The sequence below is a fragment of the Paenibacillus sp. DMB20 genome (genome assembly GCF_000987955.1).
GTDB lineage: Bacteria > Bacillota > Bacilli > Paenibacillales > Paenibacillaceae > Paenibacillus_AQ.
Genome location: NZ_LAZU01000036.1, coordinates 230687 through 314780, shown reverse-complemented (window position 1 = coordinate 314780; position 84094 = coordinate 230687). Strand labels below are relative to the sequence as shown.

General features: G+C 49.2%; 75 protein-coding genes, 7 pseudogenes and 3 riboswitches (1 of these 85 only partly in view). Of the genes and pseudogenes, 15 read left to right on the top strand and 67 right to left on the bottom strand.

Annotated elements, in window-relative coordinates; genetic code table 11:
• Positions 1-777 precede the first annotated feature (777 nt).
• Positions 778-861 carry a putative holin-like toxin gene (locus XI25_RS36455; protein ID WP_220687457.1) on the top strand — a complete coding sequence of 28 codons (84 nt, stop codon included), beginning with the start codon at positions 778-780 and terminating at the stop codon, positions 859-861.
• Between the two features lie 861 nt (positions 862-1722).
• On the opposite strand, the gene XI25_RS20485 is transcribed toward XI25_RS36455, so the two are convergent.
• From XI25_RS20485 to XI25_RS20435, 11 genes are all read right to left on the bottom strand, one after another.
• On the bottom strand, positions 1723-2838 hold the full coding sequence (locus XI25_RS20485; protein WP_046679979.1) for a mandelate racemase/muconate lactonizing enzyme family protein: 1116 nt from the start codon (positions 2836-2838) through the stop codon (positions 1723-1725).
• A gap of 119 nt (positions 2839-2957) precedes the next feature.
• Positions 2958-3518 (bottom strand): SMI1/KNR4 family protein, encoded by a 561-nt coding sequence (locus XI25_RS20480; protein WP_046679978.1) that lies wholly within the window; start codon positions 3516-3518, stop codon positions 2958-2960.
• Between the two features lie 138 nt (positions 3519-3656).
• Complete coding sequence (locus XI25_RS20475) at positions 3657-4565, bottom strand: NAD(P)-dependent alcohol dehydrogenase (protein WP_046679977.1); 909 nt, start codon at positions 4563-4565, stop codon at positions 3657-3659.
• Between the two features lie 208 nt (positions 4566-4773).
• A complete protein-coding gene (locus tag XI25_RS35090) occupies positions 4774-4932 on the bottom strand; it encodes a hypothetical protein (protein WP_235440030.1) in 159 nt (52 codons plus the stop codon).
• Between the two features lie 195 nt (positions 4933-5127).
• Complete coding sequence (locus tag XI25_RS20465) at positions 5128-5829, bottom strand: hypothetical protein (protein WP_152669183.1); 702 nt, start codon at positions 5827-5829, stop codon at positions 5128-5130.
• A 108-nt stretch (positions 5830-5937) separates the two neighbouring features.
• Entirely contained in the window at positions 5938-6123 is a 186-nt protein-coding gene (locus XI25_RS20460; RefSeq protein ID WP_046679974.1) for a hypothetical protein, read from the bottom strand.
• Positions 6124-6144: 21 nt separating this feature from the next.
• Positions 6145-6336: a small acid-soluble spore protein H gene (locus tag XI25_RS20455; RefSeq protein ID WP_046679973.1), complete on the bottom strand. Its 192-nt coding sequence runs from the start codon at positions 6334-6336 to the stop codon at positions 6145-6147.
• A 164-nt stretch (positions 6337-6500) separates the two neighbouring features.
• The gene (locus XI25_RS20450; protein ID WP_046679972.1) at positions 6501-7286 is read right to left on the bottom strand and encodes a hypothetical protein; all 786 of its coding nucleotides are present in this window, start codon (positions 7284-7286) and stop codon (positions 6501-6503) included.
• A gap of 108 nt (positions 7287-7394) precedes the next feature.
• Positions 7395-8345, bottom strand: coding sequence for a hypothetical protein (locus XI25_RS20445; RefSeq protein WP_235440014.1), 951 nt, complete (start codon positions 8343-8345; stop codon positions 7395-7397).
• Positions 8287-8838, bottom strand: coding sequence for an RNA polymerase sigma factor (locus XI25_RS20440; protein ID WP_235440013.1), 552 nt, complete (start codon positions 8836-8838; stop codon positions 8287-8289). The genes XI25_RS20445 and XI25_RS20440 overlap by 59 nt, the downstream gene beginning before the upstream one ends.
• Before the next feature lie 309 nt (positions 8839-9147).
• Positions 9148-11541, bottom strand: a complete 2394-nt coding sequence (locus XI25_RS20435; protein WP_046679971.1) for a polyprenyl synthetase family protein — start codon at positions 11539-11541, stop codon at positions 9148-9150.
• A 345-nt stretch (positions 11542-11886) separates the two neighbouring features.
• Here XI25_RS20435 and XI25_RS20430 point away from each other — a divergent pair, with 345 nt between their 5' ends.
• From XI25_RS20430 to XI25_RS20415, 4 genes are all read left to right on the top strand, one after another.
• Positions 11887-13068 carry a multidrug effflux MFS transporter gene (locus XI25_RS20430; protein ID WP_046679970.1) on the top strand — a complete coding sequence of 394 codons (1182 nt, stop codon included), beginning with the start codon at positions 11887-11889 and terminating at the stop codon, positions 13066-13068.
• Between the two features lie 496 nt (positions 13069-13564).
• Positions 13565-14755: an MBOAT family O-acyltransferase gene (locus XI25_RS20425; protein WP_046679969.1), complete on the top strand. Its 1191-nt coding sequence runs from the start codon at positions 13565-13567 to the stop codon at positions 14753-14755.
• Positions 14756-14802: 47 nt separating this feature from the next.
• Positions 14803-15948, top strand: a complete 1146-nt coding sequence (locus tag XI25_RS20420) for a hypothetical protein (protein ID WP_046680013.1) — start codon at positions 14803-14805, stop codon at positions 15946-15948.
• Complete coding sequence (locus XI25_RS20415) at positions 15926-16111, top strand: hypothetical protein (protein ID WP_046679968.1); 186 nt, start codon at positions 15926-15928, stop codon at positions 16109-16111. The genes XI25_RS20420 and XI25_RS20415 overlap by 23 nt, the downstream gene beginning before the upstream one ends.
• Before the next feature lie 197 nt (positions 16112-16308).
• On the opposite strand, the pseudogene thrS reads toward XI25_RS20415, so the two are convergent.
• The 12 genes and pseudogenes from thrS to XI25_RS20355 all read right to left on the bottom strand — a co-directional run bounded on the left by thrS (position 16309) and on the right by XI25_RS20355 (position 28795).
• Positions 16309-18215, bottom strand: a pseudogene (gene thrS / locus XI25_RS20410) (threonine--tRNA ligase).
• Positions 18216-18758: 543 nt separating this feature from the next.
• Positions 18759-19331, bottom strand: a complete 573-nt coding sequence (gene ssuE, locus XI25_RS20405) for an NADPH-dependent FMN reductase (RefSeq protein ID WP_046679967.1) — start codon at positions 19329-19331, stop codon at positions 18759-18761.
• 54 nt (positions 19332-19385) lie between these two features.
• On the bottom strand, positions 19386-20723 hold the full coding sequence (locus XI25_RS20400; protein WP_046679966.1) for an LLM class flavin-dependent oxidoreductase: 1338 nt from the start codon (positions 20721-20723) through the stop codon (positions 19386-19388).
• 49 nt (positions 20724-20772) lie between these two features.
• Positions 20773-21240: a DinB family protein gene (locus XI25_RS20395; RefSeq protein WP_046679965.1), complete on the bottom strand. Its 468-nt coding sequence runs from the start codon at positions 21238-21240 to the stop codon at positions 20773-20775.
• 21 nt (positions 21241-21261) lie between these two features.
• Positions 21262-22358: pseudogene (gene solA / locus XI25_RS20390) on the bottom strand (N-methyl-L-tryptophan oxidase).
• Positions 22359-22408: 50 nt separating this feature from the next.
• Positions 22409-23596 (bottom strand): amidohydrolase, encoded by a 1188-nt coding sequence (locus XI25_RS20385; RefSeq protein WP_046679964.1) that lies wholly within the window; start codon positions 23594-23596, stop codon positions 22409-22411.
• Between the two features lie 44 nt (positions 23597-23640).
• Positions 23641-24657, bottom strand: coding sequence for an LLM class flavin-dependent oxidoreductase (locus tag XI25_RS20380; protein WP_046679963.1), 1017 nt, complete (start codon positions 24655-24657; stop codon positions 23641-23643).
• A 13-nt stretch (positions 24658-24670) separates the two neighbouring features.
• Complete coding sequence (locus tag XI25_RS20375; protein WP_046679962.1) at positions 24671-25423, bottom strand: amino acid ABC transporter ATP-binding protein; 753 nt, start codon at positions 25421-25423, stop codon at positions 24671-24673.
• Positions 25420-26130, bottom strand: coding sequence for an amino acid ABC transporter permease (locus XI25_RS20370; RefSeq protein ID WP_046679961.1), 711 nt, complete (start codon positions 26128-26130; stop codon positions 25420-25422). Before XI25_RS20370 ends, XI25_RS20375 begins: the two co-directional genes overlap by 4 nt.
• 4 nt (positions 26131-26134) lie before the next feature.
• Positions 26135-26908, bottom strand: coding sequence for an amino acid ABC transporter permease (locus tag XI25_RS20365; RefSeq protein WP_046679960.1), 774 nt, complete (start codon positions 26906-26908; stop codon positions 26135-26137).
• A gap of 36 nt (positions 26909-26944) precedes the next feature.
• Positions 26945-27778 (bottom strand): transporter substrate-binding domain-containing protein, encoded by an 834-nt coding sequence (locus tag XI25_RS20360; protein ID WP_046679959.1) that lies wholly within the window; start codon positions 27776-27778, stop codon positions 26945-26947.
• A gap of 138 nt (positions 27779-27916) precedes the next feature.
• Positions 27917-28795, bottom strand: a complete 879-nt coding sequence (locus tag XI25_RS20355) for a LysR family transcriptional regulator (protein WP_046679958.1) — start codon at positions 28793-28795, stop codon at positions 27917-27919.
• Between the two features lie 266 nt (positions 28796-29061).
• Between XI25_RS20355 and XI25_RS20350 the strand changes: the two genes are divergently transcribed.
• Complete coding sequence (locus tag XI25_RS20350) at positions 29062-29604, top strand: GNAT family N-acetyltransferase (protein WP_046679957.1); 543 nt, start codon at positions 29062-29064, stop codon at positions 29602-29604.
• A 140-nt stretch (positions 29605-29744) separates the two neighbouring features.
• Here XI25_RS20350 and XI25_RS20345 read toward each other — a convergent pair whose 3' ends face one another.
• Positions 29745-31040: an MFS transporter gene (locus XI25_RS20345; protein ID WP_442950423.1), complete on the bottom strand. Its 1296-nt coding sequence runs from the start codon at positions 31038-31040 to the stop codon at positions 29745-29747.
• A gap of 82 nt (positions 31041-31122) precedes the next feature.
• Positions 31123-32016 carry an AraC family transcriptional regulator gene (locus XI25_RS20340; protein WP_046679956.1) on the bottom strand — a complete coding sequence of 298 codons (894 nt, stop codon included), beginning with the start codon at positions 32014-32016 and terminating at the stop codon, positions 31123-31125.
• Between the two features lie 104 nt (positions 32017-32120).
• Here XI25_RS20340 and XI25_RS20335 point away from each other — a divergent pair, with 104 nt between their 5' ends.
• Positions 32121-33056: a DMT family transporter gene (locus XI25_RS20335; protein WP_046679955.1), complete on the top strand. Its 936-nt coding sequence runs from the start codon at positions 32121-32123 to the stop codon at positions 33054-33056.
• 100 nt (positions 33057-33156) lie between these two features.
• Here XI25_RS20335 and XI25_RS20330 read toward each other — a convergent pair whose 3' ends face one another.
• Positions 33157-34329, bottom strand: coding sequence for a GNAT family N-acetyltransferase (locus XI25_RS20330; protein WP_046679954.1), 1173 nt, complete (start codon positions 34327-34329; stop codon positions 33157-33159).
• 260 nt (positions 34330-34589) lie between these two features.
• Here XI25_RS20330 and pdxR point away from each other — a divergent pair.
• A pseudogene (gene pdxR / locus XI25_RS20325) lies at positions 34590-36034 on the top strand (MocR-like pyridoxine biosynthesis transcription factor PdxR).
• Positions 36035-36152: 118 nt separating this feature from the next.
• Here the strand turns inward: pdxR and XI25_RS20320 are convergent.
• The 23 genes and pseudogenes from XI25_RS20320 to gap form a co-directional block, all read right to left on the bottom strand.
• Positions 36153-36695 carry an SCO family protein gene (locus XI25_RS20320; protein WP_046680011.1) on the bottom strand — a complete coding sequence of 181 codons (543 nt, stop codon included), beginning with the start codon at positions 36693-36695 and terminating at the stop codon, positions 36153-36155.
• A gap of 46 nt (positions 36696-36741) precedes the next feature.
• Entirely contained in the window at positions 36742-37080 is a 339-nt protein-coding gene (locus tag XI25_RS20315) for a c-type cytochrome (protein WP_235440012.1), read from the bottom strand.
• A gap of 60 nt (positions 37081-37140) precedes the next feature.
• Positions 37141-37992: a heme o synthase gene (gene cyoE / locus XI25_RS20310; RefSeq protein ID WP_046680009.1), complete on the bottom strand. Its 852-nt coding sequence runs from the start codon at positions 37990-37992 to the stop codon at positions 37141-37143.
• 11 nt (positions 37993-38003) lie between these two features.
• A complete protein-coding gene (cyoD, locus tag XI25_RS20305; RefSeq protein ID WP_046679953.1) occupies positions 38004-38330 on the bottom strand; it encodes a cytochrome o ubiquinol oxidase subunit IV in 327 nt (108 codons plus the stop codon).
• A 1-nt stretch (position 38331) separates the two neighbouring features.
• Positions 38332-38931, bottom strand: a complete 600-nt coding sequence (gene cyoC / locus XI25_RS20300) for a cytochrome o ubiquinol oxidase subunit III (RefSeq protein WP_046679952.1) — start codon at positions 38929-38931, stop codon at positions 38332-38334.
• Positions 38931-40919, bottom strand: a complete 1989-nt coding sequence (locus XI25_RS20295) for a cbb3-type cytochrome c oxidase subunit I (protein WP_046679951.1) — start codon at positions 40917-40919, stop codon at positions 38931-38933. Before XI25_RS20295 ends, cyoC begins: the two co-directional genes overlap by 1 nt.
• A gap of 36 nt (positions 40920-40955) precedes the next feature.
• Positions 40956-41870: a ubiquinol oxidase subunit II gene (gene cyoA / locus XI25_RS20290; RefSeq protein WP_046680008.1), complete on the bottom strand. Its 915-nt coding sequence runs from the start codon at positions 41868-41870 to the stop codon at positions 40956-40958.
• A gap of 159 nt (positions 41871-42029) precedes the next feature.
• Entirely contained in the window at positions 42030-42956 is a 927-nt protein-coding gene (locus tag XI25_RS20285; protein ID WP_046679950.1) for a COX15/CtaA family protein, read from the bottom strand.
• 190 nt (positions 42957-43146) lie between these two features.
• Positions 43147-43341, bottom strand: coding sequence for a hypothetical protein (locus XI25_RS20280; protein WP_046679949.1), 195 nt, complete (start codon positions 43339-43341; stop codon positions 43147-43149).
• A gap of 35 nt (positions 43342-43376) precedes the next feature.
• Positions 43377-44857 (bottom strand): annotated as a pseudogene (locus tag XI25_RS20275) (aminotransferase class I/II-fold pyridoxal phosphate-dependent enzyme).
• A 187-nt stretch (positions 44858-45044) separates the two neighbouring features.
• Positions 45045-46850: an ABC transporter ATP-binding protein gene (locus XI25_RS20270; protein ID WP_046679948.1), complete on the bottom strand. Its 1806-nt coding sequence runs from the start codon at positions 46848-46850 to the stop codon at positions 45045-45047.
• Positions 46847-48592, bottom strand: coding sequence for an ABC transporter ATP-binding protein (locus XI25_RS20265; RefSeq protein WP_046679947.1), 1746 nt, complete (start codon positions 48590-48592; stop codon positions 46847-46849). Before XI25_RS20265 ends, XI25_RS20270 begins: the two co-directional genes overlap by 4 nt.
• Before the next feature lie 799 nt (positions 48593-49391).
• A complete protein-coding gene (locus XI25_RS20260; protein ID WP_046679946.1) occupies positions 49392-49850 on the bottom strand; it encodes a nucleoside deaminase in 459 nt (152 codons plus the stop codon).
• A 279-nt stretch (positions 49851-50129) separates the two neighbouring features.
• Positions 50130-50282, bottom strand: coding sequence for a hypothetical protein (locus XI25_RS35085; RefSeq protein ID WP_235440011.1), 153 nt, complete (start codon positions 50280-50282; stop codon positions 50130-50132).
• Between the two features lie 99 nt (positions 50283-50381).
• Complete coding sequence (locus XI25_RS20255) at positions 50382-51563, bottom strand: DUF4179 domain-containing protein (RefSeq protein ID WP_046679945.1); 1182 nt, start codon at positions 51561-51563, stop codon at positions 50382-50384.
• Positions 51529-52122 carry an RNA polymerase sigma factor gene (locus XI25_RS20250; RefSeq protein ID WP_046679944.1) on the bottom strand — a complete coding sequence of 198 codons (594 nt, stop codon included), beginning with the start codon at positions 52120-52122 and terminating at the stop codon, positions 51529-51531. The genes XI25_RS20255 and XI25_RS20250 overlap by 35 nt, the downstream gene beginning before the upstream one ends.
• Before the next feature lie 495 nt (positions 52123-52617).
• Positions 52618-53205, bottom strand: a complete 588-nt coding sequence (locus XI25_RS20240; RefSeq protein ID WP_046679942.1) for a hypothetical protein — start codon at positions 53203-53205, stop codon at positions 52618-52620.
• On the bottom strand, positions 53190-53408 hold the full coding sequence (locus tag XI25_RS20235; RefSeq protein ID WP_046679941.1) for a hypothetical protein: 219 nt from the start codon (positions 53406-53408) through the stop codon (positions 53190-53192). Before XI25_RS20235 ends, XI25_RS20240 begins: the two co-directional genes overlap by 16 nt.
• Positions 53409-53589: 181 nt before the next feature.
• Positions 53590-54393 carry a pyruvate, water dikinase regulatory protein gene (locus tag XI25_RS20230; protein ID WP_046679940.1) on the bottom strand — a complete coding sequence of 268 codons (804 nt, stop codon included), beginning with the start codon at positions 54391-54393 and terminating at the stop codon, positions 53590-53592.
• A 19-nt stretch (positions 54394-54412) separates the two neighbouring features.
• Complete coding sequence (locus tag XI25_RS20225) at positions 54413-55021, bottom strand: helix-turn-helix transcriptional regulator (protein WP_235440028.1); 609 nt, start codon at positions 55019-55021, stop codon at positions 54413-54415.
• Positions 55022-55182: 161 nt separating this feature from the next.
• Positions 55183-57855 carry a pyruvate, phosphate dikinase gene (ppdK, locus tag XI25_RS20220; RefSeq protein WP_046679938.1) on the bottom strand — a complete coding sequence of 891 codons (2673 nt, stop codon included), beginning with the start codon at positions 57853-57855 and terminating at the stop codon, positions 55183-55185.
• Positions 57852-58031 (bottom strand): GapA-binding peptide SR1P, encoded by a 180-nt coding sequence (locus XI25_RS20215; RefSeq protein WP_046679937.1) that lies wholly within the window; start codon positions 58029-58031, stop codon positions 57852-57854. The genes ppdK and XI25_RS20215 overlap by 4 nt, the downstream gene beginning before the upstream one ends.
• On the bottom strand, positions 58007-59050 hold the full coding sequence (gene gap / locus XI25_RS20210; RefSeq protein ID WP_046679936.1) for a type I glyceraldehyde-3-phosphate dehydrogenase: 1044 nt from the start codon (positions 59048-59050) through the stop codon (positions 58007-58009). The genes XI25_RS20215 and gap overlap by 25 nt, the downstream gene beginning before the upstream one ends.
• 292 nt (positions 59051-59342) lie before the next feature.
• On the opposite strand from gap, the pseudogene XI25_RS20205 reads away from it, so the two are divergent.
• Positions 59343-60205: pseudogene (locus tag XI25_RS20205) on the top strand (pentapeptide repeat-containing protein).
• 181 nt (positions 60206-60386) lie between these two features.
• Here XI25_RS20205 and infC read toward each other — a convergent pair.
• Positions 60387-60872 (bottom strand): translation initiation factor IF-3, encoded by a 486-nt coding sequence (gene infC / locus XI25_RS20200; RefSeq protein WP_046679935.1) that lies wholly within the window; start codon positions 60870-60872, stop codon positions 60387-60389.
• A 401-nt stretch (positions 60873-61273) separates the two neighbouring features.
• Here infC and XI25_RS20195 point away from each other — a divergent pair, with 401 nt between their 5' ends.
• On the top strand, positions 61274-62095 hold the full coding sequence (locus XI25_RS20195; RefSeq protein ID WP_046679934.1) for a DUF2785 domain-containing protein: 822 nt from the start codon (positions 61274-61276) through the stop codon (positions 62093-62095).
• Positions 62096-62321: 226 nt separating this feature from the next.
• Here the strand turns inward: XI25_RS20195 and XI25_RS35080 are convergent.
• The 8 genes and pseudogenes from XI25_RS35080 to XI25_RS20170 form a co-directional block, all read right to left on the bottom strand.
• Positions 62322-62519: pseudogene (locus XI25_RS35080) on the bottom strand (helix-turn-helix domain-containing protein); the annotation flags it as partial.
• Positions 62507-63583: a response regulator gene (locus XI25_RS20190; protein ID WP_235440027.1), complete on the bottom strand. Its 1077-nt coding sequence runs from the start codon at positions 63581-63583 to the stop codon at positions 62507-62509. The pseudogene XI25_RS35080 and the gene XI25_RS20190, both read right to left, overlap by 13 nt.
• Positions 63584-63639: 56 nt before the next feature.
• A complete protein-coding gene (locus XI25_RS20185; RefSeq protein ID WP_046679933.1) occupies positions 63640-65388 on the bottom strand; it encodes a sensor histidine kinase in 1749 nt (582 codons plus the stop codon).
• A gap of 173 nt (positions 65389-65561) precedes the next feature.
• Positions 65562-66032, bottom strand: a complete 471-nt coding sequence (locus XI25_RS35075) for a DUF3502 domain-containing protein (RefSeq protein WP_235440010.1) — start codon at positions 66030-66032, stop codon at positions 65562-65564.
• Complete coding sequence (locus XI25_RS35070) at positions 66029-66280, bottom strand: hypothetical protein (protein ID WP_235440009.1); 252 nt, start codon at positions 66278-66280, stop codon at positions 66029-66031. The genes XI25_RS35075 and XI25_RS35070 overlap by 4 nt, the downstream gene beginning before the upstream one ends.
• Positions 66244-67065 carry an ABC transporter substrate-binding protein gene (locus XI25_RS35065; RefSeq protein WP_235440008.1) on the bottom strand — a complete coding sequence of 274 codons (822 nt, stop codon included), beginning with the start codon at positions 67063-67065 and terminating at the stop codon, positions 66244-66246. Before XI25_RS35065 ends, XI25_RS35070 begins: the two co-directional genes overlap by 37 nt.
• 108 nt (positions 67066-67173) lie before the next feature.
• The gene (locus tag XI25_RS20175; RefSeq protein ID WP_052759689.1) at positions 67174-68076 is read right to left on the bottom strand and encodes a carbohydrate ABC transporter permease; all 903 of its coding nucleotides are present in this window, start codon (positions 68074-68076) and stop codon (positions 67174-67176) included.
• Between the two features lie 17 nt (positions 68077-68093).
• On the bottom strand, positions 68094-68963 hold the full coding sequence (locus XI25_RS20170; protein ID WP_327204834.1) for an ABC transporter permease: 870 nt from the start codon (positions 68961-68963) through the stop codon (positions 68094-68096).
• Positions 68964-69235: 272 nt separating this feature from the next.
• On the opposite strand from XI25_RS20170, the gene XI25_RS20165 reads away from it, so the two are divergent.
• Both XI25_RS20165 and XI25_RS20160 read left to right on the top strand, forming a co-directional pair.
• Complete coding sequence (locus XI25_RS20165; RefSeq protein ID WP_046679931.1) at positions 69236-70084, top strand: alkaline phosphatase family protein; 849 nt, start codon at positions 69236-69238, stop codon at positions 70082-70084.
• A complete protein-coding gene (locus XI25_RS20160) occupies positions 70081-71031 on the top strand; it encodes a metallophosphoesterase family protein (protein WP_046679930.1) in 951 nt (316 codons plus the stop codon). Before XI25_RS20165 ends, XI25_RS20160 begins: the two co-directional genes overlap by 4 nt.
• 85 nt (positions 71032-71116) lie before the next feature.
• Here XI25_RS20160 and XI25_RS20155 read toward each other — a convergent pair whose 3' ends face one another.
• The 8 genes from XI25_RS20155 to gcvH form a co-directional block, all read right to left on the bottom strand.
• Positions 71117-71749 (bottom strand): FMN-dependent NADH-azoreductase, encoded by a 633-nt coding sequence (locus XI25_RS20155; RefSeq protein WP_046679929.1) that lies wholly within the window; start codon positions 71747-71749, stop codon positions 71117-71119.
• 96 nt (positions 71750-71845) lie between these two features.
• On the bottom strand, positions 71846-72340 hold the full coding sequence (locus XI25_RS20150; protein ID WP_235440006.1) for a DUF4358 domain-containing protein: 495 nt from the start codon (positions 72338-72340) through the stop codon (positions 71846-71848).
• A 16-nt stretch (positions 72341-72356) separates the two neighbouring features.
• Positions 72357-73505 carry a DHHW family protein gene (locus tag XI25_RS20145; protein ID WP_046679928.1) on the bottom strand — a complete coding sequence of 383 codons (1149 nt, stop codon included), beginning with the start codon at positions 73503-73505 and terminating at the stop codon, positions 72357-72359.
• Between the two features lie 12 nt (positions 73506-73517).
• Positions 73518-74924, bottom strand: a complete 1407-nt coding sequence (locus XI25_RS20140) for an MBOAT family O-acyltransferase (protein ID WP_046679927.1) — start codon at positions 74922-74924, stop codon at positions 73518-73520.
• Positions 74925-74963: 39 nt separating this feature from the next.
• Entirely contained in the window at positions 74964-75614 is a 651-nt protein-coding gene (locus tag XI25_RS20135) for a GDSL-type esterase/lipase family protein (protein WP_046679926.1), read from the bottom strand.
• A gap of 136 nt (positions 75615-75750) precedes the next feature.
• Positions 75751-77562, bottom strand: a complete 1812-nt coding sequence (locus tag XI25_RS20130; protein WP_046680004.1) for a sensor histidine kinase — start codon at positions 77560-77562, stop codon at positions 75751-75753.
• Complete coding sequence (locus XI25_RS20125) at positions 77559-78236, bottom strand: response regulator transcription factor (RefSeq protein WP_046679925.1); 678 nt, start codon at positions 78234-78236, stop codon at positions 77559-77561. The genes XI25_RS20130 and XI25_RS20125 overlap by 4 nt, the downstream gene beginning before the upstream one ends.
• A 300-nt stretch (positions 78237-78536) precedes the next feature.
• Positions 78537-78926: a glycine cleavage system protein GcvH gene (gcvH, locus tag XI25_RS20120; RefSeq protein ID WP_046679924.1), complete on the bottom strand. Its 390-nt coding sequence runs from the start codon at positions 78924-78926 to the stop codon at positions 78537-78539.
• A 265-nt stretch (positions 78927-79191) separates the two neighbouring features.
• Positions 79192-79310, bottom strand: a riboswitch (glycine riboswitch).
• Between the two features lie 223 nt (positions 79311-79533).
• A riboswitch (glycine riboswitch) is annotated at positions 79534-79631 on the top strand.
• 3 nt (positions 79632-79634) lie between these two features.
• A riboswitch (glycine riboswitch) is annotated at positions 79635-79744 on the top strand.
• A 100-nt stretch (positions 79745-79844) separates the two neighbouring features.
• Here gcvH and gcvT point away from each other — a divergent pair.
• The 3 genes and pseudogenes from gcvT to gcvPB all read left to right on the top strand — a co-directional run bounded on the left by gcvT (position 79845) and on the right by gcvPB (position 83756).
• The gene (gene gcvT, locus XI25_RS20115; RefSeq protein WP_046679923.1) at positions 79845-80951 is read left to right on the top strand and encodes a glycine cleavage system aminomethyltransferase GcvT; all 1107 of its coding nucleotides are present in this window, start codon (positions 79845-79847) and stop codon (positions 80949-80951) included.
• A pseudogene (gene gcvPA, locus XI25_RS20110) lies at positions 80951-82299 on the top strand (aminomethyl-transferring glycine dehydrogenase subunit GcvPA). The gene gcvT and the pseudogene gcvPA overlap by 1 nt, the downstream one beginning before the upstream one ends.
• Complete coding sequence (gcvPB, locus tag XI25_RS20105) at positions 82296-83756, top strand: aminomethyl-transferring glycine dehydrogenase subunit GcvPB (protein ID WP_046679922.1); 1461 nt, start codon at positions 82296-82298, stop codon at positions 83754-83756. The pseudogene gcvPA and the gene gcvPB overlap by 4 nt, the downstream one beginning before the upstream one ends.
• A gap of 331 nt (positions 83757-84087) precedes the next feature.
• Here gcvPB and XI25_RS20100 read toward each other — a convergent pair whose 3' ends face one another.
• Positions 84088-84094, bottom strand: partial view of a nitroreductase family protein gene (locus tag XI25_RS20100; RefSeq protein ID WP_046679921.1) — the 3' end only. 629 nt of this gene lie beyond the right edge of the window; the window shows 7 of its 636 coding nt (coding positions 630-636); the start codon falls outside the window, past its right edge; the stop codon is at positions 84088-84090.

Sequence of the window (84094 nt, the reverse complement as noted above, 5' to 3'; positions counted from 1 at the left end):
TAGAAATTCGACTCTCTTTCAATTCTATCAGCAAAAACGAGACGAAGGCAAACCGGCAAAAGTCGCAATTGTCGCTGCTTCTCATAAGCTTTTACGCATTATTTTTGGCATGTGGAACTCAGGATCGGCATTTCAGGCTCATTAAACTCTTAAATTGGATTCTAATTCCAGTTTCGTCTGCTCTCATGGGTAGGTTTATTTAAGTATGTACAATTTTGGAATGACAAAGATTATTTTATCGAAGACTTGACTTTGATTAGCTGGTTTATATGACGTACACACTCCTCCGAATCTACCTACTATGTTTCATTTCTTGTAATTATTATCGTTTTTTCTAAACCGTATATATTAAATAGCATGCAATTATTGCAATATAACTTTTGTTTAAACGTCATTTAAATCAAATCCTTATTGGTGAGATTTGGAGATAAGTCTTATTATGTGTATGTCATATAACGCTTCGCATCTACGACGGGACGCGACCCGACCTTAGATAACTCTTATCTTAGGTCGGGTCGTGTGTTGTCTGAATATTCTTCTCTGCTCACACATCTGACAACCAAAGGGCAAATGCCCCGTAGTGTAGATGCATTGTTAAGTGATGTTGCTGCCTTCTTTGTGATTCATTCAAACCGCATTTAATATAAGTTCTATTATTTCTTTCTTAGTTATTTTAGTTATATATCGGTTTATTTTGTTCATTGTGATATAATTTTCCCAGTACAATATACGGCTATAAGGGCGGTCGGCTAGTCTCCCGGAAAGGAGGTGATGCCCATGGAGGTCAAAGATGCTCTTTCCTTAATGTTCATGTTTGGCATGTTCATTCTGGCGCTTCTTACCTACATGAAAAAGAAATAGACCGCCCTGCCTAAGGAAACGGTCTATTTCGACCACCACTTAGCGGCCGACTGCTCTTTATGCAGTTATTGTACACTGGAGTCGTGTTCCCGCACGACTCCTTATTTATTCTTACCTTAGTATAGCTCATTTTATAACACTTTTACAGGGGTTATTTCCGCGTATGTTTATTAGGATTTTTTATGCATTAATTTCACTTAACGTTGATGTATCTAGGAACCCGAGAGGCTTAAGGGAGGGTTAGCGACCAGGTCCATCGGACTTAGCCTCGCAGGATTGTGAGCTGAATCCACTTCTCTGCCAAGTTCTTCTCGCGAACCAAGGGCCGAGCGGCTCGCAGCTTTATAAATTTCATTAATTATCGTACTTATATGTATTTCATCCTTCATAGCCTTACTTAATTGATGCTCTTTAAACCATCTCTTTCCTAATTCTATTGCTTCAGGATAATCAATACTATACACATCTAAAAAAATCTATCAGCTTCTTTAGGACTCAAATTACGCAATACATAATCTGCCCTTAACACTCTCTGATATTTACTTGGTTCGTTGGGACAAGTACATTAAGGCATAAATAGAGACCGAACTTCAATAGCAATCGCTCAAACAGAGTCTGTCCGTATGTGTTTATGGATTGCATATTCACCAAATTTTTGGGGTTGCTGTTATAACATAATATGTATTTTATAAATAAAAAGCATTTGATCCATAAATCAAATGCTTGCCTAATATATATCTTCTTGAATACGAGTTTAGCGTTTTCAACCGTTCTACCGTTAACCCACTTTGCACTCCGCTTGGTCCAGGATGATCGCATCCGTCGATGCATTCTCCTCGAACGCAGCAGCTTACATTCCCCTCAATATAACGCTCCATCCCAGCGGTATCGCTTCAAAATCTGCTCATCCAATTCCAACCCGATTCCCGTACCGACAGGGATGGTCACTTTGCCAGCCATGGCTTGAACGGGCGTAATGGAAGTGAACGGATTATCCATCACGTCCCATTCAACGGGTTCGATGTCTTCCTTTTCCATCTTACTCCAGGGAGGCAGGCAGGCCTGAGCAAACAAAGCATACAACCGGGATAACGCGCCATCGTAAGTATGCGGCGATGTCCGGATACCGAAACTGCGGGAAAAGGAAAGCGTTTGCCTGTACTCGTCCATACCGACCTCGTGGGACGGGTCCGGTTGCGTTATATCAAGCGCCCCTTCCCGTAAAAGAGGCAGAAAATCTTTCGAGTTTTTCAGGTTTTCTCCTCCGGCGAGAGGGACAGAAAGGCTTGAACGCAGCATTTTGTAATCCTCTACCCTGTTCATGGGGAGTGGCTCTTCAAACCATAAAAAGTTATCCGATTTCGAAAAAACCTTTTCCCACTCGCGGGCCGCAGCCAGATCATAGCTTTGGTTGGCATCCAGGATCAAATCGCAAGAACCGGAAAATTGACCTTGGAGTTTTTGAATGTGAGACCGGTCTTCCTTAAATGTTTTCCCGCCCACCTTGACTTTTACTTGGTTAAAACCTGAAATCGCCGCTTTTTCCACGAGATCCAGTGAATGCTGCTCCCAATCCTCTCGATCCGAATAAGATTGAATGGACGCGTAAACCGGTATCGAGTTCCTCCAGCTTCCTCCCCATAAATCGCATATGGAAAGCCCTGCATATTTCGCCGCGATTTCGGTAAGGGCCATACTCACGCCGGCGGCGGCGCGCTGATGCCACTGTTGAATATGGTTCACCAATTCAAGCCGGTTTAAGGCTGGTTTACCTATCAGGTAAGGAATAATCCTGTCTTCGAACCCCTTTTTCAAAACAGGCAGCCAATCCGCACACTCCCCCCAGCCAACGATTCCCGATTGGGTTGTAATGCGAAACAAGAAGAGGCTTCGGTAATGTTTAAAGCCGTTAGCATCGCCATAAGGCCGCTTCAGCGGATAAAATAATGGGAACGTTTCGACGCTTGCTATATTCAACGGATCAGACTCCTTTTTTTACCTGCAGCGGTAGTTTGACCATAGTATGGCAAAGGTGGAGATCCGTTATTCTTCAAACGCACCGGAGAAAAGGTTCAGCTGCTCCGGCCTCCCCTATTTCATTTTCCAAAAAAAGCATGGTCAAAATACGCCTTGAAATTCGGGTACAGCCATATCAATGACTCTTTAAGCTGATCGCGTTCCGTATTCTCGTCATCAAAATCAAACAGTATTTCATGATCAATCTGATAGATGGCATGGTTCTCATCCGGGCTTTCATTTAGATCTAAACATATAATGCTGCCGTACTCTGTATCCCAGCTAAACGGAAGGTAACCCATCCTGCACAGCAATGGATTATACATGTTTTTAATGTGATCCAAAGGCTCATCAATACCTTGTTCGGGTACGACGTCAAAATAATGATGATACGTAGAAATAAATGCTTTATACCACGCCGGAAATACCAGTCCAAATTCTTTTTCCAGACCACGAATATCATCTTTGCTTACAATGGATGGGACTAATTTCCATCTCGACCATTCTTCATCGCAATCGGCCGCCTTCATCTCATCCGGGACGCCTGGACGCATCCATCTGCAAAAACCTTCCTCCGTAACTTGGTTATAGCGATCATAATACGCTTCAAAACCTTGTTGGATATAACCGCGTATGTCCATTTGCATAGCCTCCTTTCATGAAAAAAGCCCTGTTGGTATAATCTCATATAATAAAAATCGCCTATATTAGCGTAAGATAAAACTTTGTTTGGTTTATTCGGCTTTTCACATAAAAGAGTTCCTTTTTCTTTCAAGGTCCTACACCGTAATGACTACATTTCCCTTCTTGTGTCCTTTTTCTACATATCTATGCGCCTCGGGTATTTGCTCGAGCGGGTAGCGCCGATCGATAACCGGATTGAATTTCCCTGCCTCCACAAGCTCTTTGAGGAAAATCAGGTCTTCCACGCGTTCCTTGACGATCCCCTGTCCATCCACTGTCACATATGCTCCGTTTGGCTGAAGTGCCCTCTTGCAGTTCGCTTTCGAGATTTTCCCGACGGCATCGAAAATGATATCATACCGCTCTCCGTTTTCCGCAAAATCCTCGTTTGTGTAATCGACGACCTTATCGGCTCCCAGAGATTTCACCAATTCCAAATTCACGGTACTGCATACGCCGGCAACTTCGGCCCCAAAATATTTGGCAAGCTGTACCGCGGAAGTTCCTACCGCTCCGGAAGCTCCATAGATCAGAACTTTTTGCCCGTTTCGGATCCTCGCTTTTCTAAGAAAATACAAGGCTGTAGTTCCACCGAAGGCAATGGCTGCCGCATCCTCGTAAGCTGCATTGGCCGGTTTCAAGGCTACCATTCCGTCTTCCCGCAAGCAAGCATACTCCGCATGGGCCCCAAAACCCATACCGGTTAATGCAAAGATCCGATCGCCTTCCTTGAATCGTTTAACGTTTTTGCCGGCGGCTTCAATTTCCCCGGACAACTCCACCCCGAGTATGGCTTTTCTTGGTTTCCTGAGGCCTAAAAATAGACGCATGGGTATCCAGTACAGGATAGGGCTGTTGAAGCTGCGAACTCTGCAGTCCCCTGACGTAACGGTTGTTGCATGGATTTTTACCAGTATTTCATTATCCTTGGGAGCAGGCTTTTCTATGGTTTTCAGTTTCAGAACTTCCGGTGGTCCGTATTTGGTGCATACCATCGCTTTCATGAGGGTTCCTCCAAACTCATTTTGCCATAGTATAGCGTCGGCACGGTATCGACATATAGATACTAAAGTATGGTTTTGGAGAGGTTTCGGCTCGCTGACAGAACAAGATTTACAATAGCCCTAACTTGCGGGCGAGTGCTACAGCCTCGGTGCGGCGTTTCACTTGCAGTTTGTCAAAAATAATCCGGTTATGCCCCTTTAACGGTACTCAGTGCGATGAAAAGCTGCTCGCTGATCTCACGATTGGAGTGCCCTCGGCACGATCTCCCTGAAGCTGGTGAGCATATCCCAGCGTCCATGCAGTGGCCGTCCGGACGGGCAGGTTACCAGGGTGTAAGTATGCCAACGCGCGTTGAGACTCGGCCAGAATCGCCTCAGCCTGGTGCTGGCTGACAGCGATTGCAGCCTGATGGATGCAATATGGCCGATAAGGTCTCGGGCTTTTTCATCCTGCTCGCTGCCTTGAAGCGATGTTTCGGCCGCCAGCAGCTGCTTTTCAATCCCATTGAATTGACCGATCATCAATAGCGCCGAAGCATAAATCAACCGGAGCGAGGGTTTCTTATCCAATTCGGTCTCCGGGAGCGACGAAATCCAGTTCAGTACCGGGCTCATCGCGCCGCGAAAGTGCAGGGGGATGACCTCGATTTAACGCCATCGCCCGGTTTAGGAATTCGGCGGACTCGGAGTATGAAAACCGTAAGTCCGCAACACGCAATTCGGTTAACAGGTCACGAACATGCAACCGGGCAATGGGCAACCGCGGATCTTTGCGGGTAGCGATCACCAGATGTTTTTGCGGAGGCAGGTTATCCAGCAGAAAAACAAGGGCATGGTCAATCGATGGGGAATCAATGACATGATTGTCGTCAAGAACGAGGATGATCGGGTCCGGATAGGTCGCGATTTCATTGGAAAGGGCTGTAAGCATCGATTCGAGCGGTGGGGGTTGGGGAGATTGGAGCGTTGCAAACACGCCTTCATCCATGTTCGGCACGATCGTCCGCAAAGCGGCGAGAAGGTAAATAAGAAAGCGGATTGGATCGTTATCCCCTTCGTCCAATGACAACCAGGCAGCCGGCCGTTTGCATTCGGCAAGCCATTCGCAGACCAGCGTTGTTTTGCCAAAACCTGCAGAGGCGGAGACAAGAGTCAGTTTACGATGCAGGCCCTCGCTCAGCCGCCCGGTTAGCCGTGAACGGGGGACCGAAATGGTCCGCAGAGGGGGAATATATAGTTTCGTGGAAATTATCGGTATAGTCATGTTTTCATTATACAAACCGCCGTTTTTCCCAGTCAACCCTAACCGCCGGACCTGCAAAAATCCTGCGATTAGGGTTCAGGTATCCTGTACGTGCTATTAGCCGCTGAACTATTTGTCCTCCAACTCATCCGGTACGTCGTATTTGTCGATATGGGAGGTCATCGCCATTACGGCTTCGCTGGCATCCGTCGAGGCAGGTACCCGCCGGACTGCATCTTCGGTTCGATCATGGAAGTTCAAACGATCGGCTTCGGCTTCTTTATACTTGTTTGCTTTCATATTGTTGTCTTTCATCTTGTGTTCTCTCCTTCCTTATTACGTGGTTTGATTTTGTTCAGTTAACGCATACAAAGGCACTTCCCGCTCGTCTTCCGGATTGTTCAGCGGATAGATCCGTGCCGTCTCGCGCTGCTCGTTCACATGCTGGATATAGATCTGCGTCCCATCGCACAGTACATTCGCCATGACGGGAGAAGACGCTATTTCTTGTGCTCTTTGAACATTCATGCAAAAAGCCTCCCTTGCTGCTGAATAGAGTTCGTCTTTACTATGCGCGGGGTAAATCGCTGTTATGCATGTTTCATGTCAGCAAAAAAGGCATGCCTGAAGCGGCACGCCTTTTGTCTTCTATTTATTCCGTTTCCAGACTGCTAAGCCGGCACTCAGCGTCATCATTCAGCCAGCATTTTTTCAGCGAATGCGAGCACATCCGCCTTCATGTTTTCTGCAGAGATTTTGTAACGAATCTGCTTTTCCTCATCCACCCACTCCAAATGGTCTGTTTCTTTAGAATTTGCCGTGTATGTGCATTCCACTCCATTGATCATCACTGTCTCCGTCTTTTCATTGGGATTTTTGAACGGCACAGGGGTCCCTCCGATCGGCTCTGAAGGGTATATATAGGAAGCAACTATCGAAAGTGTCGCTTTACCTTTTTGAAACTTAAGCAAGGAATGGGCCGCTTCACGAACCTTTATGGTTTTGGTATATACCCTTTTTCCGCCCTCGGCTGCTTCGGCCTTCAATTCTTCTTCCAAATTTTTGTATAAATCCGAACTCTTTTCCGGGTTTTTCAAAAATACAATTCCATCTTTAAATGTATAACCTTCGGGTAATTCATTCGGCTTGGCAAGAGATGGGGCATTCGTTTCCTTAGCTTTCTTTAAGTAGTCGTTATAGTTATTAAGAACAAAACCTTTTCCAGTAAAGAATATTTGGTCGAGCGGGTTCCTTGCCTTGTCTTTAACGTAATATGCCATCACTTCTCCCGGTTTAAGCCCTTTTGCTTGTTTGTCGATTTGGTCATTAACCGAGACTGGCGGGCTCTCGGAATTCGCGGTAACCGCGGCCGTAAGTTTTCCTTGCGGGACAGTTGATGGGCTTGCTGCAAATGCATTTGCGGACCCCATCATCATCGTTGCGGCGAGAAACAAAGCGATTTTCATTTTGTTATTCATATTGCTTTCGTGCTCCTTTCGGCGTTTTTAGGCCCTTGGTTTTGAATTACATTTCATATAACACCTGATTAAAGAGAAAAGTGACGTTTCAGAATAATTAATTTTCTCTTAATCCGGGATCATGCCGGCCGCGATCTTGGCAAACTCGTCATTGGACAGCGGATCCTTCGGATCCTCTGTGATCATGTAAAATACAGTCTCGCTCTCACTAAGCCATGATAATCTCCTACTATGTTCGGATGTGGTAGACAAAATCATTTCTTTTCCCTTCACTTTCAATTTCACCGCTTCCGTTGTGAGGACCTGTACCGCCGAACCTTTTGGTCTGGCAAAAGCGACAATGGTTATTCGGTTATCGCCTTTTCGATATTCGAGAACGGATGCAGTTGCTCTGGACCAATCAACCAATTTGTAAAATACCCCCTGTTTTTCATTCGATTTCTCTGCCTTTTTCTTTAGTTCATTCAGCAGGCTTTCATATTCGGGGGTATTCGGCACTAGCTCGAAGCCCATTTGGATACTTCCATGATCAAATGCATATCCTTCAGGGACATAGTCAGGAGGAAGCAGCTCCGGCGCCCCCTTTTCTCTTATCTCTTTTGCCAGATCATCATAAGTTTTATGCTGGATCGTATTATAAAAATAATCAAGGGGGTCCGCCTTCGCCGAGATTTTAGGGTCCTTAATATAAAAGACGGCCACCTGTCCCGGTTTCAACTTTTTCTTCAGCTCGGCTTTAGCCTCCTTTCTTCGTCGCTGGCTGTACTCCGAAACCGTGGTTTTCCACGGGTCCTTCGTGGTCAGAATGATCTCGCCTTCCTTGTTTTTGATTTCGATGAAATAGGTGCTAGCATACACCGTAATGGAGGAAAGAACCATAATCGCAGAAATCGTGGCAATAAGAACGGATTTCCGACGATTCCCTTGAGGTCTCCCATGCCGCTTTTGATGAATTTGACGCACCTTTTGCATAATGGCAGGGGTCACGTCCACGTCTTCGTCAACGGATTGTAATTCCATGCTTCTCAGGTTTTTCTCCGGTTGTACTGGAACTCTCACAATTCTGCCCCCCCTTTCTTTCTTGAATCAGCTTCATGACCTTCTGTCTTAACCTTTCGTATTTTTTCTTGACCGCACTCGTATTCTTACCCAGAATTTGGGCAATTTCCGTGAACGGTTTTTCTTCAAAAACACGCAGGACCAATAGATTCCGTTCCTCAACCGACAGCTTGGCCATGGCATATTCCAGCGGTTCGCTGAACCATTGTCTTTCCAGCGTCTGCTCTACGCTATCCGCGACCGCTGCCGGCTTAATAATCCGGTTCACGCGCATGCGCACCCTTCTTTTACGGAGCATGTTGAGGCAATGGTGATAAGCAATCTTATATAGCCAGGAGGAGAACGATACCTTTTCCTCATATAAGTGTATTTTTGTGAACGCCTTGATGAAAATATCCTGAACCGCATCCTGGGCGTCCTGCCTGCAGCCCAGCATTCGGCAGCAATATATGTAGATTTGTTTTTTATAGCTTCGACGATCGGTTCGAAACAATCCACTTCGCCCGCTTTAACGCGCCTTATATATTCCTCAATCAAGTCCAACGCTCCTACTCCCCTCCCCCGTTTTTCTTATAAACATTTATATAACACTTCAGCTCTCGAAAAAGGGACGCCAAAACCGCTATAATTCAAATATGGAAAAAACGATGCTGCTTACAACAAAAAAACCGCGTACAACGCGGTGGATAGCCATATTTAATTCATTTCGGTGTATTTTTTTCTTTTTCTAAGAAGATGCCTCACCGACTATTCGATAGCTCGGTTACCATTCAAACGCGATCCCCTTCTCCGCTATTCGCCCTTAACTGTCCCGGTTAACCATATAATTCATTAAATGTTTCAGAAAAGCGGTACTGCGCGGCAGCTCTCTCAACGCTTCCATGGCAAGGCAATAGTGCTCCCACATTTCTTTTCTGGCGCCTTCCCGGCCAAGGATGGTCACAAACGTCGAAGTATTGTTTTCCGCATCCTTGCCCGTAGGTTTGCCGAGCAAGAGCAGATCTCCTTCCAAATCAAGCAAATCATCCTTGATCTGAAAGGCAATCCCCGCATGATAAGCAAATTTCTTCAAAGCGGCAATTTCCGTCTCCTTGACCTCGGCAAGAATGGCTGGCATCACCAGAGAAGCCTCAAACGCGATTCCGGTTTTATAAAAACAGATCGTATTCAACTGCTCCAGCGTCAATGCTTTTCCTTTGGAATGCAAATCCATCGCCTGTCCCATGCACATATCGCCTGCTCTTTTGGACGAATATCGCATCAGGGCAACCACGGTTTTCGCATCAAACTCGTCGAGGGACGATTGTTCTTCAATCGCCTTCTGGATCAGAAACAGACCGGTTAATTCCGCTGTGGCGCTATTGTGCACCTGATGCAAGGTTGGACGGCCTCTGCGCGTGGATGCATTATCCTGCGTCGGCAGATCATCAAAAATCAAGGATGCGGTGTGCATATATTCCAATGATCTCAAAAGCGGAGCGATAGCCGAAGCTTTCAGCCCATATTCGTTTACGCCCATCACCCAAGTCAGTATGGGCCTTAAGCGCTTGCCATCCCCGATGAGGCTGTAATTGGCAGCGTCGATAAGAGATTCTTCCATGGTCGGAATATCGTTAGGCTTAGGGATGTGAAGCAGGTTGTTGATCTGATCGCGAACGGTTTTGACCGTTTCGAAAAAGTACTCCTTTTCTTTCCGGTCATTTCTCAAAAAGGTCACCATCTGGTCCCGAAGCAGTTTATCGAAAAAATCCACGTTATCCGCTTTTTGAACCATGCGCTGGATCAGGCGATTGAATGCCGGAATACCGGAGGCAAATATCTCCATAATTTCGTTATACTTATCCGTGCCGATGCGAACTTTGCAACGCTTTAATCCATTGATGGCACGATCCAATATGACTTCACGGGTCTTGGCATCCGAATGGTACACTTTATGGATCAAGTGCGAGATGACGGACCAGTATAATTCAAAGGGATTGATCAGATCCGGACGCTGATCACGGTATTTTAAATAATAAGTATAGGGCGTTACCGCTCCTTCGCTCATATCCTCGAACATATCCGCAAAATCATCGGCCAGTTGGTTATAGATGCCATAAACGAACATTCGAGAATCCAAACCTTCATCCATGCGGGCTCGGATGACGGAACGGACAATCAAACGGGAAGATGAGGATTTCAGGATAATGGGAAGATAGAGTTCTTCGTTGGTGTAATTTGCATTCGATAAATCCTTGATCCGGTCCATATGCTGGGAGTGAAAAAACACATAGGACTGCTCGAAAAACAGGTTCTGCGTTTCCGGTCGCTGATGTCTCTTCACATACTCGAAAGCTTCCCGAAGCTCCGAGTGTACGTAATGGATCATTTCCAGGTTGTTTCCTGTCCACGCGCCCAAATCCGGCACGGAGCCGGTAAGAAGCGCGCTCTGTATCATACGGGAATATTGTTCTTTCTCTTGATCGCTTAAGGCTCCGGAATCGAGAAGATCGTCGATGAAAGGATAGGTTAGCCCATAGGAATAACCCAACCGGATAGCTTCATCAAGCCGCTCAGCACGTTCTGCAGGCAATATCTCCCCGTCCGTCTCTTCCATCTCTTCAATCACATGCAGAACAACCCCGATGATGATTTTGATCAGTTTGCGCTGGGCTTGCTCCGCATTCATTTCCTCCGGAATATGGGTAGATACGTTCTTCAGTTTGTTAATTACCCAGATCACGGCGTTTTCTATGCCTTCCTTCTGGGACCATCGATACAACCCGGCCAAACTCATAAACTCCGGTTGGTCTTCCACGTTTGCTCTGCTGGAATGGATCAGGTGATTTTTGAGATCGGCGACGACATGCTGAATCCTGATCAGCGTGTCGGGAGAATTGAGGTCTTTCCCCAAGTCCCTCATGTACATATAAGAAACGCTTCGATCCAAGTAATCATCCAGTTTACCCGTGTAATTCAGCCAGGTCATATATCTATGATAATCCCTTGAATCCGGGTTTCTCTTCCCTCGCGAAAAAAAGGACAGCCATGAATGGGATGGAACATGGTTCCTTTTCCACAATTGAAAATCTTCCGTCAGCAAAGGCACATACGTCTTTTCCGTAACCTGGGCATAAAGCGACGCAAAATACTCAGCCGCCTTTTGTTCAGCCTGTTCATACCATGTATCGGCTTGATATGTCATTTCCATGTTCATACGTTGGTTTCCCTCAACTTTTACTTTAGTTGGACTCATGTTCACATCCTAATACGTGAAAAAATCTTTGAGGTTACGAAATCGTGAAGCTTTTGTTTAAGCCTTACCTTCCAGCCTTGATATGAATTACGGAACATGGTATTCTTTTGCTTTAATCTGACACCAAAGATCATCGCTGCTTCCAATTAGCGGTTTATTAGGCAAGCCCTCCTACACAAAAATATGAAAGCGTGATTTGGAAAATGATGATTTATAATCGCATAGCCGTCATGATGCCCCCCTTTCCCTAGCTAAGCTTATATTTCTTTCGGTCTGAAATATAAGCCTGTAGGAGGGCAAAACAAAATGAAAAAATATGCAGCGCCGTCTTTGCTTTTAATGATTCTTCTTGTGGCTTTTCCGCAAATCAGCGAAACGATCTACACACCATCTTTACCCGATATTTCGGCTGCGCTCGATGTCTCCAACAATGCCGTACAGTTGACCTTAAGCATTTATTTTATCGGATTTGCGTTCGGCGTTTTCTGCTGGGGCTGGCTTTCCGATTTCATCGGTCGGAGGCCTGCCATGCTGGGCGGCCTCATCGTTTACGGTATGGGAAGCTTGATGTGTTTTTACTCCGAATCCATAAGCCTGCTTCTTGTCAGCCGTTTCATCCAAGCCTTTGGGGCGGCTACAGGATCGATCATCACGCAAACGATTCTTCGCGAGAGCGTGTCAGGTAATCGTCGGCATGCCATGTTTGCCCAAATATCTGCCGTCATTGCATTTACGCCGGCCGTAGGGCCGCTTATCGGCGGATGGGTTGACCAAGCTTTGGGCTTTAGGGCTGTATTTTTTACGCTAGTGATGATGAGCGTTCTTTTGTTTGCGTATGCCTTTGTTAGGTTGCCTGAAACAACCGATGTTTCCATCCGAAAAAGGGTTGCCATTCTGCCTGTAGTTCAAAGAATGCTTTTGCTGCCTCGCGTACTGGTGTTTGGGGTACTGATCGGCGGCATCAACGGGGTTTTATTCAGTTACTACGCCGAAGCTCCCTTTATATTCATTGAACGATTTCATATATCGCCGGGAGTTTATGGTTTTCTGGGTATTACGGTGGCTTTGGCATCGATTGTCGGCGCCATGGTTTCAAAAAAACTATTGGCCGTCCATGCTCCGGAAAAGATTATACACGCCGGCTGCCTGGTGATGACCATCGGGGCTTTGCTGTTAACGTTCGCAAGCAGTCTTGCCGCGTTGCCGGATGCTATGGTCGTCTCATGTATTTTAATCACCCTGTTTGTCATTTTAATGGGAGCCGGCATGGCTTTACCCAATTGTTTAAGCCTTGCCCTAGTCGATTTTCATGATGTTGTGGGAACGGCAGGCGCGATATTCAGTTTGGGATATTACTTGCTGGTGAGCTTAACGACATGGGGAATGAGTCTTCTGCATAATGGTTCTCTGTTGACGATGCCTATATATTTCTTGGTGATAAGTTGCGGCATGTGGCTGCTGGGTAAAAAGTTTATTACAAAGGAATAGCTTGCTTCGTGAAATAACTTATTTAAAAACCGTCTACTATATGCGCCTATAAGGTGTGCCTACAAGGAGAAGTGAAAACGGGGCCTTTTACTATTTCATTTTCGCCTCTGTGGAAATGAATCATGGCAGTCCGGAACTTTGTTTAAGTTTCCGGACTGCCTTTTTAATAACTTCCATATCCAATCCCCCTACTGGTGAGAGCACCTGCCATCTCAAAACTTTACCGCCACCCTGAACATTTTCCCGAATCCATGCGAACGGATCGCGAAGCTGGGACGTCATATGGATAGAACAGGCTAGCCCACATGACGAGGAAGTGACATCAATTGAATCACAGACAGTTATTATTTGAAGTGTGCAAGGAACGGGAGTATCTAATTTGCTGCTGCATGATGGTAAAATATGACAATACCGTACCGATGGACTACGCATCAGGCTATCTCCGTTTCCTTCACCCCGTCCCCAGCGTGCAAAGACAGTTGGTGAGAGTTATATCATGATATATACGGACTGGTTTTATTGGTTATTTGTATGCTTGGCGGTTGCCGTATACCACGTAACTCCACTTCGCCATAGGCCTATCGTACTTATTGCATCAGGTGTTACGTTCTATTCCTATTATGCCGGTTCCTTTGTTTTCCTGCTGCTCTTTGAAGCCATGGCTGCGTTCCTGCTTATCCAAGCAGCCACCAAGCGGACGGCTCGCTGGATATACGCGGCAGCTATATCAGGCGCCATTCTCCTTCTCGGTTACTTTAAATACAGCGATATGCTGATCGAGACGCTCCATGATCTGTTGGACTACGTACATAAACCGTTTTTTCCGAAAACGGAACAAATGGTGCTGCCGCTCGGAATCTCATATTTTACCTTCGAGCTGATTCATTATATCGTCGAGCGAAAACGCGGAAACCTTCCCGAGCATAAGCCGGCAGGCTTGTTTTCATTCCTTTTTTTCTTTCCGACGATGGTGGCCGGCCCGATCAAAAAATTTCAACACTTCTTTCCGCAATTAACTGCCGATTTTCAAGCCTCTCATCTTGCCTTTGGGGCTTGGCGGATTGGAATCGGCCTCTTTAAGAAGCTTGTGCTGGCCGGAAGTTTGGACCTGCTGGCACAGCCGGTTTATTCACGGGAAGGAGTCATGGGGGCGGATATGGAGACGCTTTGGATTGCGCTACTTGCCTATACCTTTGTGATCTATTTTGACTTTTCCGGTTATTCGGATATTGCGATTGGCACAGCTCGTTTGTTCGGTTTCGTCGTGCCGGAGAACTTCCGCTTCCCTTATTTGGCCCGCAGCATAGCCGAGTTCTGGAATCGATGGCACATCTCCCTTGGCTCCTGGTTGACCCGTTACGTCTATTTCCCTTTGGGTGGAAGCCGCGTATCGTCGCCGCGAGTGTACATGAACCTGATGTGTACCATGGCCGTATCGGGGCTGTGGCACGGCGCCGCATGGAATTTCGTCGTATGGGGACTGTTCCATGGCTTGATGCTGTGCGTCCATCGCTTTTATATCAAACGGCTTAAGCCCGTACTGAAGCCGATCCCGGCATGGGTGAAGCCAGGGACAACGCTGCTTGCCGTGGGAACCACTTTTTTCGGAGTCACTTTGAGCCGGTTGTTCTTTGTTTTGCCGGTAGCGGATGGCTGGGATTTGCTGTTGAAACTGTTTGGATTTTAGATGAGGCTTAAGAGAGAGAGGAATGGCAGATGGTTGGAAACTTCCCCATGAAAAAGCTGGGTATAATGATGACGGCAATCGCCATCATCGGGTTGATCTATGTGACGCGGCGGGCAGACGGAGTAGTCGAAAAAATGAAGCAAGACATTGCCGAACACGCCGAGAAGGAATTACGCGTCCCTGCCTATGGCTCTATTGTATATACGCCGTTATGGATTGAATATTTGAGAGAACATCCGGTGGGCAACAAGCCTGTCGTTGGCATGTTCGGCCCTTCCACCGTTTATGGGACTACCGTGAAAGAAAGCCGAAACACAACCGCCGGAGTATTACAGGCTAACATGAAAAATAAACGCGTCCTCAACTTTGGTTTATCCGGCGCACGCCTCACGGAAACATACGCGATTTTGGCCTCCGTGGTTGATGACATCGATGTTGCGGTATATGAGATCAACTACGGAATCCTGCCGGCGACGGACAACGAGCCAGAAGTTGCGGTCTATCCCGTGCTGTTGAGCAAGCTGGATCAGAACATTCCAAGAAGTTGGCTGGATCCTTTCCCGAAAAAGGACAAAGGGTCGGTACCAAGTGCCGTGCATAACCGGGTGACCACCGGCATTTTGAATCAGTGGACGCTGTATCATGACCGGGATGTTCTCAGCTATCGTTACTTGAAGACCCGCACGCCCACCGAGAAGCTGCGGAGGGATATTCAGACGATACGGGATCGGAGAAAAGGAATCGCCCCTACCTATACTCCGCCATTCAAATCTTATGATGAGCTGAAAACCCGCCAGCAGGAGGAAATCGTCAAGCATTACGCCGACCTCTATAAATGGGAACAGCCCTTTGATTCAAGCAGCAGCTTCGGGCTGTTCATGATGGGGAAAACCCTCGACCTGCTGGATCATCATCGTATACAAGCCGTGTTCTACTCGGCGCCGCTGGACAATCAGCTTATTTCGGAACGTCAATTGCTTAACTGGAATGAATATGACACTGTCATGGGCGCCTATCGGCAGCTCATCGAATCCCGCGGCTATCCGTTCATCGAATTCAATCATGAAGCGGTCAACGTTGTCCCGCACGAGTATTATCACGACACGTCGCATCTCATCGATAAAGGCAGCGCCGTGTTCGGGGAAATCCTATTGGAAAGGCTGAAGATCCTTGGAATTACAGACACGCCGTAAAGAACGGAATAAATCCGAAATTTTTACATGGGGAAAACGCATCGTCCGCTTCGTTTTTCTGGGGATCGTGACGGTAGCGGGTTCGTTGGCCATTTTGGCTATTGTGCTGGGCATTCTATTCTTCTCGGGCGAAACTACGGAATTTATCTATATGGATTTCTGACGTCCTGAACGGGAATCAAAGCTTGGAACATTCACTATGCCGGGATTCGCCCTGAACCAGATCCACAAACGGATCAAACAGACTATGAACCTCGACATTCACTATATTTTAAGTCATGGTGGCACCTGTTAAATCGTTAAGAAAAAGGCTCCTGATCAAAGCTAAAATTCTAACTTTATCAGAAGCCCTAATCATCATTATTTTCTTGACTCTATCTCTTTCCGAAGCATATCCATCACATCATCTATCGTGCTTGCCCCCAGATCCCCTTCGCCCCGTTTTCGGACGGACACGAGGTCAGAGTTCATCTCTTTCTCGCCCAAGACGAACGTGTACGGCGTTTTCAACAGACCCGCTTCCCGGATTTTGTATCCCAGCTTTTCGTTCCTTGCATCGACATCGACGCGTACGCCTGCTTGCTCCAGGCGTTTCTTCACCTTCAGGGAGTAGTCAAGAAAATGATCCGATACCGGAATGATCTTGACCTGAACGGGAGCCAGCCACAAAGGAAATGCGCCGCCGTAATGCTCTGTAAGGATTCCGATAAATCGCTCGATGGACCCGTACACCGCTCTGTGAATGACGACAGGCCGATGCTTCAGGTTATCCTCTCCGATATAAGAAAGGTCGAATTTTTCGGGGAACTGGAAATCCAGCTGGATCGTGCCGCACTGCCAGCTTCGTTTTAATGAATCGAGGATGTGAAAATCAATCTTCGGTCCATAAAATGCGCCATCTCCTTCATTGATCCGGTAATCCAGCCCCTGCTGATCCAATACCTGTTTTAATGAGGACTCCGCCCGCTCCCACAACTCCTCCGAGCCCATGGAATCTTCCGGCCTTGTTGATAATTCAATGCCGTAATCAAACCCGAATACTTCGTAAATCTGACCAATGAACTCGATGATCCCTTTGATCTCTTCCTCGATTTGATCGGGTCTGACAAAAATATGGGCGTCATCCTGACAAAACGTACGAACCCGCATCATGCCGTTCAGAGCCCCGGAGAATTCATGCCGATGGACCTGGCCGAATTCGGATATGCGAATCGGAAGCTCTCTGTAGGAATGGAGCGCGTTTTTGTAGACTAACATATGCCCCGGACAGTTCATCGGTTTCAAGGCATACTCCGTCTCGTCAACTTGCGTAAAATACATGTTATCCTTGTAGTGGTCCCAATGCCCGGACATTTCCCACAGACGCTTATTCATCATGAGCGGCGTCCGCACTTCATCGTAATCGCGATGAAACTGAAGCTTTCTTGCAAATTGCTCGAGCTCATTGCGGATGATCATCCGTTGGGTAAAAAGAAAGGCATGCCAGGCGCTTCTTCCGAGAACATAAACAATCCCAACTCCTTGCCCAGTTTGCGATGATCCCGTTTTTTGGCTTCTTCAAGCAAAAACAGATGTTCCTCCAGCTGCGACTTCTTGGGAAACGCCGTTCCGTATATACGCTGCAGCATTTTATTATCCGAATTTCCGCGCCAGTAGGCACCGGCGACGCTCATTAATTTAAACACCTTGATCCTACCCGTCGAAGGAAGATGCGGTCCTCTGCACAGGTCGATGAACTCCCCTTGCTGATACACCGTAATGGCTTCATCCGCAGGCAAATCATGAATCAGTTCCCGTTTGTAAGGATCATCGCGAAAAATTCGCTCGGCTTCCTCACGGCTTACCTCTCTGCCGACGATGGGAAGGTCCTCCTGCACGATCTTCTGCATCTCCCGCTCGATGGCGATAAGGTCATCCGCCGTAATCGAATGCTCCAGATCCATATCATAATAAAAGCCATCCTCAATAACCGGCCCAACCCCCAGGTTTACGGACTTCTGGCCATAGATGCGTCTAACCGCTTGGGCCATCAAGTGGGCCGCGCTGTGCCGGTAAACATAAAGCCCGTCCTCCGAATCCAGCGTAATAATGCTCACTTCCGCATCTTCACGAAGCTCCCGGTCCAGATCCACCAGCTTGCCGTTTACTTTACCTGCTACCGCATGTTTCTTGAGTCCCATACTAATGGAATCCGCGATTTGCTTCACCGTCGTTTGTGCGGGATACTCCTTCTTGCTTCCATCCGGCAATGTGACTACGATTGACATGGTTATCCCTCCATCAAATTGGTTTGAACGCAAAAAAACACACTGTCCCCAAGGGACGAGTGCGTTCGGCTCGTGGTTCCACCCTCATTCGATCCGAAACTTGCCATCGCCAATCGCAGCGTGCACGTCGGATCCTCATTCAGACATCCGGTAACGGGGATGATTCGGTGTCCTCTAATACCGTATCCGCGTGACAGCGGATGACGGGTTCAAAAACACAGCTACAAAGGGGTAATCGTTGAATCAAACTCTGAAGAAGCTCTCACCAATCACTTCTCTCTCTGGCAGGTCGGTTCAACAATCGTGTCTTTGATAGTCGCTGATAGTTATGTATCATAATCCAGTTCTTTCTAGTTGTCAAACCTTAAGTTGCTTAAATGTCCTCCCTTCCAAAATGGACGATTACATGGATTTGCGTTTTCGGAAAGTTTGTCGGGGGGCTTGGCGGGCAAGTATATGGCAGCTCAAAAAACCGTGATCCATAGCTCAGGATCACGGTTTTTTGCACTCTGTACAAGGAAGTTCGTCCTATAGCAGTAAGTATCAGATCGCCTGCTCCCGGCGGCCTGCAGATGTATCGCGAGCATACTGGGCAAGCTCCGTTCCGAGCTCCTGTAAAGCATCATCCAACCGGCTCTTCAGTTCCTCCGTAATCTCATAGCCGCCATCTTCAAGCCGGCTGATCCACTGATCCACGGCAAACACGCCGCCTAAAATATGGGTTCCTCCCAGCGCAGCCACCACCGGTTTCAAAGCATAATCGACGGCAAGCAAATGCGCTATCGTCCCTCCGATGAATACCGGGAGCACTACTTTGCCCCGAAGCCCTTTTTGGGGGAGCAGGTCCAGAATCGTCTTCAGCGCACCCGAATATGAAGCTTTATAAACCGGACTGGCGATAATGACGGCTTCTGCCCCTTCAACCGCGGCTACGGCCTGCTTGATAGCCGGACTGTTGAAATCGGCCCTAAGCAAATCCTTCGCAGGAAGATCTGCCGCCGACACAAAATCAATGTCATAGCCTGAAAGAGCCAAGCGTTCCTCCAGATATCCCGTCAATCCGAACAAACGGGATCCCCTGGTCGGGCTTCCAACAATAAAAGCGATTCTTGTCATGATATTCCTCCTTACCCAAGAACGTCGTGATCGGATAAAATGCGGACGGATGCCTCAGGGACCGGCGGCAACCGTCTTATCCTTGCTGTATCGGTTTTCGGGCACGGACAAACCCAGATTGCCGCGCAGCGTGTCGCTCTCGTATTCCGTTCTATAAATCCCACGCTCCTGCAGGAGCGGCACAACCCGATCGACGAAATCCTCAAGACCGTTCGGAACAGCCGCCGTAATCATGAAACCGTCCGCCGCTCCCCCCTCGTACCATGCCTGAATTCGATCGGCCACCTGTTCCGGCGTACCGATGAAACCGCCGCGAGGCGTAGCCGATTGAAGCGCCACCTGTCTGAGCGTGAGTCCCTTCTCTCTGGCATCCTTTTTAATTTTATCGGTACCGCTTTGGAAGCTGTTCTTGCCCAGATCCCCAAGCTCAGGGAAAGGCTCATCCAGCGGATACTGGGAGAAATCATGGTGTTCGAAGAATCTGCCGAGGTAGTTCAGTGCATTCTCGATGGTTACCAGCCTCGCTACCTCCTGATACTTGCGCTCGGCCTCCTCCGGCGTGGTGCCGATAATCGGTCCGATTCCGGGAAAGATCAATACATCATCAGGATTTCGTCCGAACGAGACAGCGCGAAATTTCACATCCTTGTAGAATTCAGCCGCCTCTTCCAATGTCTCATGGCCCGTAAACACGGCATCGGCTTCTTTCGATGCGTAATTTTTGCCGACTTCGGACGCTCCCGCCTGGAAGATCACCGGATGCCCCTGCTTGGAGCGGGCAATATTCAGCGGCCCTCTCACCGAGAAAAACTCGCCTTCATGGTTCAGCGCATGCATTTTCTCCGGATCGAAAAACACGCCGGTTTCCTTATCCTTCACGAAGGCGTCGTCTTCCCATGAATCCCACAGGCCGCGGGTTACCTCAAGATATTCGGTGGCGATCCGGTATCGCTTGTCGTGGTCGGGATGCTCCTTTTTGCCGTAGTTCAGGGCCGAACCTTCCAGCGGGGACGTGACAACGTTCCATCCCGCGCGGCCGCCGCTGATCATATCCAGGGATGCGAACTGGCGGGCTACGGTGAAAGGTTCGCTGTAGGAGGTGGATAACGTGCCAACAAGACCGATATGTCGGCTGATCCCTGCGAGCGCGCTCAAAATGGTGACCGGTTCAAATCGGTTCAAAAAATGGGGGATCGATTTTTCGTTAATATACAAGCCGTCCGCTATAAAGATCAGGTCGAATTTGCCCTCTTCCGCCTTGCGGACCCATTTTTTATAAAGCTCAAAATTCACGCTTGCGTCGGGCTGCGCATCCGGATGCCGCCACATGGACGTTCCTCCGCCTACGCCATGAAGTAGCGCCCCCAGTTTCAACTGTCTTTTCTTAGCCATCTTCCATTTCCTCCTTATCTAGGATTGCGGACTGTCTTGCCTGTTCGCCTTAAACAAGAGCGGCAGCTTCTTTAATGTGCTCGATTTGACCGAGATGATTTTGCACGTGACGGATAAATCCGTCAACAATATCCGACACGCTTACGATTTCGCCTTTTACATTCACGCCGGTTTTGGCCAAGTCTGCAGCATTCAGACGGTGAAACAGCAAGCCGTTATAATGCAGAAGCGAACGGAAAACGTCCAGAATATCGCGTGAGCTTCCCGCATTGGAGTATTGGCCGCCGACCCAGGCATCCTGATGAAATGCCGGCAGCCGGTTCGTGGTACCGGCAAGAATATCCCGAATCCGGAAAGAGATCACGATGCTGTGGTCCACCAGATGCGAGAGCACCTCCTGCACGCTCCATGCCTGCGCCGACGGCTTCCATTGCAGCTCAACCTGGCTTAGGCCATCGACGGCGGCAAGCAGCTGTTCATGGGTATTCAAAAAAGCTTCGACACGGATGTCGTTCATTCCATCTCCTCCATCGCTAAACTACACGGACACGGTCCGGTTAAAACGGGCCAGCGAAAAAGGCCGGATGTCATGCGTCGTATGCCCGTCGATGACGAGATCCGACAGCATCTTTCCAACCACGCTCGAAAATTTAAAGCCATGGCCCGAAAAACCGCCCGCGATCCAAACATGCGGGAACTCCGGGTGCCTGTCGATAATAAACCCCTCGTCGGGAGACATTTCATATTTGCAGACGATCCCTCGCTTCAGTCTGCCTGCCGCTCTCGGCATGTAAGCTTCAAGCACATCCCGCAAGTCGCCCTCATCTTCGGCATGGCTGCCGAAAGGGGCCAGCGGCTGATCCGGATCCCAGATCGATCCGGTGTCATGCCGCCCGATTTTGAGCCCGGAACCGCCGATGCTGGGGAACCCGTAATAACCGCCTTTCCGGGTGTTCAGCGTGAAGCCCGGAAACCGTCCGGCATCAAAGGCAGGGGAACCCGTTTCAAACCACGCGACCGCTTTGCGGACCGCCCGGATCGGCAAATTCACGAACGGGGAAAGAGTGCGAAACCAAGCGCCTGCACTCAGAATCGCTGCGCCTGCCTGATATTCTTCTTGCTCGGTACAGACGGAGACGAAACCGGCTTTGGCTTTCACTTCCCGTACCATGGTGTTGTCAACAGCGTAACTCCGCAGGAGAGTGCCAGCTTCCGGTAGGCCCTTACGCACTCTTCGCTGCGAAGATAACCGGCATCAGGCTCATACAGAGCTTCGAAATTTTCCGGAATATGCAGCTCCGGCCAACGTTCGCGAATCCCGGCGGCATCCAGCCGCTCGCAACGGGCAAGCTGCCCTTTGGCCGCTGCCATGCGCTCTTTGAAAGAATACACGCCGCTGTCGGCCATATTCAGGACGCCGGATTGCACCAACAGTTTCGTTCCGGTCATATCCTCCACTTCGTTCCACAGCCGATGCGCGCGAACCGCCATCTCGGTATACACCGGATCCCCGCTATAAGCATGGCGGATAAGCCTGGGCTCGCCATGATGGCTGCCCTCGCGGTGCGGTGGATCAAAGGCGTCGATGAGCAGCGTCCGCACTCCCCGCCGGGCCAAATAATATCCGGCGCTCATGCCCATCGAGCCTGCTCCCACCACAAGGACATCAAACGTATTTACGGCGGCTATAGCGATGCACCTCCGCCTGTGCCTGTGCCTGAGGCGTAAAACGCCAGCGCACGTTCGGCCAGCCTAGTGAAGAAGCCGATGCTGACCGGAAGAGCCTTCTCGTCCAGGTCGAAGGCCGGGTGATGCCACTCCTGCGTCCCGGCCGTACCCATGAAGACGAATAAACCGGGAATGTCCCGCTGGTATACGGCAAAATCCTCTCCGGCCGGCGAAGGAACCGGCGTGATGGCCTGATAGCCGGCATCTGCGGCGGCGGCATATCCGAGCTCGGCCAGAGCAGGGTCGTTATTCACGGGCGGCGGCCCCTCGATCCACCGGATGGCAGCCGTCGTACCGAATGCCGCGGCCACGCCTTCAACCACCTTGCTGAAGCGCTCAAGCACTCGCAGGCGAACTTCATCGTCGAACGTGCGAATCGTTCCTTCGAGCAACGCCCGATCGGGAATCACGTTCCACGCCGTTCCGCCGTGCAGCTTCGTCACGCTGATGACGGCGCTCTTCAACGGGCTGACATTCCGGCTGACGATGGATTGGAGAGCCGTGATGATGTGCGATGCCGTCACGATCGGGTCAAGGCCTGCCTCCGGAACCGCGGCATGCGATCCCCTCCCCGCCACTTCGACCACGAAGCCGTCGGCGGCAGCCATCAGAGGGCCTTCCTTAATCCCGATGGTCCCCACCGGCAGATCCGGCTTGTTATGCATCCCGAATATGGCTTTTACGCCCTCGAGCGCCCTACTGCCAATGACCTGTTTCGCCCCCTTCGCCTTCTCCTCGGCCGGCTGAAAAATTAGCCTGACCGTTCCTTTCAGCTCGCTTTCCCGCTTTTTCAGGGCAAAGGCGGTTCCGATCAGCGATGCCGTATGAAAATCATGGCCGCAGGCATGCATTTTGCCAGGGAACGCCGAAGCAAAAGGAAGTCCGGTCTCTTCCTGTACGGGGAGCGCATCAATATCCGCCCGCAGGGCGATGACTGGTCCTTCCTGAAGTCCGCCAACCTCGGCAATGACTCCCGTGGCAAGCGGATAATCGAGAATGCTTACGTCCGCTTCCTCCAACCATTCGCTAATCCGGCGGGTCGTTTCGAATTCCTCGTTCGACAGCTCCGGGTACCGATGGAGTTGGCGCCGGATCTCAATAAACCGTTCGATCTCTGCTTCTGTGGATAATGCATGACTCGCCATAGGTTAAACCTCCTTGTAATGATCCCAGTTTGAGGGTTGCACATTTACGCTTCGGCAGGCACTTCAGCCAAAGCTTCGCTAAGCAGCCGAAAGGAACGGAGGCGCTTGGGAAAGGGCTGAATGTTGCTGGTCACGATGAACTCGTCGACCCCGGTTGCCTTTTGTAGCTCAAGCAGTTTCGCCCGGACCGATTCTTTCGTCCCTTTCGTAATGAAGGGCTCCTGTTCCTCTATCGTATAGGGCTCGCCCGACTGCCTCCCAAATTCCTCGGCCTGTTCCAGGGTACCGAGCGTCAGCGTCCTTCCGCCGGCGAGATGAATCTTCACAAGCTTTTGCGAACCGGCAAGCTTAGCCGCTTCCTCCTCGGTATCGGCAACGATGACCGAGAGAGCCACCATGACCTGCGGCTCCGTTCCATGGGATGGGTCATAGGCGCTCCGGTAGGTCCGAATCGCTTCCAACGCCGCGGACTCATCCCCATTAATGAATAGCGAGAATACATAAGGCAGGCCCAGTCCGGCTGCGATTTCCGCGCTGCCAACGCTTGCGCCCAGCACATACAGCTCGGGAGCCGTCTCCGGCAGGGGAGCGGCACGTAATCCCGAGAGGGGATGTTCCTCTTCGAGTCGATTATGTACGAACTTTCCCAGCTCCACGATTTTGTCCGTCAGATTCGCCTGATCCTCTACTCCCCGCTGAAGTGCCTGCGTGCTTCGCGGCAAGCCGCCGGGCGCGCGGCCAATGCCCAAATCCACGCGTCCCGGAGCGAGAGAGGCCAGCACATTGAAATTTTCGGCTACCTTGTAAGGGCTGTAATGCTGGAGCATGACGCCGCCGGATCCGACGCGGATCGTCTTTGTTTTCGCCAAGAGATAAGAGATCAAAACCTCGGGCGAGGAACCCGCCACATGGTCGGAATCATGGTGCTCCGATACCCAGAACCGGCGAAACCCCAGTTCCTCCGATATTTGTGCCAGAGAAACCGTATGCGCAAAAGCTTCCGAGGGTGTTTCCCCGGGAAAAATCGGACTTTGATCAAGCACGCTTATCGTTATCCCCATAACTGTCGGCCTCCTAAATGCTATAGTTGAGTTCAGGCGTAATCCGCTTCAGAAACTGCTTGGTCCTGTCTTCGCGAGGATGGTTGAACAGTTCAGCCGGAGCTCCCTCCTCCACGATGACGCCGCCGTCCATAAACACGACATGGTTTGCCACGTCCCGGGCAAAGCCCATCTCATGGGTCACGACGATCATCGTAATGCCTTCCTTGGCGATCTTGCGGATGACCGCCAGCACCTCTCCCACAAGCTCCGGATCCAATGCCGATGTCGGTTCGTCGAACAGGATCACTTCAGGCTCCATGGCGAGCGCCCGGGCAATGCCGACCCGCTGCTGCTGGCCTCCCGAGAGCTGGCTCGGATAAGCGTCCAGTTTTCCGGCAAGCCCTACTTTTTCGAGCAGCGCAATGCTTTTCTCCCTCGCTTCTTCCCTCGGCATTTTCTTCACGATGACTAAGCCTTCCATGACGTTTTCCAGCGCCGTCTTGTGCTTGAACAGATTGTACTGCTGAAAGACCATGGCCGACCTCCGGCGAAGCGTTTGGATCTCCTTCTTCGTGGCGCGCTTGCAGCTTAGCTTGAAATCGCCGATGGCAATTTCCCCGTCGCTTGGCTTCTCCAGATAATTCACGCAGCGCAGAAGCGTGGTTTTGCCTGACCCGCTCGGCCCGAGGATGACAACCACTTCGCCTTTGTTGACCGTCAGATCAATGGATTTCAGCACATGATTCCGGCCGAAGGACTTCGAAATATTCGTCAGCTTAATCATGCGACTCCCCCCCGATTGTAAAGATTGATTCGTTTCTCAAGCTGCGCCGTCAGCCTTTCGATCAGGAGGGTAAGCCCCCAAAAAATAGCCGCAGCCGCCAGGTAAGACTCGAAGAACTTCCAGTTGGTCGATGCCACGATTTGCGCTTGGGCGTTAATGTCCACAACCGATACGGTAAAAACCAAGGTCGAGCCGTGAAGCATGCCGATCACCGAGTTGGACAGGTTAGGCAAGCTGACTGCCAGCGCTTGCGGGAATACGATCCTGCGCAGCGCTTGGACCGTCGTCATTCCGACCGAATAGGCGGCTTCCATCTGACCGCGGTTGACTGCCATCAGCCCGGAGCGGATCACTTCCGACATGTAAGCTCCCGCGGTAATCGAGAACGATATAAACGCAAACCAGATCATCGGAATGGAGGAAGATCTCAAGCCCCAGCCCCATTGAGAGGAAACAGCATCCAGAATCGCCGGCAAGCCAAAGTAGATCAGCAGCAGATGCGTAAGCATGGGCGTACCGCGGATAAAGGTGATATAAGCAGCAGCAATCTGGCTCAGCAAGGGAACTTTGTAGATCCGGACCAATGAGGTTATCAGCCCGATGACAAACCCCGCCGTGACCGATACGGCGGTGATCAACAGGGTGGTCGGAACGGCGGACAGCAAATTCACAAAAGCCGTCCAAATGAATGATGGATCGATTTTCACGGCTCTACGCCTCCTTTTTCAGTCCCATTTCCGGTATCATGAGCCGGCTTAATTTTTTCCGAATCCGGAATCCCTTTTTGACCGCCGCATTCGGAACCTCATGAAGCGTTAATCGCTGCTCGGCAAGCTTCAGCAGCTTCTCCAGCGCAAAGCTGACGATAAGGTAGATAAACGCTAAAGCAAGATACGCCTCGATGAAATGCTGGGTTATGCTGCCAAGCGTTTCGGCTTTTCCCGTCATCTCCATAAGCCCGAGGGTAAAAGCCAGAGAGGTGTCCTTCAGCAAAGCAATCACCATATTCGAAAAGACCGGGACCGCAATGGCAAGAGCTTGAGGGAGAACAATCCGGGTAAACGCTTGATGTCCCTTCATTCCCATGGCATATGCGGCCTCGACCTGGCCTCTGTCCACGGCCGCAACCGAGGCGCGGATCATCTCCGACATAAACGCTCCGGTATGAAGCCCGTAAGTCAGGATGACGAATACCAGGACCGGCGCGCGTGACAAGTCAATATGAGCCAGCTTCAAAATCTCCGGCAATCCGTAATAAAACAAGAACAGCTGAATCAGAATCGGCGTTCCTCTGAAAAACGAAACATACACTTTGGACAACGCATTCAGTACCGGTATCCGGTATAGACGGGGAAGGGCGATTAAAAATCCGGCGATCATCCCCAATAGCAGCGAGCTGCCGACTATTTGCAGCGTTACGCCCAGCACGGACAGAAGCTTCGGAATAAAGCCAAGCACGAACGAGAAATCGAACGGTGCACCCATGAACTACCCTTCTCCCTTCTTGGTTTTTTCCCTCGCTTATTTCGATGAGGTAAAGTCGTCACCCAGCCACTCCTTGCTCAGCTTCCCGAGCGTACCGTCGGATTTAAGCTCCTTGATCGCCCCGTCAACCGCATCCGCCAACTTCTGTCCTGCCGGATCATTCTTTCGGAAGACGAACAGGATGTCTCCCTCCGACAGTGGAGCCCCCGTCGCTTTAAGCTTGCCCCGGGGGTCGATAAGCGGCAGCGTAAAATCGGCGCCCAACGTGGCATCCACCCGGCCTGTCGTAATCTGGTTCACTGCATCATTCGCTGCGCCGTTCTGATAGACAATGTTAATCGCATTGTTATTTTCCTTGTTATAGTTTTCCAGAATCTGTGCAGCCGCACTGGTGGCCCCGGCCAGAACTTTCTTTCCTTTCAGGTCATCCATCGATTGAATCGAGTCATTGTCCTTGGCGACGATGATTTTGTTTTTCCAGTATGCATAAGGTTCTTTGTTGAAAAGATACTTTTCCGTTCGCTCCGGATTCTTCTCCATCTCGTGAGCAACAAAGTCGATCTTTTTCGTCTCCAGGCTCAGCAGCAGATTGGCGAACTCCATCGTCTGGAACTCGAATTCATACTCCGGCAACCGCCTATCGATTTCCCGGACCAACTCAACGTCAAAGCCCGTCAGCTTTCCGTTCTCGTCGATAAAGCAAACCCTCGGAAAGGCCGTGCCTGTACCGACCACGATTTTGGTTGCACTTCCTTCGGCAGCGTTCGCCGGGTTAACTTTGTGCGTCACCCCGTTATTCGCACCCGCTCCGCATCCGGCGATCACCCCTGCCAACAGGATTAAAACTGCTGTTCCAACCGATTTTTTCACGACCTCATCCCCCTTCAACTTCGTTTGTCCCACAATTCGATAATTCCGATGGTTTTAATAAGAATTATGTTGACACTAACTTTAACGCGATTTTCCGAACGCGTCTAATAGAGTTTTTCTATTCGTCCATGCAATTCATTAATGGGATAATTGACCGCCGAGTTCCAGCACGGATTCCAAGAAATCTTTGTTCTGACCCGCCAAGGAGATCAGATTGGTCTGCATGGAGATGCCCAACGTCTCCTTAATGTCCACCGGAATCAGGCGTCCCTCGTCAACTTCCTGCCGTGCGCATAGGCCTGGGAGAAAGCAAATCCCGGCTCGCTCTAAAACCAGCTTTTTGGCCGTTTCGGAATTGTCCACTTGAAATACAATGTCCGGCTGCTGTTCTAGGTTCTCGAATACCCTATGAATCCGCAGCCAGTCCAGGGAGCCGCATTCGAAAAACACGAGCCTTTCATGCCTTAGATCGCGGATCGACGCCCTTTCGGCGGTTGCCAACGGATGATCCTTATAAACGTACAAGCGAATGGGGTCTTCGAAGAACGGATAGGATTGAAAGGCCGGATTCATCAGCTTGCGGACAAAGGCAAAGTCAATATCTTTGGCCGAGAGCTTAACGGCCAGCTCTTCCGTAGGAGCTGTGGTCAATTTAAAGTGAATATCCGGAAAACGCCGGTTTAAAACCATGAGAAGCTGCGGCATGAAGTAGTTGGAAATCGAGACCGTGCTTCCGATTCTCAGCACATTGGGCATCGCTTGATTGGACTGAAGGTGATGTTTCCCTTTTTGAAAGGTTTGAAGGATTTGCTGGGCATAGGGAAGAAACTGCCTGCCTTTATCCGTCAGATGAATCTGTTTCCCCAAACGATCGAACAGTCTGCAGTCGAGCTCGCGTTCCAGCGACTGAATGCGCGCCGTCACCGTCGGCTGCGAGAGAAAAAGAACGTCGGCGGCCTTGTTAAAGCTGCCGTAATGGTTAATGTAGACAAAGGCCTCGATATTTTCGATATTCAAGTTTGGCACCCCCAAAACGCAATTTAATCACATTATTCTTATAAATTTAGGCGGTTTTAAGTCGACAGTGGGTTATAAATTATTCTTATCTTAGGCAGTTGGCAAATCATTGTCAATCCTTATATCCTTATAGAGTTTTTTAATTAAGCCATTAATAATCTTGTTTTCCCATGTGATAAATCGGTTTTGATTGATATACTGTTCACAACTTATCGCAAAATGCTTCTTTGGTAAACATGAAGACCGACAATGAGGAGTGATGAAGAATGAATCCCATACAACAAGTGGTTCTACGGGATGCCCGGGAGTGGGAACGCGAGGCCGTGGCGGCCGTAATGCTGGAGTCCTATCAGCAATATGCCTTGGATATGCCTAAGGAACGATGGGAGGAGTACCGGGATTCGATTCGGAAGTCCGCGTACGGCAATGCTCCGCATGCCCGCATTGTAGCCGAGCTTGGCGGAAAAATCGTCGGCAGCGTTCAGCTCTTTCTTTCCTCGGAAGCCGCTTACGGCAAGCCGGAAATGGGAATCCATTCGCCGATTATCCGCCTCCTTGCCGTATCTCCAGCCGCCAGGGGACGGGGCATCGCTACGCTTCTAATTCAGGAAGCCGGCCGAAGATGCATTCAGCTCGGGGCAACCACGTTGAATCTCCATACCTCCGACATGATGGCCTCCGCTGTGAATCTTTATGAGAGGCTCGGCTTTGAGCGGGCCTATGAGACGGATACGACCAATGGAGAAACCCTCGTTAAAGGATACCGGCTGGAGCTGCCCGGGTCATCGCTGCTGCACAGCGCAATATGAATCCCTTCGGGATAAGCCAAAAGCCTAATGCGTTATGCCTATGCTATAGTCATGACATACATAGCCGACAAAAAAGTAAGCCGTGCCTCGATCAATTGAGGTCCGGCTTACTTTTCATGATTAACGAAATCATAACGATCCTAACTGCGTTTGCTGCGCGACCAGAGGACGACCGGGATAAGCAGCAAGGAACTGAGGCCTCCAGTAATGGAGAGGACAGCAAAGCTGGAATTCGCAACAACCATCCCGGACAATGCGCCGCCCGAAGCGCCTGCCAATGCAACCAGAACATCAACGGTCCCCTGCGTTTTCGCTCGAATGTGTTCAGGCGTTGCATCAATGATCTGCGCGGTGCCGCTGATCAAACCAAAGTTCCAACCGATTCCGAGCAGCGCCAGCGCAGCGATAAGCGCCGCCATTGAATCGGGCGGTGCCCAAGCGGCCAGGATTCCTGCCAAAAGCAGCGTAATGCCTGAGGCATACGACATGATCGTTCGTCCGAGCTTATCTACAAGGACGCCGGTCACAAGGGAAGGGAGATACATGGCAGCGATATGAATGCCGATGACAAGCCCTACCTCGCGTAAACTGTGTCCGTGATGCTTCATGTGGACCGGTGTCATCGTCATGATCGCGATCATGACGATTTGAGTCAAAACCATGACGGTTGTCCCGACGATAATCCCCCTGTTGCTCATTGCTGTTCCGGTACTGCTTGATTCTGAGACCTTGACCTGGTCTGTCTTCTGCGCTTCCGCGATGGCTTTTGCAACGATGAATGGATCCGGGCGAAGCCAAGCCAGGAGCACCAGTCCGGCAAGGGTGAAAGCTGCCCCCGCCAGAATGAACGGACCCGCCAATGCGGGAACGCCTATGGACGCCGCGAACCGTCCCATCACATCCACCAGATTGGGGCCCGCTACCGCGCCAAACGTAGTGGATACCATGGCCATGCTGACCGCCCTTGCCCGCTGATTAGGTTGGGCCAAGTCGGTGCCGGCATAGCGCGCTTGCAAGTTTGTGGCCATGCCGGCGCCATAGACGAGCAGCGAAACATACAGCAACGGCAGATGATCGGCGACTGCCGCAAATACGATACCGAAGGCGCCGATGCCCCCGGCCAAAAAACCCGATGCCAAGCCCGCTCGTCGGCCGAAACGTTGAGAAAGCCGCCCTACCAGAAATGCTGCGGCGGCAGAACCGAGCGTGATCAGCGCCGCAGGAATCCCCGCATAGCTGTCCGTACCGATCATGTCCTGGGCAAGAAGAGCACCGACGGTTATCCCTGCAGCAAGCCCGGCTCCGCCTAGGATTTGGGAAAGGACCACGATCATCAAGGTTTTTTGATAGAGCTGCCGCTGCTTTTCCGTAGAATCGACGTATTTTTGCAGCGTTTCTTTTCGCCCGTTCACTTTTTCTTTTACATTATATTCCAACAAGCTTTATAACCACCTTTATGGTGAAGGGACCGACTCCAGGTAAGTATCCGGCTTCAGTTTCTTCTTTCGGATAAGAATATCATTCATTTGTATGTCGTTGATTTTTCTTGTATGCCAGCGGCGTCATGCCCATGATACTTCTAAATTTATTTATGAAATAGCTGGTGCTGTTAAATCCGATTTGGTAGGCCGCTTCGGTAACGTTAATTTCAGGATCTTGAAGCAGGTTCAGGCTTTTTTGAATACGATACTCGATGACGTAATTTAACGGCGTCGTCTTTAGAAACTGTTTGAAATACCGGCAGGTTTCCGAACGGCTCAATTGGCCGACTCGTGCTATATCTTCCAACAGGATTTTCTCGGCATAATTCTGATGTATCCAATGCAGCATCTGCTTCATTCGGTGACTCTTCATCATTTTGGCGTGATCATACTTTAAAGGAAACCCATTCGCGGCTAAATTTTTCCATATTATAGTTAGCTGGTTCATGATCTCGATTTCATATAATGTTGATTGTTGTTTAATGTTGTGGCTGATCTCCTGAATGGCCGATAATATGTTTCTTCCCCAATTCTCGTTGGGATCCAGGAGCAAGTGAGTTAGATTGGTTGCATGTACGTAGGGATAAACATGGGTGGCATACAGCGCTTGAGGCAAAATGAAATCAGGAGAAACGTTCAAACAAATATATACGCAACCCGATCGGTTATGGTCTTTTGCCATATGCAGGCAGCCGCTGTTTATGAACAGCCCCTCCCCTTTTTCGAGATATACCTCCTCATCGTTGATTTGAAAAACCGCTTCCCCTTCTACAATCAGAATAAATTGTATTTCATCATGCCAGTGGAGCGGGATATAGCCGTTTATATTACGGTTGATCTGGGTTTCGTAACATGCCAAAGGCAGCGCAACCGTACGGTGTTCGGTCAGCTCTTTCAAGTCATGATCAATTTTAAAATCTTTGATTTGCACATGCCACCTCAATATATTTATACTTTTCCATTCGATTTTTGTATTTTAAAATAGAATGACCGCTTAGTATAGTACTATAATTATATTGAAGTGGAGAGTCAACCATGAAGAAACCTGCAAGAAAAACCGGATTAATCCTCGTTACAACGGGCGCTGTATGTTGGGGTGTTGGAGGTACAGCGGCACAAAAACTCTTTCAGCAATATGCCGTCGATGTCAGTTGGCTCGTAACGTTGCGTTTGCTGGTGGCGGGTCTTTTGCTCCTAACCGTTCAATTTTTTGCAAAAGACCGTTCCCAGATATTCGGTGTATGGAAAAATAAAAGAAATGCCGTGCAACTGCTGATCTTCGGCCTGCTCGGTATGTTAGCGGTTCAGTACACGTATATGGCATCCATTAAGCATGGCAATTCGGCCGTTGCGACATTATTGCAATATTTGGCTCCCGTAATGATCATCATTTATTTGATATTGAGAAAACAAGCTGTTTTTGCCCGGCAGGACATGCTAACCGTTTCCCTTGCTTTAGCGGGCTGCTTCTTCCTGTTAACCAACGGATCGGTCTCCAAGTTGTCGGTGCCGGCTCCGGCCATCGTATGGGGGATTCTTTCCGGCATAGCGTTGGCCTTCTATACGTTGTATGCCGTTCCTCTGCTAAAGCAATACGATTCGCTGGTCATTGTGGGCTGGGCTATGATGATCGGCGGTACCGCATTGAACTTTGTCCATCCCGTCTGGAAACAGGACATCTCAAGTTTGAAACCGGAAGTTTATTTATACTTGGCCTTCATTATCCTCTTCGGTACCATGATTGCCTTCTGGTTTTATATTGAAAGTCTCCAAAGTTTATCTCCCAAGGAAACAAGTCTATTGGGCAGTTTGGAACCGCTGGCAGCCATTGTCACGGCGGTAACTTGGTTAAAAGAGCCTTTCGGATTCTACCAATGGCTGGGTACCGCTTGTATCATAGGGATGATGATATTACTCGCATTTAACAAAAAAGTCGTTCCAAGTACTTCGGGGAACACTGGCCGCGATTAGCCAAAGGCATTGATCTGTTTTCATATGTAAGGTTGTCACGGCCGGAAAGCGCCCCCGTCACCAGGACTCCCAGAAATCCATAGCGAGGTTTATTCGCTGCTCAGAAAAAGTCCATAAGCAAGGATTGTCCCGCCGGAATCATGGATTCTAGCAGCGCCGCTTTCACGGGATCACCGTCAAGGCGTTTCATTCGGTATAATTCTTGAGGGCGTTTATAACCCATAAACAGCGCGGAAAGCGTCTGAATATCCGTTGACAGATCGGATGAAGCTGCGCCGGTTGAAGGCAGTTGAACCACGTCCGCCTTTCCCTGCCCGTTAACGCCCAGCTTCCACAATCCCTCATTCCATGGAGCTGCCGTATCCTTTACTTGGATCGTTAGTTCAGCCTCTCTATTCGCCGTAAAGGAATATTGTTCCATAAAGGATTTTAAATCTACAATTCGTGCCATAAAATATGGGACGATTTCCTGGGTTACGCGCGGATCGGGCAGCATAAAGGGCAACTGGTCATCTCCCGGCACCATGGTCAACTCCACTTGTTCAATGCGGGAGTCATGGTTTCCGAAAAAGGTCCACAGCGCACTCCGCGCTTCTTCGTTCAGATATACGAATTCGTCGCATACCAGTTTTTTATCTTGAAGCTTATACAGCACATAACCTTGCGGTTCGCCTTCGGCCGAATAATAAACGGCACTGTACCCGTATTCCTGCAGAACGGATCGTTTCCACCAGGCTTCGTCCCGCACAAGGGTACCGTTATATCGGCCTGCAAAGGATTGGTACATCGAATCGAGCGTAGGGATGTCCGTTACGTCTCTGGTAACCTTTCCCGGCACATCCACTTTGGGCGGAAAGCTTTTTACGGGGATCGTGTATTTTTTATACTCTGCGTATAGCTCCCATCCGAATTTACGGTAAAACGGGATCGAAAACGGATGCAGGAAGGATAGCGTCTGTCCCTTGTTCTTCATTTCTTGAAGCGCATGTTTAAGGAGTGTGGATACATGCCCCTTTCTGCGGTTCTCCGGCCAAGTTGCCACTCCCGCAATGCCGCCCATATCCAAAATCCCGCCTTGCAGGTAAACTTGAAAAGGGAGAATGGTCAGTTTCGCTTGCAGTTCTTCTCCCTCAAAAATCCCCCAGAATCGTTCAGGCTCGAAATGCGCTTTGCTGGTTTCTTTTTGCTCCGGAGTCATAGTATATTGAAAAGCATATTCGGATAATTTCGTGCTAGCGTCAAATTCGTCCGGCTTTAACTGTCTGATTTCCATAATTTCACCTCTTCATAGTTTGGGGTCTGGATGATGAGACATTGCTGCATGATTTCTCCATTTTATCACAATCGCCATGCGCTACAAACAAGAAAACAGCATGAAATGAACCTTCCATTACCTTTGGCGTTATTCCCAACGGATAGATCCATATTTGTCATATAAATGATACATAATCGGGTTTCAGCAAAAAGGAAGGGTGTTATGATAAAAATCATAGATTTTATTCGCTCTATATACATGTGGAAAGGGTGAAAAACGTGTGGAAACCTGATCGCGGAAGCAATCAGCCTCTTTATCAACAAATCGCGGACGATCTCGAACAAAGAATATCCTATGGAGAGTTTCCACCAGGAAGTTTGCTTCCTTCCGAACGAAAATTGGCAGAACAATTGGGAGTCAACCGGAGTACCGTGGTTCTGGCTTATGCTGAGCTACGTTCGCTAGGAATTATAGAAAGCAGATCGGGAAGCGGAACGAGAGTCAGCAAAACGAAATGGGGAGCCACCCCCAAACATACGCCCAATTGGCATCGTTATGCGGAAGGCGGAAACTTCCTGCCTAACCTGCCCTTTTTGCGCCGGATTCGGGTGGCTCTGGAGCAGGATCCGTCCATCATTGATTTTGCCAGCGCGAGCTCGCCGGAGACTTGGCACCGATTGACGAGATCAATGCCATCATGAACGAAAAACAGTATACATCCTATTTCGGTTATGACAACCCCCAAGGATATATGCCTCTTAGACAGGCCTTGGTTGCATTTCTTAAAAAGTATCGCGGCATCCAGGCGACGGAATCGTCCATCTTGATTACATCCGGTTCGCAGCAATCTTTATACCTGATCACCCAATGTTTGTTGTCTCCGGGCGATGCCGTTGCCATTGAGGATCCGTCTTACTGTTACTCGCTGCCCATGTTCCAGTCGGCAGGCCTTCGGTTGTTCAGGCTTCCCGTTGATGAACACGGCGTGCAGCCTGAGGAAATACGTTCCCTGTTCAAAAAGCATAAAATCAAAATGCTGTTTATCAATCCGAACTTTCAGAATCCGACAGGCGCTCTATTAGCCAGTGAGAGAAAAAAACAACTGCTTGATATTGCCAGCGAACTTGGCCTCCCTATCGTAGAGGACGACCCTTTTAGTTTAACCGCTTATAAGGGCACGCCTCCTACACCTTTAAAATCGTTGGATACGATCGGGTCCGTGCTTTATATCGGCTCTTTTTCGAAAATTGCCGCATCCGGATTGCGCGTCGGATGGATGGTGGCACCCCATTCCGTGGTCGAGAGGCTGGCGGATGCCAGACAGCAGATGGATTTCGGGCTTAGCGTTGTACCGCAAAAGGTTGCCGCCAGTTTCCTGAATTCCCCGTATTTCGATCCCCATATGGATCGGCTGCGGTCAACGCTGCTTTACAAGCGGGATTTGATCATCGAGGCCATTCAACATGAAATGCCGGAGCTTGTGGAGTTCCCCGTTCCTGAGGGAGGGCTGCATTTGTGGTGTAAAATCGTGCCTGAGGTGAATGACGCCAAGTTACTTGATGCCGCGATTCAAAGAGGGGTCATCTTCGTGCCTGGAAGCGTGTACGGATCGGCTTCCGGTTATGTGCGGTTTACCTATGCCCGTGCCAGAACCGAAGATATTCTTGTCGGCACAGCCAAATTCGCGGAAGCGCTTCGATCGATATTAGATGAAGGACCGTAAGATAATTGCTCCTGTGCTTAAGCTGTTCGATTGACCACTAAAAAAGGTGCGTGATAAGATTTTGTGACGTCCAGAATCTTTACCATGCACCTTGATTGTTTTATATTTCCCTTCCGGTTTATCGTTGCAAAGCTTTCACGTCTTTAATGATTTTGTCGTATGGAGTATCCGTGGTCCCGTCATACTTGGCGACAACCGTTCCGGATTGGTCGACAAGGTAAAAAGAAGTACCGTGTATCACTTGCTCTGAAGCGGCATCCACAACAAGGGGCGACTTAAAAGATTTCAGAACGAACGACTTTATCTCTTCGTATTCGTAACCGGTTAAGGCATGCCAATTCGAAAACTCAGCATCAAACTTTTCCAAATAGCTTTTCAATGCCGCAGGGTCATCACGCTCCGGATCGACGGAGAATGAAACCAGTTCAGCCTCTGCCCCCGCTTTTTTCAATCTCTTCTGAAGCTCCGCCATATTGGCTGTCATCGTCGGGCACACCGTAATGCAATGCGTGAAGACAAAATCCGCAATCCATACTTTACCGCTTAAATCGGACAACGAAACGATCTCTTCATCCTGATTGATAAATTCAAAAGGTTCGACCGGGATGTTTAGCTGATTGGGTTTGGAATTGCCGCAGGCCGTTGCGATTCCCAGAATCATTACAAGCAGTCCGGCTAAAGCAAAAATTCTCAAATCATACTCCTCCTTACTTCATTTTGGCCAGCCATTGAACTAAAATCTGAATCTCGTTGTCCTCTAACAGCTTATTAAAAGAAGGCATGCCCTTCGAGCCATCCCGGATGATTTCGTTGATTTTTTCCTCGGTTATGTTCGAGCCGATATTTTGCAGGTTTGGCCCTACTTTGCCGCTTAAGTCGGCGGCATGGCAGGAAATGCATTGACTTCTGTACAATGCTGCAGCCTCTTCATCTTCGGGAGACGAAATCGTCGCCTGAAGTGCCGGCTCATCCACCGCTTTCGGGTTGCAGGCGCCAAGGAAGATTACTGCCAGAACGGCCATGAACAAGCCGAGTATTCTCCTCACTGGCTCACTCTCCTCTCCCCTTAAAAATCAGGAATGGTTATATTAGATTTAAAATGCCTTTCAAGCGTTATCCAAGATCATCGTGACAAACACTATCATCAAGTAATTTACCGAAATCAAAAAATTCGTTTTAGCCCACCGCTCATTTTGGAACTTCGTAATACCACGAACGGTATGCCATAACCAAAGCAAACTTCCAAACAAAGATACGGTCAGGAATACAATACCCGAATAATCATATAAAAACATAAGAATAACCGTCGGTAGCAGAAGCGCGACATAAGGAATCATCTGCAAATTCGTGCGTCTGACCCCTTTTCTTACAGGCAAAAGCGGAAATCCGGCGGCTGTATACTCATCCACCCGTCGTATGGCAAGGGACCAGAAATGTGCCGGCTGCCACAAAAACAACAGGCAAAATAAGAGAAAAGCTCCTAAATCCAGTCGGTTCGTGATTGCACAATAACCGATAACGGGCGGCATTGCGCCCGAAATACCACCGACGGCCGTACTCCAGGTCGATGTTCTTTTCAACCACATCGTATAAACAACAATATAGACGAGCATGCCGAGCAACCCTAGTAAGCCGCATAGCACATTGGCCTTCCAAAACAATATGGTTTCTCCTGCGATACCGAGCACAAGGGCACACAAGACAGCATGCGATCGCTTTATTCGCCCTTCTGCCAGAGGTCTGACTTTCGTTCGATCCATCTTGCGGTCCAGTTTATAATCCCACACATTGTTAAAAACGCAGGCGGATGACATCGTCAGGGTTGTCCCGATCAGCGTCCATAGCAGTAAACTTCCGTTTATTCCGCCTTCGGAGGCCAACCAGAAGCCTCCGAAGGCGGCAATGAGATTAAGCTGAAGGATGCGCGGTTTGGTTAAGTGCAGCCAATCCGCCAACATGCTCTTTTTTTTCATACAGCCACCATGTTGTTAAGCATGATCCATATCGATCCAGCGACAATAACGACCAAAATCACCAGACCCAGAATCAAGGAGATCAAATTGTAGCGGGGGTTCTTTTCCTCCCGTAAATGCATGAAGAACAATAATTGAACGAACAGCTGCATTACGGCGGCTATCATCAGCACGATCGACAACATGGTACCCTGAAGCCATTCGTTCATGACCATCGCAACCGGAATCGCCGTTAAAATCAAGGAGCAGATAAACCCGATCGTATACGATTTAAAGGAACCATGATGCTCCTCCTGTGCATGAGCCGAGTTCAAATCCGTCATGTTAGCTCACCCCCATTAAGTACACGATCGTGAACACGAATATCCAAACAACATCAAGGAAATGCCAGAAAAGGCTAATGATATTGACTTTCCGCGTCGTTACCGGCGTAATGCCTCTTCTGGACAACTGAATGATTAATGCAACAATCCACACCAGTCCAAACAATACATGGATACCGTGCGTACCCACCAATGTGAAGAACGCCGATAGAAACGCACTCGTGCCAATCGAGGCACCTTCATCCGTCAAATGAACGAATTCGGTGATTTCTAGACCGAGAAAAACGGCACCGAGCAGTGCGGTAACGCCGAGCCAGCTTAGCAGGGCTCTTACTTTCTTTTTATGCATGGCCAGCACGGCGAGCCCGCAAGTATAACTGCTCGTCAGCAATATAAAAGTACTTGCAATAATGCCGTTTATCTGGAACAGATCGGCAGCTCCCGGTCCTCCATCGGTGTTATGCCGAAGGACGATGTACGTTGCAAATAAAGTTCCGAAAATGATGACATCGGTCATTAAATAGATCCAGAAACCGAATGTCCGTACCTCCTCCATATCCGGATGGTCATGGCGGGACTCCTGCACATGGGATTGTGCCATTAAATAATCACCCTCCTTAAGTCCGCTTCCGTGCGTTCAATTTCATCGACAGGGATGTAGTAATCCGTATCATAGTTGTAGGAATGGTAAAGCAAACAAGCAGCTACGCCGCCCAATCCGGCAATGATGAACCACGGCCAATGGAATATGAATCCGAAACCGGCTATAAACCAGCAAGCCGACATGACAATGGGAGTGCCGGAGTTTTTAGGCATATGAATGGGTTCCCATTTTTTTGCCTGCGAAGGTTCGGACAGCCCTTGCCCCTGTTCTTTGCGCAACTTGCGCTCCCACCAATCATCCTGCTCGGTAACTTGCGGAAGGACCGCGAAATTGTATGCCGGAGCCGGAGATGGAATGGACCATTCCAGTGTGCGTCCGTTCCACGGATCACCTGTTGTGTCCGAATTATTTTTGCGATGCTTGAACCCATGAACGATCTGCCATACCTGGAACAAAAATGCAACCCCCATCAATGCTGCGCCAATCGTTGAAACGAAGTTCATTTCCCACCAGCCTTTGTCCCAACTATAGGTGACGACGCGACGGGTCATTCCCATGAGTCCGAGAATATATTGCGGCATGAAGCAGAAGTAAAACCCGATGTTCCAGAACCAGAACGCCCATTTCCCTATACGTTCATTCAGCTTAAAGCCGAACATTTTGGGCCACCAATAGTAAAGCCCTGCAAAATAACCGAACACCACGCCTCCTATAATGACCTGATGGAAGTGTGCGATCAGAAAGTAGCTGTTGTGGAATTGGAAGTCGGCCGGCGCAACCGACAGAAGCACTCCGGTCAGACCGCCGACAATAAAGCACGGAATAAACCCGATCGTCCACAACATGGGTGTTTCAAACGTGATTTTCCCCCTGAACATGGTGAAGAGCCAGTTGAACACTTTGACGCCGGTCGGTATGGCAATCAACATGGTCGTTAGCGCAAAGAATGCATTGACGTCCGCTCCCGATCCCATCGTAAAGAAATGATGCGCCCAAACGAGAAAAGACAATACGCTGATGATCATCATGGCGTACACCATGGATTTGTAACCGAACAGCTTCTTCTTCGAAAAGGTCGACACAATTTCAGAGAAAATCCCGAATGCGGGAAGCACAATAATGTAAACCTCGGGATGGCCCCACATCCAGATCAAGTTGATATACATCATCGGATTCCCGCCGCCATCCAGGGTGAAGAAATGTGCGCCGGCATATCGGTCTAAAAACAATAGAGCCAGAGTTGCCGTCAGGATCGGAAACGAAAAGATGATCGCGATACAGCTGGATAACACCGACCACGAGAACATCGGCATTCTCATCAGCTTCATTCCCGGGGCCCGCATTTTCAGGATCGTCACAATGAAGTTAATCCCGGTCATTAAGCTGCCGATACCCGAAATTTGTATACCCCAAATATAGAAATCCTGTCCGACTCCGGGGTTGTACTGAAGTTCCGAATAAGGAGGATATGCGAGCCAGCCCGCATCGGGCGACCCCCCGATTACGAATGACAGGTTAAACAACATCGCGCCTGAAAAGAACAGCCAAAAGCTTAGCGAATTCAAAAACGGGTATGCAACATCCCTGGCTCCGATTTGAAGCGGAACCATGATGTTGAACAGACCGAACATGAAAGGCATGGCCATAAATAAAATCATGATGACGCCATGCGTCGTAAAAATCTGATTATAGTGATCCGGCGGCAGGAACTCGACCCCCGGCATGGCCAGCTGAGCCCTCATGAGAATCGCATCGACTCCCCCGCGGAACAGCATTAGAAAAGCAGCTAAGATGTACATGATTCCGATCTTTTTATGGTCAACCGTGGTAAGCCATTCTCGCCACAGCCATTTCCACTTTTTAAAATAAGTTAACCCGGATATGATCGCTATCAGGGTTAGAACGATGGTGACATCCGCTCCGTATATTAGCGGATCTCCCGTTACAAAAAACTCGGAAGCGAAGTCTTTTACCTTATCCCACATGGACAAATCTCTCCTTACTTCATGATCCGAATAACATTAGCTCTCTTCTTTCGGTTTGATTTTTTGAGCCTCTCTCGTCGACAACCCATGGTTGTGAGAGGCTCCGTATTTCGTAACGGTCATCTCGAACAGCCCCTCAGGAAACTTGGAGAACGTTTGAACCTTGGAAGTCGAGGGTTCAACCAATCGCTTATATCCGTCCAATGTCAGCTTCGGCGAACCTGCTTTGACCCCTTCCACCCATTGATCGAATTGTTCCTGAGTGGTCGCTTCTACATCGAAATACATCTGGGCGAATTCCGTACCCGTAAAATTAGCCCCGGATCCCCAGTAATGTCCCACCTCATCGGCTTGGAGATGAAGTTTCATCGCCATGCCGGACATGGCATACATTTGTCCTCCAAGCTGCGGAATCCAAAACGAGTTCATTGGAGAATCGGCGGTGATTTCAAACCGAACGGGCACATCTTCCGGAATTTTCAACTCATTTATCGTTGCAATCCCCTGCTCAGGGTACTGGAACAACCACTTCCAATTTAGGGAAGTTACTTGAACGGTCAAAGGCTTCTTATCTGAGGCCAGCGGCTTTGATGGTTCCAATGCATATGTGGCTTTTACGGTTATTACGGCAAGCGTCAAAATAATAACGATTGGTATTCCCCACCAGATGATCTCCAGCTTGGTGCTGTGCTCCCAATTCGGCGTATAACGCGCTCTCCTTCCTTTTTTGTCACGGTATCGCCAGATGATAACCGCCGTAAGGATCAGCACGGGAACAATGACGATACTGCACAGCAAGAGCGATATCACCATTAGATCTCGCTGCTGCTCCGCAATGGGCCCCTTGGGGTTTAACACAATGATCTTTTCCGTACAGCCGGTTGTGGCCAGCGCCGTCATGATCGACATGACAAACAACATCATGTTTCGAAGCGCTTTTGGTCGTTTCATTTCCTTCAGCTCCATTCCACCTGCTATTTCCTGAATTACTCTATAAGAGAACGGACGGGGTGTCACCAGCCGCTTAACCAGAAAAAGAACAGGCCATGTTCAATTTTCCGTAACAAAAATCACATTAATAGCGATCGTTATCTCCTTTCCATGAACGTTTCAAGCTGCCGGCATTCTCCTTTTCCATGACCGAATGGACAGAGCTGCCAGTATGCTGAACAAGAAAACGGCCAAAACATTGTGAACGAGACTAGCAAACAGATAAACATCCGAATCATTCATAACGAACGTGAGCCAGGCCCCGCTGAATATTTGTGCCGTTACCAAAACAAGCAACCCGGTCGCCGAAATGGTAAAATCCGAGTGATTGCCTTTGGCTTCGTGCCGCCGAACAAGAACAAACAGAATGATTGCCAAAATCCATAATAGCGCAGCCGCCAACCGATGAATGAAAACGATCCCCGATGCGCCATACATATATGGGATGACCTGTCCATTGCATAAAGGCCAACCCATGCATCCGGCATCCGACTCGGTGTGACGAATGTACGCGCCAAGATAAATGACGATGCAGCTGTGCGCCCATGTCCCCCATACGATGACTCGAATGCGGGTTGGGATAGGAGCTGTATGGAAGCTCATTTTTTCTTTTTCCGTCCGGTACATCCATACGACAAGCAGCATGCAGCTTGCAACTGCAAGCAGAGCGATGCCAAAATGGAGCGCCATTACAGCCGGCTGCTGCGGCCACATGACTGCAGCAGCCCCCATCAAAGCCTGAACGATCGTAAAAAACAAAGTGCCGCCAGCATAGTACAATGCTTCCTTATGTGATTTGTAATAACGCCATGTCACAATAAAGGTTAGAAGAACCAGCAGTCCCACCACACCTGTGATCAGCCGGTGCGAATATTCGATCATGGATTCCAGCGTGTAAGCCGGGACAAATTTCCCGTTGCATAGCGGCCAATCGTCGCCGCAGCCTCTGCCCGATCCCGTTTTGGTTACGATCGCTCCGGCAAGCAATACGAAGAACATGCCGATGAATGAGGACCACGCGAGCAGTCGGTAACGTAGCGAAAACATTAGAATCACCTCTTATGTCTGTTTTTGTAAGGTACCCTCAACGAATATAATGATTAACACTACGATCGTGACCCTCCAATTAATAATTTGAGTCCCCATCCGTTGGACACAAAAAAGACCCATTGGAATGCCTGTTTGAAAGGACAGGAATACCATGGGTCTCGGTACATTCAATTATCCAATTGCTTAATTACTTGAAAATCATCCAGATCACAATAAATGCCACCAAAGAAAACACATAAATCAAGATTAATTTAGTGATATTCGCTTTTGTTCTGCGTTCATAGCCGGGGTTAGCTTTCTTATTCTCTTGAGAGTGGCCAACAAGCATGGTGGAAACCCCGCCGACTAATGCCAGCGTAATGACGATAATGTACAAAACCATCCCGATACCCCCTCTCTATAACTGAACTGATATTCTCAGCTCGTCTCTTTGCCCTTTCTGCGCTCAACAACAACCTTTACCTCTTTCGCGGTTGAATCCTCTGGTCCTTTAATCGGTAGGCCTGCCTCCCCATGCCTCGTAATATAATCTACGATCTCCTGGAGGATAATCTGTCCAGGCATAAGGATCGGAATGCCCGGTGGGTAAACATAGATGGACTCCGCGATGATCCGGCCCGATGATTGCTCAAATAGTACGGTTTCCGTATCTGCATAGAAGGCGTCTCTCGGCGGCATCAAAAATGGCGGGGCATCAGGAATGACGGATGGCGTAAGAGCACTAGCGCTCTCTTTTCTCCGAAACATGTCATCCATATGCTCCAAAGCCTGAAGAAGACGGTTAACCTCATGCTCCGTATCACCAAGCGTGATCAGACATAAAATGTTGGACAGATCGCTTAACTCTACCTCGATGTTATATTGTTCGCGCAGCCACAGCTCCGCCTCATATCCCGTAATGCCGAGTTTTCCAACATGAACGCATAGCTTCGTCGGGTCATAATGATATACGCCTTTCAGATCGAGTATTTCCTCGCCATAACAGTAAAGACCTGGACAAGTATTGATCCGGCTTCTCGCTTGATCAGCCAAATTTATGGCTTTCTCCGCAAGCAAGCGCCCGTTTACGGCCAACTGCCTTCTAGCCGTATCCAAGGAGGCCAGAAGGATATAAGAGGTTGAAGTGGTTGTCAGCATGCTCATAACCGTTCGAATCCGCTTTATATTAACCCGTTCCCCTTTTACGTTGAGGATTGAACTTTGAGTCAACGACCCTCCAAGTTTATGGACACTGGTTGCCGCCATGTCCGCGCCCGCTTGCATGGCCGACGCAGGCAATTTCTCATGAAAATGAATAAGCGTGCCGTGTGCTTCATCCACCAAAACCGGTATTCCATAGCCGTGAACGAATTCAACCATATCCGTCAAATCCACACTCGTTCCATAATAGGTTGGGTTTATGAGAAGAACTGCTTTACGCCCGGGTTCTGCTCTATCGCCTGCCGGATCGACTCCTTCAACACTCCATGCTCGATTCCTAGTTTGCGGTCTTGTTCAGGCGTTACCCATACCGGAATCGCTCCTGTAAAAATAATGGCCGACAAAATGGATTTGTGGGCATTCCGGGGCACGATGATCTTATCGCCCGGTGCACAAACAGACATGATCATGGTCATGATTGCCCCGGTGGTTCCTTGTACGGAAAACAACGTATAATCCGAGCCAAAGGCTTCTGCCGCCAGGCGCTCCGCCTCCCGAATGATCCCTGACGGCTGATGAAGATCATCGAGCGGGACAATATTGATTAGATCAATGGCTAAGGCATTGTCACCCATGTAGGATCGGAATGCCGGATCCATTCCCTTCCCTTTTTTATGGCCGGGTATATGAAAAGGCAGCGGATTGCTCGTTGCGTGCTGTACCAAAGCGTCAAATAACGGAGTTTTGTGTTGGTCCAAGATGATTCTTTCCTTTCAATGAACTTTCATGATGTCATGATTTTTTAGAGACATATCAAAACAAATATAATGTCTGTCATGCCATTCGTAACCATCCATTTATACATTTTCCGGACCATCCACTTTTCGGTCATGTTTCAAGTAAAGAAAAAGCTGCCGGGGGATTTGTCCCTCAGCAGCTTTTTCCCTAAACATGAGAACTTTGCTTATCCATTGAATCAGCCGGCAAAGATTCAACGGAAGATTGTTCACCTTGCCACAACAGCTGCATCTCTTCACTGGTGGCCAGCAGATCGGATAAGGTGCCTTCAGCCTCGATCCGACCATCCTTCAACACAATGATGTGATCCGCTTTCGCGAGTGCCGCTCTTCGGTGAGATACGGCAATACAAGTCACGTCACGCTCTTTGAACAGTCCATCCCAGACCTGCTGCTCCGTCTCCACGTCCAGCGCACTTGACAGGTCATCGAAAATGAACAGATCCGCGCCCGTCATCAGCATCCGAGCGGTAGCCGCGCGCTGAATCTGTCCTCCGGACAGCATGACGCCTCTTGGACCCACAAACGTTTGCAGTCCTTGATCCAGATCCTCGATATCCTTTTCCATGACGGCTAGGCGAATCGACCGTTCCAGAGATTCTTCAACACGCTCTTTCTTCCCTTGCACGATATTCTCCCACAGCGTATCGCTGAACAAACGGGGAACCTGCGGCGTATATGCAGCTCTTGGCGGCATGAGGAAGGTGGCGGGATCGACCTCTTCCCCGTTCCAACGGATCGTGCCCTCTTGTTTCGGCAGCAGTCCGAGCAGCGTCCGCACAAGCGTCGATTTACCGGACCCGATGCGTCCGGTGATGACAAGGAATTTGCCGCGCTCCAAGCGGAAATGAATATCCTTTATCCCGTTATCCGAATTAGGATATTGGTACGATAAGCCGCTTGCTTCAAGCTCCCGGAGCTTCTCCTTCGGATCCCTGTGGATCGCAGGCAGCTCCGGAGGATCTTCGTTGAGATAGGTCTCCCTTGCCTCTATGATCCGGTCTTCCTCGCCGGGACGGAACAGGGTGCGCATCCGGTCAAAGGATACCTTTAGCCGCTTATGCTGAAACACCATGTAACCGAACAAGGAGATGCTGAACCCGATATTCGCCAGATAAGCCGTAAACAAGGCAAAATCGCCGACGGTAAAACGCCCGGCCTGCATCTCGGCGGCGCACATCAAAAGGATTAATCCCGTACAAATGCTGAGTACATGCTGATTGAGCGACCTCATCCACTGCTTGAACAGATTATCCTTCAGCGCAGCTTGACGGCGCTCTTCATTCAGCTTCGTGAAACGCTCGTGAACATGGTCCTCGGCTTGCCCCAGCTTCAACGCTTGAACCGCACCAAAGGTCTCCGCAATAAAACTGGTGATCCGTCCGGTAGCTTCGCGGTTCTTTTGACCGTAACGGCGGGCCCGGTTGCCGGATAAATTGTTGAGCAGCGTCACCACTACTAACGGCAAAACGGCAACCAGCATGATCTTCCAGTTAATGCTCGCCATAATGATAACCGAAACCAGCGCAAATACGAGACGTCCCCAGAAATCCACCCAGGACTCCACATACTCGACAACCTCATCCACGTCGTCCCTGAAACGGCTCATCGCTTCTCCGGGGGAAGCGGGGAGGTTGCGTCCCGGCCAGCGCATAATGCCAGCCAGCATATTCGTGCGCAGAATGGCCTGAATGTGGTAAATATACGTTACCCATTGATAGAAAGCCGCGAAAAACGTTCCCACTCTTGCGACTCTCACTGCGGCAATGAAGATCAGCGGTACGGCTAGCCACAAATAATCGGTGGAATTCGCCGTGGCGCGGTCAAAGAACCACTGCATGCCGATCCCGATCAGCAGCGGCAGGGAGTGAAATATGCACCACAGCAACCCGTTTATTAAGAATAATGAAGGTCTGAATCGGAACAGGCGCCCAATAAATCCGGTAATGCTCATGCCAACTCCTCCTCTCTGCCTGTTACCAGCAGTCTTGCGTAATGCGAAGATGGATCTTGCGCCAGCGCTTCCCGGTCGCCGAATTCAAGGATTCGGCCATCACCCAGCACCATGATTTTATCGACCTGCTCCAGCGTAGCCAGCCGGTGCGCGATAATGATTCCCGTACTGCAACTCATCAACTGATCTACAGCCGCCTGCAGCATGGTTTCCGTTGCCGCATCCAGACGCGAAGAAGGCTCATCCAGGATGACCAAGCTTGGCTGCGTCAAAAATACCCGGGTTAGCGCAAACAGCTGAGCTTCCCCCGCGGACAGGGATGCGCCTCCGGCAGCCAAATGCGTATCCAGCCCTTCCGGCTGGGCATCGATCCACTGCCGCAATCCCAGCCGCTCCGTGGTTTCCAGAATAAACGAATCGGATACGCTTTTATCAAACAGCGTCAAATTGTCGCGCAGCGTCCCGTCGAACAGCTGCACATCCTGCGTTACCATGCCTACCCGGCGATAAAGTGCCGGAAGCTTCAGCTTCGCGATGTCCGTGCCGCCGACGCGGATGGCTCCGCTGTCAATGTTGTACAAGCGAAGCAGAACGCGGCTAAGGCTCGATTTTCCGCTTCCGGTACGTCCGATAATGCCAAGCCGTTCCCCCGGCTTAACCGTAAAGCTTATGTCCTTAAGAACCGGTTTATCTTCGTTGTAACTGAAATTCACGTCCTCGAATTCAAGTCCCAGCGCTCCTTCCGGAAGCCGATCCAGATCGCCTTCCACGATCTCGCTGCGGTTTGAGAGCAATTCTCTGGAACGGAGCATGCCGGACTTCGCTTTTTGAAACTCCTGCACCTGGTCGCCCAGCATCTCGATCGGATCATTCAGCATTTGCGTGTATTGATAAATGAGGAATAACGTACCCAGGCTTATCTCGCCGATCAAATAGTAACGAACCCCCAATAACAGCACTGCGGTGACGGCAAGGGCAAACAGGATAACGGTGGTGTTCCACGGAACGACTCGGAGCATCCAGGCTTTTCTTCCTTTCAGGAACACGGTGCGCATCATGCGGTGAAACCGGTTCATTACGTAAGGCACGTTCCCGTTGGCCTGCACGTCCTCGATCCCGGCAATGCGCTCCTCAATCAGACCGAACAGGGAAGCGCTGGCCTCGCGTTCGTTTTTGGACGAATTGACGCCGAGATTGCGGATGAACACCATAAATAAAATCGATACCAGCGTAAAAACCGTCATCACGATGGCAATCGGCAGGTTGACGGTAAACATGAAGCCCAAAATGCCGGCCAGCAGCACAAAGCTGCCGATGACCTGCACGATAAACATCGCGAAAAAGTTCGAAATGCTCGTAACATCGCCATCCACCCGCTCGATCATTTCGCCTGGCGTTTTCATGTTATGAAACTTCATGTCCAGCCGCAGGCAATGCTTCAGGAGATCTCCCCGAAGCCGATTCGTAGCGCGCCACGAAATGTCGTTTCCCAGATAGCTTACGGCCACCGTAATCAGCTGGTTGGCTACGGCTACGGCAAGGAATATTCCCGCTAGTTGCAGAAGACTGGCCAAACCCCCGCCGCCGGCCGCCGTATCGATAAAACGTTTCACGATTTGCGGATTCATGAGCTGCAATCCCGTCGACGTTAACAGCATGATGAGCAAAATCATCAGCCGTCCTTTGACCGGGCTCAAATATCGCAGAAGCCAGGACATCGATACTTTCTCTTTTTTGGGCACGGTGCCCACCCCCATATGCTAGCAAATATGTACAGCCATTTTACTTCAGTCCCTTAGAGCAGCAGATCGTCGCCAGTATACATGATCAGATCGGCTGATTCTAGGTAAAAAATAATTATAATTTAACTTCCGACGCCAACATTCAGCGACCTCCAGTTAACGGAAAACCGCTACGAGGAATCATATAATACGACAATTGCAGCAAAGAACATATTAGGAAAACATAAATTGGCCACCAAGTTTTTTCCTCCATTCCATTCGACGATTCCCCTGAATCCTTGGATCCGCTGCGGAAGCATATCCGCGGTCCGATCCGAACCCCGCCTCGAATATTTACGCCTTATCCGTTGCCATATCGTTTGATTACAAGTTCCAAAATTTCCAGTCCATGGCTCGCATTATCTCCTTTCCATGTGAAGAGATTGGTGAAATGCACGCAAAAAAGCCGTAAATGAACAACTGTCCATCTACAGCTTGATAACAACAAAAGAATGCATCCGTAAATTTTACTTATGCGGGTTCCTTATATGCATGGCATTTATGATGAAAGTTCATGACAGGAGGCACAAACGTCGGCATACAAGCAACCTTAAAATGAATGCAATGGCCCATGTTCGATCCGGCCAAAACGTTTGTGATTTATTCAGTTATCGATTACCCGATAATTCCCGTCAAAAAAATGTTCATCATGATCCACCCATTCACATATTTGTTCCATTGTATCCGCTCTCGCCAAGAATGTAAAGATAATATTTACTGATAATCCATCTGTATCCATTGACCCGAGTCCTGACTGCGATTAATTTTGCTTTTGCTCCTTCCATAGCTTCATCGGGTTTACCTGACCTTCTTTTAATGGCATATGGATCAATGAAACCGAACGTTCCGATTTGTTTTTTTGCAGATCCTCATAGATCATCTTGGATTTCCCCAGTCCGGCTTCCTCCGCATTCTCTACGGAAGCGCAATAATAAATGTTATCGATTCCCGAAAAGTACATCGCCGCCAAACACATCGGACAGGGTTCCCCGCTAGCGTACATCGTAAAGCCCGACAGATCGGTCGTTTGCAGCTGTTCCTGGGCACGCCGAATCGCAAGCAATTCCGCATGCCCGCTAATATCGTGTTTAATGTGCAGTTCATTAACCCCTTCAGCTATTATGCTGCCGTTATGAACCAATACGGCACCGAAAGGCTGTCCGCCGTTTCGGACATTTTCCGTGGCCAGATTCACTGCGCGTTCCATGAATTTATCCATATAAATTCCTCCCATCTATAATTTTTGCTGAAAATCGATATAATCGATATACCTGTCCATCGGTAACGGTACAATTTCATTTCCTCATATTTTATCACAGTACAACATAAAAGAAGCAGACCAGTCATTTAACTGGTCCGCTCTTTCCAATAAAATACTCTTTTATTAACCTTTCGATTACTCCTTTAGGACACGAATTCCGGCATAAACGGATTCACAGATTTCGGTTGTAAAGCGACCCGACATCCCTTCTAGTGCGGTATTCGTAATGCAACTACGCTAAGCTGCTCTTTTGGGATCGACAAACCAGGAGTGGCCATAGGTTCCGCCCATCCGCCATGTTCCCGACGATTCCGGCGTCTGGGCGGCCGCAGGATCTTTAAGCAGCGTAAAGGGAATGAATTTTTGTATGTTGACGCAATGCCGCTTCAAATTGACTCGTAATGTAACGAATAACGATTCTAAAAGTCGGAAGCGGCAAGATTAAAAAGAAACCCGCCATCATGACGGGTTTCTTTCAAAGTAGTTATGTTATGGTTTAACCGGAATGGTCATTTCCAATTCCTTCAGGTATGTTTTATCGCCGACGTTGCCTTTGCCTTCGCCCACGACACTCCAATCCTTGTTCTTAACGGTAAGGGTGAACGGCTTGATCGTGATGGATCTCGGCGTGCCGTTAGCAGGACTATACAGTTGATCCACGTGGTATTCGGTTTTGGGTTTGCTGTGGAAATAATCGAATTTGCTAGGGTTTAGCACGTTTCCTTTATCATCGACAAGCTCGTAATATACCATGCTGGCGCTGTAATCGCCTGTTTGCTCCGCCGACGAAGGAACCTCGCCCTTGCTGTCCAGAACCAGACGCGTGGATACCGGAGAAAGCTCGAGCTGCTTCACGGTATAGCTGAATTTCCCGTCCGACTTGGAGGCATCCGGCTTCAGGACTAACGATTTATCCTCCACTTTCACCGGAACCTTAAATTCGAAGGTTTCTTTGACGCCCGTGACATTCGCCTGAATGGTTAACTCGAATTGATCCGGCAGGTTCAGGTCCTTCGTCATTTCCACGATATAGGCATTGTCCAGCCTCGGTTCATCGCCGTACATGGCTTGCCCCTTGCCCACCTCTTTGCCGTTGACCAGAAGGGTCGGCCATTTGATATAACCTTTCACCTGGTCCTTTTCCGGAATTTGCTTGGACTTAAGGTATTCATTGTCTCCCTCAATCACTGTATCTTTATCGATGTATGGCGATGCCACAGTCGGCAGGTTCACCCCTTCACGCTGCAGGATAACGGATAAACGGGTTCCGTCATACAGCAGGCTGGCTACCTTTAGCGTGATTCCGTCATGAGTTACGCTCAGGTTAGGCTCGGACACGATTCCTTGCTTAACGGCCGTTTGCAGCGCTTCCTCGCTTGTCCCTTCGAACAGAACTCCTATCATCGGAATTTGCTTCAAAGTTGCAGCCATGGCCGGCGATACGAATCCCGAACCGATCACGCCTCCGCCAAGCACGGCTGCCGCAGCTGCGACCAATGCCGTTCTTTTAATCAAGTTAGGTTTTTGTTTAGATGATCTAGTCAATTTATTCTCTCCAATCTTATTCATAATTTGGTGACTCATACTTTTCTGTGGTATAGACGATTCACGAATCATTTGTTCAATGGCATCCATTTCAGCGAACTCCGTTTGTTTCGGCAAATGTCCCATGTGCCACCTCTCCTTTTTGGCTTATACATTTCATCAATTTTCGACGCAAGCGTTCATATTTTTTTCGTACGGTCGCGGCTTTGAGGTCCATGATCTCGCTAATTTCCTCGAACGTATATTGCTCTACCGCCTTAAGGAGTAAAATATGACGCTCTTCGGTAGTGAGATAAGTCAAAAGCTCATAAACCATGGATTCATGGTGAGAGACCTGCAGCACCGGCTGCTGCTCCTTGTAATCTTCGACCAATTTAAGTAAGCGGCTCTGCTTCTTCTTTATATTGATCAAATGATGGTAGGCCATTTTATACAGCCAGGCCGAGAAGGATACTTGTCTACTGTACTGATGAAGATTTTCATATGCGCGTATAAAAATCTCCTGAACGGCATCCTCCGTCTCCGCATGATTTTTCAGAATATAGTAGCAATACGTATACATTTGCCGTTCAAACTGAAGAATGATCTCTCTGTAGCTTTCCTTGTCTCCTGCTTTAACCTGTTCTACAACCGCTTCAATGGAATCTTTCCTTCTTTCCTTTTCCCCGGGGATGGTAGGCTGCAAGAGCTCACCTCCTTTCTTTACTTATATAACAATCCTGGAATGCGATTTTGTGACACCTTATATCAACGAGGCGAAATATATTAACTTTGCTTCTCAAAATTCCATTAAAAAACCCGCCAATATCCATTAGCGGGTTCACTTCATTATAACAGATTCGGTTATCTTTTCCTGCCCTTTTACTTATCGGCACTTTTTCCGGTATCCTTTATACTTCTATCCATACATCCTTGGAGTAACGCGGTGAAGCGGGGCAATGCCAACCCCCGCGTAATCGGCAATGTCATTCAAAGAAGCGGTAGGCTTCCATTGGGATTTCAACTTCAGCTCATCGCTCCAGCTTAGGTGATATTCAGGAACGGGGCAATCTATAACTGTCACATGGTCCTGGAGCTTCTTAAAAAGCATGAAAGCTGTGCTGTCTCTTCAATAAAGAGCAACAGCACAGCTTTCATAGTGGTCTTTGAAGTCGAGCCCGTTTTTATTCGTTAAGTGGCGTTATCTCGGGAGCTTGGACTCCGCTGCTTGAATGGTTTTACGAATGCCGCTCTCCCATTCATATATCGACTTCTGCGAAGATTGAACCGAGCCAAGATATCCGACGATCTGTCTTAACTCAGCGGCAGCCATGATTGCATCCCCCAGCTTTACGGCGGATTTGTAACGTTTGTCCGAGGCTATCCTGTTCTTGTTGTAATCCGATATTTTTTTGTTCTCGGCCGTGATTTGTTTTTTCAGAGCTTGTACGGGGACCAGAGCCTCCTTAACCGCCTTGACTTTGGCTGAAGCCAGCTTTTTTGCGGCGGTTAAAGCATCCCTCTTGACCTTAATCTCCTGACGGGCCGCATTCGCTGAAGCTTTAATCCGGTTCCGCTTAAGATCGAACATGACGGCAGACTTACGATCTTTGCGCTTCCTGGCTTCGGCCGCTTTCTTGCCGAGATCCGTATATTCTGCCAGAAGCGGCTCATATTTCTTCCGGGCATGATCGGCTTCCGATTTCAGTTTGTCGAGCTTCTCCTTATCGATGAGTTTTAATTTACTATGGATTTCTTTAAGGTTGTCCGTATTTAACTTGCGAAGCACCTTGTCTGCTCCCTCATCTCTTTATTGGCCATGTCCAAAGCGGTAAAGCTGTCATGAAGCTTGTCGATGCTCGATAATGCAGCATCCCAACCGCTATCAGCAGCCTCTGCATGAGGAAGTCTGGATACAAGCAGCAATGCAATAATGCCCAGAATCGTTAAATAGTTTAAAGTCCGGCTTGAGTTTCCTTTTCGTTTCAACAATCTCATCAACCCCCGTTTCAAAAGTTATCGTCCACAATGCAGCAAAAAAAGCACCTCGCAAGAAAGGCCTGAATAGCCGATCCTGCGAGGTGCTTCACCCGCACTTTATGTTCGATTTGATTGTAGTATATATTTGATCGATGATGATGTCAATCGTTTTCGGAACGTTTGTTCTCAAGGCTCAGGACAAGAAATCCATAACGATGCCGGCCGTTTCTTCGATGGCTTTGTCCGTGACATCGATAACCGGGCAGCCCAACCGGTCAAACAGCGAACGGGCATACTCCAATTCTTCCACGATCCGTTCCAAAGAGGCATACCTTGCCAAAACGGGCAATCCCATCGTTTTTAGTCTTTCGGAACGAATCTTCAAAAGATGCTCGGCGCTCATCGTCAAACCGATGATTTTGCCCGGCGATATGCTGTACAACGGTTCAGGCGGCTTTATTTCCGGCACGACGGGATAGTTGACCACCTTCTTCCCTTTATGGGCCAGAACGATGCTCAGAGGCGTCTTGGATGTACGGGACACGCCAAGCAGTACGATATCCGCTTTCAGGATCGCATTGATATCCTTCCCGTCGTCGCATTTGACTGCAAATTCTACCGCCTCGACGCGTTTGAAATAATCATCGTCCAAACGATGGAGCAAACCGGGCATTCGCTTAGGCTGGTCGGCGAATGTATCGACGAACGCCTGAATCATCGGCCCCATCACATCAACCGCCCGAACATGAAGACGTATGGCATGCTCCTTAATGGCTTCCCTTAATTCCGGCTGAACCAGTGTATAAGCGACAAAGCCGCCGGATTCGGCAGCTTCCTCCATCAGCAGACGAAGCTCGTCCTCATCGCGTACATTCATGTAACGCTTAATTTTGACATGCGGAGCTTCAAACTGGCGAATAGCCGCTTTTACTACCGCTTCGGCCGTTTCCCCTACGGAATCTGAACATACGGTTATCGTATATGACGGTTTCCCCATGCGCTTTTCGTCCCCCTGCTTAATCCTGATCTACTTTATCCAGCAGCAGCTTGATGATCGTCGTCTTCGTAATTCGTCCGACGATACGGCACTCCGATTCCGAAGAAACATCCGGGCATGAGACGACCGGAAGGCTGTCCACCTGATGATGGATCATTTTTCGCGCGGCCTCCAGGACCGATTCCTCCGGCGTAATCGTTACGATGTTCGGCTGTCGGGTCATGACCATGCTGACAGGCATGGAAGACGCATTCGGGTTGCCCAGCGTCACTTTGAGCAAATCTTTGCGCGAAATGACGCCCGCAAGCTTTCCTTCTTCGTCGGTCACGATCAAACTGCCGATATTCTCCAGGAACAACGTAACGACCGCGTCTTGTACCGTTGTTTTGACATCGACCACAACCGGCATGCCCTGAACCTCTCCGACCTTTATATCTCGCAGGACGTACGAATCCGACTCTTTCTTCTCCGCCTTCTCCCCGAGAAAATATCCGACCTTGGGCTTGGCCGCTATATAATCAAGCATTACGAGCAAGGACAGATCGGAACGAATCGTGGGTCTGCTGACCGTTAGCATCTCGGCTATTTGTTCGCCGGTTATAGGGGCGTGCTTTTTAACGATTTTAATGATCTCTAATTGCCTTGCTGTCAGTTCGATAGTGATCCCTCCGCTTCATGTTACACGACCTGTATGACTAGATTATAGCATTTTCGGGCGGAATGTACGTAACTCCCTTTTCCTCGGAGGTCGCGAACACCCGCCCGGCTATTCGTCATGTTACGTGCCGATCAGACTGCGGCCTCTTGAAGCTGAAGTTCCCACTGCATTCGGATATAGGCCTGCGCCGCCGCAATCCGCGTGACCGGAAGCCTGTACGGCGAGCAGCTGATATAATCCAGGCCGACCCGTTGGCAGAACATGATGGACTCCAAATCTCCGCCGTGCTCTCCGCAAATGCTGGTGGTCAGCATCGGATTTCTTGAACGTCCTTGGATCACCGCCATCTCGATCAGCTTGCCTACCCCTTCCGTGTCAAGCACTTGAAACGGATTGTTCGGCAGAAGCTTATTCTCCACATAGTGCGACAGAAACTTGCCTTCCGCATCGTCTCTGCTGTAGCCAAACGTCATTTGGGTCAAATCGTTCGTGCCGAAGGAGAAAAAGTCAGCCGAGCGCGCAATTTCGCCGGCCGTTAATGCCGCACGCGGCACTTCGATCATGGTGCCTACCTTATATGGGCAATTTCTTATTTCTTCTCCGAGCACTTGGTCCGCGACATGATCGACAAGTTTGCGCAGCAGATAAAGCTCATTTACATGGCCAACCAGCGGAATCATGACATTCGGCAGTACCGTTATGCCCTTTTGAATGCTTCGGAGAGCCGCTTTGAATATGGCTTCGATCTGCATTTCGTATATTTCCGGAAACATAATGCCAAGCCGGCAACCCCGCTGTCCCAGCATCGGATTGGTTTCCTGCAGTTCGCGCACCCTTCGAATCATTCGTTCCAGTTCCATGCGTTCCCCGGCCGTGTCTCCGTCTGTACGCAGCTTCGTAAGACGCTCCGTAAGTTCTTCCACGTTCGGAAGGAATTCATGCAATGGCGGATCGAGCAGCCGGATCGTAACCGGACAGCCGTCCATTTCTTCGAACATCTCTTCAAAATCGCAGCGCTGCATCGGAAGGAGCCGATTTAACGCCTGCTGACGGTCGCTTTCCTTCTCGGCCAAAATCATCTGCTGGACGATCGGCACCCTGGAAGGGGACAGAAACATATGCTCCGTACGGCACAATCCTATGCCCTCCGCGCCGAATTCTTTTGCTTTTCGCGCGTCAAGAGGAGAATCCGCGTTCGCCAAGACTTTTAACGAACGAATCTGATCCGCCCACTGTAGAATGAGGAGCAGCTCCGGGAAAATATCGGCTTCCTTGAGTTCCATTTGCCCGGAATAAACCTTTCCGCTGCCGCCGTCAATCGTCAGCCAGTCCCCTTCGTTAATGGCGAACTCCCCGGATATCAACAACCGTCGTTCTTCATCTATCATGAGCGCTTCGCATCCGCATATGCATGGTTTTCCCATGCCCCTGGCCACAACCGCGGCGTGGCTTGTCATGCCTCCGCGAAGCGTAAGAATCCCCTCCGCTGCAATGACACCGTGAATGTCTTCGGGCGTCGTCTCCATCCGAACCAATATTACCGGTTTTCCCGCGCGTTTCCATTCGTCGGCCTGATCGGCGTCAAAAACGACCTGTCCGCACGCGGCTCCGGGCGATGCCGGAAGTCCCATTGCCATCACAGCGTGATCGGCATCCGCATGAATGGAACGGTGGAGCAGATGATTCAGATGCTGAACATCGATTCGCATCAAGGCTTCTTCCTTCGTGATCAAACCTTCGTTAACCAGATCGGCGGCCACTTTCAGCGCCGCTCTGGCATTGCGTTTGGCATTGCGCGTCTGGAGAAGATATAATTTGCCGGTTTCAATCGTAAATTCAATATCCTGCATGTCTTTGTAGTGAAGTTCAAGCTGCCTCGCGCAGGCGGAAAGCTCCCCGAATACATCCGGCATAACCGCTTCGAGCTCCGAGATCGGGCTGGGCGTTCTTGTTCCGCCGACGACATCCTCCCCTTGCGCGTTCATGAGATACTCGCCGAACATGACATGTTCTCCCGTAGAGGGATCCCGGGTAAACAATACGCCGGTTCCACTGCTGTCTCCCATGTTGCCGAAAACCATGGACTGAACATTCACCGCCGTGCCTTGATTGTCCGGAATATGGTGGACTTTTCGGTATACTTTCGCTCTCGGACTTGACCAGGACGAGAATACCGCTTCGATTGCCTTTTGAAGCTGCTTCTTTACATCCTGCGGGAACGGGTTGCCCGTTTTCTGTTCGAAAATGCGCTTGAAATCCTGAACGATCCTTGCTAATGACGCTTCCGATAATTGCCCGTCGTCCGCGCATGCCGCGAGATTTTTTTCCTTTTGCAACACACGTTCAAAATGAATACTTTCAATATGGCATACGACAGAGCCGTACATTTGAATGAAGCGCCGGTAACAATCGTAAGCAAACCGGCGATTATTTGTCAGCTGGGCCAATCCTTCAACCGTGTCGTCATTCAGCCCGAGATTCAAAACCGTGTCCATCATGCCGGGCATGGACGTCACGGAGCCTGACCGCACCGATACGAGGAGAGGGCGTTCTGCGCTGCCAAATTGCCGGTTTTGCTCTCTTTCCAGCTCAGCCACGGCATGCAAAACCTCGTTCATCAAGCCTGCCGGCAGTTGGCAGCCGCTGCTGTAATAGTGTCTGCACACCTCCGTGGTGATGGTGAATCCCGGCGGGACCGGAAGTCCCGCTTTGGTCATCTCGGCAAGATGCGCGCCTTTGCCGCCCAATAGCTCAATATGTTCTTTGCCGCCATTCCGGAACGGATTCACTCTCTGCACTGTCAAGCCGAAACACTCCCCTCTTGTTTGCGGCACGCTTCCTGCTCGCAAACCATATATTTGATTTTCACGCCGTTTGTTGGCAGCGTGCCGATGATATTGCTGCAATGACGGCAAACGATCGTTCCCAACTCGTTTTGTTTTACAGGTCCGGCAATTAATTCATGGACTTGGCTCCGCATAGTAACTCCCCCTTTTCGGATTGGACGAACATATATTTCACGAAATCTTTAACGCGGCATGCATATGCCCACTCATTGTCGTACCATGCCAACAGCTTGACCTGCCGGCCCAACGTTTGGATGGATAACCCGTCTATAATGGCTGATTTACTGTTTCCTATATAATCGGTGGATACTAGAGGTTCCTCATTATACTCCACATATGGTTCCAAACCTTTGGAGATGGCGCTTCGAAAAGCGCGGCCGATATCGTCCTGCGTCACATGGGAGTGCAATTGTGCGGTAAGATCGACCAAGGAAACGTTTTGCACCGGTACCCGCAATGAAATGCCCTGAATGTTGTCCGCCAAGTGCGGAAGAATCTCCTTTAACGCCTTCCCCACACCGGTCGAGGTTGGAATGATGGAACTGCCGCAAGCTCTGGCTCTGCGCCAATCGGAATGGGCGTTGTCCAGATGTTTTTGATCATTCGTATAGGCATGGACCGTGGTCATCCATCCGGACTCGACGCCGAACTCCCGATCCAGCACATGCAGAACCGGAGCCAGGCAATTCGTCGTACAGGATGCGGTCGATATAAGGGAATGCCGGCCGGGATCATAGGCATGTTCATTTACGCCCATCACTATGGTGCAATCCAGTTCTTTTCCCGGTGACGTAACGACCACTTTGCTCGCGCCCGCTTTGAGATGCCCGGAGGCCTCGGTACGGCTTTTGAATTTGCCCGTCGCATCCACGACAACGTCTATTCCATATTCTTTCCATGGCAAGAGCTCCGGATTGCGACCGCTGACAATCGGAATCCGGTGGCCCCGAATGATAAGGCACTGTTCTTCCGCTTCAACATTCTCGTTCCAACGACCGTGAACCGAATCATATTTCAGGAGATGCGCCAATTGATCCGGCGGGCACGTTGAATTAATAAGGCCGATTGAAGTACCCTCCCCGCTTGCAAACATGCTGCGAATAACCAACCTTCCGATTCTTCCCGTTCCGCTGATGCCGAGTCGTTTAATCATATATCGCAAGTACCTCCTTTTCTCGCTTATATATTACGTCATAAATAACAATAAATCAATAATTAATACGCACTAATAATCTATTTTTCCTCTAATACGGGATTAATAGTGTAATATAACGATAATTAGACTTATATAGTACGTCTTATATAATAAAATTGCGGTGAAAATGGGGCTGAAAGATTTAGATTTCATAAAAAAAGAAAAAACATCTATGACTCTAATTTGATTTTGCCTTATGATTAAACGAGACAAAAGTTTATGCTCAATCGGAAGGAGAGCTACACAAGTTATGTTTGACAATCAAGAATATACGGCAGCTTTATCCGACGGAAGCCTGCAGGGCGACTGCGAAAAGTGTTTCGGGTTATGCTGCGTCGCGCTACCCTTCTCGCTTCATCGGATTTTGCCATAGATAAAGACGGCGGACAACCCTGCCGCAACCTCCAAACCGACTTCCGCTGCGGAATCCACAACCGCCTTCGGCAGAGCGGCTTTCGCGGTTGCACCGTCTACGATTGCTTCGGAGCGGGACAACAGGTTTCCCAGGTGACCTATAACGGACGCGATTGGCGTCAGGCTCCCGAAACCGCAAAGGAAATGTTCGAAGTATTCCCGGTGATGAGGCAGCTATATGAGCTGCTTCGGTACCTGACCGAAGCCTTGACGCTGCAACCTGCCCGTTCGATACATGGCGATCTCAGCTTGGCCCTGAACGAAACGAAACGCCTGACCGATCTCGGACCAAAAGCGCTTATGGAGTTGGATGCGGCCGTACACCGGGCAAAGGTGAACGTCCTGCTCCTTCAAACCAGTGAACTTGTGAGGGACGAAGCACGCCGTACCCATAAGGGGCCGCCCGTACGGCACAAAAAAGCCGGGCGTGGAGCCGACCTGATCGGCGCCAACCTCAAGGGGGCGGATTTTAGATACGCCAATCTGAGAGGAGCCTACCTTATTGCAGCAGATCTCAGAAATGCAGACTTGAGAACGGCTGACCTTATCGGAGCGGATTTCCGGGATGCTGACCTTAGGGGAGCGAACCTCACCGGCTCTCTCTTTCTTACTCAAGCCCAGCTCAATGCCGCAAAGGGAAACGCCGACACCAAGCTGCCTCCGACGCTTGCCCATCCGTCCCATTGGTTCGCGGTTTGAAAACAGGCAGCTCTTCTATACCTGCCTGACGGCTAGCCCTCCCTTCTTCAGCCGTGAATAAACGGCATTTGCGATTTTAGCTAAGCAACGCAAAAAACCGCTTTCGGCATCAAACCCGTAAGCGGTTTTTTCATGAAGTTATCTTGGGAATCCGGGTCAGGGAAGTTAGCTCCCCGTACTATTAAACCGGCAGCAGCTTCACCGTGGCCTGCTTGCCGCTCAGTTGGATTCCGGTTTCCTTCTTCCCTGTTTCGCCAAGATCGTTCACCAAACGTTCGAGCAGCTTTCGGGCAGCCTCGCCCTCCTTGCCCTGGATGCGAATCACCGGTTGAACGGCTTTGCCTGCCGCCAACAGCTTCCTCATTTGCGAAAGCTTAGTGTCGTAATCATGGTCTTCAATATGCGCCGTCAGCCGGAATTCCTTCACTTTAACGGGCCCTTTGGCCTGATGCCCTTTCTTCTCTTGAGCCGCCGCCTGTTTAGCCATTCCCCGACGCACGAGCTTGCAAGGCGGCGGACTGCTGAACAGCGAAGTGCAGACCAAATCGGCTTTGTGCTTCTTGGCTAATGCCAGCGCCTCTTCTCTGGCGACTATCCCCAGCTGCTCGCCGTTCAACCCGGTGAGCTCAACCTCGCCCACTTTGATTTTTTCGTTCATCAACAACATGAATCCGTCTCCCTCCAGCTTGTTCTCCGGTATGCATTTCTCCATCTTAGGATACCACAGACAAGCAAAAGGATCGAAATGAGATAAAGTTCGGGTGAATCCCGTACATTTTCAGAATTGCTTCCGGTTACTCGGAACTGGCCGAAGCGATTATTGTGGAAGATTTCGGTGCGGACTTATCCTTTGCGATGAACTGCCGGAACGCTCTACCTCTCTTGGAAAGTAAGGCAAGCAAATACCCTTATAAAAAAGTAAAATATGCATTTTCGCTCTATTGTGGAATTGTATCTGATCCTATCTGTGCCTTATAGTAAGTGAAGAAGAGGTACGGAAGAAGCCGCACAGTCAGTAGAAATCCTAAAAAAGTCAGTTCGGAAAATTTCTAGAAGGAGTTGTGTAAAATGAATTTAAAAGAAAAGTTGATATTAATAAAAGAAAATGACTACCAAGCACCTCCCGATACATTCCAGTTGATACAAGAAATGATAAATAACATCGGTTCTTTGGATGCCCAACTACGTGATGAACTAATTTATACAACCTTATCACATTGGATTCCTGGTAATTCTCTAACTGCAAACGAACTAGAACAACTTCTACCAGTTGTTTTGGATAAAAACCATTTTCTTTTTAAGCTTGGTGAAACAAATACAGACTCTGTCTTCACTCGATCTTTCTCTATGCTAGTTATACCGCTCCTCTTCATAAGGCATAGAGAATCACCATTTCTCTCAAGAGAGCAAATTCATCAGATAAAAGAGAAAGTATTTTACAATTTACAAGAAGAGCGAGATTACCGTGGGTATGACGAAGAAAAAGGCTGGGCTCATGCCATAGCTCATGCAGCAGATGCTTTAGACGAGTTGGCTCAATGTTCCGAACTGGATAAAAATGACCTCATGACCATCCTCGATTTGGTTTACGAAAAGGTGACCATAACAGATCGTGTTTACTCCGATGGGGAAGATGAGAGAATGGTAAGTCCCATTATTAGTGTTTTAAATAGAAAGATACTTAGTCAGACTTATGTAGAGCAATGGATTCAAAGTTTTGGTGATATAGAGAAAAGTCCGGAATTTCTTCCTGCCTTTAGGCAAAAAAATAATATAAAGAACTTTTTGAAAAGTTTATATTTTCGAGTTAAATATTACAAAGTAAATGCTGATCTCTGCCCAACTATCGAACACACATTATATAAAGTAGAAAAAGTATACTACTCCTAATTAAGAAAATGTAAGGGGAAAAGCACCCTCACTTATCCGTTAAAGTTTTTTTATGAATGCGGGCCATGGGATACATTCCGAAGATCCCGAGCTTTTTATAGAATAGCCAAGAAATTTCCACATGTACACCGTGATAAGGACCGGTCTTAAAACAAAACACAAAACCTCAACTAAAAGTAGCGCTTGGATAAGATCCAGGCGCTTGGACTTTTTGGAAACCATCATTCTATTCGCAGGAAACGGATTGTTGCCTGTATTGCTGGGGCGAGACATGATACACCTTTCGGAACATTTTCGAAAAATGCGAAAAATTGTAATATCCGAACGTTTTGGCCACATCCGAAATCGGCAGGGTCGAGGTGGCAATTAGGTCTTTTGCCTGGGACATCCGGACATATAATATATAATCCGTTATCGATTGCCCTGCCTTTCGTTTAAATAAACGGGAGAGATAGGCGGGATTGAGGTGAACATGCCCGGCGAGCTCTTCCTGGTGATCGGTTCGCTTAAATGCTCCATGATATAGTCCTGGACGCGCTGTATGACCGAATCATGATGCTGCAAATCGACCGTATTCGTTCGCCCCCTTACCGGAACATACGCTTCGACGCGGTTTGTTTTTTGCAGATTCTTATACTCATGCTCAAGCAGCTGCTTATAGGTGTCCGCGATATCGTACAGGGTCGAGCTTTCGCCGATGTAACAGGAAACGCTGCAGCTAAAATATTGCTTGCAGGACTGGATATATTCCTCGCAGCGTGAGAGAAGCTGGCCGCGCGCCACCCGTTCTTCCCCGAACTCGTAAAAAATGACGACGTTCACCCCCTGCTTGGTCTGTATGACCTCGCCGCTCCAGGCGGCGGACAGCAGCATTTCCGCAGCGCCCTTGCGGATGGCGTATTCCATCATCTCCTCGTCCCGGGTGCTGAATTCCCGCAGCCACGATTCCACGCTGACCAGTACCGGAAGGAAAAAGGCCTCCTCCAGGCCGGCGAGTTCGTGTTCCTCCAATATTTTCTTGACGTTGTCCGGTTTACACACGGTTCTTCCCGATAATACGTCATTCCAGAACTTCTCCGTGATGAGCGTTTTTTTCCTGCTCCACATTTCATAGTAGGGTTTATACAACTCGCGCAGGCTATTCAGTTCCCGTTCCTGTTCAATGGAATGGAGCGCTTTGGAGATGGTTTCCTGAAGAACGTCGAATTCAATCGGCTTGAGCAGATAATCGAATCCGTCCAGCTGTATCGCCCTCTTCATGAAATCGAATGCCGAATGGGCGGTCAGAAAAATGGTTTCCGTTTCCGGGGATATCTCGTTCACCCGCTCGAGGAGCTGGATCCCCGTTCCTTTGGGCATTTCGATATCGCACACCATCACATCGATCGGAGTGCGTTCAAACACGTTCAACGCGTCCCGCATGTTATAAGCCTCATATACCTCGGTTACCTGGAGAGCCTGCCAATCGACGCCGCTTTTGATTCCCATCACCGCGTAGATTTCATCGTCAACAATAAGTGCCTTATACATGTAAACACCCCCGTTCAGATCGAACCGTACGACGCAAATTCCTCAACCGTAAGGAAAGGAAGCACCATGGTTATGCGGGCCCCCGAGTCCGGGGCATTATCGAATTCAAGCCGCGCCTTCTGCCCAAACACATGTTTAAGCCGGTAATACACATTGGAAATGCCCAAATGCTCGCCGTTCGGACTTTCCGTGTAGCGGCAGGTCTGCAATTGCCGCAGGACATCCTTTGGAAAGCCGTTGCCGTTATCCGAGATCGTGATTACCAACGAGTCCCGTCCGTTAAAGCGTATATCGACGGCAATATGAAAAGGATGCTCCATGAAATCAAAGCCGTGTTTCATCGCGTTCTCGATAAAAGGCTGTATGAACAAAGGCGGAACGGCCGCCTTTTCCGCACCGTCGGAAATGCGGAAAGCATAGGTCACGCGGCCGGGAAAACGGACCTGCTGAATTTTGATATAACTCTCCATATGCTCCATTTCTTCCACGATCGTCACCGCAATCTGGTTGGTTCGGGTCGTGAACCGAAAATATTTGACAAGGTTCATGCACATGAGCTGGATGACGTTATAATTCTTGATTTCCGCCAGATTGTAAACAACGTTGATCGAATTCAGCAGGAAATGCGGATTGATCTGAAGCTGCAGATGCTTGAGTTCCGCCTTGTGAGCCTTGATCTGTTCCTCGTATACGCTTATTTTCAGGTCATGAATCTCGGAAGCCATGCCGTTAAAGGTTTCATTGATAATCGCAAACTCTTTGGACTTCGAGGAGTGAAGGCGGAAATCCCAATCCCCGTGTTTGATTCTCCGCATCCCGCGGACCAGAAGGTTCATCGGTTTCAGGATAATATCGTTTAAATACATCAAATAAAGGATCAGGATGAACAGGGCCAGAATGGATATGATCAAGATTCCTCTCCGGAAGTGATAGAGATTTTTCAGCATTTGGGATTCCGGAATAAAAGCGCCGAGGATCACGTCCGTCCCCCGTATCCGATTCATGACCGCAATATAGTTGTTCCGATCCTTCTTTACGACCTGGTACGCTTCATTGGTTTCGGCGAGGGGAGCGTCCAAACGATCGGAATCGACGGTAGCCGAGCTAGTGAGCAGATTCCCATCTGCATTGACGAAGCTCGCAAAACCGTCCTCAAGATGGATCAGGTCCAGCGGGATCATCAAATTTTCCAGTTTGACGAAGGCTCCCAGGTAAAAGTCGTCCCCCGTATCCACCAGCCGGATTAATGCATACTTGCGTTTGTCGTACTCAATGGCCTTCCACTCCCGAAAAAAAGCGCTGTCCGGCGTTACGCTTTCGACCGCCTTTTCCATGGACGTTTTGATCGATAACAGCTCTTCATAAGATTGCGTTTTGATGGGCGTATGAATCAAATCCTGCTTCTTGACCGAGTAGATGAATTGAAGATCGACGCTGTTGTCGAACCGGTGATAACGCATCAGGGTGTTCAAAACTCTGGCCTTGGCCAAATAATACTCATCGGGATCGTTCAGAAGCTGCGAGAGTGCCGTAATGTTCGGATCCTCGACCGCCATATTGTACAAAAAATTCGTTTCCTTGTTCAGGGCTGCCTCAATCTGGTTTGAGTAGAGAATCATCGAATTTTTGTTGGAGTCCGCCACCTGCTCCCTGATGATGTTCGAAGCATAGTAGTTATTGTAGAGCAGCAGTACGACCAGAGGCACCGTGATCGTCACAAAGCCGATGATTAACTTAAAGCGAAGCGAGAGCTTTATATTCATCCGTTCGACAACACCCCCGCTTCTATTGATACCTTATATGCCACGGCTTCAGGAATAGCGAAAATTCATTTACTCTCTGAGTATAGTGTACGCGGGGGAAAAAAGGGAATCCCTTACATAGGACGCATAACGATAGTCCCAGTTCAGAATTCCCCTTGTTCCTTAATGCCTGCCTATTTCGTCTGGGCCCACTCGGCCAGCTGCTTATCCACTTCGGCTTTGATCTTATCAAACCCGGCGGCCTTCCGCTTTTCCTTCCATTTCTCTATGATCTTCTCCGGATCCACGGCCCCCGATCTTAGCGTCGCTCCGAATTCCTTCTCCACATTCGCGATGGATGCCATTTCCGATTTGACGGGCTCCTGGTTAAACGCAAACCCGAGAGCAATCGAATGCTCGGCTCTTTCGTTGAATTTCTGAAAAGCTTCCCACTTTTTAGGATCTTCATTAGCCCACAGATAGGAGTTGAACTGATTGCCGAACATCCAACCGCCCGGATTCGGGTAGGTTTGCGTGTCCGCAGTCACGCCTTCCGGAAAATCGATCATGTTATCGGATTTTTTCACGTAATGCTTGCCCTCGATTCCCCAATTCAGCATGTTCAGGAGCTTGGGATCGCTGTACAGCAAATTAAGCAGCATCATGCTCTCGCCGGATCTTGGGATGTCCGCGATATTCCAAGCATCGCGCCTTGAGCGTCCCCCGTCGTCGTGAACGGCTCCGCCGTTTCCACCTGAACCACCTCAACACCAGAGCTCAGGCTCATCTCCTTGTCTTTGCCCGGCTTCAAGGACTGCGCAACGGCAAAGGCTTTTCCGGCCTTGATCATGTTCATGCCCTGATCGGCGTCGGAGGTCAGGATATCCTTGTCGAACCAGCGTTCTGGTTCCATTGGTGCATGCGTTTATAGAAATCGATAAACTTGGGATCCTCCAGCGTATCTACGGCTTTCAGCTCTTGGCTTCCCCGGGGGATCGCCAGGTTCGCCACGATGCCGTCGTAGTTGGCCGCTTCCCAAATGTTCGTGAACTTGCTCGAAACGATGGGCGTCACACCGGGTTCGTTCTCTTTAATCGTCTTGAACATGGCTTCCATGTCTTCCAGCGACTTGACCCCGTTAAGATCGAACTTATATTTATCCACTAATTTTTTGTCGAGCAGGAAGCCGAAGCCCTGACCGAATTCCTTCTTGGTCGGAAGAGCATACAGCTTGCCCCCGATTCTCGATCCTTTAATGAAATCGTCGCCGAGAATGCCCGGGATATCCTTGCCGTGCTGGGCCATTAAATCATCCAGCTCCAGGTATTGTCCTTTGGCCACATCCTTCGGATACGAGAACCAGCTTGCCGTGAACATCAGATCAAACGGTTCGTTGGATATTTTCATCAGATTGGTTTTATCGTCCCAGGATGCCCACTCAATGGGTTTAAGCTCGATGGTGGCATTGATCTTTTCGGTGAGATACTTGCTCATTTCGTCCTGCACAAGCTGCAGGTCTTTCGGGGCGGTTGCCGGATATACCAGCGTAATTTTATAAGGACTCAGTCCGCCCGATTCTTTCCCCGTCGTGCCGGATGCCGTCCCTGTCGCCTTTCCCGGGTCTCCTTTGCCGCAGCCCGTTAACGCCAGCATCCCGCAAAGCATGATGATCAATAATGCCTGATAACTTCTTTTCATTCCCGCCGTTCTCCTCTCATGGTCAACTTTTCATGAATCATCGTTTCAGAAGCATCTATCGCTTTCCGGCGCTGATCGCCTCCCCCCTCTAATTACGATCTAAAGACTTCAACCTTTCACAGCTCCGCTGGTGATCCCGCTGATGTAATATTTTTGAAAGAACGGATACGCGAACAACAGCGGGGCGATCCCCACGATGGCCAGCGCCATCCGGACGGTCTCCCTCGGCATTTTAGCCAGCAGATCACCGACTTGGGCCGAGCTGTTGGATTTCATCAGAAGATACTGGATATTGGTGAGCGTTTTCGTCATTAGGTACTGGATGTTGTATAGCTCGGGCTTGTCGATAAACAGCATGCAGTTATACCAGTCGTTCCAGTAGGCCAACGTGTTGAACAGACCTATGGTAGCCATGATCGGCAGGGAAAGCGGGATGACGATTTTAAAGAAAATCTTGAGTTCCCCCGCACCGTCAATCGTTGCCGATTCCACCACGGACTCCGGAATGCTGGATGCGAAGAAACTTCGCATAAGGAGCACATTGAAGGCGCTTAACAACAGATTCGGAATGATCATCGCGAATATCGTGTTTTTCAAATCAAACATGTTCACGTACGTCATATACCAGGGCACCATGCCTCCGCCAAAAAGCATGGTAAAGAAGATATAAAAGGAAAGCGTGCGCCGAAAAGGCAGGTCCTGCCGGGATAACGGGTAAGCGAATAATGCGGTAATCATCAAACTTACGACCGTGCCGATGAGAGTCGTTAAGATCGTGACGCCGTATGCTTTCGCAATCTCGGAAAAATCATGGAGCAAAAACTGGTAGGCCGCAAAACTGATGCTGTTCGGGAACAAGGAATAACCTTTTTGCAGGATGGAATCCTCGCTGGATATGGATACCATGAACACCAGAATGAAAGGAATCAATGATACGGTCGTAAAAGCCCAGAAAAAAAGGTGGATTAAGGACGGGCCGATACGCTGCTTTCGTTTTATTTCCTTCGCCATTTCTCCCGCTCCTCCGTTTAAAATAAGGCGTCCCGCTTGTTTATGCGCCGGACGGCCGTGTTCGCGGCCAAGATGAGCACGAAACAGACCACGGACTGATAGAATCCGGCCGCCGTCGACATGCCGATATCGCCCGATTGAATCATCGCCCGGTAGACAAACGTATCGATCGTGTTCGTCGTCGGGATCAAGGCTCCCGTATTCATCGGCACCTGATAGAACAAGCCGAAATCCGAACGGAGAATGCCGCTTACCGCAAGCAGCGTCATCGTTATGATCACGGGTGCGATCAACGGAATGGTAATCCGGGTCATTTGTTTCCATTTCGTCGCGCCGTCGATGGTGGCAGCTTCATAATACTCCTTGTCGATACCGATGATCGAGGCGAAGTAAATGATCGATAGATAACCGACATTTTTCCATGCGTTTACGATGACCAGGATGTAGGGCCAGTAATCGGGTTCCCCATACCAGGAAACCGCCTCGGCTCCGAACCATTTGATCAGCATTCTGTTCACCAATCCGCTGTCCACATTGAGAAAGCTGTACACCAGATAGGCGACGACAACCATGGAAATCACATGCGGAAGAAGGAAGGTACTTTGGTAAAATCGGCTGATCACCTTATCCTTGATTTCATTGATCAGCAGCGCGACCAATACGGACAGGACCAGGTTCAGCAGTATAAACACCAAGTTGTATAGGAAGGTATTCCTGGTGATAATGTACGCGTCCTGCGAATTGAACAAAAATTTAAAATTGTCTAATCCGACCCACTCGCTCCCCCATATGCCGTCGACATAGTTATAATTTTTGAAAGCCAGGATCACGCCGTACATCGGGATATAGTTGTTGATGAACAAATAAACGATGCCCGGCAATGTCATTAGCAGCAGCCACTTATATTTTTTTAGACTCCTCTTTAAATGCGACATTTCCCTCATGGCTCGGCCCCTTCCGCATTGATGTAAACCCTTACACGAACATTCTATATGCATGCTTTGGGCTCAACCACTATCCTGATGACTTTCTGATACCACAATGGTGACTTCTTTCCGAAAGTCTCTTTATACGGTTGACAGTCTATAACGGACTATTTATGCTAGGTGCGTAATCATGCTGCCTGGACCAAACATACTGTTAAGGAGGCTGTTGAATCATGCACTTATTAAGCGCTACTAAGCGGGTTTTTATCTTGGGGATGGACGGTGCGGGCAATTTCATTCAGAACACCCCGACTCCATACATTGATGAATTTTTAAAAAAAGGGGCCGTTTCCTACACGGCTCAGGCACCATCGCCAACCATCAGCGCGGAATGCTGGGGCTCCGTCCTTCATGGCGTAAATCCTGAAAAACATCAATTGAATAATGACGTCGCCGCCAACCGGGTCTATCCGTCCGATTCCCCCTATCCATCGGTTTTCAGACTCGCCCGGGAGGCTTGGCCCGACGCTAAACTGGCAGCCTTCTCAAGCTGGACGCCGATTAACCATGGGATTATCGAAGACGACCTGGGCATACATAAAGAATCCAAACCGGATACCGAACTCGTAAGTGCCATCGAAACGTACCTCGAGCAAAATGCCGACGTGAAGCTGCTGTTCATGCAGTTGGATGAACCGGATGCTTCAGGCCATAAGTATGGATACGGCCCCGACTCGCCCGAATATTTGAATGCGATTACCCGTAACGACGAGTTGTTCGGGCGCGTGCTGGGAACCATCGAAAAGCTGGGTCTCCTTGCGGATAGCCTTATTATCTTGTTAACGGATCACGGAGGCGGCGGCGAGCACAAATACAACCATGGAAGCGATCATCCGATGGATAAGAACGTTTTCTGGGGATGCGTGGGACCCGGCGTTGCAGCGGGAAGTGCTTTACCGGAGGTTTATATCGTCAACACCGCTGCCGTGGCGGCTCATGCGCTCGGATTGCAGGTTCCGGATCATTGGGACGCCAAGGTCCCGGAAGGCTTGTTCAGCGAAGCCGGAGCGCGGCAAGCATGAGGAAGTCACTTCGCTTTAATTCGAACGGCGCATTCAAGATCGTCCAGTTTACGGATACGGAATTTTGCGAACCGGATGAAGAAGAGTTTCGGATGAAAGCAATGATGAAGAGGATCCTGGAGGCGGAAAAACCGGATTTGGTCGTTTACACCGGGGATGTCATCGCCAGCAACAAAAGTCCGGATCCCATTCGGGCTTTTAGAGATGCGGTATCCATTCCCGAGGATATGGGGATTCCGTGGGCTGCCGTTTTTGGCAATCATGATTCGGAAGCGCCGAATCTCACGCGGGAGCAGCTTCATCATCTTCAGCTTTCGCACCGGTATTGCTACGCGAAGCCCGATCCGCCTAACGTGCATGGCGCCGGTAATTACGTGATTGAGGTCATGGATGAGCATAATCAGCCTGCGGCTGCGCTTTATTTCCTGGATTCGGGGAGTTATTCCCCGCTGGAGCATCTTCGGGTCGGATTTTATGACTGGATACGGCGGAGCCAGATCGGATGGTATACGGAAACATCGTATTCCCTTACCGCAAAGAACGGCGGAGAACCCCTTCCTTCCCTGGCTTTCTTCCACATTCCGCTTCCTGAATACAACGACATATGGGATTTCTCGGTATGTCATGGACAGAAGCTCGATACGTGCTGCGCGCCTTGGATCAATACCGGTTTTTTCGCGGCGATGGTCGAGATGGGCGACATCATGGGGACCTTTGTAGGCCATGATCACGGGAACGACTTCTGGGGCGTGCACCATGGAATCCGCCTGTGCTACGGCCGAACCACCCGAAATGCCTATTTGAAACATCCCTTCAAAACCGGCGCGAGAGTGATTCAGCTTACCGAAGGGAAACGCAGCTTTGATACATGGCTTCATCTTGAAGACGGGACGACGATTCATCATCAACCCGAGCATCTGCCGGAAGGCCGTTCCCTTCAAATTTGATACAAAAAAACAACCGGACCGGGTAAGGAGGATCCCTTAACCCAGTCCGGTTGTTGTTCTTCTATGTTTTAAAAATCTTATGGAATTAAACCAATTGATGTTTAAGCTGCGTCGCGGCAGCCTTTACTTTTTCCATGCCTTCGGCGATAATCTCGTCTTTGCGGTGAGGGAAAGCATTATGACCTTCAATAACCACTTCATCGATGATCTCCATGCCGAAAATACCGCCTACAATATTGCGGATATAAGATGCGGCCATCTCCAACGGTGCCGTTTCCGGCGAGGAATAGATTCCGCCGCGCGCGGAAAGAAGGATTGCTTTCTTATCTTTCATCAAGCTTATCATCTGGCCTTCTTCATTGTATTTGAAGGTAAAACCGGATTGGTATACATAGTCGATGAACGTTTGCAGTTTGGCCGGGATCGTCAGGTTCCATAACGGGAACGCAAACACCACCACGTCGGCGGCAGATAGAGCGTCCATCGCTTTTTGCTTGGCGGCCAAGAGACGCGCTTCCAGATCCGTTAGTTCCTCACCCCGCTGTACTTTGCCGAAGGCGTTGAACAGATCCTGACCGAAGTAAGGCATATCCTCGGCGAAGACATCATATGTCGTTACGTTCAGATCTTTCACTTCTTCCATGAACGTTTCGTACATTCTTGTGGATACGGCTTCCGTAGCCGGACGGTTATTGGCTTTGACAACTAAAATTTTCATTCGTATATCTACTCCCATTACTCTTAATTTATGTTTGAACTCATCAAACATAAATAGTATAGCACCTTTCTCTTTTTTAGTCACTTAAAAATATTTCTATAATGCATCATTGAATGCCTGTTCGATGAAATCTGCATCTTTGGAAACCGCAAACAGTATGAATCGTCCTTTTATCGCCAATACATGGTTTTCAATCAGGAAATATTCGTCCGGGCGGTAATCTTTGAATTTAACGGTTTGCTCCTCGATTCTTTTTAAGATTTTTTCTTTGACGCCGGCAACCTGTTCCGTTTCCTTCACTTTTAAAACAAGGAGTTCATCCGCCTTTACATTCGACGAGGCCGTATAGAGGATAAAATCCTCGACGGTTTCCGATTCGACGGAATACAGCTTCTGAAGCTTGCTTTTGTCCCGTTTTTTCATCTCGTCTAAAGAAACGGCCTTCTCAATCTGTTGGCCGACCTCTTCGGCGGATGCTTTTGACGGCTCTGCACGGTTGTCGGCACAGCCGACGATTACGCTTAAGCAGAGAATGATAAGCATGGTGGACATGAAATACAGACTTTTCATTTTCCGTTGTATCCGTAACAATTCATTTCTCATCCTTTCATTTTGCGAAGGCTGCGATTTTGGGGAAAGATACATCCTCGAAAAACGTGTGCAGATTGTAGAGTACCAACACGTCTTGTATCTTGTGCGCATTCGCAAGCTTTCTTAGATCGCCTTCATAATATCTGGGATCAACCACGTAAATTTCACTGAAATGCGAAGTCAGGAAAGGAATCAGGCTGTTGGCATAGGAGTCTTTAATCACGAGCAGCTTCCTGCCATCCCTTATACCGGTTTTAATGGCAACCAACGAATGGTTTCCTCCCATAAACAACGCATATTTATCCTTTCTCTGGAGATAGTCCCGTTCATAAAGCGAGTTCGTGGTATGGGACTTGTCGGAAAACTTCACCGCATACTTGTCCGGGAACTTAGGCAGGTATAATTCCATGCTGTCCGGCTTTACATGCCTGAACCCGCTCTTGGAATATAAGGTACCGTAAAACGAGTCCGTTACTCTAGTAATCGTAAACCGACTTTCTTCCTTGGGGGAAAAACCCATGTTCCTGCTTAGTTCCTGATAGGCGTAGAACGCTCCCTTAGTCGTCCAGTGGTGGTCGGTTCTATAGAAAAGGGGCTCGCTTCGTTTGGCATGCAATACGGGATAGACGTCAACATATCGAATGTCTTTGTTCAGTCGTTGTCTTACATGTTCCCTCTCTTCCAACTCCAAGTTTCCGGACACGTGGTCCGGAAGTTTGTCCGAAAGCACGCTTAGAGCCGTAGGCACCAGCATCACGTAAGTATTGATACCGGGTACAGCCTCAGCCAATCGGTTCAGGGCTTCAGCCTTATCCCCCGGCTCGCGAAATGGGGGCGGAGAAAACTTTTGCAGTAAATACCCGTCCCTGCCCAGGTAGACCCCGTTGCTCTCCTTCTTCCCCATCATCCGGTCCGCAGCGGATTTGATTCCAATCCAGACGTCTCGCTGCATAAATTGGTCGGAGATGTACTTTTCATAATTCGCGGTAAATTTACCGGATAGCAGATGACGAATCGCGAAAGAAGGAAGCAACTCCAATTTTCGATTTTCGGATTCCGAGAACATTTTTGATGGAGTTGACAAATTTACAATAAAAATCAGATAAATGAACGTCAGCATCATGACAGCCGTTCCGCGGGAAGTTTTTTTCTCATGTCTTTTCACAAAATCTCCCCCTTAAAAGCGGAAATATAAGAAAGGATTATAGGTTTCATTGACCAGATAGGCTGTCGAAACGAAAAGGAGCAACCCGCAAATCATCGGCATGACAACGGTATGCATCTTGGCGAATCTTCCTCTTATATACGTTAGAGCTCTTTGAGGAAGCGGGGTTGCGAATACGGCACATGCCGCCAGTAACCAAACGTTGGTCGAAAGATAATACAGAGCCGTGGTATCCATGACACCAGCCGTATTTATGCCAAACAGATTCTGAATGAAGGATAAGGCCGTTGACAGATTTTCGAATTCAAAGATGGCCCAGCCGATCATCACAATTCCCAAGGTGTATACATGACCGATAAAAGCAGGACGACGATTCAGCCAGTTTAGCAGGTGCAGTTTTTCCAAAGAAACAAAAACACCAAAATACAATCCCCACAAGATGAAATTCCAGCTGGCCCCATGCCACAACCCGGTTAGAAACCAAACGACGGCTATATTCCGAAGTTGAATCCCTAACCCTTTCCGGTTTCCCCCCAAAGGGATATAGACATATTCCCGAAACCAGGAACCCAGGGAAATGTGCCACCTGCGCCAAAATTCAGTTATGCTCCTCGATATATAGGGATAATTAAAATTCTTCATAAAATCAAAGCCAAACATTTTTCCGAGGCCCCGGGCCATGTCCGAATATCCGCTAAAATCGAAGTAAATCTGAAATGTAAAAGCGGTGATGCCCAGCCAGGCAGACAGAACGGTCAGTTCAGATGGAGGGGTAGCCTTTATGCCGGCCCACAGCAAGCCGATGTTATTGGCAAGCAGAACCTTTTTAGCCAAACCTCTAATGAACAACTCGGCTCCTTCGCCAAAGCGGTCAAGCGTTACCTTCCTGCTCTTCAACTGCCCGGCTATATCTTCGTATTTTACGATCGGGCCTGCGACAAGCTGCGGAAACATCGCAATATATGCCCCGAAATCTATCGGGTTTTTCTGAACCGGCACTCTGTTCCTATAAACGTCCACCATGTATGACATCGTTTGAAAGGTATAAAAGGAAATCCCTATCGGTAGCGGAAGTTCGTTCATGCCGATATGGAAGCCAAACCATTGATTGATGTTATCCACGATAAAATTGGCGTATTTAAAGAACCCCAAAATGCCCAGATTAACCAGAATCGATCCCAAAAACACGATTCGGGCAATGGCCTTCCGGCATCGGTACCGATCGATGAGAAGCCCGTTGATATAGTCGAACAACGTTGAAAAAATCATGATTCCTACATAGACAGGTTCTCCCCATGCATAAAAAAACAAACTGGCAATGAACAGAACAGCATTCCTGCATCCCTTGGGCGAAACAAAATAAAGGAGCAGAACGAGAGGCAAAAACAGGTATAAAAAAATTAGACTGCTGAAAACCAACGCTATTCTCCTCCTGAGCAGTCGATGCCGCCTTCGTGTTTATTGGACCCGGTCTTTCAAAAAATCCAGCAGCAATCCATAAAATTCGGGTTTGAAATGAATGCCGTCCGTATCGTACAAATCCGGCTTTTCCTGTACAAGCGGCGATAAATCAGCAAATTGGAGTCCTTCCTGTTCCGCAAGCTTTTTCAAACCCTCGTTGTAGCCAGCGATATTTTTGTAACGCGGTTCCTCTTCCTCCGCTTTCTTCGTAACCGGCGTTACCGATAAAATCGTAATCCGGGCTTGCGGAATTTTATCCTTGATCGCTTGGATCAACTTCTTGTAATGCTTTAAAGAATATTCCCGGGGGTTCTCTGTCGGCCATAAGATGTCGTCCGAGCCCAGCATAATAAAAATATGTTTCGGATTCCTTGCCGCCAAAACATCGACATCTTCAGCTAAAGAAAATTCAGCTGTTTTGCCGGCACCGGCTTTAACATTCTTTTCATCCAGAAAATCATGATACGATAAACCTTCCGTGATCGAATCCCCTAAGAAAACCGTGGATTGAAATATGGTTTTGTACGACGGAACTGGCTTGGCAAGAGGTACGACGGCTTGGTCTTTCTCCGAAATTTCGGTGCCGCAAGCGGAAATCATGAAAATAAGGATTCCTGTGAGCATAAAAGCTATGATTTTTCGAGTCATCTTGTACTTCCTTTCAAAATTGGTTTTGACAAAAGTCTAATTTATTGCGATGCAGATGGTGTAAAGATGAAATCAACGTCGTCTAAAGAAATGCGCAAAACAAAAAAAGCGAGGAACAGTAAGTTCCGCACTTTTTTCAGTCTTGAGCCTGCTTATTCAAATAGAAATAGAACATGACGCCTTCGTCCGTATTGATGACGCCATAAGGAACATGGTGCATCTCCAATATTTTCTTGCAGATGGCCAGTCCGAGGCCGGTACCTCCCGTAGCCCGGTGTCGGGAAGGCTCGGCACGATAAAACCGGTCCCATATCTTTTCTAAATGCTCCGGATGGATGGCAGCTCCTTTATTCTCCACGTTTATTTTCACCCTGGCGGATTCTTCAATGGTCGTTATGGTGATTGACCCTTCGGCAGGGCTATACCGGATCGCGTTGGTAATGAAATTAACCAGAACTTGTTCTATGCGGCGTTCATTGGCCACTACTTGAACGGGATGAAGCCGAAGATTGATTTGCAACTGCTTTTCAGCCACTTCCAAAGTTAAAACCTCGCACACCTGCTCAATCAGGGCATCGATGCAAAATGAATCCATGTTCAGATTGTAGGTGCCGGATTCAAACTTCGCCAGTTCCAGCATATCCACAATCAGCAAATCCATCTTTTTCACTTCATTGATCATCGCATCGAAATAGTAATCTTTCTTTTGGCTGGCCACGCCGTCCTTCAAAATCGAAAGACAGCCCTGAATTACGCTTAACGGAGTTTTTAATTCATGGGACACCCCGGAAATAAACTCTTTCCTTGTTCGTTCCAGCTGTTTTTCTTTCGCAATATCCTGTTCAAGGCGTTCGATATGGGAATGAAGCTTATCGGATAGTTCGTTTATGTTCCGGGATAAGTCTCCGATCTCGTCAACGGATTTAATGGGGACCTTCTCCGAAAAGTCCAATTCGGCAATTTTTTGGGTCGTACGGTTAATCCGGAGAAGCGGCTGCGCTATGCGTTTGGAATAATAAAAAGAGACGAGGAGAATCAGCAGCAGCGCGAAAATGAGAAGATAGACATAGTACTCTTGTATCATCAGGATCGCTTCATCTACAGGCTGCAAGGAAGTCATGGCAAAGATGTATGTCAGCCCGCCCTTCGGATCGCGAATGGGCTTGATAAAAACTTTGTAAGGTATTCCGTTTTTCTCGACATTCAAAATTTTAAGGGCCTTCACGGTTTTCCCGTATCGGGGATTCAGCAATAAATCCGCTTGGAATTCCTTGATCTGCTCCATGAATACATGGTTCGTGTACACGAACGGTACGGGGTCCTCTTTCCCCAAGAGCTTGGATTTCGTAATCGTTCCATACAGGTAAATCGACGGAAATTCCGAATGCTCCGCCGAGGGGGGCTTGGACGACGGAATGATTTCGTGCGCTTTTTTAGCGATTTGGCTGTTCTCAAAAGCGAAGTCTCCGTTTGGCAGGCCAAGTCGATAAGGGATGATGGCCGTACCGAACTTGAGACCTTGAATTAAGATCGGCTCCCCCGATTGCAGAAACGGGTTCCCTTGCTTCACTTCTTCGATATTCGTAAGTCCATAAAGTGGTACGGAAATCGTCTTCCGTGAAAAAGCCGCGTCATTGGACGGCAGTATTTTTACTTGCAACTCAAAGTCGCTTGCAAACCGCAGACTGCCCATTTTATCAAGCGTAGTAATCCATGTGTTATGCTTCCTGAAAAAGTCATGTTCCAGTTTGGAGACAGACTGCATGCCGTCCCTATGCTTCGCATACTCATTTTCAAACGCGACAAGATTCCGTTGAATGTCGGATGCTTTTTTATTAACGTAAAATTGTTTGAAGAAGACCGTCTGGCCGACAAAAAGGACGGCTAAAATCGAGAGGCACAAAGCGGTGGTAAGCAGAAACAATTTAAATACGATGCTTTTCTTCATGGCAAACACTCGAATTTATAGCCTGACCTGACGACCGTGACGATGCAGGAAGATTTGTTTCCCAGTTTTGCGCGCAAATTGCGGATATGGCTGTTTACGGTACGGTCGTCACCGGCGAAATCGTAACCCCAGATTTTTGTGATTAATTGTTCCCTCGTTATGATGTTCCCTTTATTGACCATCAGATATTTCAAAATCTCGAATTCCGTGTGCGTTAAATTACAGGCTTCCCCATCAACCTTGACCGTTCGCGAGGGCAAATTCAATGTAATTCCATGATAGGACAGCGTGTCGTTTTCCTGCTCGGCAACCTGGCGACTCTCCAGAAGACGTCTGGCTCGAGCCAACAATATGGGGGGGCTGTACGGCTTGGTCACGTAATCGTCGGCTCCCAGTTCAAAACCCAGCAGCGTATCGTCTTCATCCATCCGGGCCGTCAACATGATAATCGGAACGCCGGAACCCTTCCGGATGCGTTGGCACACGGACCACCCGTCCAATTCGGGCAGCATGATATCCAGAATGATCAGGTTCACGTCGTGATCCTGAAACAAGTCCAGCGCCCTTTTCCCATCGCCCGCTTCCAATACGGCATATCCTTCATTCACAAAATAGTCCTTCATAATTTCTCTCAGAATAGGTTCATCTTCTACAATAAGAATCGTTTTAGGCATCATGCAAACTCCTGTAATCGAAGAATCGATGGTTTATCCATCCGTTCATATCAGAATAACGGAAATACATGCAGATAAGATGCAGATGGAGTCGAGTTTCTTTAAAAATGTTCTCCTTCTCCTTTATATCATAACTTTACGGTAAGCTGGACCCTCTGTCGAACTCTGCGCTGTTCTGATAGAAAGAGCAGAACCAAAACATAATAGACCCAGCACCTGAACCGGCACTGGGTCTTCAATTAACAATTTGTTATTCACCTATAGGAATCCTCGCAAAAGGACAGGATCCGGGAATATTTCCTAATCAACCTTGGCGCGATAAGCTTCTGCAGTAAGCAGCTTGCCCAAAGCTTCCTCCACGTCGCCCTCCACTTCGACTTCGGCAATCCAGCCGCCCTCGTAAGGTTCGCTGTTCACCAGCTCCGGCTGCGCTTCCAGATCCGCGTTGACTTTCGTAATGACTCCGGAAACCGGGCAGTAGAGCTCCGAGACCGTTTTGACGGATTCGATCGACCCCATGCTGTCGCCGGCGGATACGCTTGATCCAACCTCCGGCATCTCGACAAATACGATGTCGCCGAGCTGGCACTGCGCGTGATCCGTAATGCCGATCCGAACAACGTTTCCTTCCACTTTCAATGCCCATTCATGGTCTTCGCTGTACACCAACTGCTCTCTGATTTCGCTCATTTGGATACCTCTTTTCTTTGGTATAAGATCATGCAATCAAACACTCAAGTGGAAACGGCTTGACCGTCCTCATGATGGACGATAGCGTTTCCGCGAGAAATATAAGAAAGTATTCTGAAAGCGTATACTTTCTTATATTCAAAAAGGACAGGAAAAGACTCTCGCCTCTTCTCTGTCCTCGGTACCTGAGAGTTTACGGATGCCATCCCAAGCTGATGGCGGCAATCCTTTTCCCCTTTGGCGGCTTTCGCTCTCTCCAGAGTTGCGTCAGACAGCGGTTCTTTTACCTGAGAGATTACCCGTTAAGCCGGCAGGCGTAACGAATTGCTCCTTCGGTGCCGAGGACCCGTTTAGGTCCTGTCGGTCTCTCCCGTCCGTCATCATTCGCGTATGTAATTATAAGTTGGTGATTTCCCCCAAAGAATAAAGCACAGACGAATACATGTCAATATACCCTGCCGTTTTTTTGGAGAAGAACTTATGGTTGACACGTTGCTGCTCGTGGCGGGTATAATAATAATCACAACAAGCAGAAACGGCTCCGTCGTTCTTTGGAAGGATATGGCGTTTCTGCGGTACGTAGGCATGACCACAGCTGAATAAGCGGATGAAGATATGGGGAGAGATTACCGTAACGCTGGTAACGCCGAAGGAGTAAGCCGTAAATCCGGTGAATCTCTCAGGCAAAAGGACTTATATCGGACGCACCTCTGGAGAGAATCCTTGATTTTCGGGATCACCAAAGGGGAAACTCACACGTGCTTCACATCTTGCTTGGATAAATGTGTTGAGGTAACTCTCAGGTACAAGGGACAGAGCAAAAGGGTAAATACGGCAAAGCTTTTTTTGCGCGTTCATTTACTCTTTTGCCTGTCCTTTTTTTGCAATCAACCAATTTCTTGCTAAAGAGGTGTTGAAATGAGTTCCTTGCAACGTACGCCGCTCTACCCGCTCTATTCGGATTTTCCTTCCGTCCGGTGCATCGATTTTGGAGGCTGGGAGCTGCCTGTGCAGTTTCATGGCATCGTGCGCGAGCATGAAGCCGTACGCCGGCAAGCCGGCCTGTTCGATGTGTCCCATATGGGAGAGTTCATGGTAATCGGTCCAAACGCGGAAGCTTTTTTGCAGAAAATGACGACCAATGACGTGTCAAAATTGTCGACGGGCCAGGCCCAATATACCCTGATGTGTTATGAAGACGGCGGGACCGTCGACGACTTGCTGATCTACAAGCTTTCGGATCACCGGTTCATGCTCGTTGTAAACGCTTCAAACATAGACAAGGACTATAAATGGTTGACGGACCACCTCCTTTCGGACGTCGATGTCATTAATGTGTCGGCTGAAACCGCTCTCATCGCATTGCAGGGCCCTGGGTCCGCTGCCATTATGTCCAAGGTTTCGTCAACGCCGCTGGAGGGGCTGGCCTCCTTTCATTTTATTGAAAATGCAGACGTATGCGGCGCGACTGCCATCCTCTCCCGTACCGGTTACACCGGCGAGGACGGTTTTGAAATCTACTGCAGCACGGATGACGCAGCGGCCATATGGAAAGGCCTGCTTGCAGCCGGCGAATCGGAAGGCCTGATTCCGGCGGGATTGGGCGCCCGTGATACGCTGCGTTTTGAAGCGAAATTGCCGCTGTACGGGCAGGAGCTATCCGAGACCATTTCGCCGCTTGAGGCGGGACTCGGCTTTTTCGTGAAGCTGGATAAAGGCGCGTTTGTCGGAAGAGAAACGCTGGCCCGGCAGAAGAGCGAAGGCGTACCTCGCAAGCTTGTCGGCGTCGAACTCATCGACCGGGGAATTCCCCGGTCCCACTATCCCGTGTACGCCGGGGATTCCCGGATCGGGGAAATAACAAGCGGAACGCAGTCTCCCACATCGAAGCGAAATCTCGGGCTTGCGCTGATCGACAGTTCGTACGCGTCCATCGATACGGAGCTTACGGTCGAAATCCGCGGCAAACGATTGAAAGCGAAGGTCGTAAAAACGCCATTTTACAAAAAAGGAGACGCTAAATGATGAAGCATCGTTATTTGCCAATGACCGAGCAGGATCAATCCGAAATGCTTAAGGCGGTCGGCGCCGAATCGATTGACGACCTGTTTGAAGACATCCCCTCCTCCATTCGTTACACCGGCGACCTTCCCATGTCGAAGCGCCTCGGCGAGCCTGAGCTTCTAAGGCATATGCGGGAACTTTCCGACCGCAATGCCGATTTTGACCGCTATCCCAGCTTTCTCGGTGCGGGCCTGTATGATCATCATATCCCGGTTGTCATAAACCACGTGATTTCCCGATCCGAGTTTTACACCGCCTATACGCCTTACCAGGCGGAGATTAGTCAGGGCGAGCTGCAGGCGATCTTCGAGTTCCAATCCTATATCTGCGAACTGACCGGGATGAAAGTAGCCAATGCCAGCATGTACGACGGATCTACGGCACTGGCCGAAGCCGCTGCCCTTGCGTCCGGGGCAACCAAACGCAAACGGATTGTCGTTTCCCGGACGGTCCATCCGGAGGCGAGGGAAATTATCCGCACCTCCGCCCACGGACTTGGCCTGGAAGTGATCGAGGTTGGATTTAGTAACGGCGTGACCGATACGGAAGCCTGGCTTCCGCCATTACGGACGATACGGCCGCCGTCCTGATCCAATCCCCCAATTTCTTCGGCTGCATTGAGGACGTAAGGACCATCGAACCTCTCGTTCATGCCCGGAAAGCGCTGCTAGTCCTCAGCACGAATCCGCTCTCTCTCGGCCTGCTTGAGTCGCCGGGAGAGCTGGGGGCCGATATCGTGGTCGGCGATGCGCAGCCGCTTGGCATTCCGGCTTCGCTTGGCGGTCCGACCTGCGGTTTCTTTGCGGTATCGGAGCCGCTGATGCGCCGGATTCCGGGCCGTATTGTCGGCCAGACCGTCGACAAGGACGGTAAACGCGGCTTCGTTCTTACCCTGCAGGCACGGGAACAGCATATCCGCCGCGAAAAAGCGACGTCCAACATTTGTTCCAACCAGGCGCTTTTGGCGCTCTGCGCATCCGTTTATATGTCCACCCTCGGCAAGATGGGAATGCAGGAGGTGGCCCTGCTCAATGTCCGCAAATCGCATTACGCCTCCGAGCGCGTTTCCGGCGGAGCATTGAAGCTTGAATTCTCCTCCCCGTTCTTCAATGAATTTGTGGTTAAATTGCCGGACGGAGCGGACGTGAAGGAAGTAAACTCAAAGCTGCTCAAAGCCGGATACATCGGAGGCTATGATCTCGGAAGAACCTATCCGGAGCTTCAGGGACGCATGCTCATCGCCGTAACCGAACGGCGGACCAAAGAAGAAATCGACCGATTTATCGGAGAGCTGGAGGGAATCGCATGAAACCGGAAAAAGCGCTCATCTTCGAACTAAGCAAGCCCGGCCGCGTGGCCTACTCACTGCCTGAATGCGACGTCCCGGAAACGGATGTGTCGGCTTGGATTCCAGGCCGCATGCGGCGAAGCAAGCCCGCGGAGCTGCCGGAAGTATATGAGCTCGACGTCATTCGCCATTACACGGAATTGTCCCGCCGCAACTTCGGCATCGATAACGGCTTTTATCCGCTCGGTTCCTGCACCATGAAATACAATCCGAAAATCAACGAGGATGTCGCCCGCTTCCCGGGCTTTGCCAAAATTCACCCGTATCAACCGGAGGAAAGCATCCAAGGAGCACTGGAGCTTCTATTCACGCTGCAAAACGACCTTGCTGCCCTGACCGGCATGGATCAGGTGACGCTGCAGCCCGCAGCGGGCGCGCATGGCGAATGGACCGGACTCATGCTGATCCGCGCTTACCACGAGTGCCGCGGCGAGCAAAGAACCAAAGTGATCGTACCCGATTCCTCGCACGGAACGAATCCGGCCAGCGCTACCGTCGCAGGCTACGATACCATTACCATTCCATCGAACGAACGCGGTTTGGTGGACCTGGACGCGCTTCGGGCCGTGGTCGGGGAGGATACCGCCGCTCTGATGCTGACCAATCCGAGCACGTTGGGGCTGTTTGAAGAGCAAATCGTCGAAATTGCCGAGATTGTTCACGAAGCAGGCGGCCTTCTCTATTACGACGGAGCAAACTCCAATGCGATTATGGGGATTGCCCGGCCGGGGGACATGGGATTTGATGTGGTCCATCTCAATCTCCACAAGACGATGAGCACCCCGCACGGCGGCGGCGGACCGGGAGCGGGCCCCGTTGGCGTAAAGAGCAAGCTCATCCCGTTTTTGCCGAAGCCGATCGTTTCAAAGCGTTCGGACGGTACTTTTTACTGGGACGACGACCGTCCGCAGTCCATTGGGCGGGTAAAAGCGTTCTATGGAAATTTCGGCATTCTGGTTCGGGCATACGCCTATATCCGCACTTATGGTCCGGATGGTCTGCGCCGGGTTTCGGAGCTTGCCGTCTTGAATGCCAACTATATGATGCACAGGCTCGCACCTTATTACGAGGTTGCTTATCCGGGAATTTGCAAACACGAATTCGTTTTGTCCGGCAAAAAGCTGAAGCAGTACGGCGTCCGAACATTGGACGTTGCCAAACGCCTGCTTGATTTCGGCTATCATCCGCCAACCATCTATTTTCCGCTTAACGTCGAGGAGTGCATCATGATCGAGCCGACCGAGACGGAAAGCAAAGAAACGCTTGACGGGTTTATCGACGCGATGATTCAGATCGCCAAGGAAGCGGAAACCAATCCGGAACTTGTGATTAACGCGCCGCATACGACCGCGGTAAAGCGGCTTGACGAGACGATGGCCGCTCGGAAACCGGTTTTAAACTGCACCTGCGGTTCATGAAGTCCACGATAGCGGGGCAGAAAACCCGCTATTTTCTAAGCAAGCATGATCTTAATATTCAACTCGGCATTACAGAGGACCTAACGGCCCGCTGGGCCGAAAAAATCAATAACCGGACTCGGCAAGGTGTCTCCTTGTCGAGTCCGGTTATTTTAAGAGATAAGAGAGTAATAAACTTCAGAGGTTCACCATCCTGATCTCGCAAGAAAAACTTCCGCTATATGCGGTCTGTCTTCTGTGAAAGTACGTCGATTGACGTTTTTCTTACATTACACAAGGGACGTTTTTAGTTCCGTAGACCTTTGGAACCGCGCCCATACTGCACGTAATATCAGATT

Coding starts and splice junctions, on each gene's coding strand:
- XI25_RS36455 (WP_220687457.1), top strand. CDS start 778: ATGGAGGTCAAAGATGCTCTTTCCTTAATGTTCATGTTTGGCATGTTC.
- XI25_RS20480 (WP_046679978.1), bottom strand. CDS start 3,518: ATGGACATACGCGGTTATATCCAACAAGGTTTTGAAGCGTATTATGAT.
- XI25_RS20475 (WP_046679977.1), bottom strand. CDS start 4,565: ATGAAAGCGATGGTATGCACCAAATACGGACCACCGGAAGTTCTGAAA.
- XI25_RS20465 (WP_152669183.1), bottom strand. CDS start 5,829: ATGACTATACCGATAATTTCCACGAAACTATATATTCCCCCTCTGCGG.
- XI25_RS20460 (WP_046679974.1), bottom strand. CDS start 6,123: ATGAAAGACAACAATATGAAAGCAAACAAGTATAAAGAAGCCGAAGCC.
- XI25_RS20455 (WP_046679973.1), bottom strand. CDS start 6,336: ATGAATGTTCAAAGAGCACAAGAAATAGCGTCTTCTCCCGTCATGGCG.
- XI25_RS20450 (WP_046679972.1), bottom strand. CDS start 7,286: ATGAATAACAAAATGAAAATCGCTTTGTTTCTCGCCGCAACGATGATG.
- XI25_RS20435 (WP_046679971.1), bottom strand. CDS start 11,541: ATGAACATGGAAATGACATATCAAGCCGATACATGGTATGAACAGGCT.
- XI25_RS20430 (WP_046679970.1), top strand. CDS start 11,887: ATGAAAAAATATGCAGCGCCGTCTTTGCTTTTAATGATTCTTCTTGTG.
- XI25_RS20425 (WP_046679969.1), top strand. CDS start 13,565: ATGATATATACGGACTGGTTTTATTGGTTATTTGTATGCTTGGCGGTT.
- XI25_RS20420 (WP_046680013.1), top strand. CDS start 14,803: ATGAAAAAGCTGGGTATAATGATGACGGCAATCGCCATCATCGGGTTG.
- ssuE (WP_046679967.1), bottom strand. CDS start 19,331: ATGACAAGAATCGCTTTTATTGTTGGAAGCCCGACCAGGGGATCCCGT.
- XI25_RS20400 (WP_046679966.1), bottom strand. CDS start 20,723: ATGGCTAAGAAAAGACAGTTGAAACTGGGGGCGCTACTTCATGGCGTA.
- XI25_RS20395 (WP_046679965.1), bottom strand. CDS start 21,240: ATGAACGACATCCGTGTCGAAGCTTTTTTGAATACCCATGAACAGCTG.
- XI25_RS20385 (WP_046679964.1), bottom strand. CDS start 23,596: ATGGCGAGTCATGCATTATCCACAGAAGCAGAGATCGAACGGTTTATT.
- XI25_RS20380 (WP_046679963.1), bottom strand. CDS start 24,657: ATGGGGATAACGATAAGCGTGCTTGATCAAAGTCCGATTTTTCCCGGG.
- XI25_RS20375 (WP_046679962.1), bottom strand. CDS start 25,423: ATGATTAAGCTGACGAATATTTCGAAGTCCTTCGGCCGGAATCATGTG.
- XI25_RS20365 (WP_046679960.1), bottom strand. CDS start 26,908: ATGGGTGCACCGTTCGATTTCTCGTTCGTGCTTGGCTTTATTCCGAAG.
- XI25_RS20350 (WP_046679957.1), top strand. CDS start 29,062: ATGAATCCCATACAACAAGTGGTTCTACGGGATGCCCGGGAGTGGGAA.
- XI25_RS20335 (WP_046679955.1), top strand. CDS start 32,121: ATGAAGAAACCTGCAAGAAAAACCGGATTAATCCTCGTTACAACGGGC.
- XI25_RS20330 (WP_046679954.1), bottom strand. CDS start 34,329: ATGGAAATCAGACAGTTAAAGCCGGACGAATTTGACGCTAGCACGAAA.
- XI25_RS20320 (WP_046680011.1), bottom strand. CDS start 36,695: ATGATTCTGGGAATCGCAACGGCCTGCGGCAATTCCAAACCCAATCAG.
- cyoE (WP_046680009.1), bottom strand. CDS start 37,992: ATGTTGGCGGATTGGCTGCACTTAACCAAACCGCGCATCCTTCAGCTT.
- cyoD (WP_046679953.1), bottom strand. CDS start 38,330: ATGACGGATTTGAACTCGGCTCATGCACAGGAGGAGCATCATGGTTCC.
- cyoC (WP_046679952.1), bottom strand. CDS start 38,931: ATGGCACAATCCCATGTGCAGGAGTCCCGCCATGACCATCCGGATATG.
- XI25_RS20295 (WP_046679951.1), bottom strand. CDS start 40,919: ATGTGGGATAAGGTAAAAGACTTCGCTTCCGAGTTTTTTGTAACGGGA.
- cyoA (WP_046680008.1), bottom strand. CDS start 41,870: ATGAAACGACCAAAAGCGCTTCGAAACATGATGTTGTTTGTCATGTCG.
- XI25_RS20285 (WP_046679950.1), bottom strand. CDS start 42,956: ATGTTTTCGCTACGTTACCGACTGCTCGCGTGGTCCTCATTCATCGGC.
- XI25_RS20280 (WP_046679949.1), bottom strand. CDS start 43,341: ATGGTTTTGTACATTATCGTCATTACGCTGGCATTAGTCGGCGGGGTT.
- XI25_RS20270 (WP_046679948.1), bottom strand. CDS start 46,850: ATGAGCATTACCGGATTTATTGGGCGCCTGTTCCGATTCAGACCTTCA.
- XI25_RS20260 (WP_046679946.1), bottom strand. CDS start 49,850: ATGGATAAATTCATGGAACGCGCAGTGAATCTGGCCACGGAAAATGTC.
- XI25_RS20255 (WP_046679945.1), bottom strand. CDS start 51,563: ATGGGACATTTGCCGAAACAAACGGAGTTCGCTGAAATGGATGCCATT.
- XI25_RS20230 (WP_046679940.1), bottom strand. CDS start 54,393: ATGGGGAAACCGTCATATACGATAACCGTATGTTCAGATTCCGTAGGG.
- XI25_RS20215 (WP_046679937.1), bottom strand. CDS start 58,031: ATGCGGAGCCAAGTCCATGAATTAATTGCCGGACCTGTAAAACAAAAC.
- gap (WP_046679936.1), bottom strand. CDS start 59,050: ATGATTAAACGACTCGGCATCAGCGGAACGGGAAGAATCGGAAGGTTG.
- infC (WP_046679935.1), bottom strand. CDS start 60,872: ATGTTGTTGATGAACGAAAAAATCAAAGTGGGCGAGGTTGAGCTCACC.
- XI25_RS20195 (WP_046679934.1), top strand. CDS start 61,274: ATGAATTTAAAAGAAAAGTTGATATTAATAAAAGAAAATGACTACCAA.
- XI25_RS20190 (WP_235440027.1), bottom strand. CDS start 63,583: ATGGGAATCAAAAGCGGCGTCGATTGGCAGGCTCTCCAGGTAACCGAG.
- XI25_RS20185 (WP_046679933.1), bottom strand. CDS start 65,388: ATGAATATAAAGCTCTCGCTTCGCTTTAAGTTAATCATCGGCTTTGTG.
- XI25_RS35075 (WP_235440010.1), bottom strand. CDS start 66,032: ATGATGCTGCTTAATTTGCTGTACAGCGATCCCAAGCTCCTGAACATG.
- XI25_RS35070 (WP_235440009.1), bottom strand. CDS start 66,280: ATGGAACCAGAACGCTGGTTCGACAAGGATATCCTGACCTCCGACGCC.
- XI25_RS35065 (WP_235440008.1), bottom strand. CDS start 67,065: ATGAAAAGAAGTTATCAGGCATTATTGATCATCATGCTTTGCGGGATG.
- XI25_RS20175 (WP_052759689.1), bottom strand. CDS start 68,076: ATGGCGAAGGAAATAAAACGAAAGCAGCGTATCGGCCCGTCCTTAATC.
- XI25_RS20170 (WP_327204834.1), bottom strand. CDS start 68,963: ATGACATTGCCGGGCATCGTTTATTTGTTCATCAACAACTATATCCCG.
- XI25_RS20165 (WP_046679931.1), top strand. CDS start 69,236: ATGCACTTATTAAGCGCTACTAAGCGGGTTTTTATCTTGGGGATGGAC.
- XI25_RS20160 (WP_046679930.1), top strand. CDS start 70,081: ATGAGGAAGTCACTTCGCTTTAATTCGAACGGCGCATTCAAGATCGTC.
- XI25_RS20155 (WP_046679929.1), bottom strand. CDS start 71,749: ATGAAAATTTTAGTTGTCAAAGCCAATAACCGTCCGGCTACGGAAGCC.
- XI25_RS20135 (WP_046679926.1), bottom strand. CDS start 75,614: ATGACTCGAAAAATCATAGCTTTTATGCTCACAGGAATCCTTATTTTC.
- XI25_RS20130 (WP_046680004.1), bottom strand. CDS start 77,562: ATGAAGAAAAGCATCGTATTTAAATTGTTTCTGCTTACCACCGCTTTG.
- XI25_RS20125 (WP_046679925.1), bottom strand. CDS start 78,236: ATGCCTAAAACGATTCTTATTGTAGAAGATGAACCTATTCTGAGAGAA.
- gcvH (WP_046679924.1), bottom strand. CDS start 78,926: ATGAGCGAAATCAGAGAGCAGTTGGTGTACAGCGAAGACCATGAATGG.
- gcvT (WP_046679923.1), top strand. CDS start 79,845: ATGAGTTCCTTGCAACGTACGCCGCTCTACCCGCTCTATTCGGATTTT.
- gcvPB (WP_046679922.1), top strand. CDS start 82,296: ATGAAACCGGAAAAAGCGCTCATCTTCGAACTAAGCAAGCCCGGCCGC.